Below are 91551 nucleotides of genomic sequence, written 5' to 3'. Positions count from 1 at the left end.
GCCTCGGTAGCTCAGTTGGTAGAGCAACGGACTGAAAATCCGTGTGTCGACAGTTCGATTCTGTCCTGAGGCACCATTTATATGCGGGAATAGCTCAGCGGTAGAGCACCGCCTTGCCAAGGCGGGGGTCGCGAGTTCGAATCTCGTTTCCCGCTCCAATTTTATATGGCGGCATAGCCAAGCGGTAAGGCAGAGGTCTGCAAAACCTTTATTCCCCAGTTCGATTCTGGGTGCCGCCTCCACAATCGTTACCCATGCCGGGGTGGCGGAACAGGCAGACGCAACGGACTTAAAATCCGTCGGTTGGAAACAACCGTACCGGTTCGATTCCGGTCCTCGGCACCAATTAAGACTAACTTTGCGTTAGTCTTTTTTCTTATATACAATTAAAACGATTTGTGAAAATTATTACTATAAGTTACGTATAAATATATAAGAGATAGATAAATCTATGAATAAGAAACCTAAGTTATTGATTAGTGAATGCCTATTTGGTGTACCCTGTCGATATGATGGCAAAGACAATTATATAGAAACGATAGAGGCTCTAAAGGAATATTATGAATTAGTACCAGTATGTCCGGAAGTGTTAGGGGGACTTAGTACGCCTCGTGATCCTGCGGAGCGTCAGGGTAAACGTATATGTACTGTTAATGGAGCTGATGTTACAGATGAGTTTGTAAGAGGTGCTCAATTAACAGTTGATATTGCACTAAAATATGGTTGCAAGCAAGCTTTGATGAAGGCGAAAAGTCCTAGCTGTGGATATAAGTGCATTTATGATGGAACTTTTACTAGAACATTGAAAAATGGTCATGGATGTACTGTAGAGGCTCTATTAGAAAAGAATATAAGAATTTATACGGAAAATGATATAGAGCTTTTGCTTGCAGAAAAAAAGAGATGAGTTAAACTCATCTCTTTTTGGTTATATTAAGTTGTTTTACTATTAAAATAACTTAATACAATAGAAAAATAATGGCTACAATATCAATTAAAGACTACTTGTTTGTATTAACAGGATCATTTGCTAATGGTTGTTCACCAAGTAATGTAGTTAAGTTATGTAGATTAAATCGATATTGAGCATTACTAAAATCTCGTGTTGCATCATATCGTTGACTTGGAGCATGCATGAGACCAACTAATGTATCGTATAGCAAATCATTAGTAAAGAATTGATGCTCGTGTTTTGCAAGTACCTCAGCAGTCTGTGGATAGGTTGAGCGATATTGTGGAGATAGGTATACCCAGAATGGAATATGTGTCATAACAAAATCAAATGTATCAGGGTTATGCGATTTGTCTAAACTTTCACCGTGATCGGAGAAATACACCATGGCTTGTAAGTTTAATTTGTCTTTGCCATAATTGTAAATTTGTTGTAATAACCAGTCTGTGTATAATTGGCTGTTAGCATATGCTTCTTGACCATCAGGATACGGACCTTGTTTCCACTTGCTAAATTCATGCGGGTAACGATCATTGTAATAAATATGACTACCCATAATATGTATAACGATAAAGTTGTTCTTGGTAGGATCTACAGTTTCTAATAATGGCAATAGAGCTTCATCATATCGATCTGAGAATGCATAAGATTCATGGGCCCATTTTGTTGTGTCTGCAGTCTTAGCCATTAATGAAATAGCTGTATCATATTCACCGAATACACCTTGATTGCTAAACCAAGAAGTCGTGTATCCCGCTTTTTTAGCAATATCTAAGATATTGGCTGAATCAAGAAATGGTTTATCATCATATTGATTTCGTTCAGATAGTGCACGCTCCAAGGTTGGTACTGTTTGTACGTACGATGAATAGGCATTATCAAAGAAAATAAAGTCTTTATTGTCCGAACGCATATTGCCTTGCCATGGAGTATCGTCATATGGGAAGTTTGGATTATATACTTTCATATAATCTCGAGAACTAGATTCGCCAATGACTAGAATAATAGTACCAGGTGTTTTGTTCACCGCTGTTTCCTTTGTGTCTAAATTAAAGGAATCAAATACTAAGTGGTGATTATCATTATATTGTTGCATTTGTTTTACATAATCGCCTGCAGCAATCCAGTTCGCCACAATACAGGTTTGTGGGAACAAGAAGAATGGTACATATACTAAAAAAGCTACAAGGGATGCGATAAGCATAGCTGACCGCATAGGACGTGTAGTATTTAAGTTTACTACTGCTTTCATACCTAAGTTAGACCAGTACAATAAATAAGTCCATAAGATAAGACCAATACTTATTGCTATAAGACCAGGTATTCCAGCTGCATTCTTTAAAAAACCAAATGCTTCTTCTGGATTGGTCATATATACGGCTAGCAGACTGGCTGGCGTTAAGCAATGCCAAGTAGTCATGTAATAGCCGATCTGTAAGAATGGTATTAAGCTCAGAATCATGGAAATGATAGCCATGATTAAGGATGTTGTTTTATGGAAGCGATTTGTTTGGTTCAGTAAAAACTGAATGCCTGATAATCCCATGAAAATTAATAAGCCAAATAAAAAATCATTAGCAAATTCATAGAAGTATAATGGCTTCACATAGGACCAATGGAATAAAAGAGGAAAGGTAAGTGCCCATAAGATTCCGACTAGGCCATACCCTAAAAAAGGCCTGTGGAAAACGGTACACCCCATAAAATATTGAAATAAAAAGGTACCTACAATTGTTGGTACAGCTAAAATCGTAATATCCTCTACATCAAGCCCTAAGGTTATGGGCTCATAAATTAAAAATAAAATGATATATAAAACAATACCTATAATACCAAAGCGAAAAATTGGATTTCGCCCAATTTGCCTCACACTCGATGACATAATAAATCCTCTCTAAAAGGAATACACAATAACGTATCTTTTTTTAATATAAAATAATTACAATAATAAAGATAGCAGATGAGTGTAAAAAAAACAATTATTTGAAAGTACTACTATAAATGCTTTATAATTATATAGTTAAAAACATTTTTTCTGAGGATTGGGTTTTATGGGAGATTATAACTACAAGTTGGACGTTTTTGAAGGTCCCCTTGATCTGCTCTTGCATCTCATTGAAAAACATAAAATAGAAATTACCGATATTCCTATCGTTGAAATAACGAGTCAATACTTGGCATATCTAGACAATTGGAACCATTTTGATATTCATTATAGTAGTGAATTTCTTGTTATGGCATCTACCTTATTACAGATTAAATCACGCATGTTATTACCTAAGGCTGAACCTGAGCCCGATGAAGCAGAGGATCCACGTGACGAGTTGGTAGCAAAATTAGTAGAATTTAAGAAAATTAAGGATATTACATCTCTATTAATGGAGCGTACCGCTGTATCTGCGAATATATTTAGTCGTCCTGAAGAAACGAGTGTGCTTGGATTAGATAGTGTATATAATTTGGAACTTTCACAGTTATATCAAATTTTTTATCAAACTATAAAACGAGCTAAAGAGTTACCAGAAGAAGAGACGATTCGTGAGGTAAAGGTTGAAAAGGATACGTATAGTTTAGAGGACATGATTATATCCTTGTCTAGTCGGATACATCGTGGCGAATGTCTATATTTTGGGGAGTTATTAGTAGCAATTGAAACGAAAAGTGGTATGGTAACCATCTTTATGGCTGTTTTAGAATTGTTAAAACAACAAGTTATGGAAATGCGTTATGAAGATGATGATATTATATTCACTGCTATCTTAGAGCGGGCCGTGTAGAAAGGGGGCTATATGAGCTTACCAACGATGCATTTAGAAGCCGTTTTGTTTTCATCGGCAAAGCCTATATCGATAGATATGTTAGCAGAAGTGTTTGGGCTTTCTACAGAGGAGACACAAAAATATATAGAAGAATTACAACGAGAACTAGAAGAACAGAATCGAGGTATTCGAATACGTATATCTGGAGCCGGTGTTGAATTAGTAAGCGCTGTTGAATGTGCTGATTATGTTGGGCATATTCGTAAAAGAGAAGATAAATTATCTAATGCGGCTATGGAAACATTAGCTGTTATCGCCTATAAGCAGCCTATTACAAAGGCTGAAATCGAAGAGGTGCGCGGTGTAAATAGCGATAAAATTATAAAACAATTATTGACTCGATCTCTTATAGCTGAATTAGGTCATAAGGATACTGTAGGTAGACCGATTCTATATGGCACGACTGATGAATTTTTGAGAAGTGCTGGTGTAGAATCGATAGAAGCCTTACATCAAGAAGTTTCGGAAACAGAAGGGTAGCATGGAACGATTACAAAAATATATTGCCAGTTGTGGTATTGCATCACGGCGTAAGGCAGAAGAACTAATTACAGAAGGTAAAGTACAGGTCAATGGTCGCAAGGTAACCGAATTAGGGGTCAAAATTAATCCACAAAAAGATAAGGTTAAGGTTAATGGGCAATTATTGGCTCAAGAGAAACCAGTATATTATTTGTTAAATAAGCCAAAGGGGGTCATTACATCTGTGTCTGACCCTCAAGGTCGAGAAACGGTTTTAGATTATATAAAAAATGAAACGAAACGAATTTACCCTATTGGTCGTCTCGATTTATATACAGAAGGTTTGTTACTGCTTACGAATGATGGAGAGTTGGCACAAAATCTAACGCATCCATCTAAAGGCGTGGAAAAGACTTATGAAGTTCGTATCAAAGGTCGTGTTCGCGATGATGATTTGCAAATTATTGCAAATGGTGTAGAGCTTGAAGATGGTATAACTGCACCTGCAACAATTGTAGATTTAGGTTTTGATGATCATAATGGTGTACATGAAGTAGAAATTACAATTCATGAAGGTCGCAATCGTCAAGTTCGTCGTATGTTTGAACACTTTGGCTATCGTATTCATAATTTAAAACGCATTGCGTATGCTGGTCTTACTTTAGGTGGTGTGAAACGAGGCGCTTCTCGTCAACTAACAATTCGTGAAGTAAAAGCGCTAAAAGCATTGGGGACAGATAAGGCATGAAGCAAATCATAGTCATTGGCGGTGGTGCGGCAGGTCTAATGGCAGCTGTTATAGCAGGCCGTGAAGGAGCACGCGTCATCTTATTGGAAAAAATGAATATGGTTGGCAAGAAAATGGGCATTACCGGTAAAGGTCGCTGTAATATTACGAATAGTGCAGATATGGCCGAATTTATAAAAAATACGCCTGGTAATGGTAAGTTCTTGTACGGTGCCTATGAACGCTTTAGTAATGAAGATCTTCTGGACCTATTGCATAGCTGGGGGTTAAAAACTAAAGTAGAACGTGGGGGACGAGTGTTTCCTGAATCCGATTCTGCATTAGAAGTACGCAATATCTTTATGAAAATCCTAAAAAAGTATAATGTTCAAGTTCATTTAAATGAACCTGTTACATCGATTACTGTACAGGAAAATCGTGTAGTTGGTGTTACAACGGATAAGGAACAATATGCTTGTGATGCTGCTATTATTTGTACTGGTGGTGCATCTTATCCATTGACAGGTTCTACTGGTGATGGTTACGTTTTAGCCGAAAAAGTGGGACATACTATTACTGATATTCGTCCATCCTTAGTCCCTATCGTTACAAACGAAACGTGGGTAAAGGAAATTATGGGGCTTAGTCTTCGTAATGTTGAGGTATCCGTAATTTCTAAAAGTAAGGTACAAGCTAAACAATTTGGGGAAATGATGTTTACTCATTTTGGTCTTACGGGGCCTACAATTTTATCATTAAGTCACATGGTAGGTAAGTTGCTTCGTAAGAAAAATCCTCAAATTACCATTGAAATTAATCTTAAGCCTGCTTTAACTGCAGAAGTATTGGATAAGCGCTTGCAAAAGGATTTTGACTTATATTCTAAAAAACAATTGGCTAATGGGATGAGGAATTTACTACCTGTAAATCTTATTCCCATTGTTATAAAGCTTGCTGAGTTAAATCCGGCTAAACCAATTAATCAAATTACAAAGGAAGAGCGTTTGCGCTTATGTCGTGTATTGCAACATATGACAGTAACTGTTAAGGAATTACGACCTGTAGCGGAAGCTATTGTTACAGCAGGTGGTATTTCATTAAAAGAATTTAATCCTAAAACTATGGAGTCTAAATTGATTGGTGGTTTATATGGTGCTGGTGAAGTACTAGACATAGATGCTTTTACAGGAGGCTATAATTTACAAGCTGCCTTTTCCACAGGCTATGTGGCGGCTATGCATGCCGTACACGGTGATGAAGAATAGAGGTTATTATGAACACTAAAAAAATTGCCATTGCTATTGATGGTCCTGCTGGGGCTGGTAAAAGTAGCATTTCTAAAGTAGTGGCCAATGAATTAGGGTATTTATATATCGATACAGGTTCCATGTATCGCGGTGTTACATGGGCAGTTCTTGATAGTCAAATCGATGTTAAGGATCAAGCTGCTGTAGAAGCTTTATTACCTTCTTTAAATTTGACTTTAGAGCCTACTGCAACAGCATGCAAGGTCTATATTAAAGGGAAAGATGTTACATCATTAATTCGCCAGCAGCAAATTAATGATAATGTATCGACTATAGCTTCTTATAAAGGGGTTCGAAAATATTTGGTAGAACGCCAACAAGAGATGGCCGCCGTTGGGGGAGTTATATTAGATGGACGTGATATCGGTTCTGTCGTATTACCTAATGCAGAGCTAAAAATTTATTTAACCGCTTCTGTAGATGCACGTGCAAAACGTAGATGGTTAGAAGTACAAGGTACATCAAACGAGCAAACACTAGACGAAATTAAAAAGAATGTTGTTAGTCGTGATGAAATGGATAAAAATCGTGAAGAGTCTCCACTTGTATGCGTTGAAGATGCAGTGGTTGTAGACTCTAGCGATATGAATTTCGATGAAACTGTGGCATATATATTGAATTTAGTGCAGGAGACAATCAATCATGAATAAATTTTCAACCTGGTTATGGCGTACCGCTTTTTGGCTTCGCTATAAGGTAGGGTATGGACTGAAAGTATATGGTCGTGATAATTTTCCAATGGAAGGACCCGTTATCGTGGTGCCTAATCATTTAAGTAATAATGATCCCCCTATCTGTGGCTATGCTTTGCCTAGACATGTACACTTTATGGCTAAACAAGAATTATTTGTGAATCCTATTTCGCGTTTTTTTTGTACATGGCTTGGTGCATTTCCGTTAAATCGCGGTGCTATTGATAAAGTTGCTATTCGTCATGCCATGGGACTACTTAAAGATAATAAGGTTTTAGGCATATTTGCAGAAGGTAACCGTCAAAAAAGTGGTAAGCTTGGTAAATTTCATGATGGTGCAGCATCAATTGCTCTTAGAACAGCGGTTAGCATAGTGCCTGTTGCTATCATTGGCTCTCACAATATGGAACGTAATAAAGTGGCTTGTATTATTGGTAAACCGATTCCAGTTGAAAAAGCTAAAGCGACTCCAGAAGCGATTCAAAAAGTAAATGATAGTGTTAAAAGTGAAATCCAACGAATGATAGATTCTTATCATAACAATTGTATAGAGGAGACTTTATGGAAATAATTTTGGCTAAAAACCATGGTTTTTGCTATGGTGTAAAACGGGCTGTTGAAATGGCAAATGAAGCTGCAAATAACGATGGTAAAAGCTATACATTAGGGCCTATTATTCACAATCCTCAAGTTGTAGGTCGTCTTGAAGATAAAGGGGTAAGCCCTGTTCAAGAAGTGTCTGATATCGCTGAAGGCACAATGATTATTCGCTCTCATGGTGTAGGACCTGCTATTTACGAAGAGGCAGAAGAAAAAGGATTACATGTTGTGGATGCCACATGTCCACATGTAAAAAAAGCACAGCAAGATGCAAAGTCTGTTATAGATGAAGGTATGACTTTGGTGATTTTGGGAGAAAAAAACCATCCTGAGGTCAAAAGCATTAATTTATGGGCAAATAACGAAGGAATAATCATCGAAGATGAAGAATCCGCCCAAAAACTACAAGTTGTGGAAAAAATGGGCGTTGTTGTACAAACAACCTTTTCACAATTCAAATTTAACAGTATAATAGACATATTAGAGAAAAAATCTAAGAATCTTAAGGTTTTCAAAACGATATGCAATGCAACGCAAGAACGACAGAATTCTGCCGTTGATTTAGCACGTAATGTAGATCTTATGATAGTGATAGGCGGTAAGAACAGCGGCAACACAAACCGATTGGCAGAGGTTTGTCGTGACGTTGGATGTACAACGTATCACATTGAAACTTCTACTGAATTACAACTGGAATGGTTTAACCGAGTACAGACGGTAGGAGTAACAGCAGGAGCATCGACTCCCGACTGGATTATTAAGGAGGTCATTGAGACAATGAAAGATTTTGCAGAATTATTAGCAGCCGAAGGTCAAGAAGAATTTAAGAAAGGGAACGTTGTAGAAGGTACAGTAGTTCAAGTCGAAGATGAACGAGCTTATGTATCTTTTGGCTACAAAACTGAAGCCATTTTGAACAGAACTGAAATTTCTTATCCAGCACCAGAATCTGCCAAAGATGTGTTAAAAAATGGTGATGAAATTAAAGCAGTTATCATGAATCACATCAAAGAAGATAATCCTATTTATCTTTCCATGACTCGCTTGGCTAAAGATGAAGATTGGCAATATGTTATCGAAGCACAAGAAAAAGATGAAGCTATCGTATGTAAAGGTATTGATGCTATCCCAGCAGGTTTAGTAGTAACAGTTAAATCCCTTCGTGGTTTCATTCCATTGTCCCAAGGTGATGTTCATTTTGTGAAATCCTTGGACAACTTGGTTGGTACAGAATTTGAAGCTAAAGTACTTGAAATCGATGAAAAGAAAAACCGTTTGGTTCTTTCTCGTCGTGCAGTATTGGAAGTGGAACGTCAAGCTAAATTAGCTGAAGCATTGAAAAATATCAACGTTGGCGAAAACTATAAAGGTATCGTTCGTAAAATTATGCCTTATGGTGCATTCGTAGATATCGGCGGTATTGAAGGTTTACTTCACATTTCCGATATTTCTTGGCAAAAAATCAAAAAAGTGGAAGATGTTCTTTCCGTTGGCCAAGAAATCGAAGTTAAATTACAATCTTTCGACGCTGAAAGCAATAAATTATCCTTGTCCTTAAAAGCTTTATCTAAGAGCCCATGGGACGTTGCTGAAGAAACATTGCATGTTGGCGATGTTATTAACGGCAAAGTTGTTCGTTTAGTAGCTTACGGTGCATTCGTAGCTGTTAATGACGACATCCAAGGTTTACTTCACATTTCTCAAATTACAAAACAACGTAATGCGAAAGTTGAAGATTACTTGAATCGTGGTCAAGAAGTTGAAGTTAAAATCATTTCTCTTAACAAAGATGAAAAGAAATTGGGTTTGGCTTTGACTGAATTGATGGAATCAAAAGAAACTGCAGAAGACGCTGAATAATTCATTGTCTAATATAAGGCTAGCCAAGGTTTCCTTGGTTAGCCTTTTTGCGTACTTTACTTAGTATATGATAAAATATAGTAATGTATTAGATTAGATAATGAGGTGAAACTATGGCAAAACCATTAGTGGCTGTTGTAGGCCGTCCAAACGTAGGTAAATCTACACTTTTTAATGCCATTGTTAATAAACGTATCTCTATCGTTGAAGATATTCCTGGTGTGACAAGGGACCGTATTTACTTCGATGCAGAGTGGTTAAATCGTGAGTTTACAATGATCGATACTGGTGGTATCGAGTTCATTACTGACAATAGTCATGTTATTCCTAAGATGATGCGACTACAAGCGGAATTAGCAATTGAAGAAGCAGATGTAATTCTATTTGTCGTTGATGGTAAACAAGGTATTGTACCTGCTGATGAAGAGGTCGCAAATATTCTTAGAGCTAGTGGAAAACCTGTTGTACTCGTAGTTAATAAGATTGATAGTGTAAATCAAGAACCGAATATTTATGAATTTTACAATCTTGGTTTGGGGGACCCCATTGGTATTTCCGCTAAAAATCTTATGAATTTAGGTGATCTATTGGATGATACTGTAAAACATTTTCCTCCAGTAGGTACTAATGTAGATGATGAAGATACTATTCATGTTGCTATTATAGGTCGTCCAAATGTGGGTAAATCTTCTTTGACTAACGCATTGTTAGGACAAGATCGTGTAATTGTATCTGATGTAGCAGGTACTACTCGAGACTCTATTGATACGTATTGGACTCATGAGAATCAAAAGTTTGTACTTATTGATACAGCAGGTATGCGTCGTAAGTCTAAAATCGAAGAAGCCGTTGAACGATATAGTATTGTTCGTTCTTTGCGATCAGTAGATCGTGCTGATATTGTAGTCCTTGTACTAGATGCTCAAGATGGTGTTACAGAACAAGATAAAAAAATTGCAGGTTACGCTTACGAAGCTGGCAAGGGTGTAGTGATTGTTGTAAATAAATGGGATCTTGTTGAAAAAGATGACAAAACAACATTGCGTTTTACTGAAGATATTTATGATGAATTAGGTTTCTTGCAGTTTGCACCTATCCTGTTTGCTTCTGCTTTAACTAAGCAACGTATTCATCGTTTAGCTGATATGTTGAAGTTCGTATCTGAACAACAATACCGTCGTGTATCTACAGGGACGTTAAATCAATTATTACAAGATGCACAAACCGTAAATCCTGTGCCGTCTCGCAATGGTAGAATTCCAAAAATCTATTATATGACGCAAGCTAGTGTTAAGCCGCCTACATTCATTTTATTTGTAAATGAACCAGAGCTAATTCACTTCTCTTATATGCGTTTCTTAGAGAATCGATTGCGTGAATCCTTTGGTTTTGAAGGAACACCGATTCGTTTAGTATTACGTGGCAAGAAACGGGATGATGAAGACTAATGGATATTATGATTATTGTATATGCTGTATTATCATATCTTATCGGTTCGATTCCTAGTGGATTAATTATAGGTAAGTTTTTCTTTAATACAGATGTACGGCAATATGGCTCTAAAAATATTGGCGCTACTAATACATATCGTGTTATAGGTCTTAAAGCAGCCTTACCTGTATTTCTATGTGATGCTTTAAAAGGGGCAGTAGGAGTAGTGCTACTCTCACCCTATGGGCCTATGTTTATGATCTTAGGTGGTATTCTTGGAATGATGGGGCATAACTGGTCTGTTTTTCTGGGCTTTAAAGGTGGTCGTGGCGTTGCTACGGGTTTAGGTGTACTTATTGCTCTTTCACCAATAGTAGCATTGATTTGCTTTTTGGTATGGGGTGTTATCGTATACTTCACTAAACTTGTATCTTTAGGCTCTATCATTGCCGCTGCATTAGTACCAGTACTGATGTATTTCACTGGAGAATCCTTCTGGTTTGTTGGCTTTGGCGGATTAGCAGCTTTGTTTGTCATTGTACGTCACTGGGATAATATTAAGCGTCTACTTGCTGGAAATGAGTTAAAAGTAGAGCGTATTAAAAAGGATTAAAGAATGAATGTTGTTGTTATCGGCTCTGGTAGTTGGGGGACGGCCCTTGCTATTAAATCCGTTTTAGCTAGAAATACTACAACTATATATTGTCGTCGTCCAGAATTTGCGGATAAACTTGCAAAAGACTTAGAGAATAAAGACTATTTACCAGGTGTAAAACTTCCAGAAGAATTACAATATAGTTCTGATTTAGAGGCTTGTATTAGTAATGCTGAAGTGGTATTAATGGTTACTCCTTCTGTACATGTACGTACCAGTTTAGAGGCTATTAAACCGTATGCTCATAAAAATCAAGCCTATATTCTATGTTCAAAAGGTGTAGAACGAACCAGTGGCAAACTTTTGACGATTGTGATGAAAGAGGTTCTTGCTACCATAGGGTGTAATTTAGCGGTTTTGTCTGGACCTAATCATGCAGAAGAGGTTGGTCGCAACTTACCTGCTGCATCTGTGCTGAGTACTGAAAGCCTAGAGGTAGCTACAACATTGCAAAAGGCATTATGTAGTCAAAATTTTAGAATTTATGCAAATACTGATATGATTGGTGTTGAACTAGCAGGAGCCACGAAAAACATCATTGCCCTTGCAGCTGGTATTGCAGATGGTTTAGCTTTAGGGGATAATTGTAAGGCTTTACTATTAACACGTGGTCTTCATGAGATGACTCGATTTGGGGTGGCCTTAGGGGCCAAAAAAGAAACCTATGCTGGTCTTGCTGGTATGGGGGATTTGATTGCTACTTGTATGAGCCCACATGGTCGTAACCGTGCGGCTGGTCAAAAACTAGCCGAGGGTAAGACTATGGATTTTATTGTTAATCATACTAATATGGTTGTAGAAGGATTTTTCGCAACAGAAATTATTTATACAATGGCTTGTAAACATCAAATTGAAATGCCTATAACGAAGGCTTTATATGAGGTTTTATACGAAAAAAAATCTCCATCCATAGCATTAGCTGAGTTGATGGGGCGTGATATTAAAATTGAAGTATCATAAATAAAAGATACTTTTAATTTGGTTATTTATATACTATAATTAATGAGTATAATCTTGTGAGGGTTGTATGCGAATTATTGGCGGAACTGCTAAGGGACATGCTATAAAAGCACCTAAAGGATTAGATACTAGGCCTACACTTGATCGTGTTCGTGAAAGTGTATTTAATGTATTAGCAAATAGAGGTATATTTGGTTCTGATGTACTAGATATATTTTCTGGCACTGGTGCAGTAGCAATTGAAGCCTTAAGTCGTGGTGCAGCACATGCAGTAGCAGTGGACTTTAAAACGGGAAAACTAATTTTAGAGAATGCTAAACATTGTCGTGTGGATGATCGGTTAGAAATTATTCCGAGGAAACTTTCACAATTAAAAAATTATATGGTAGGGCGACAGTTCGATTATATATTTTCTGACCCGCCATATGAAAATGGATTTATACAAGATACCATAGATTTGGTTGTAAACTATGATTTGTTAAAACCTGAAGGTGTTTTATTATTAGAACATCATAAGGATGAGGTTTTTACCTTACCAGAATTATGGGAATGTATAAAAGAACAGAAATTTGGTTATACGGTAGTTTCCTATTTTGTAAAGACAGCCGAAAGGAGCTAAACCTGTGCGTATAGGTGTATGTCCGGGTAGTTTTGACCCAGTTACTAATGGACATGTTGATATTTTTGAACGGGGCAGCCGATTGGTTGATAAATTAATCATTGCTGTCAGCTCAAATCCGAATAAAAATTCCTTATTTTCTATGGAAGAACGGGTTGAGATGATTCGAAATTCTGTCAAACATATTCCTAATGTTGAAATTGATTGTACAGGTGGCTTGCTCAATGAGTATGTTAAATCCAAGAATGCTACTATTATTATTCGAGGATTACGTGCATTGAGCGACTTTGAATATGAATTTCAGCGCGCATTATTTGCAAAATATTTGGATGATGACATTGAAACAGTATTTATTATGACAAATAACAAATACTCTTTTGTCAGCTCCACGGGTATTCGTGAACTAGCTAAATTTGGTGGTAAGCTAGATGGTCTTGTTCCGGATGATGTTAAGGAAAAACTTGAAGAACGCTTTAATACGGTCCATAATAAATAGGGGTGAATTGTATGAAAACAGAAAAATTATTAGAAGATTTAGAGGTTCTTATTGAATCTAGCAGCCGTATTCCTATGACTACAAAACGTATGGTTGAGGAAGACGAAATTATGCGTATTATTGATTCTATTCAGGAATCCTTACCTTTGGAACTTGAAGAATCTCGTCGTATTGTAGCAGATAAAGATAAAGTGTTAGCTGATGCTCAACGTCAGGCTGAAACTTTGATCGATCAAGCTAAAGACTACATTGCTAAATTGACAGCTGAAAGTGAACTTGTAAAACAAGCTCAAGAACAAGCTAATCAAATTATTAATGCAGCAAATCAATCCTCTGATGAGCTGAAAGCTAGCTCCATTCAATATGCTGGTGATGTTCTTAAATATGTTGAAAACAACTTGGAGAAAACATTGGAAAGCTTGCGTCAAAATCGTGAAAGTTTGAAACAAACCGAACAACGTACAGAAGAAAACCAATAGTTTAAACAAAGGCTAGATATCATATTATATCTAGCCTCTTTTTATATTTTAAAGTCCATAGAAAACTTAAGATAAGTAATATCAAATTTCAGATCAATATGTAAAAAAATGTGAGCAAAATAATGAGCCAAAAATAAAAGCGAAGGGATACCTTCGCTTTTATCATTCTCTATAGCTTTCTGGTTTTTTAGGTTCCACAATCATAGTTTGATGGGTATTAAAAATAACAAATCCCAAAGGAGATCCAGGTGGCTTTTTGATATTTTTTATGTATGTATAATCTACAGGAACCTTACTAGTATCACGAGCCTTACTAAAGTAGGCTGCATATTGTGCTACTTTAGATAGAATCATATCGTCTGGCTCAACATTGAGTCTCAAAATAAGGTGCGAACCTTGGATATCTTGTGTATGGAACCAAATGTCAGTTGGCTTTGCAAATCGGTGTGTTAAATATTCGTTTTGTTGATTGTTACGACCGATGAATATTTCACCTTCATCAATTGTTAAGTGAATGTAGTTAGATTTGCCAAGCTTGTAAGATAATGGTTTTTTTGATTTTTTTATGATACCTGCATCCATGCATTCTTTGCGTATTTCTTCTAAGCTTTCACGAGTAGTGGCTAAGGAGATACTGTACAGAATGGATTGTAAGTATGCTAGTTTTGTGGTACTAGCATTGAGTTGGTACTCGCCGCTAACCATACGATTTTTTAGTTTTGTATAAAGCTTATAATACCATTGTGCATTTTCCACAATCGTTAAGTTTGGCTTTAAAGGAATAGTTAAGATTTCGTTTTCTTCGGAAAGAAGATTTTGCAATTCAATAGAAGGCTCATATTGCACTTGAAGGTGTGCATTTATCATTAGAAGATCACCATATAATTTATAGGTTTCCATTTTCTTAGTATCTTCTAATTCATCTTTGATCTTTTGATGGCGACCTTCTTCCTTTTTGATGGCTGCTGTTAAGATTTTTTCTAACTCTTTATCAGCTGTATGAATTGCTTTTGTATTATGAATGGATTCCTCTAAGGCTTCAGAAATAGTGTTGTATTCTTTTAATACCTTATAGTTATGTAATAAAATACTTGCGTAAGCTTTTTTATTGTTATCGTTGACTAAAGTAAACAAACCTTTGCTATTTTCGAGTTTTACCTTGAGGTCGTACAAGGCTTTAGCAAGTGTATCTAGTTGAGAAGTATCTAAATCAGTTATGATTTCTTCACCACTTAATTTGGAAATATATAAAAGCTCATCCAATAAAGGTTTACCAAAACCGTTAAAGATAGCTCGAATAGATTGCTGCACAGAACCATTACCAAAGGAAGTAAGTAGATTTTTTATTTCATTATTATCAAAGTCCATTAAACTTACGCGATTAGCATTTGGTGGTAAATCATACTGTAGCTTTGGACTAATAGAACGTTCACGGTTCATGAGTGGAGAGACGTGAATTAAAGATTCTAAAATAATACCGTCTTGTACAAAAATACAATTGGAATATTTGCCCATTAATTCAACATAAATATATGTACTCGTAATGGAACCGTCCATTTCAAGTTTATCCGTTTGGATGCACATGATTCGGTCGCCATTGATTTGTTCCACCTTTACAATGCGGCTACCTTCAATATGCTTTCGTAAGAACATACAAAGTGAGCTTGGTTCTTTTGGTAAATCTTGCAGTGGTTGACTAAGATACATTGCTGGTGTAGCACCTACGGTAATGATCAAGTTTTGGTCTTCGTTGAGTGCTCGAATTTTAAATAATAATGTAGTTTTATCTATTTGATATAGCTTTTGTATTTGACCTGTTTGTAATCGCTCGTTTATTTCTTTAGCAAGTACAGACATGGTGAGTCCGTCTAAATTCATAGTACTCCTTTCAAATATATTTAGAAGTATAGTTTAGTATACCATAGTGTACATATAATTCTTAGTATTTAACACGGATTGTGTAATTCGTGGTACAATAATAAAAACTACTAAGGAGGATGACTTATGAAAAGTATGACCGGTTTTGGTTCTGGCACAGCAACCAAAGATGGTATTACCTGTACTGTAGAAATTAAGTCCGTAAATGCACGCTTCTTGGATCTATTTATTCGTAGTCCAAAACAAATGAATCCTTTTGAAAGTATTATTCGTGGAATGATACAAGATCGCATTACTCGTGGTAAGGTTGAGGTATCAGTTTCTATTTTAGATGCAGGAGAGCGACCTAAAACTTTCACTATTAATAGTGTATTGAGAAAGCAGATACAAGAGTTATTGGTACAAGAGGAGTTCTATGATAACCCCAAAAAGGTACCTTTACAAGCTGTAAATTCGATTTCTAACGAATGGATTCAACAACAAGATACACCAATTGCTGAAGAGGTACTTTCAGATATTGTAAAAGAAGCAACTACTCAAGCATTAGATGCTTTAATAGCAATGCGAACTGCGGAAGGTCAACATATCAATCAGGATTTATTAGAACGTATCGGAACACTTGAATATATAATTACTAAAATAGACACTAATAAAGCTGGTGCTGTAGAAGCATATCGGGAGCATATAAAAACTAAGATTCAGGAATATTTAATTTCTTTAGAAGCGAGTATTAGTGAAGATCGTTTTATACAAGAAATTGCTCTATTAGCTGATAAGACGGATATTACGGAAGAGATTGTCCGATTTACCTCTCATGTGGTACAATTAAAAAATACACTTGCAGATACAAATTCAATCGGTCGTAAGATTGATTTTATTTTGCAAGAAATGAATCGTGAGGTAAATACAATCGGCTCCAAAGCAATGGATTCGATTATTACTGAGTTTGTGGTTCAACTTAAATGTGAGTTAGAGAAAATTAGAGAACAAGTACAGAATGTAGAGTAATAGGAGGTCTATGAATGAGTATTCAATTACTGAATATAGGCTTTGGTAATATGGTATCTGCTAACCGTGTTATGGCTATTATTAGTCCTGAATCCGCCCCTATAAAGCGGATGGTTCAAGATGCTAGAGATAAGGGATTGCTCATTGATGCCACATATGGTCGTAAGACACGTGCTGTATTAGTTATGGATAGTGGTCAAATTGTATTATCTGCAATTCAACCTGAAACCGTAGCACATCGACTTGTGCAACATGATGTGGATGTAGATACAGTGGAATCATAGGAGTGCATATGTCAGACAGAGGATTATTAATCGTTATATCCGGGCCATCTGGCGCAGGTAAAGGTACGATTTGTGCGAATATTCGTAAAGAAATGCCTAATTTAGTTTATTCCGTTTCTATGACAACCCGTGCTCCACGTGTGGGTGAAAGGGAAGGAATTAACTATTTCTTCCGCTCTAAAGATGAATTTGAGTCTTTACTTAGTGAAGACGCATTCTTAGAATATGCTAAGGTATATGATAATTACTATGGTACTCCAAAACAGCATGTAATGGATTTATTAGATGATGGGAAAAGTGTACTATTAGAAATCGATATTCAAGGCGCTATGCAGGTTAAGGAACGTTTTAGCGATGCTGTATTTATTTACATTGTACCGCCGTCACTATCTGAGTTATCTGAACGTTTACATAATCGTGGCACAGATGCTAAAGAAGTCATTGATAAACGATTGTCATTGGCTTGTTCAGAATTGGCCTTAGCTCATCGCTATGACTATATCGTCGTAAATGATGATTTAGCAGAGGCTTCTGAAAAGGTTGCTTCTATCTTGCGAGCTGAATCTTGTAAGATTAGTCGTAATAAAGAGCAAATTCAATATATTTATAAACAATATCAAGAGTCTAAGGAGAAGTGATAGTATGATGGTAAAACCTCCATTAAAAAAATTGGAAAGCCAAGTAGATAGCAAATATACATTGGTGACTTTAGCGGCTAAACGCGCTCGCGAATTAACAGATGGCGAACCTTGCTTAGCAGAATCTACACATGCGACTGACAAGCCTGTATCTTTGGCATTTTATGAAATTGCTGAAGGTGAAGTGACATATAAACGCACTAAAGAAGGCATTAAATAAAAAATCAATTCCTTGTATCATTGATACAAGGAATTTTTAAAAGGAGAAGAACATGCGCGGAAAACATATCATTGTCGCAGTATCTGCAGGTATTGCAGCGTATAAGGCAATTGAAGTGGTAAGCAGACTTCGTAAAAAAGGGGCTGAAGTAAAGGTTGTAATGACACAAAATGCAACGCATATTGCGTCACCTTTAACATTTGGTGAAATTAGTGGACATCCTGTAGCTTTAGAAATGTTTGAACAAGTTCATCAGTGGGATGTAGAACATATTGCACTGGCCACTTGGGCAGATGCATATGTAGTTGTGCCTGCAACAGCAAATGTGATCGGAAAAATTTATGCAGGCATTGCTGATGATATGTTAACTACAACAATTATGGCCACCACAGCACCTAAGTACCTTTGTCCTGCTATGAATACAGAAATGTATAATAATCCTATTACTCAACGCAATTTAGAAGGATTACGTTCTTTGGGCTACCATATTATGGACCCTGCAGAAGGTTGGTTAGCTTGTGGCATCACTGGTGTAGGACGTTTACCGGAGCCCAAAGCAATTGTGGATTGGCTAGAAGCTAAAATGTGCAGTACCAATGAGTTTGAAGGTACTACTATACTTGTTACAGCTGGCGGAACACAGGAGAGTATTGATCCTGTTCGGTATATTGGAAATCGTTCTAGCGGTAAGATGGGGTATGCCATTGCAGAACAGGCTGCACGCATGGGGGCTAAAGTTATATTAGTAAGTGCTCCCACATCCTTGCCTATACCAAATGGCGTAGACTTTATTTCTGTAGATTCCGCGGTATCTATGCAGGAGGCTGTTGAAGCTCGTTTTAATGATGTTAATGTAGTTATTATGGCTGCCGCTGTTTCTGACTTTAGAGTCCTTCATAAAGCAGAGCAAAAAATAAAAAAAATGGAGTCTATGACCATAGAACTTGTAAAAAATCCAGATATTCTACAAGGGTTGGGCTCTAAAAAAAGTCATCAAATTCTTGTTGGTTTTGCGGCAGAAACAGAACATGTAATCAAGTATGGTCAGGATAAAGTGGCTAAAAAAAATCTAGATATGCTTGTAGCCAATGATGTAAGCAAATCGAATGCAGGTTTTAATGTAGATACGAATGAAGGCTATTTTTTATATCCTGATAAAGAGCCTAAAGAAATGCCTAATATGAAAAAATCTGACCTTGCTCGACATATCCTTAGAGAAGTTATTGATTTAGTAGCAAACAGAACTGACATAAATTAATTCTTGTGTGTGTTGTTTTAAAAAGGGTGTGTTTTTCTTACATGTTTGCTATACAAAAAGCATATTTAGACGGCTCATTAGGAAAAGGAAAATGGAGTAATAATATTATCGCCGGATTGGTCGTAGGGGTTGTGGCTCTGCCTTTAGCAATGGCCTTTGCTATTGCTAGTGGAGTTACACCGCAGGCGGGCATTTATACGGCAATCATTGCAGGTATATTTGTATCCTTGTTTGGTGGCTCCCCTGTTCAGATTGCGGGCCCTACAGGGGCATTTATCGTTCTATTGAGCAGTATCGTTGTCAATTATGGCTTTGAAGGCTTACAAATTGCGACCATGATGGCAGGGATTATTCTCGTTTTAATGAGCGTTGCAAAGTTAGGAACGGTTATACGGTTTATACCCACACCTGTTATTATGGGTTTTACAGCGGGTATTGGTGTTACAATTTGGGTGGGGCAATGGCCATATTTCTTTGGCTTTCCGCAGTTGCCGTATATGGCTCATTTCCATGAAAAATTATGGGCTATGATTCAGTCCTTACCATACTCTGACTTACCTACATTGGGTATTGCGCTCTTAAGCTTAAGTCTACTGTTAGTTTCACCTAAAATCCCATATATCAATAAAGTTCCAGCTCCTATTGTAGCTATGGTTGTTGCTACGGTTATTCAAGCCATCTACCAATTTCCTACGGTTTTAACCATTGGCAGTGCTTTTGGTGGTATACCTCAAGGTTTGTCAGAATTTTCTGTACCCAAATTGAGCTTTGATAAAATCTTATCCTTAATTGGTCCAGCTTTTACAATTGCTATGCTAGGCGCTATTGAATCCTTATTGTCTGCAGTTGTTGCTGATGGTATGAGTGGAACCAAGCATGAATCTAATACTGAACTATTTGGACAAGGATTAGCTAATATATTTGCGCCATTGTTTGGTGGAATTGCATCAACCGGTGCTATTGCGCGAACTGCTACAAATATTCGACAAGGCGGTAATTCTCCGGTGGCAGGGATTGTTCATGCCATTACATTAGGGGCTATCCTTTTATTTTTAGCTCCATATGCAATATATATTCCATTGACATCTATGGCAGCTATATTATTTGTAGTAGCCTATAATATGAGTGATGTACCACGTTTCATACAGATGCTTATTCTCGCACCTCGTCCAGATCAAGTAATATTATTGCTTACTTTTTTCCTGACGATTTTTACGGATTTAGTAGTAGCTGTAAATGTAGGTGTAGTTCTTGCAGTGTTGCAGTTCATGCGCAAAATGGTTAATACAATTGATGTGCATGAAGCAAGTAGTGCCGAATTATCAGCACAGATTAGGCATGAGATTACAATCCATCCAGAAATAATGGTATACACTGTAGAAGGCCCATTATTCTTTGGTGCTATAAGTGCATTTGATAGAGCGTTAAACTCTATACATAAAGATCCTAAATATTTAATCATTCGTTTTGTAAAAGTACCATTTGTAGATTTAACGGGTTTACGTATTTTACGAGGTATTATTGAAGAACTTCAAAAAAGAGGCATAGAAGTTTTGCTTAGTGATGTGAGTTACGATATACGTAGAGAGATGTATAAATCTGATTTCTTGGATATTCTGGGCCGTCATCATATGTATCGTCAGTTTGAAAGTGCCCTTCATAAGGCCGAACATGATTTAGCTTTAAAAGAGGCAAGAGAGGTATAATAATGACTTGCTTTCTCACTGTAAATACACTATAATATTTTTGTAACTCATCAAGAGTAGTGGAGGGATAGGCCCTGTGAAGCTACAGCAACCATTCCAAGCGGAAAAGGTGCTAATTCCTATGACAAATGTCGTTAGATGGGAGGGTCTCTCATGAGTGCATGAGAGACTTTTTTCGTATTAGGAGGATAAAATGGCTGAAAAACATATGTTTTTTACTTCTGAATCTGTTACTGAAGGCCATCCAGATAAAATAGCTGATCAAATTTCTGATGCTGTTTTGGATGCGATTATTGAAAAGGATCCAACTGCTCGTGTGGCTTGTGAAACTTTAGTTACTACTGGTTTAGTTCATGTAGTAGGTGAAATTTCTACTCACACATATGTTGATATTCCTCGCATCGTACGTGATACAATTCGTGAAATTGGTTATACTCGTGCAAAATTTGGTTTTGATTGTGATACTTGTGGTGTACTTGTATCCATCGATGAACAATCTGCGGATATCGCCATGGGCGTTGATGAAGCACTTGAATCAAAAGATGGCAATGGTGAAGTGCTTGATAAAATCGGTGCTGGTGACCAAGGTATGATGTTTGGCTATGCATCTAATGAAACACCTGAACTCATGCCTTTGCCAATTTCCTTGGCACATCGTTTATCTCGTCGACTTACAGAAGTTCGTAAGGATGGGACTTTAACTTACTTACGTCCAGACGGTAAAACTCAAGTTACTGTAGAATATGTTGATGGTAAACCTAAGCGCATTGATACAATTGTTATTTCTACGCAACATAGCCCTGAAGTGACCCAAGAACAAATTAAAGCCGATTTGAAGCGTTATGTAATTGACGCAGCGTTGCCTGCTGAATTCGTTGATGAAAATACTAAATACTTCATCAATCCAACTGGTCGTTTCGTAATTGGAGGCCCTCATGGTGATGCTGGTTTAACTGGCCGTAAAATTATTGTAGATACATACGGTGGTATGGCCCGTCATGGTGGCGGTGCATTTTCTGGTAAGGATCCATCTAAAGTGGACCGTTCTGCAGCATACGCAGCGCGTTATGTAGCTAAAAATGTTGTAGCAGCAGGTCTTGCTGATAAATGTGAAGTGCAAGTTGCTTATGCAATTGGGGTTGCTCATCCTGTATCTATTTTAGTTGATACTTTTGGTACAGGTCGCATAGAGGAAACAAAAATTCAAGAGCTTGTTAAAAAACATTTCGACCTTCGTCCAGCAGGAATCATTGAAATGCTTGATTTGTTAAAGCCTCATTATCGTAAAACTGCAGCGTATGGTCACTTTGGTAGAACTGATGTGGATTTACCTTGGGAACGTACAGATAAAGCACAAATTCTAAAAGAAGAAGCTGGCTTATAATACAAAAGGTCTTGGTAGAATTTCTACTGAGACCTTTTATAATAAACGAAAGGAAATAATGTATGCGCGTAGCACAAGTTATAATTAACAGACCAGCCAAACAACTTCATAAATCTTTGAGCTATTTAATGCCTGAAAAGTTTGGTAATGTTTTGCCTGGTACGCGCGTACTCATTCCTTTAGGACATAGTCGTGAAGAAGGCATTCTTATTGGTTACGACGAGTTAGTTGAGCCACCAGAGTTCACTTTACGAAATATTGTGCAAGTATTAGATAGTGAACCTTGGTTTACACCGGAAATGATGGATACGGCCCGTCGTCTAAATGAGTATTATTTATTCTCTTATGGCGATGCATTGCGATTGTTTACAGTGAATAAGACATTAAAATCTTACGAGGCACCAAAGGAAGAATGGTTAGTAGTTATGCCAGAATTTTCGGTGGCACAATTTAGTGAACGGAAAAAGAAACAACGAGAATTAGCAAAATACTTACTTGAAGTGGGCGGAGCATCTAAGGCATTACTGCTAGCTAAAGGTTATTCTCGTATGGTCATTAAACAAGTGAGTGAAGCTAAAGGTATTGTCGTTGAAGCTCGTTTTAAAGCCACAAAAACAACATTTGATGAGCTTTTAACAGAAGAAGTTAATATTCCTCTTACTGAAGCTCAACAAGCTGTATATGGACCAATACAAGCTGCAATGAATAGCCATGAACATAAAACCTTTTTACTTCATGGTGTCACTGGTAGTGGTAAGACTCAATTATATTTACGTGCTACAGCAAAATGTATTAGTCAGGATAAGACGGCTATTATTTTAGTACCTGAAATTATATTGACTGATCAAATTGTGAGACGATTTGTAGAAACTTTTGGTGACGAAGTCGTAGTATTTCATAGTAAATTGACGGTACAACAACGGAACAATAATTGGGAGCGTTTGCGCCGTAAGGATAGTCACATTATTATTGGCGCTCGTTCTGCCGTATTTGCGCCAGCTGAGGATATCGGGCTTATTGTGGTCGATGAAGAACATGATCCATCTTATAAACAAGAGGATATGGTTCGATATCATGCACGTAACGTGGCATTGTGGCGTGCTGAGGCACATGGTTGTCCCGTTATTTTAGGCTCTGCTACACCATCTGTTACTTCGTACTATAAAGCTAAGCAAGGGGAGTATCATTTACTAGAGTTGACAAATCGCATTTTTGAGCAACCTATGCCGAAGGTTACTATAGTAGATATGAAGGAAGAAATTCTTCATGGAAATTACTCCGTTTTTTCTGATGCCATGAGTCGCTTAATTCAACATACATTGGATGAGCATAATCAAATGATTATTCTGTTAAATAGACGCGGTTATAGTACTTTTGTTATGTGCCGGGATTGTGGGGAAACTATTATGTGTCCTCATTGTGATGTAGCTATGGTTTATCACCAAGCTGGTGAAGAATTGCGTTGTCATTATTGTGAACATCATGAACCAATTCCAACTGTTTGTCCCAAATGTAATAGTAAGAGGATTAAGTTTTTTGGTTCAGGCACACAAAAGGTAGAGGAAGAGTTACGTCGTCACTTTAAATCGGCCCGCATTGCTCGTCTTGATCAAGATGTGACAAAAAATAAGCAATTAGCAGAAGATATTTTACATGACTTTGGGGCTCATAAATATGATATTTTGTTGGGAACACAAATGGTATCTAAAGGTCATGACTTTAAAGATGTAACAGCTGTTGGTATTTTAACAGCCGATTCAGTTTTGAATATTCCTGTTTATACAGCTTCAGAACGAACTTTTGATTTACTTACTCAAACCTCTGGACGTGCCGGTAGGGGTGAAAAACCGGGTAGCGTTGTAATACAAACATATAATCCTTTAAATTATGCTATAATAAAGAGTAAGGCTCATGATTATATAGGCTTTTACAATGAAGAAATTAAAAATCGTAAAGCTTTAGGATATCCTCCATTTCGCGAAATGATTCATATGGTAGTGCGTCATCAAGATATGAAAACATTAGAGTCTATAGCAAATCGTATTGTCGATGACTTGGAGTCTTATAAAGGAGATCAGGATATTTTGATTAATGGTCCTTATGAAGCGCCTATAAAAAAAGTGCGCGATATGTATCGTTTAGCTATTATGATTCGCGGTACAGATTTAACAAATTTGAAAGAATATATATATAACTCATGGATTTTCATGCAAGAAGGACTGCTGATTGACGTGGATCCCGTGTAGTGTAGGAGTATCAATGGCTGTATTAGATGTTGTGAAAGCAGGTCATCCCGTTTTAAAACAAGTGGCGGAACCTGTAGAACATGTTAATAAAAAACTTAGAGTCCTTATCGATGATATGGCTGAAACTATGTATAAGACTGAAGGAGTTGGTCTTGCAGCACCTCAAGTGGCTGTAGCTAAACGTATTATCGTTGTAGATGACCAATCTGGTAGTGGTCTTATTGCGCTAATTAACCCTGAAATCACTCATGCTGAAGGTTCTCAAGTTGGACCTGAAGGATGCTTAAGTGTGCCAGGATATTTCGGAGATGTGGAACGATTTAATAAAGTCACCGTTAAAGGTATTGATCCACATAATAAGAAGGTAACTATAAAAGCTGAAGGTTTTTTGGCGCGTATTTTCCAACATGAAATTGATCACTTGGAAGGGCATTTGTTTATTGAAAAAGCAACTAACTTACGATTAATTACTGATCATCCAGAGGAGAAAGAAATTGTCTGATAATAAACAATTACGCATCGTTTTTATGGGGACACCAGACTTTTCTGTGCCTACCTTAGAGGCTTTGATTCAAGCTGGTCATTCTATTGTCGGTGTGTATTGCCAGCCTGATAAACAAAAAGGGCGTGGTAAACAAGTTCAAATGCCCCCTGTAAAAGTAGCTGCTTTAGAGCATGACTTGCCTGTATATCAACCAGTCACTTTGCGTGATGAACAAGTGAGAGCCGAATTAGAAGCATTACAACCAGATGTAGTGATTGTTATTGCGTATGGTAAAATTTTACCTCCTTGGCTTATTCGATTGCCGCAATATGGTTGTATTAATGTTCATGCCTCTATTTTACCTAGTTATAGAGGCGCTGCGCCAATTCACTATGCAATTCTTAATGGAGACTCTAAAACGGGTGTTACCATAATGCATATGGATGATGGACTTGATACAGGTGATATCATCGACATTGTGGAGACAGATATTTTACCCGGTGAAACGACAGGACAGTTATTTGAACGTATAGCTGTACTGGGGGGTGAAACTATAGTACCTGTATTAACTCGTTGGGTTAATGGAGAAATTGTGGCTACACCACAAGATGATACAATGGCTACACATACTACTAAGATTACAAAGGAAATGGGGCAGATCGACTGGTCTAAGCCGGCTAATGAAATTGCAAACCTTATTAGAGGACTTAATCCAGCACCTGGATGTTATACATATCTCGATGGAAAACGTTTAAAAGTATGGTCTGGAGAAGTGGTTCCCAGTGATACGACTCACTGTTTGATTGATGTTCATGGTAAACATGTACCAATTGCTATATCAGCCACAACTGTGCCTGGTACAATCGTATCTAAAATAGCCGGTTTAGGTGTATTTTGTGGTGATGGAAATATAATTCTATTAACAGAAGTCCAACCAGAAAATAAAAAACGCATTTCTGCAATTGATTTTATAAATGGTCATCAAATAAAGGAAGGTATCGTTTTTGGGGACTCAATATAAGCAGTACGAAACGTATCCGTTATACTTGATTTTATCAACTATTACATGTGCTTTGCTCACAGCAGTACTAGCCTTTCTAATGTATATATTAGAACCAGGACTTTTACAATTGCATCCATTTGCATCAATTATAAGTAGTGTAGTTATATCTATACTTATTGCTATTATATGGATTTTGTGCTTATCTTTAATTGTTGCTAGCACAGGTATTATACGGTTACATCCTATTGTTTTAAGACTAGCCAATCAGTTTATTTATGGATTATTTCCATTAACTTTGGCGATTGGTAAGGTGAGAGGGGTTACTAAGGATCAACTCCGCCAGTCTATGATTGATTTAATCAATCATTTAGTAATGTTAGATATGTATACGGTAGATCCAGAACGTATATTATTATTAACTCCTCACTGTTTACAAGAAAGTTCGTGTGTTCATAAGGTTACACATGATGTATATAATTGTAAGCAGTGTGGGCGATGCCAGGTTGGTAATTTGTTGCAAGTGGCTAAGGACTATGGTTGTCAATTTATAGTTGTCACTGGAGGCACCTTAGCACGGATGAAGGTAAAGGAAGCACGCCCAAAAGCTATTGTAGCAATAGCTTGCGAACGAGATTTAGCAAGTGGAATGGCTGATGTATTTCCCATCCCAGTTATTGGGGTATTAAATGAACGTCCTAATGGGCCATGTTGTAATACAACAGTCGATTCTGAACGTGTTCGAGCAGTAGTAGAACAATTGATTGGTAGGAATAGCGATGACAGAAGTAAAGACTAATCAACAACAGAATATTCGCTTGCTCGCTGTAAAAGCATTAAGTGATATTAATCGCAATGGCGCCTATGCAAATATTAAGTTGCAAGAGTATTTACAGAAATATCATCTATCCGATTTAGATCGAAGATTCTTTACTGAACTTGTGTATGGAGTCATTCGTAGAAAAAATTATTTGGATGCTATTATTGTTTTCTTTGCAAAGCGCCCCTTAAAGAAACTATCTTCTATGGTTGTGGAAATTCTTAGACTTGGTATTTATCAAATTATCTATATGGATAAGGTTCCTGAAAGTGCGGCTGTTAACGAATCTGTTAAACTCGCCAAAAAGCTAACTAGAGGTTTATCTGGTTTTGTAAATGCTGTTTTACGTTCGGTTTTACGTGAAAGTGATAGCATTTCTATAGGTGAACTAGCTAAGTCCGAAGCTGAAGAAATTTCCTTTATTTACAATCAACCATTATGGCTTGTCAACTTATGGATAAAAGAAATGGGAAAAGATAAGACCGTAGATCTTTGTGCTTGGTTTAATGAACAACCTCGTTTGACGGCTCGCATAAATACAGTGAAAGTATCTATTGAGGATTGTTTAAAAGAATTAGAAGATTTAGATTGGATTGTAGAACAGGATACATATATTCCTGAAGTAGTTTATATTGATGGACATCAAGGTCATTTAGAAAAAGCCAAACCTGTTTTAGATGGTCATATTACTTTTATGGATAAAGCATCTATGTTAGTAGCTCATGTGGTGGATCCTCAACCAGGAGAGCGTATCTTAGACTGTTGTGCTGCACCAGGTGGCAAGTCTATGCATATGGCAAGTCTTATGAACAATACAGGAGCTATTATGAGTTGTGATATTTACGACCATAAATTAGAACTGATTAATCAAAATGCTGAGCGATTAGGTGTATCTATTATTTCTACTAAGCTTCAAGATGGTCGTTATCTACCTGATAATTGGAAAGAACAATTTGATCGCGTCTTAGTTGATGCTCCTTGTTCTGGTCTAGGTATATTACAAAAGAAATTAGATATGCGTTGGCGTAAAACAGAGTCTTTACTTATTGAGTTGCCGCCGTTACAGCTTGAAATATTAGAAAAAACTTCTGAAATGGTTAAGGTTAATGGATATTTAGTATATTCCACATGTACTATGAATAGTGGTGAAAATGAAGCTGTTCTAAATAAATTCTTGGCAATTCATAAGAACTTTATCATAGATCCTGTATCATATAAAGGGGCACCACAAGCTATAGATGGTATGATTACAACCTATCCACCGCGAGATCATATGGATGGTTTCTTTATGGCTCGCATGAAACGCTTATCATAATATAAGAAATGGAGCACCATGATAGAATTATTGGGTAAGTCTTTAGAAGAATTACAATCTATCTTTAAGACCCATAATATACAAAAGTTTCGAGCGAAACAGTTATTTGACTATATCTATCATAGATATATTTTTGATTTTGAAGACATGACACAATTTCCGAAAGACTTGCGTCAATGGCTAAATGATAATTGTGTTATTTCTTTACCTACATTAATTACAGAGTCTATTGCCCCTGATGGAAAGACTCGCAAAATTCTTGTAGAGATGACAGATCAAAGTCGTGTGGAAGCAGTTTTGATGGAGCAACACTATGGGTATTCTGTATGTGTTTCCTCTCAAGTGGGGTGTGCTATGGGATGTGTATTCTGTGCTTCTACACAAGGTGGCTTATACAGAGATTTAACAGTCGCTGAGATTATTGGACAAGTTGTCATATTTGGGGCTCTTACTAAAGAGGAAATACATTCTGTTGTCGTTATGGGCGCAGGGGAGCCGTTACAAAATTATGATAATGTATTACAAGCATTACAACTACTACATGATCCTATGATTTGTAATATTAGTTATCGTAAGATGACTATTTCCACTTGTGGTTGGGTTCCTAATATTTATAAATTAGCTGATGAAGGTTTGCCAATAACCTTAGCACTTTCATTACATGCTACAAATAATGAAGTTCGTCGTAGTATTATGCCCGTTGGGGCACGTTATGAATTGACGGAAGTCTTAGATGCGGTAAAATACTATTATAATACGACACAGCGTCGTGTTACCTTTGAGTATATTCTTATAGATTCTGTAAATGCATCTATGGATGAGGCTCATGCTTTGGGGAAAATCTATAAAGTTTTCCCAAATTGTCATGTTAACTTGATCCCAGTTAATGGCAATGAACATATTGAATTATATAAACCATCTATTACGAATATGAATACATTTAAAGACATCGTCAGTTCCTATGGTGTATCAGTAACGGTACGAAAGGAAATGGGCGATGCAATCCAAGCCGCATGTGGGCAGTTAAAGGCTGCTCATGGTCGGAAAAAGGAGAATCATGAATAATTTTGTTGGTTTAAGTAAAATTGGGCTTGTGCGCCAGCGTAACGAGGACCGTTTCTTCATTGATGGCCATATTTGTGCTGTTACTGATGGCATGGGTGGTTATAGCGGTGGTGAAATTGCAAGTACCTATGCTGTAGATGAAATAAAAGAATATTTGTCCTCCCTTGAAACGATAGGTCAACAAGACTTATGTGATGCTATTATTCACGCTAATCAACGTATTGTAAATCGCGTTGCTTGTGAAGAACGTCTTGCTGGTATGGGTACTACCGCTGTAGTTACAGCTATAAATGGTAATCAACTTTACTGGGCAAGTGTTGGTGATAGTCGTTTGTATGTATATAGAGATGGTCATTTACGACAAATTACTACGGATCATTCTATGGTACAAGAATTATTAACAGCTGGAGAGATTACAAAGGATGAAATGCTAAATCACCCTCAACGGAATTTATTAACTCGCGCAGTTGGTGTTGATGAAATCTTAGAGGTTGATAGTGGCGTAGAATCTATTCTTCCCGGTGATCGTATTTTACTTTGCACTGATGGATTAAGTGGCTATGTATCCGATGATGTAATTGCCTCTGCATTACAATCAACGGATGATGATATGTTGGTTATTGAATCATTGATGGAAGCTGTATATGAAGTCGGAGCAGGAGATAATGTGACCATTGTGGTGGGAACAATCTAATCTAGAAATGGAGAAATAATGAGTACTATGAATATAAAAGGCATACTTCTAGATAACCGCTACCGAATTGTTGATAAAATTGGCGTTGGTGGAATGGCTGATGTATACCTTGGAGAAGATACCTTACTAGGTAGACAAGTAGCAATAAAAGTATTGCATGCTAATTTTGCAAATGATGATGAATTTGTGACTCGATTTAAACGAGAAGCACAAGCGGCAGGTAAATTAAATCATCCAAATATTGTAAATATGTATGATGTAGGTTTTGATCAAAATCTACATTACATTGTCATGGAATATGTAGATGGTGAAACCTTAAAAAAATATATAACTCGTCATGGAAGACTGTCCATAGATGAGGCTGTTAAATTTACTATCGCCATAGCTGAAGGCTTAGAACACGCGCATACAATGGGCATTGTTCATTGTGATATAAAGCCACATAATGTTATTATTACCAATACGGGGCGCGTTAAAGTAACTGATTTCGGTATTGCTCGTGCAATAAATGCAACTAACACAGTTATGTATACGAATTCGATTTTGGGTTCAGCACACTATTTATCACCAGAGCAAGCTAGTGGTAAACCGGTAGACGGCAATACAGATATCTATTCATTGGGTGTTGTATTGTATGAAATGCTTACAGGTCGTGTACCATTTGAAGGGGAAACACCAATTGCGGTAGCATTAAAACATGTTCGTGAGAAGGTAGAACCTCCAACACGATATAATCCATCAATTCCTCCGCTTTTAGAAGCTGTTGTTATGAAAGCATTATCTAAAAATCCTGCTGATCGATTTGATTCTATCTCTGATATGATCAATGATTTGCGATTATCTCAAGGTTTTACGATGGGCAAAACACAACGTCATGAACCATATGACTTTGCTACACAAATGATTCCTGCTGTTGATCCTGAAGCACTTGAAGATCTTAGTACGATTCAAGAAGAACGAAAAGAAGAGGGTAAAAAGAAGAGTATGTTAAGTAAAATTGCATCGATTCCACAAAAATACATCGTTCTAGGTGCTGCTGTCATTTTCTTAGTAGCATTTTTAGGTGCTTTCTTAAGCTACGGTAATTTCTGGAGTAATACAACAGTAGATGTACCTAATGTGGTAGGCAAACAAGTTTCTGTAGCAAAAAATATCTTAGAAGATAAACATTTGCGTGTGTCTACAAGTGAAGTCACAAATCCAGATGTGCCAGCTGGTCAAGTTATTTCTCAAACTCCTGGGGCTGGAGAGAAGGTTAAAGAGCAACGAACAATCCATCTTGTGGTTTCTAAAGGTGTAGGCGATATTACGGTGCCAGATTTAACTGATTTAACTGTGGATCAAGCCCGTCAACGACTTAAAGATTTAGGTTTAGTTGTGGGGAAAATAACACAGCAATCTGTAGATGGTAAAAAAGATGGTGTAATCATTGCTCAGAGTCCTTCCGGAGATTCTAAAGTGTCTAAAGGGACAACAATTGATCTCGTTGTAAATAAAGCGAAGGCTAAGAAAGTCAAAGTACCTAATCTTGTTGGTATGACATTAAAAGATGCTCGTGATACATTGAGTAATATTCAACTAGGTGTAAACCAAGTATCTGGATCTGTGGAAGAAAAATCTGTGGTTATAGAGCAAAGCATTAAAGCTGGCGATGAAATTGACGAAGGCTCCACATTAAATCTTACGACTGAGTTCAAAGATGATAAAAAGAAATCTGATAAAAAAGATGGAAACAGTGGTAATAAAACAACTGGTACTATAGATGTTACTGTACCAGCTGGTTCTAAAAATCAAGAACTTAAAATTGTCGTAAAAGATGATGAAGGTTCCGCAGTAATTTATGATGATACCAATAAACCTGGAGATCGTATTGTTCGAAAAGTGTCCGGTGTAGGTAATGTACGTATTGAGGTGTACCTCAATGGTGCATTAGTGCAAGAAACTGCATTATAAGAGGTACTATGATTACAGGCATTGTTGTCAAAAATATGAATGGGTACTTTTATGTACAAGATGATACGGGCACCATTCATGAATGTAAGGTTCGTGGTAGACTTAAGAAAGGTCGTTATAGTTTACTTGTGGGTGACCGCGTTACGATTTCGGAGGATGGGTTCGTTGAATCCATCCATGGACGTCATAATTCGATGGTACGTCCAGCAGTAGCGAATATTGACCAAGTTGTATTAGTTGTGGCTGCCCATGAACCAGATATTAATGAGCTATTACTTAATAAAATGCTCGTTATGATTGAACATGCGGATATACCTATCGTGCTATGTATCAATAAATGTGACCTGATGGATTCAGAGACGAAAACTATGGTTGATCTTTATAAATCAATTGGTTATAAGGTTTTGATGACATCCACATATAATATGACAGGCATCGATGATTTACGTCATGTGCTTCAACATAAGGTAACAGCTTTTGCAGGTCCATCTGGTGTTGGTAAGAGTAGCCTTTTAAACGCAGTAGACCCAAAATTCGCCTTCCAGACTGGGGAGGTAAGTGATAAGATTAAACGTGGCAAACATACTACTCGTCACGCTTCTTTATATAGTTTAGATGCAGATTCTTTTATCATGGATACACCTGGATTTAGTGCTATTGAATTTAATGATGTTTCCCTTGAAAGATTGCCTACATTATTCCCAGAATTTGGTGAATATGTTGATACTTGTAAATTTAGTCCTTGCTATCATGAACATGAACCCATTTGTGGGATTAAAGCTGCTCTAGAAGCTGGTCATATTCATCAAGGACGATATGATGCTTATATGTCTATACGTAATGATATAGAAAGTCAACGAAAGAGGTTTTAATATGATAAAAATTGCACCATCTATGCTTTCCGCAAATTTTGCGGTGTTAAGCGAGGAATTAAAATCTATTGAAGCAGCGGGGGCTGATTTATTACATATCGACATCATGGATGGACACTTTGTTCCTAATCTAACCTTTGGTGCTCCCATTGTGAAAGCCATTCGTCCATATACAAAATTACCATTTGATGTGCATTTGATGGTTACTAATCCTGGTGATTATGTAGAAGAATTTGCAAAAATTGGTGTAGAATATTTTACTTTTCATCAAGAAACTGTACCTCATATGCATCGTTTGATTCAACATATCAAGCAGTGTGGGATGAAGGCTGGTGTAGCATTGAATCCTAGTACACCTGTATCTCTACTAGAAGATGTAGCTGCAGATTTAGATATGATTTTAATTATGTCTGTGAATCCAGGATTTGGAGGACAATCTTTTATTAAGAATGCCATAAAAAAAGTTAAACAAGCTAAGATATTGTTAGAAGAAGTAGACAATTCAACGGCAGTCATTGAGGTGGACGGTGGTATTAACGATATTACTTGTGTACCGATTAAAAGAGCGGGGGCTACAGTTTTAGTTGCTGGTTCTGCAGTATTTGGTGCTGAAAATCGTGCAAGTATGATTGAATCCATTCGCAATAATTAAATAAATATTTTCATAATATTCTATAATTCAAATTTGAACATAAGATCGTACATCAATAAGAAAGAGAATGTATTTAAAATAAGGAGTGAGGAATACTTAAAGAATTCCTCACTCCTTGCTTGCTTTTGCCATGATTTTTTGTTAGAATTATTAGGTATAAAAAATATGCACGTCAGTGGACTTCGGTACTGTGCCTAATTTTGGGTGACCCGAAGGATGAAGCGGCGGAGGTTAATTAACAGGAGGTGCCACAATGGCAGTAGTATCAATGAAACAATTATTAGAGGCTGGTGTACACTTTGGTCATCAGACTAGAAGATGGAACCCTAAAATGGCTAAATTCATCTTCACTGAACGCAATGGTATTTATATCATTGATTTGTCTAAAACAGTTAAAAAAGTAGAAGAAGCTTACAATTTCTTGCGTGAAGTTGCTTCCCAAGGCGAAGTAATCTTGTTCGTAGGTACTAAAAAACAAGCTCAAGAAGCTATTAAAGAAGAAGCTATCCGTGCTAATATGTTCTTCGTTAACGAACGTTGGTTGGGCGGTATGTTGACTAATTTCAAAACAATTGAAACTCGTATTAAACGTTTAAAACAATTGGAAGCTATGGCAGAAGACGGTACTTTCGAAGTATTGCCTAAAAAAGAAGTTATCGGTCTTCGTCATGAAATGGATAAATTGGAAAAATACCTTGGCGGTATCAAAGATATGCCTAAAATGCCAGGTGCTCTTTTCGTAGTAGATCCTAAAAAAGAAAAAATCGCAATTGCAGAAGCTAAAAAATTGGGTATTCCTGTAGTTGCAACAGTTGACACTAACTCCGACCCAGACGAAGTTGATTTCCCAATCCCAGCAAATGATGACGCTATTCGCGCTGTTAAATTGTTGGCTGGTAAAATGGCTGACGCTGTTCTTGAAGGTCGTCAAGGCGAATCCTTCGAAGAAAATGTGGCCGTGAAAGCTGGTACAAATAAAGTTGTTGATGTTGCGTATGCAAAACGTGAAGCGGAAGAAGGCATGAGTGTTAAAGCGCAAAAAGCTGTAGATCATATGGTTGCAGATTCTGCTCAAATGGTTCAAGATGGTCGTGCTTAATTAATATATTTGATTAGCATTTGAAAGATAAATCTATAACATATATAATTGGGGTAAGGACTATATCCTTACCTTAATTAATACTAGGAGGAACAAAATAATGGCAATTACTGCTGCTTTGGTAAAAGAATTGCGCGACATGACTGGCGCAGGTATGATGGACGCTAAAAAAGCATTGGTTGAAACTGACGGTAATATCGATAAAGCGGTTGACCTTCTTCGTGAAAAAGGTTTGGCTGCGGCAGCTAAAAAAGCTGGTCGTATTGCAGCTGAAGGTGTAGTACAATCCTACATTCATGCTGGTGGTCGTATCGGTGTTTTAGTGGAAGTTAACTGTGAAACTGACTTTGTTGCAAAAACTGATGATTTCCAAAATTTAGCACGCGACATCGCAATGCAAATTGCAGCTGTAAATCCTACATACTTGAACCGTGAAGAAGTTCCTACTGAAGTAATTGAACACGAAAAACAAGTATTATTGGAACAAGCTAAAGTAGAAGCTGAAGAAGACGTTAAAGCTGGTCGTAAACCAAAACCTGAAGCTGTTTTAGAAAAAATGGTTGCTGGCCGTATCGAAAAATTCTATAAAGAAAATTGCCTATTAGAACAAGTATTCATTAAAGATGGTGATAAAACTGTTACAGACATCATTAATGAAAGTATTGCAAAAATCGGTGAAAACATCAACGTACGTCGTTTTGTTCGCTATGGTTTAGGTGAAGGCATTGAAAAACGCCAAGATGACTTCGTAGCAGAAGTAATGGCATCTGTTGGTAAATAATTAATAAACAATAAGAGAACACCGTACAGTGTTCTCTTATTTTGCAATAGAGGAGTAAAAATATGGCAAAAAGAAACTTTCGACGTATTGTTTTAAAGTTGAGTGGTGAAGCATTAGCAGGTGAACAAGGTTTTGGTATTAATCCTGATGTTGTCGAAGAATTTGCAAAAGAAATTGCTGCTTTAGCAAAATCCACTGATTTAGAAATCGCAATTGTTGTTGGTGGTGGTAACCTATGGAGAGGTTTAGCTGGTAGCAATCAAGGTATGGATCGTGCTACTGCTGACTATATGGGAATGCTTGCAACAGTGATGAACTCCTTAGCATTGCAAGATGCATTAGAACAAGCTGGTGTAGATACACGTGTACAAACGGCTATCGAAATGCAAGAAATTGCAGAACCTTATATTCGTCGTCGCGCTATTCGTCATTTAGAAAAAAAACGTATCGTTATCTTCGGTGCTGGCCTTGGTAAACCTTACTTCTCTACAGATACAACAGCTGCATTACGGGCCGCTGAAATTGAAGCCGATGCTATTTTAATGGCAAAGAAATTTGCAGATGGCGTATATGATTCTGACCCTAAGACAAATCCTAATGCTGTTAAATTTGATGAATTAACATATAACGAGATTATCACAAAAGAATTAAAAGTAATGGATGCTACATCTACAACTTTATGTAAAGATAACAATATTCCTATTATTGTATTTAGCATGGATATTCCTGGTAATATTACAAAAGCTGCTAAAGGTGAAGAAATAGGGACCATTGTTCGAGGAGAATAATTCATATGGAAATTAAAGAATTGTTACAACAAGCAGAAGACCGCATGAATAAGTCTATTGAGGCTTTAAAACATGAATTCGCATCTATTCGTACAGGCCGTGCTAGTGTAGCACTACTTGATAAAGTAATGGTTGATTACTATGGAAGTCCATCACCCATTAATCAAGTTGCGAATATCTCCGTGCCTGAACCTCGCATGATTGTGATTGCACCTTGGGATAAAACAATGATTGGTGCTATTGAAAAAGCAATTTTACAATCTGATTTAGGTTTGAACCCTGGTAATGATGGTGCACAAATTCGTTTAAGTATTCCTCAATTAACTGAGGAACGTCGTAAAGAAATCGTTAAAGTAGTTCATAAAAAGGCTGAAGATGCAAAAGTTGCAGTGCGCAACATTCGTCGCGATGTAAATGAAGCATTAAAAAAAGAAGAGAAAGCTAAAACGATTACTGAAGATGATGCTAAAGACGGTTTAGATCAAATCCAAAAGCTTACCGATGCTAAAGTTAAGCAAATCGATGAGTTAAAAGTAGTAAAAGAAAAGGACGTATTAGAAGTATAATGTTTGATTCTAATAGCCTTATTGGAATACCATGGCAGCTTGCAAAGTCTCGTTTGCAGGCTGCCCATATTCCTTTTAAGGTAATGATTGGTGGATCCTTTAATCGCTTCTTTGAAATTTCAGATAAAGGATTTTATGTGGCACGTATTACAAAGGTTGATGAGTGCTTACATATACTACTATATAGACCAATGATTGCCAGCGACTTCGGAAATTCTATCGAGGTAGACTATGCTAAAGAAATTATTTAACCGTAAACGTTCTGATACGCCTGTCATTGATCGTAATATAATTCCACAACATGTTGCTATTATTATGGATGGTAATGGACGATGGGCTAAACGCAGAGGCATGCCGCGCTCCATGGGGCATCGTGCTGGTGCAGATGTATTAAAAGAAATTGTTATGGCCGCAGATGAGATCGGAATTAGAGCTCTTACGGTATATGGTTTCTCCACGGAGAACTGGAAACGTCCTGAACAGGAAGTTTCTTTACTTATGTCTCTCATAAAAGAATACTTAAATAATAATGTTAAGTATATGCATGAACATAATGTACGCATTCGATTTATTGGTTTTATTGGAGGGCTTTCAGAAAACCTACAAAAAATCATTCAAGATGCAGAATTATTAACTCAGAATAATACAGGCCTCACATTACAGTTAGCGATTAACTATGGTGGGCGTGATGAAATAGTTAGAACTATCCGCGACATTGTAAAATCCGTTGCGGATGGCGTTATTACAATGGACAAAATTACTGAAGAATATGTAAGTTCTCAATTATTCACTAAAGAGTTTAGTGATGTAGATTTATTAATTCGTCCTAGTAGTGATTTTAGAATTAGTAATTTTTTGTTATGGCAACTAGCGTATGCTGAATTTTGGTTTACCGATTTGCATTGGCCAGATTTTACTAAGGAAACTTTACTTGAAGCTGTGGCGGCATATCAGAAACGAGAACGCCGATTTGGTGGCTTATGTGATGAGGAATAAAAAATGTTAAAAACACGTGTTATTACCGCTGTTATTGGTTTTATTATTGCCTTAGGGGCCATTACATTTGGTGGATTAGTATATGATGTGCTAATTACACTTTTAGCTTTATTAGGGTGGCGTGAGTTTGTATTACTTGGTAAAGCTAAACGTGTTCGGATATCCATTATATGGGGATATATTAGCATTTTATTGCTAATGATTGCTCTTGCATGTCATCAGTATATTATAGCTATAGCTATTTTAGTATTAAGTTTATTTGCCAATTATATGTTGTGTACATTTGGTGAAAGTAAGTACTCGATGTCTAGTGTATCCTTTAGTGTATTTGGTTTATTATATATTGGTATGGGTATGACTTCATTACTCTTGATTCGTCATGACTCAATTTACATGGATTTATCAATGCCTTTTGAACTATATAACTGGGGCACTATTACACTTTGGTTATTATTGTTTACTACTTGGGCTAGCGATACCTTTGCATACTTTTCAGGTCGAGCTTTTGGTAAACGTAAAATAGTACCATCCATTAGTCCTAATAAAACACTAGAAGGTTTTATTGGTGGATTTATCGGCTGTATCCTTACAGGTGCAGTATTTTCGTATATCGTTGGCATTCCTTGGTGGATGGGAATCCATGTAGGTATGATTAGCGGTATATTAGCACCATTAGGTGATTTGTTTGAATCAAAGATTAAACGACTATGTAATGTAAAAGATTCTGGTACATTATTACCAGGTCATGGCGGTGTATTGGATCGCTTTGATAGTTTATTATTTGCGGCTCCCATTACATTAGTATATATATTGCTATTTTCGTACTAATTTTATAGAGGTACACTTATGAAATACCTAAGTATTATCGGCAGTACTGGCTCAATCGGTACACAGACGCTTGATGTGGTGTCTCAACATCCAGATCAATTCAAGGTGGTTGCCTTAGTGGCACATCATAATATTGACCTCTTAGAACATCAGATTAAAGAATATAAACCTTTGGTGGCTGGTCTTGTAGATGAAGGTGCTTTTAAAGAATTACAAGCACGCTATACAGGTCCTACAAAATTGATAGGTGGTAAGGAAGCCCTCATTGCAGCAGCTACAATTCAAGAAGCAACAATGATTGTTACTGCTATTGTAGGTGCTGCGGGAATTGAGCCTACAGTGGAAGCTATAAAACAAGGGAAGACTATAGGTCTTGCTAATAAAGAAACTCTTGTTGCTGGAGGTCCATTAATTACGGCTTTAGCTAAAGAACATGGCGTGCAAATCCTACCTATCGATAGTGAACATAGTGCTATATTTCAGTGCTTAGAAGGACAGAAACGTGACAATGTTGATTCTTTAATTGTCACTGCTTCTGGTGGACCTTTACGCACATGGGATTCTAGTAAAATTCAAACTGCAACTGCTGCAGATTGTTTGCGACATCCTACCTGGAATATGGGTAATAAAATAACTATAGACTCTGCCTCTTTATTCAATAAAGGCTTAGAGGTAATAGAAGCTCATTGGTTATTTGGTTTTGATTTTGATCATATTGATGTAGTAGTACATCCTCAAAGTATTGTTCATTCTATGATACGTATGAAGGATGGTGCGATATTAGCGCAAATGGGTAATCCAGATATGCGCGAGCCCATTCAATATGCTTTGACGTATCCCAAACGTGAAGTTTTAAGTATGAATCATCTTGATTTTAGTCAAGCACTACAATTGGAGTTTTTACCTCCACGGTATGACGATTTTCCTGCACTTCGACTTGCGTATGAGGTGGGACGTGCTAGTGGATTTAAACCTGCTGTATTTAATGCAGCTAATGAAACGGCAGTATATGCCTTTTTAGAAGATAAAATCGCCTTTGGTGATATTTATAAAGTCGTTACTTCTGTTCTTGAATCTATGGGACCAGAAGATGATTTTACATTAGATAATTTATTATCCATCGATAGATGGGCCCGTGAAAAGGCAACATCGTTGATGTTATAGGAGAATATATGATTACGGCATTAGCCACAATATTTGTATTTGGTTTAATCGTGTTTATTCATGAATTAGGCCATTTTATTACAGCTAAGATGTCAGGTATGCAAGTTGATGAATTTGCTATAGGTTTTGGTCCAGCCATATTTAAAGTACAAAAAGGGGAAACTTTATATTCTATTCGTATAATTCCTCTTGGAGGATTTAATCGTATTGCTGGTATGACACCTGACGAGCCTCTTAATGAGCGCTCCTTTTATAATAAACCTGCGTGGAAAAAATTTATTGTTATTTCTGCAGGGGCTGTATTTAACTTTATATTAGCCATTGTACTTTTCTTTGGCCTAAATGTGACTGTAGGAAATCTTACATATACAAATGAACCTGTAATTGGTAACATTATTGCGGGTAGTTCTGCAGAACAGGCTCATTTAGAAGCTAACGATAGAATTATTACGATTGATGGTAAAAAAATTAGTACTTGGGATGATATTCGTCCTAGCTTACAAGGCACAGCAAACCATGGTGTAACTGTTGTTGTAGAGCGTGAAGGACAAACTATAGAGACTACGGTAATACCTAAAATGGAACAAGATAGTCCTAAGATTGGCATCTACCCTAGCTTTACTCGTGAAACTTATAGTATTGGTGAATCTTTGAGCCTTGCTGTTAGTCGGACGGGGCAAACTATTGTTGCTATGGTCAGTGGGATTTACGATATGATTCGTGGCACACAAGCAGCCGAATTATCTGGTCCAGTAGGAATTTCCCAAATGGCAGGTACTATTGCACAATCAGGATTTGCACCACTATTAAGTTTTGCTGCATTCCTTAGTATTAACTTAGGGGTTATTAATCTTTTACCATTACCTGTTTTAGATGGTGGTCACTTGATTATTATCTTGGCGGAAGCTATAACAGGCCGTAGATTACCTGCTAAAGCTCTTATGTATATACAAATGGTTGGGGTTGCCTTAATGGTAGCATTATTCTTATATGTAACAACGCAGGATATTTTCCGTTTACTATAAGACAGATGGGAGATTACAATGATTGTACGTAAACCAACAAATGGTATCTATGTAGGTACAGTTAAAATCGGCGATTATGCACCGGTAAGTATTCAATCTATGATTACTACGGATCCAGTACATACAGAGAAGGCAATTGCAGAAATTAATCATTTAGCAGAGGCTGGTTGTGAACTGGTTCGTGTTGCCGTTCCTACAATGGCATCTGCAAAGGCTTTAAAAGCTGTTAGAGCGGGCATTTCAATTCCTTTGATCGCCGATATTCACTTTGATTATAGATTAGCTTTAGAAGCTATTGAAAATAATGTTGATGGATTGCGTATTAATCCAGGAAATATTGGTGGTGAAGATAAGGTTTTAGCCGTTATTGAAAAGGCAAAACCTAAACAAATCCCAATTCGCATTGGTGTTAATGCAGGCTCTTTACCAAAGCATATTCTCGATGCTCATGGAGGACATCCTACAGCGGATGGTATGGTTGAAACAGCTTTAGAACACGTAAGAATTTTAGAAAAACTCGATTATCGTCAAATGAAATTATCTATTAAAGCAACAGAAGTACCTCTAATGGTGGAAGCATATCGTAAGTTATCTGATAAGATTCCTTATCCGTTACATTTAGGTGTAACAGAAGCTGGTACTATTAAACAAGGCACTATTAAATCTGCTATGGGGATTGGTGCATTATTGCTCGATGGCATTGGTGATACATTACGGGTATCCTTAACTGGAGATCCAATTCACGAAATTGAAGTAGGTAGAAGTATTTTAAGTAGTTTAGGATTAAGAAATTTTGGGGCCACTATGATATCTTGTCCTACATGTGGCCGTTGCCAAGTAAATTTATTTGATATGGCTGGTATTGTAGAAGAACGTCTAGCAGCCATAAAAGCGCCAATTAAGGTTGCCGTTATGGGGTGTGTTGTAAATGGTCCAGGGGAAGCGCGTGAGGCCGACTTTGGTATTGCTGGTGGTGATGGTCAAGGTATTATTTTCCGTAAAGGGAAAGTTATTAAGACTGTACCAGAAGCCGAATTAGTAGATACATTGTTTAGAGAAATTGACCAATATTTAGAAAATTTAGATGAGGAGTCTTTATGTTAGCCACTAAATTATATGCACCTACATTGCGTGAGGTTCCATCTGACGCTGATGTAGTAAGCCAACAGCTTATGCTTCGCGCTGGTTTTATGCGTAAAACTGCAAATGGTTTATATAGTTTTTTACCATTAGGTTGGAGAAGTATCAAAAAGATTGAAGCTATTGTACGTGAAGAAATGGATCGTGCTAGTGCTCAAGAAATTATGATGCCAATTTTACAGCCTGCAGAAATTTGGAAAGAGTCTGGCCGTTGGAACGCATATGGCGCAGAAATGATGCGTATCAATGATCGTCATGATAATGAATTCTGTCTAGGACCAACACATGAAGAGATGATTACAACCCTCGTTAAAAATGAGATTAACTCATATCGTCAATTACCAGTCAACTTATATCAAATTCAAAGTAAATTCCGTGATGAGCGTCGTCCACGTTATGGCTTGATGCGTAGCCGAGAATTCATTATGAAAGATGCTTATTCTTTTGATGTAGATGAAGCCGGTTTAGATGAATCCTATAAATCTATGTACGATGCATATACACGTATTTTTACACGTTGTGGTCTTACATTCCGCCCAGTAGAGGCTGATAGTGGTGCAATAGGTGGTAGTGGTACGCATGAGTTCATGGCCATTGCCGAAGCTGGTGAGGCTGATATCGTATATTGTACCAAGTGTGATTATGCAGCTAACATTGAAATCGGCAAGCCTGGTATCATGAAGCAAGACGAAGAAGTTCTTCAAGAGTTATCTGTTGTGGATACACCAAATGCAAGTTCTATTGAAGCTGTGGCAGACATGTTAAATTTACCATTACATAAAACTATTAAAGCGGTAGTATTTTCTATTGATGGTAAAGTGGTATTAGCCATTGTTCGTGGTGACCATGAAGTAAATGAAGTCGCTGTACAACATGCCGTTCTTGGCTCTGTAGAGCCTGAGATGGCTACCCCTGAAGAATTAGAAAAAGTAGGTTTAACAGCTGGTTTCATCAGTCCTATTGGTTTAAAACAAACAGAAGAATTTGCTATTGTTGTTGATGAATCTGTTATGGAAACTTACAATGTTTGTGGTGGCGCTAATAAAAAAGATGCTCACTACGTTAATATTAATCCAAAACGGGACTTTAATGTAGAAGACATTATTGTTGCTCCAATTCGTTTGATCACGAAGGACGATGTGTGTCCTAAATGTGGTGGTGCTTTAGAACATGCTAAAGGCATCGAAGTAGGTCAAGTATTTAAATTGGGTACAAAATATTCTGAAGCATTACAAGCTACATTCTTAGATCAAAATGGTCGTCCTAATCCAATGATTATGGGGTGCTATGGTATCGGTGTATCTCGTACACTAGCTGCTGCTATTGAGCAATATCACGATGAAAATGGTATTATTTGGCCACGTTCTATCGCTCCTTTTGAAGCAGTTATTGTTCCAATTAATGCAAAAGACGAAGCATTAATGTCTACTAGTCAAACTATTTATACTGCATTACAAAATGCTGGTGTAGATGTATTGTTAGATGATCGTAAAGATCGTGCAGGTGTTAAGTTCAAAGATGCTGATTTGATTGGTTATCCACTTCGCATTACAGTAAGTAAAAATACTCTTGAGAATAACGAAGTAGAGATTCAAATCCGCAAGTCTGGAGAAGCTCTTCCATGTGCTATTGATTCTGTAGCTGATAAAGTAACAGAATTGCTTCAAAACTTATAATAGAATTGCGATTCTAGTGAATGTTCATTAGGGTCGCAATTTTTCTTTCTAAACTTGAATTAATAGATTAAATAAGTCATAATTAAATGATAGAATATTTGGAATGGAGGTGCTATATGCTTGTAGATTTTCATATGCATTCCATCTTTTCAGATGGTGTTGAAACACCTAAAGATCTATTGCAACATGCCATAGACTGTAATGTATCTATGATGGCTTTAACCGATCATGATGAAATAGACGGTATTCAAGCATTGCGTGTTGCTCAAAAAGAGTTAGATCCTAATGATTCTATTAAAATCGTAAATGGCTGTGAATTTAGTGCTGATTATAAAGATAAGTCAATTCATATTTTAGGATATTGTTTTGATGAAAATAATAAAGATTTAATCGATTTTATTACGTTTTTTAAAGGAAAACGTGAAGAACGTATCGATGAAATTATCCGTCGTTGTAACAATGAAGGATATTATATTACAAAAGAAGAGCTCATTAAACAATTTCCTGATACTAAAGCTTATGGTCGCCCACATATTGGTAAACTTTTAATTGATGGTGGTTATGCCAAGGATATTAATGATGTATTTAAAGGTATTCTTCGAAAAGATAGTCCTTGCTATGTTCCTAAGGTAAAAGTAGAGGTTCCTTATATTATTGATATTATACATAAAGCTGGAGGACTTGCTGTTATGGCTCATCCTAAATTGGTTACCAGTGATGAATATGTGTTGGAAATGTTAAATTATGATTTTGATGGTATGGAGGTATATCACTCAAAGCATAATGATGATGATGTGGAGCGATATAAAGAATTCGCTAAAAAGCATAAGCTATTTATTACTGGTGGTTCTGATTACCATGGTATTGTAGGCAAGAAACCTGATAGATTTGGTGATTACTTAGTATCTGGTAAGGATGTATCAGAATTTATTAGTTTGTTATAAATGACGAGGTAGGCTATGGAAGTCGTTGCATTTGTAGGTAGTAGTGGCACAGGTAAAAGTCATCGTGCCCTCGTAGTTGCTCATGAAAATAAAATTGAATGTATCATCGATGATGGTATTTTGATTCATGATAATAAAATTGTAGCTGGCTTTTCTGCAAAAAAAGAGTCTAGTCGTTTAAAAGCTGTTCGTCGTGCTATTTTTCAAGACGAAGTACAAGTTAAATCCGTACGAGAACAATTAGATAAGATTAAACCTAATAAGCTTATGATTATCGGCACTTCTGATAATATGGTTAAGAAGATTACTAAAGCTTTAGGCTTACAAGAACCTGATCGATATATTCGTATAGAAGATGTTGCAACACCTAAGGAAATTGAAAAGGCACAACATGCACGTCTTAAAGAGGGTAAACATATAATTCCTGTGCCGACTATGGAATTAAAGCCACACTTTAGGGGGTATTTGATTGATCCAATCAAAACCATGTGGCGCCGCAGGACTTTGAAAAAACAAGATCAAGATACCTTAGGTCAAATTGGTTCTGAAGGATTTGAACGTTCTGTTGTACGGCCTGCTTTTAGCTATTATGGTCGACTCACTTTTGACGATGAAGTAATTATTAAATTGATTAGAAATGGGTTAAAAAAAGTAGCTGGTGTCGATGAGACCAGTATAATTTCTTTTAAAAAAAGCGACAAAGGTCAAAACGGTCTTGTTGTTGATATGGCTGTAGTTATTGAACATGGATATCCTGTTAAACCGTTGATGCAACAGGTACAAAAATCTGTTCGCAATGAAATTGAATATATTACCGGCATGTCTATTGAACGCATGTCCATTAAAGTTAAGAATATTATTGAAACAAAACGTAAGATTGTTAAAGTGTAGGAGTTAGAATGAAGTCTTATTATATTTACACCTATGGTTGTCAAATGAATACCGCCGACTCTGAGCGATTATCGCATCAGCTTGAATCTGTTGGGTATATACCAACAGAGAATGTTGAAACTGCAGATTTAATTCTGCTAAATACTTGTGCAGTGCGTGAAAATGCAGAAACTAAAGTTTATGGGCGTATAGGTGAGCTAAAAAGACTAAAACGTAATAATAAAAACTTGATTATCGCCGTCACAGGATGTATGGCTCAAAAAAATCAAGCAGAAATGTTTAAACGAGCTCCTCATATTGATATTGTATTAGGCACTCATAATATTCAACATATTAACGAGATGATTGAAGAAGTACAACATGGACATACGCATCAAATCAGCGTAGATATGGATAACACTGTATTACCTGAATTAGAGGCAAAACCAAATGGCTCTTTTTATGCATGGGTACCTATTATGAATGGCTGTAATAAATTTTGCACCTATTGTATTGTTCCCCATGTACGTGGTAGAGAGATTAGCCGACCTGTAGAGGCCATTGTTAAAGAGGTTACAGACCTAGGGGTTAAAGGATTTAAAGAGATCACTTTATTGGGGCAAAATGTAAACTCTTATGGCCTAGATTTTAAAGATGGTACAGATTTTGGTACATTAGTTGATGCTCTTGATGGTATTCCTGGTATAGAACGTATTCGCTATATGACAAGTCATCCTCAAGATATGAGTAAGTCTATGATTGATGCTCTTGGTAGGTCATCCAATATTGTGACGCATTTACATTTACCTATTCAATCTGGTTCCAATCGTATTTTAAAGAAAATGAATCGTCATTACACGGTAGAGCATTATAAAGAATTGCTTTCTTATTGCCGTGAAAAAATGAAAGATGTGGTGGTGACTACGGATATCATCGTAGGTTTCCCAGGAGAAACTGAGGAAGATTTTCAAGCTACATTACAATTATTAAAAGATGTGCGTTATGACATGGCGTATACGTTCATTTACTCTAAGCGATCTGGAACGCCAGCAGCAACTATGGATGATCAAATTCCAGAAGAGATTAAGCGCGTTCGCTTACAAACATTGATGGATGTACAAAATGAAATCTCTTATGAATTAAATAAACCTATGGAAGGACAAGTATTTGATATTATTGTAGAGGGACCAAGTCCTCGTGATGAAGATATGTGGTTCGGTCGTACATCTGGTAATAAAATGGTTTTATTCCCTAAGGATGACTCCCTATCAATTGGTCAAACTGTACCAGCTCATATCGATAAAGCTCAAACATGGGTTTGTTATGGTAGTATTTTAAAATAAACTATTAGAATCAAAAAAGAACTCGTCACTATTATGTTAACTCTAAGGTTAGATTTTTTATCTAAAATTAGTTTGCTAAACATGTGGTGGCGATGTTCTTTTTTACCATAGATGCTGATTAGAAATCATATGTGTTATAATAATAGAATAATATAAAAGTTGTATTTTGAAGACATTCATAGGTATGAACACCATTTACATTTTGTATTTTTACAAAGAAGGTGTAACTATGAAACTTGATTTAAACGCTGTAGGCGAAACGGCATTATTGACACTATATGCGAGAGCGAAAGATTACGAGTCTGAACAATCCGTTTTGAAGGATAAAAAATCCTTGGAGATTATAAATCAGATTGAGTATGATTTTGATCAATTTAAAGATGTTAAGATGTCCTATTATGGCATTTTAGGACGGGCTAAAGTTATCGATAATGAGATACGAAAGTTTATATCTCTTTATCCAGATTGTATCGTCGTATCATTAGGTGCCGGTTTAGATACTATGTTTTATCGAGTCGACAACGGTTATATTGATTGGTATAATATCGATTTTGCCGGAGTGATTGAGGCACGTTCACAATTTTTTGAGCCTCATGAACGAGTACATAACGTAGTGAGCTCTATAACTGATGAATTGTGGACTAAAAATATTGAGATAAATGGCCGAAAACTATTGCTTGTTAGTGAAGGGGTAGTTATGTATCTTACACTGGATGAAATGAAGCAATTCTTAGGCTTACTGACTGATTCTTTTGAAGAATTTACCTTATATCTTGATATGATTTCTCCTTACGTGGCAAAACGTAGTAAACAACATGATATGCTCAGTAAAATGGATGTTACTTTTCAATGGGGAACTAAGGATGGTCATGAAATTGTAATTATGAATCCTAAACTTAAACAAACTGGACTGATTAATTTTACAAGAAGTATGTTGTCCTTAGCGCCTATTGTTTATAAATTGTTGTATCCGTTCATATATTTGTTCAATAACCGCATGGGTATATACGAATATAAGCGGAATCTGTGATATGACTCATAATATATGAGGTGAATATGAGTAAAAAGCAAACACCTATGATGGAGCAGTATTTAGATATTAAATCTAGATACTCTGAAGAATTACTGTTCTTTCGCTTAGGTGATTTTTATGAATTATTTAATGATGATGCTTTAGTTGCATCTCGTGAACTTAATATTACCTTAACAGGTCGACCTACAGGAGATGAGGAACGCACACCGATGTGTGGCGTTCCTTTTCATGCTGCTGAAAGCTACATTGAAACGCTCGTTAAAAAGGGGTATAAGGTTGCTATTTGTGAGCAATTAGAGGATCCAAAAGCGGTAAAGGGCATCGTTAAGCGCGATGTTATAAAAGTCATTACACCGGGGACGGTGATGACGGAGAATGGCAACGATGCGCGGTCAAATAACTTTTTATCATTATTTTATATGGTAAAAGATGCGTGGATTCTTGTGTTTTCCGATGTATCTACAGGCGAAGTTATTTGGCATCGCATTACAAATTGTGAAAAACGCAGTGATATGTACGATGCACTTAGCATGTATCGACCAAGTGAAATCATATTGCCTGAAGGAACGATATTACCGCAAGATATTCGAGATTTTATTGAAAACCAATTTAGTAATGTCGTATTTTCTCCTTTTTCTACCTACTATACACAGCGTGAAGTATCTGAAAAAGCTGTCACTCATTTTGGTGATTTAGGCCTTATGGAAGAGGACGTATGGGAAGCTTTAGGTTATATGCTTTTATATTTAGAAGATATAATTAAGTCTGAAATTTCTCATATCAACTATGTACATCAATTAAGTGTAGGTAATCGCCTCATTCTTGATACATCTTCTTTGCGTCACCTTGAAATTACTCACAATTTACGTGATGGTGGTCAAAAAGGTACTTTACTTGATGTGCTAGATCGTACGTTGACACCAATGGGGGCACGCCTTTTAAAACAATGGCTTGAAAGCCCGTTAACTGATGTAAATCAAATTCAACGTCGCCAAGCGGCCGTGGCAGAACTCATTACACGCGGTGCTGAACGCTCTCATATTCAAAGCTTTTTAGATTGTATTTACGATTTTGAACGTATCGTTGGCCGTGTTGAAACTGGATCTGTATCTCCAAGAGATTTAACAGCTCTTCGTGAGTCATTAGCAGTTTTACCGGATATTAAGAATGTATTAAGTACATGTTCAAGTCTAGCTTTAACGTCGATTAATGAACGCATTCATGATCATAAAGATATTTATGACTTATTATGTCGTGCTATTGCAGAGCAACCAGCGTTGACATTAAAAGATGGTCGAGTTATTAAAGATGGCTTTAATGCTGATTTAGATGAGCTACGTTCTTTAGCGACTAATAGCGAGCAATGGCTCGCCAAGATGGAAGCGGATATTAAAGAAGCTACAGGGCTTTCAAAAATTAAGACTGGTTATAATAAAGTGTTTGGTTACTATTTTGAAGTATCACATAGTAAATCAGAACAAGTGCCAGATTATTTTATTCGAAAACAAACCTTGGCCAATGCTGAACGTTATATTACACCTGAGTTGAAAGAGTTTGAAATTAAAATTCTCAGTGCAAAAGATAAAATCATTGCGTTGGAGCACGAACTATATCAACAATTGCGTAATGATATTAAGCTCGTTATCAAAGCGGTACAAGAAACGGCTCGAGCTCTTGCAGACCTTGATGTATTATGCTCATTAGCATTAGTTGGATACGAAGAAAACTATATTTGTCCAACTATTGTAATGAATGGTCAAATCAATATTCGCGATGGTCGTCATCCTGTTATTGAAAAGTTCTTAAAACGTGAGGTATTCGTACCAAATGATATCGTTTTAAATCATGATGAAGAAGAATTTTTACTCATTACAGGCCCTAATATGGCAGGCAAGTCTACTTATATGCGTCAAGCGGCTATTTTAATGATTATGGCACAGATTGGTTCCTTTATTCCCGCTCGTGAGGCATCTATCTCACCTGTGGATCGTATTTTTACACGTGTCGGTGCTAGCGACGATATTTCTACTGGCCAAAGTACATTCATGGTGGAAATGAAAGAGGTAGCTTATATCTTAGAGAATGCTACTCACAATAGCTTGATTATTCTTGATGAAATTGGTCGGGGTACGAGTACCTTTGATGGTTTGAGTATCGCGCAAGCCGTAGTGGAACATATTTGTAAGCATATTCATAGCAAGACTTTATTTGCAACGCACTACCATGAATTAATTTGCTTAGAAGAAAGCTATAGTAAATTAAAAAATTATACCGTTGCAGTTAAAGAAAAAGGGAAGGATGTTGCTTTCTTGCGCCGCATCATTAAAGGTGGTGCAGATCGCAGTTATGGTATCCATGTTGCTAGACTTGCGGGCCTACCTAACTCTGTATTAAAACGAGCTGAAGTGATTTTGGAATCGTTGGAAGATCAAAGTCACGATGTAAGTGATTTAAATAATCGAGTTATGGGGGCTCAACTTACTAATGTAGCAAAAACAGCTGTTAAGCAAGTTAGTGATTCCCCACTAGGCAATTTATTTACACATTCCGTAGTAGATAGCTTATTGGAAGTCGATGTAATGAGTATGACTCCAATTGAAGCATTAAATAAATTATATGAACTACAAGAGGAGGCTCGTAAAGGAGGTGGGAAATAATGGCAACCATTCACGTATTGGATGAAACTACAATCAATAAGATAGCTGCCGGTGAAGTCGTTGAACGTCCCGCATCAGTTATTAAAGAGCTCATAGAAAACTCTATTGATGCGTCTGCCACTAATATTGAGGTTGAAATTGGTGAAGGCGGTGTGGCCTATATGCGGATTACTGATAATGGTATCGGTATGACGGAGGAAGATGCTCGCTTGGCGATTCTACGTCATGCAACCTCTAAAATTCAACAAGTAGAGGACCTCTTTGATATTGCGTCCCTAGGCTTCCGTGGGGAGGCCTTGGCTAGTATTGCCTCTGTATCTCATTTCTCTTTGATTACTCGTAAAGCAGACTCTGATTTGGGGACTCGTATTACTGTTGATGGCGGCATTTTTACCGATTGCATTCCTTATGGTGCGGCACCTGGTACAACTATCGAAATTAAAGATTTATTTTATAATACGCCGGCTCGTCGTAAATTTTTAAAGACGGAGCGTACAGAAGCCTCTAAAATTCAAGATATTGTAGGGAAATTAGCTCTAAGTAATCCACATATTTCTTTTAAGCTTATCATCGATGATCGGGTAGCTATTATTACACCAGGAAATGGCGATATTAGTGATACTGTAGCTGCACTATATGGATATAAAACTAAAGATGATATTTTTACTGTTGCCTATGAAAGTGATTCTATCTATATCGATGGCGTAGTGAGTAAGCCTACACTTCTTAAAAGTACAAGGATATGGCAGACCATTATCGTCAATAATCGAGTGATTTCTGATAAAACCATAATGAAGGCTATCGATAATGCATACCATGCACTATTACCGAAAAATGGTCATCCTTTGGTGGTACTAAATATTACTGTGCCTGCGAGAATGGTTGATATAAACGTACACCCTCGCAAGAGTGAAGTTAAATTCTCAGATGATAAGATTATATTTAAAGCCGTATATCACGGTATCTTAAATGCTTTAAATAATCCACTCCATGAGAGATACGAACGAGAGTCATCATCTTATATGACTGGTACAGTTGATAATATATCCGATAAATATGGTAATGATATTGCTAGTAATAGTGATAGTAATATTAAGAATTTTAGTTCTAATAGTACATCCTTAGCCGGTAATACTACTTATGATTCTTATCAAACACCTACTGTTGTACACGATTCGATGCAGTCTGCTGAACATATAGCAACAGCTATAGATTATGATAAGGTTTTTGGTGGACGCCGTACAAAAGGCTATGAAGTCATGCGCGGTGAAACTTCGCAGTTTGTGGAAAACCTTAAAACTAAGGGGTATACACCACCTGCACCTAAGGCTACTTATGAACAATCCTCTTTTGTAGATGAAAGTTTTGAAGCTGTTCCTACTGCATACACTAGTTATACTACGGAAGATGTAGAGAAGTTTAAATCCTTGTCTCATGATATTCGTAACGAAGAGGTAGAAGAGCGTACAATTCATAACTCGGGCTTTTTACCAATGGGGCAAGTTGCATCTTGTTATATATTAGCAAAAAAAGGTGATGATCTATATATCATAGACCAACATGCGGCGCATGAGCGTGTGCGTTATGATAAGTTGTGTAAGTCTTCTGAATCGATTCCTATGCAATCTATTTTGGTTCCTCAATATAATGAGGCCACAGATGATGAAATGAATTTAGTAGAGGAAGAACGAGAAATATTACTTGATCTTGGTTTCGATGTAGAGCTGGGTGGTCCTACTAAGATAAAATTAGTAGGAGCTCCTGTAGATTTGGTAGAGTCAAAAGCTTTTGAAATTCTCCAATATGTATTCTCTTACTTACATGATCATCAACAGCCTACTAAGGCTCAATTACGACATGAAATGTTAGCCTATGCGTCTTGCAGAGGGGCAATCAAGGCAGGTCATAATTTAAATATGTATCAAATGACTACTTTAATTGAGGACTTATTTAGTACCGAAAAACCATATGTATGTCCTCATGGTCGTCCTACGATAATCAAATTTACACCTGATGAATTAGGTAAATTATTCTTACGGTCTTAACATGAATATATTAACTACAGCCCAAAAATCTAATGAGGCCATTCAAGAGGAAGCCAAAGTGTTGGCTTCCTCTATGCATATGACTTATATAAAAAGAGGAAAATTATCTATACCAGCATTATTTGACGCACATCTATGTGATTACATTGCGGTTCTTTCTGGTAATGGCCTAACCATTCATTTTCCCAATAATCAACAGCATAGTTTTCATTTATCCATGGCTCAATTACGTATACTACGTTTGCAACGTGGAGAAGGAGATTATTTAATTAATGCTGTTCAGACAATACTAAGTACTAATGAAATAACTGATAAAAAAGAATTTTCGTTTCTTGATTGTACAATTGGTCTTGGCAGTGACAGTATCGTGGTGAGCTATGCTTTTCCTCAGGCTAAAATAAAAGGCCTAGAAGGTTCTTTACCTATATGGCTTGCCACATCTTATGGTTTAGCTCATTATTCGCATAATGTGAAAAGCGTGACGGACGCATTACGTCGTATTGAGGTAAGTTATGATACCTTTGAAAATTATGTACCTAATCTACCAGATGAAAGTGTAGATATTATTTATTTTGACCCTATGTTTGAGGTCCCTGTAGAGGATAGTCCTCAATTTAAACCACTCCGTGGACATACTGTGGAAAGTCATATTGATGATAAAATTATGGAGGAAGCTATGCGTGTTGCCTCTTATGGTGTTATCATTAAAGAACGACCATTTAGTTCTGTCTTTCAGAAATATCCACCTCATAAATGGGTAGGAGGAAAATATAGCCGCATAGGCTATGGTGTATATATGAAGGAGTTATTGTGAATCCTTTAATTACCATCGTTGGACCTACTGCGGTAGGCAAAACAGATCTTACCTTGGACCTAGCAGAACAGCTGCATGCTGAGGTTATTTCTGGTGATGCTTATCAGGTTTATAAACAACTTAATATTGGTACCGCTAAACCATCGGTGGATGAACTTAATCGGGTGAAACATCATCTCATCGATATACTGGAACCAAATGATTCATATTCGGTATCTATTTTTCAAGATCAAGCTAAAGAAATAATTGCAAGATTAAAAGATAGAAATATTCTTCCTATTCTGTCTGGTGGTACAGGCCTGTATGTCCAATCATTATTGGAGAACTACAACTTTAATGATGTTAAACCTGACGAATATTTGCGAGCAGAACTCGATGAGCTCTATAGTACAAAAGGTATTGAAGGCTTACGAAACTATGCTTTCACATTAGGTAAAGAGCATAATATAGAGATACAATATAGCGATAAACATCGTTTGTATCGAGCTATTGAGATATTGCATCATGGTGATGTAGATTCGTTGCGAAATCAGACAAAAAATGGTGTATCCTATAAAGGACCTGTTATCGGTCTCATAAGAGATCGTGATAAATTATATGAACGTATTAATTTACGCGTTGATATGATGTTTGATGCAGGTTTGATTGAAGAGGTGGAACAACTCATAAAATCTGGAGTGAATCCAGATTGCCAAGCTTTTAAAGGTATTGGCTATAAAGAGGTTGTAGACTATATAAATGGCAATATAACATTAGATGAGTGTCGTGACTTAATTAAGAAGAATACACGTCATTTTGCTAAGCGCCAAATTACATGGTATAAACGTATGCCATATATAGAATGGATACATATTGATAGCAATACATCTAAAGATTTTATATTTAATAAAGCTATGGATTTAATCCGTAGAGAAGGAATAGCATGACATTAGAAGAAATACGCAGTAAAGCCCTTGAAATGGCTGAACCTGAATTCAAAAAGTTTGAACCTATTGCATTGGAAAATACAAAAAAGGTATTAGAAGCATTTAAAGAGTGCCAAGTATCTGATTATCATTTTACGGGCACAACTGGTTATGGTTATAACGATGTAGGCCGTGAGAAATTAGATGAAGTATTTGCCTATGTATTTAAAGGTGAAAAGGCTATTGTACGGCCGCACTTTGTTTCTGGTACACATGCATTAGCAACGACGTTAATTTCTTTGATGGGCAATGGTTCTAAAGGTACTGAATTTATTTATGCTGTTGGGGCTCCTTACGATACGATGCAATCTGTTATCGGTTCATCTCGTGAAGTGCGTGGTTCTTTAGTAAAAAAAGGCTTTACCTATACTGAGGTACCATTGAAAGATAATACTTATGATGTTGAGGCTATTGCTAACGCTGTTAACGATAATACGCGGGTAGTAGTCATTCAACGGTCTCGAGGCTATAGCACACGTGAACCTTTATCTATTGCAGATATTAAGGTTATTGTAGATGCTGTAAAAGCTAAAAATTCTAAAACGATTTGTTTCGTAGATAATTGTTACGGTGAATTTACAGAGCTGCAAGAACCATTAGAAGCTGGTGCTGACATTATGGCTGGCTCTCTCATTAAAAATGCAGGTGGCGGTTTAGCACCAACTGGTGGTTATATTGTTGGTAGAGAAAACCTTGTAGAGGATGCAGCATATCAATTGACAGCTCCTGGACTTGGCGATCATATGGGTTCATATGCTCCTGGTTATCGCTTGTTCTTCCAAGGTTTATTTATGGCACCTCACGTAGTATTACAAGCTCTTAAAGGTGCTGTATATACGGCTGCTGTAGGTGAGTTACTAGGCTATGATGTATTCCCTAAGGTAAATGCTGATCGCTATGATTTGATTCAAGCCATTAATCTGAAAAATGGGGAAGAAATGGAGCATTTCTGTGTAGGTATGCAAGCCTATTCTCCTGTAGATGCTCATGTACATCCTATTCCTGGGGATATGCCTGGGTACGAAGATAAAATCATCATGGCTGGTGGTACCTTTGTACAAGGTTCCTCTATTGAACTCAGTGCCGATGGTCCTGTACGTCCACCGTATACAATTTTCATGCAGGGTGGCCTAGTGTTTGAACATTCCATGCTTGGTATTTTAGGAGCTGCTGAAGAACTATTAAAACATAGATAATATTTAGAATCTCTTTCTTTTGTGAAAGGGATTCTTTTTATTTCAAATCTTTTCAATATACCTATTTCTAGGCTATAATATAAGTTGCTATAATTTTATAGCAATACTACTCGGACTTTTACACCGAACTAGTGTTTTACACGTCAGGCTTTCACCCTGATTAGTTTTATGATCAAGAGATCATTAAAAGGAGAAAGTATGGAAAAAGTTATCGCTGTAGCTATGAGTGGCGGCGTAGACAGTTCTTTAACTGCTGCAATGCTATTAAAACAAGGCTATAAAGTATTTGGTATTACCCTATGGTTATGGGTGAGTGGTACGCCCTATGATGAGGTGCCTCTTGCCGTAACTGATGCTAAGAAGATGTGTGATTTTCTTGGTATCGAGCATCATGTTATCGATGCTCGTGATGTATTCTACGAAAACGTAGTAGATTACTTTGTAAAAGAATATGCCTATGGTCGTACGCCAAATCCTTGTGTATTTTGTAACAAGAACATCAAGTTTGACTTGATGCTCAATCGTGCTCTTGAATTAGGTGCCACACATATGGTAACTGGTCATTATGCACAAGTAAATTACAATGAAGAAACAGGTCTATATGAGTTACATAAAGGTGTTGATCCTACAAAAGACCAAAGTTATGTTATGTACAATATGAACCAACGTATTTTGAGTCATCTTATGTTCCCATTAGGTGGTCAATGTAAGACTGAAACACGTAAATTAGCTGCTGAATATGATTTGCCAGTCGCTAAAAAACCAGATAGCGTAGATATTTGTTTCTTGCCTCATGGGAACTATCAAAAGCTTGTGGTAGAAGAAATGAAGGGTAAGCCAGAGTCTGGTAATATCGTTACCGAAGATGGTGAGGTATTAGGTAAGCACAACGGCTTATTTAATTATACGATTGGTCAACGTAAAGGCCTTGGTATTGCTTATAAACACCCTTTATATGTTATTGGATTTAATGGGGATCGTAATGAGGTCATCGTGGGTCCTAACGAACGTCTCTTTACAAATCGTATGATTTGTAAGTTCTATAACTTCTTAGATGATACAATTCATAAGGAATTGAAGGCAGAAGGCAAAATTCGCTATGCAGCTAACCCTTCTCCTTGCACAGCACGTATTTTAGATGACGATACAATGGAGGTTATTTTTGAAGAACCACAACGGGCTATTACCCCAGGTCAATCTGTAGCCTTTTATAATGGCACTCAATTATTGGGAGGTGCTGTTATCGATCGCGTATGTTAGAAAGGAGAATGCAAGTTCTTTGAACTTGTTCACATAGTATGTCAACGAAAAAGATTCGAAACTTCTGTATTATAGCCCATATTGACCATGGTAAATCAACCATTGCCGATAGATTAATTGAATATACTGGCACATTACAAAAACGTGAAATGGAGGCTCAAGTTTTGGACTCCATGGACCTTGAACGTGAACGAGGCATTACTATTAAAGCACAATCTGTTCGCATTTTGTACAAAGCTCAAGACGGTGAAGAATACACTTTGAATCTCATCGATACTCCGGGCCATGTCGATTTCAGCTATGAAGTATCTCGTTCTCTTGCAGCCTGTGAAGGGGCATTACTTGTTGTTGATGCTGCTCAAGGTGTGGAAGCACAAACGTTGGCAAATGTATATCTCGCTTTAGAACATGATCTTGAAATCATTCCTGTTATTAACAAGATTGATTTGCCGTCAGCAGATCCTGATCGTGTTAAACAAGAAATTGAAGATATTATTGGTTTAGACGCATCTGATTCTATATTATGCTCTGCCAAATCAGGTATCGGTATTCCTGATATTTTAGAAGCTATTGTAAATAAAGTTCCTGCACCACCAGATAAATCTGATGAGCCAACAAGAGCCTTGATTTTTGATAGCCGTTTTGATGCGTACAAAGGTGCTATTGCCTATGTCCGTGTAAAAGAAGGGTCCATAAAAGCAAAAGATACAATTCGCATGATGCATGATAAAAAGGACTTTGATGTTACAGAACTCGGTATTTTTACTCCAAATCTTGTACCTGTGCAAGAATTACCATGTGGCTCAGTAGGTTGTATTGCAGCTAGCATCAAAAATGTAAAAGATTGCCATGTAGGCGATACTGTAACATTAGCTAATAATCCTGCATCAGAACCATTGCCTGGTTATCGTAAGGCTGTATCTATGGTGTACTGTGGCCTTTACCCAACAGAGTCTAAAGATTATGAAAACCTTCGGGATGCATTAGAAAAGTTACAGCTTAATGATGCTGCCTTAGAATATGAAGCAGAAACATCATTGGCATTGGGCTTTGGTTTCCGTTGTGGGTTTCTCGGTCTTTTGCATATGGACGTAATTCAAGAACGTTTAGAACGTGAATATAACTTGACGCTTATTACGACGGCTCCATCGGTAAATTACAAAGTGTACAAAACAAATGGGGAAATGCTCGAAGTCGATAATCCAGCTAAATTACCACCTCCAACAGAAATTGATTACATTGAAGAGCCTTATGTAAAGGCGACTACAATTGTACCTAAAGATTTTGTTGGTACTATCATGGAATTATCTCAAGATAAACGCGGTGAATATCAATCTATGGAATATTTGGATGAAACACGCGTATCTGTCGTTTATCACTTGCCATTGAGTGAAATCATTTATGATTACTTTGATAAATTAAAATCTGCTACAAAGGGGTATGCATCTCTTGACTACGAATTGATTGGATATAAACAATCTCCAATGGTTAAGATGGATATTCTCTTAAATGGTGATCCTGTAGATGCATTGTCCATTATTGTACACAAGGACCGTGCAGCTACACGTGGACGTGCATTAGCTGAGAAATTGAAAGAATTGATTCCTCGTCAAATGTTTGAAATTCCAATTCAAGCGGCGGTAGGTACAAAAATTGTGGCTCGTGAAACTGTAAAAGCTTGGCGTAAGGACGTTTTGGCAAAATGTTACGGTGGTGATATTTCTCGTAAGCGTAAATTACTTGAAAAACAAAAAGCCGGTAAGAAACGCATGAAGTCCGTCGGTTCCGTAGAGATCCCGCAAGAAGCATTCATGGCGATTCTCAAGGTTGAGGACTAATAAAATGAAAACAGATTCTGATATTCTGAATCTGTCTACACTGAGGGATATGGGGTTGTATGTCCATATCCCTTTTTGTAAACAGAAATGTATGTATTGTGATTTTCCTGCTTATCAAAATTTACAAGATTATTACGAAACCTATGTATATGCTTTAGTTCAAGAAATTGATTTATGGGTCTCTGAACATCCAGAGTCTACATCTAAAGCTATTGATACAATTTATTTTGGTGGAGGTACGCCTACAGAATTATCGATTCAACAACTACAGATGATTCTTGATAAAATTAAAAATACTTTTACAATTACTGACGATTGTCATATGACTATTGAATCGAATCCTGGGGAAGTAAATTTACATTATTTAACGAAATTAGTTAAACTTGGTTTTAATCGTATTAGCTTTGGTGTTCAAACATTTGACGATAAGTTGCTTACCATGCTTCATCGTAGTCACAACGGAGAACAGGCAAAACAAGCCGTTTATGATGCTAAAGAGGCGGGCTTTACTGATATCAATATTGATTTGATTTATGGTTTGCCACGACAAACATTAGAGGATATTCAATATAATTTAGATATTGTAAAAGACTTACCGATTAATCATATTTCAACGTATGGACTTCAAGTTGAGGTAGGAACGTATCTATATCATTTAGTACAAAAGAACCTTATTTCTATTCCTAGTGAAACCATTGATGAATCCATGTATGACATGATGATGGACGGATTAAAAGCTTTAGGCTTTGAACGATATGAGATTTCAAATTTCGCCAAGACTAATTCCTATAGCCGTCATAATTTAAAATATTGGCACTATGTAGATTATTTAGGCTTTGGTGCTGGTGCTCATTCCTTCTATGACGGAGTACGCCGTAGTAATAATCGTAATGTAATGCCCTATATACAATCCGTTGACAGATATATTATGCCTACTATTGATACGGAGACGATTACTTTAGAGCGAGCTCAAGAGGATTTTTGCTTTTTAGCTCTTCGCACTAAATGGGGCCTTGATGAGCGAAAATTTGAAGATAAATTTGGCGTATCTGTCCATAATTTATTTGGTACTACTTTAGAGGATTTAGTTAGTAAGGATCTATTAGAATATCAAAGTGGAAGTTATCATTTAACCGCTGAAGGTGCCAAGCATGGAAACTATGTATTTAGTCAATTTATTCGTGAGTAATTTCTCACAGTTTCTCAAAATCTAATATGTTAGTATAAATAGGATGATGATGAATAAGCATGCTAGATTTGAGGAGGAACGATGAAGACATCTGTAATATTACACGGTTTACATAATGAATTTACTTTAGATCAAATGAAAGCATGCATAGAACTTGCTGAAAAATATGGCGGATCCTTTCGTCATGTTGTAACAGGTATACAAATTACAGGTATTGAAAAAGATGATAAGGAACAGCTAATTTCTGAATTGCCTGATGGCGTGACAACTGTTATTCATAGAGGTGTTAATTCCTTAATTGCCTGTGTAGGTAAAGGCCATTGTAAAAATGGACAAATGGAAACTAAAGAATTGGCTGATTATGTAGAGAGAAAACACTACGGCCGAAAAACATCTCATAAGTGCAAGATTGGCATCAGTGGATGTGGACGTAACTGCCCTGATGCGATGGTGAAAGATATTGCTTTTATTGGTACATCGCAAGGTTTTATGTTGGCTGTTGGCGGTAATACAGGCATGAGACCAGAAGCAGGAAAAATTTTAGCAAGAAAACTAACTATTGAGCAATCTAAAAAAGCTGTAGACATTTTGATTGATTGGTATGCGGAACATGGGGAACCTCGTGAACGTATGGGACAATTGTTAGAACGACTTGGTAATCCATTAGAAGGTGTAGAACTATAAATTATTATATTTCTAGTACTTATTGATTTATGATTTTAGTCTGTAAATAGTTAGGGCCCAAAAAGTATTCTAACTAAGAGTCCATTAACAATAGAATTACAATAAAATTATTACAAATATAAACACTTATACTATTTCAGGTTTTAATAATAGAAATTTTATTAGACCAACATATTCTAATCTTTAAATTTTGGGATATGTCATAAATGTAGATAGTATAAGTGTTTTTTTATTTTTGTACTTTGATTTTTTGACCAATTAATTAAAAATATTGAATTGTCTTTTTGACTAAATAGATATTATTTGACTTTTTAAGGATTTTTCTGCTTGACATTTTTTTTGAATATGATAATATTATACATGCGATTAGCACTCAAAGTTTATGAGTGCTAACAAGAGGTGTCATTATGGATGAAAGAAAACAGCGCATCTTGCGAGCCATAATTGAAGACTATGTTAAGTCCGCAGAACCTGTAGGATCTCGAACGATTGCTAAAAATTATGATCTTGGCATTAGTCCTGCTACGGTGCGGAACGAAATGTCCGATTTAGAGGAATTAGGCTATTTAGAGCAACCTCATACATCGGCTGGACGTATTCCTTCAGCTAAGGGCTATCGCTTATATGTTGATTCTATGCTGAGTCGACAACCTGTTCCATTACAGGATGCTGAAAAAATTGAAATGTTATGGAAACGTTCCAATGGATCAACGAGTGAACTCTTTCTCAATATGGCTAAACTACTTTCAGAGGTAAGTCATAGCATGAGTTTATTCTTAGCACCAGCCCATGATAGAGCATTAATCAAATACATTCATGTATTACCGCTAGATAGTCATCAAGCCATTATGGTAGTTATTACTGAAACAGGAGCACTCGATAATGAATTGATGTACTTTGGTGAAAGCGTTTCACCAGAGCTTTTACAGAGTCTAGCCATACAATTTAGCAATGCACTACAGAATGTAAGTATTGGTCATGTAACGGCTGAGGCTTTAGGATCTATATTGGTCCATATGGAAGGACCACAGGGAATTTTATTAATCCTTTCGGAGACATTATTACGAGCTATTAATAAACGTAAGTTGTTCTATTCGGTAGGTACCACAGAGTTGTTAAATCAACCAGAGTTTAAGTCTGTTGAGAAGGTACAACCCTTGCTTTCCTTAGTGGAAGAACAAAATCAATTAGGACAGCTATTAAAAGATGATTCTCCAACACCTGTTAAGGTCAAGATTGGTATTGAGAATGAAACTGAAGCGCTACATTCAGTGAGTGTGGTACAAGCTGATTTTACGAATCAAGATCAGCCTATTGGAACTCTTGCTATTCTTGGTCCAACGCGGATGGAATACGGACGTATCATCGGCATGTTGTCCCATATGAAACATATAATGGAAACTATGGTAAAAGAACAAAACAGAAAGGGCATATAATGGCTGAAGAACAAGACATTAAACAAGAAACAGTGGAGGAAACAGAGGATACTACGAATGTAGAGGAACCAACTGTTGAAAAAACTGAAGAAGCTGTGGCTGATGCTGCTCAAGTATTAGAAGAACTTAAAGCCGACTTTGATAATCGCTATAAACGGTTACAAGCGGACTTTGAAAACTTCAAACGACGTACTAATCAGGAAAAAGAGCAACTTGCAGGATATGTAAAAGGGGATGTATTAACAGACCTTCTTCCTGTCTTGGATAACTTTGAACGGGCTGTTCAAAGTCCTGCAGAGGGGGAAGCAAAAGTATTCCTCGATGGATTCATTATGATTCATCAAAATTTGATGGCTATGTTATCTAAACATGGTTTAGCGGTTATTGAGGCTGTGGGGCAACCATTTGATCCAAATTTCCATCAAGCGATTATGCGTGTACCGTCAGATGAATATGAATCCGATACGGTGTGTGAAGTATTGCAAACTGGCTATACTGTTGATGGTCGTTGTATACGTCCAGCAATGGTAAAAGTTGTTGAATAGATTATAAAGTTTTAGGAGGTATATATTATGGCAAAGGTAATTGGTATTGATTTAGGGACAACAAACTCTTGTGTTGCTGTTATGGAAGGCGGCGAACCTACGGTTATTACAAATCAAGAAGGTGCACGTACAACTCCTTCCGTTGTTGGGTTCGCAAAAAATGGAGAACGTTTAGTTGGTCAATTGGCTAAACGTCAAGCTGTATCCAACCCAGAAAATACAATCATTTCTATTAAACGTCACATGGGTACAGACTACAAAGTAACTGTAGAAGGTAAATCTTATACTCCTCAAGAAATTTCTGCAATGATTCTTCAAAAAATCAAAGCTGACGCAGAAGCTTACTTGGGCGAACCTGTAAAACAAGCTGTTATTACAGTTCCTGCATACTTTACAGATGCTCAACGTCAAGCTACAAAAGACGCTGGCGCTATTGCAGGTCTTGAAGTACTTCGTATCATCAACGAACCTACAGCAGCTGCTCTTGCATATGGTGTAGATAAAGATGAAGACGGTAAAGTTCTTGTATTTGACCTTGGTGGTGGTACATTCGACGTATCTATCCTTGAACTTGGTGATGGTGTATTTGAAGTATTAGCAACATCTGGTAATAACCACCTTGGTGGGGATGACTTCGACCAACGCATTATGAATTACCTTATTGAAGAGTTCAAAAAAGAAACTGGTATTGATTTATCCAATGATAAATTAGCTGATCAACGTTTAAAAGAAGCTGCTGAAAAAGCAAAAATTGAATTATCTGGCGTAGCTAGCACAAATATCAACTTACCATTTATTACAGCTGATGCTACAGGCCCTAAACACTTGGATGTAACATTAACTCGTGCTAAATTTGAAGAATTAACTGCTGACTTAGTACAAGCGACTATTGAACCTACTCGTAAAGCTATGAGCGATGCTGGTTTATCTGCATCCGATATCGATAAAGTATTGTTAGTTGGTGGTTCTAGCCGTATTCCAGCTGTACAAGAAGCAATTAAAAAAGTATTGGGTAAAGAACCAACTAAAAATGTTAACCCTGATGAATGTGTAGCTATTGGTGCTGCTATTCAAGGTGGCGTATTAGTAGGTGAAGTTAAAGACGTATTGTTACTTGACGTAACGCCATTGTCCCTTGGTATCGAAACAATGGGTGGCGTATTCACACGTATTATCGATCGTAACACTACAATCCCTACATCTAAATCTCAAGTATTCTCTACTGCAGCAGATAACCAACCATCTGTAGATATCCATGTATTACAAGGTGAACGTGAATTCGCAGCAGATAATAAAACATTGGGTCGTTTCAACTTGGATGGTATCCCTGCTGCTCCTCGTGGGGTTCCTCAAATCGAAGTAACATTCGACATCGATGCTAATGGTATCGTACATGTAAAAGCTAAAGATTTGGGGACTCAAAAAGAACAAAAAATTACCATTACTTCTTCTAGCGGCTTGAAAGAAGAAGAAATTGACCGCATGGTTAAAGAAGCTGAAGCTCATGCAGCAGAAGATAAAGCTAGAAAAGAAGAATTAGACATTAAAAATAATGCGGACTCCTTAGTATATCAAGCTGAGAAAGCATTGAAAGACCTTGAAGGTAAAGGCGATGCTGCTTTGATGAAAGAAGTAGAAGAAGCGAAAGATAAATTGAAAAAATCTATCGAAGCTGGCAATATCGAAGACATCAAAAAAGATAGTGAAGCTTTGGAACAACCATTACATAAATTAGCAGAACAAATGTATGCAGCAGCTCAACAAGCTCAACAAGCAGCTGGTGCTACAGATCAAGGTCAACAACAAACAAAATCTGATGACAATGTAGTTGATGCTGATTACACAGTAGTGGATGACGACAAGAAATAAGAAGGGTTGGTAACGAATGGCACGTGATTATTATGACATCCTAGGGGTTAGTAAAAATGTCTCTCAAGATGAAATCAAAAAAGCCTTCCGTAAAAAGGCACGCCAATACCACCCAGATGTAAATAAAGACAATCCAAAGGAAGCTGAAGCAAAGTTTAAAGAAGCTAACGAAGCTTACGAAGTCTTGTCTGATGAAACTAAAAAAGCTCAATATGACCAATTCGGCCACGACGCCTTCAAACAAGGAGGCGGCGCTGGTGCCGGTGGTTTCCAAGGTGGCTTCGGCGGTTTCGGTGGTCAAGCTGGAGGCTTTGGTGATATCTTTGGCGACATTTTTGGTGGCATGTTTGGTGGTGGACGCCAACAAGGCCCTCAAAAAGGTAATGACTTGCGTGAAGATATCGATATTTCCTTTGAAGATGCAGCCTTTGGTAAATCTATGGAAATTGAAGTGCATCGTCATGAAGAATGTGATCACTGTCATGGTACTGGTGGTGAACCAGGCTCTCGTGTCGATACTTGTCCAAACTGTCATGGTTCTGGTCAAGAAGCGGTTATTCAAAATACTCCATTTGGACGTATGCAGTCCGTTCGCACTTGTTCTCGCTGTCATGGTACGGGTAAAAGCATTGAAAAACCTTGCTCAAAGTGTCGTGGTACTGGCGAAATGTTGGCAAAACGGAAGATTTCCATTAAGATTCCAGCTGGTGTAGATAGCGGATCTCGCTTACGTGTAGCTAATGAAGGGGAACCTGGTATTTTAGGCGGTCCTAAAGGGGACCTTTATGTATATATCTTTGTTCGTCCGCATAAGGAATTTGAACGAAATGGTAATGACGTTATTAGCCGTGTAAATATTAGCTTTGCTCAAGCTGCTCTTGGTGCGACTATACAAGTTAACACCTTAGATGGTAAAGTAGAGTTAAAGATTCCGGAAGGTACTCAAACGGGAACGGCATTCCGCGTAAAGGGCAAAGGTATTCCATATTTGCGTAACCCTAACCAAAGGGGTGACCAACATATTGTGGTAACTGTCCAAACGCCTAAGAAGTTGACAGATACTCAACGTGAGCTATTGCTACGCTTTGCAAATGAAAGTAATGAAGACGTTAATAACTTACAAGTGAGTAAAAGTCTCTTTGAAAAAATCAAGGACTGTTTAACAAAATGAACAGCTCATGTGAAGGAATGGTTTGTTCCATCACATTCCCTATAAAGGAGCATATATGCAATGGATAGAAATTTCCGTTGTCTGTGAAAGAGTAGCCACCGATGAGGTGACTACTCTTTTTGACGATTATACAGACAATGGGATTATAGAAGAAGATGTTGAAAATCAGCCTAATTTAATAAAATTAACTATGTACGCTGATTCATCATTCGATATGGATATGATTAAGGCGGATTTAGAAAAACGCCTTACAGAGGATAATATTAAGATTATATCAATAGATACAGATATTCTTGATGGGTCAACTTGGTTAAACTCTTGGCAACAGTATATTGAACCTACAGAAATTTTACCTAACTTAGTCATTAAACCAGCATGGCAGGAATACAATAATGTAGATAATAAAACTATTATTGAAATCGATTCAGATATTTCCTTTGGTACCGGGTCTCATGAGACAACACGGACTTGTGCAGAGTTATTAAAATCCTATAGTAAATCTATGGATCTTGATACAGTTACTTGTTTGGATATTGGTACTGGCACAGGTATTCTTTTATTAGTAGCAGCCCATTTAGGTATTAAAAATTTAGTTGGTATAGATATAGAAGAGTATGCTGCAAATCAAGCTAGAATTAACTGTGATAATAATCATGTATCTGCTGAAATCATTTGTGGTAATTTGGATAGTGATTTCAATGGTACTGCCCAATTAATTTTAGCTAATCTAACAGTAGATCCGCTTAAAATACTATTACCTCAAATTGGTAAGAAACTGGATGATAAGGGCATTTTGATTATTAGTGGCATTATTGATGATCGTTATGATGAAATCATGCCATATATTGAGGCTCATTGGCATATTATTGAGGAGCGCGTCGCAGGGCCTTGGCATACGTTTGCGCTAGAAAAACGATGAAAAAGATTTTTATTCCTACACCATTAGATGAAATAATAGAATTACCAAAAGATGTGACCCATCATGTACTACATGTATTTCGCCATAATATGGAGAAGCCCATAACTGTAACCGGAACCGGCAGCGATAACCGTTGTGGTATATATCAAATTACAGCAGAAGTAGATGGTAAAGCGCAAGCAAAACTGATTGAATATGTAGAAGAAAATGTAGCATCTTATCGTACTATCCTGGTTCAATCCTTATTAAAAGGTGAAAAACTAGAGTGGGTTCTACAAAAGGCGACGGAGTTAAATGTGGATACAATTTATCTTGTGCCCACAGTTAACTGCGTAGCTAAATATGATGAAAAAAAGCTTCAATCAAAAGTAAATCGTTGGGAAAAAATAATGCTAGAAGCAGCTCAACAATGTGGACGAAAACACTTGCCTACACTCGTAGTAGGAGAGACGCTTTTACAAGCATTAGACATTGAATCTGAGGCGTTGAAGTTGGTAGCCTATGAAAATGAAGCAGGGCAGACTATCAAAGATGTACTTAAAACTTTGCATTCCGATAAGTCTGTAACTGATGTTTTAATTTGTATAGGTCCTGAAGGGGGCTATCAAGAGAAGGAAATCAATGCTATTATAAAATATGGTGGAAAATCAGTATCGCTAGGAAATACAATTTTGCGGGCTGAAACTGCTGCTATTGGATCGTTAGCGATGATTCAATATGAATTAGAATTATAAATTAAATAAGAATAGAGAGGTGCAATGAAAACCGTTGCTTTTACAACCTTAGGGTGTCGCGTAAACCAATATGATACAGATGCCATGAAAGGTTTATTTTTACAAAATAATTACGAAGCGGTAGACTTCGATGAAAAAGCTGATATATATGTAATTAATACGTGTTCTGTAACGAATATGGGGGAAAAGAAATCCCGTCAATTAATCCGCAAGGCGAAACGTCAAAATGAAGATGCCTATGTTATTGTAACTGGTTGTTATGCTCAGCTTGATCCAGATGCGATTGCTGCTATAGATGGTGTTAATCTCGTTATTGGTACCAATAATCGCTCTAAAATTGTTGAATTAGTAGAGCAATTAGAATCTACAGAACGACAAATTAATGCTGTTCGGGATATCATGAAGGAATCTAACTTCGAGGAAATGCCGTTATTTGGTAATGAATCTGACAAAGCTCGTGCTTTCATGAAAATTCAAGAAGGTTGTAATAACTATTGTGCCTTTTGTATCATTCCTTATACTCGAGGAAAATTAAAATCTCGTAAAGTTGATGATATTGTACAGGAGGCAAAACGTTTAGTAGATCATGGATTCCATGAAATCGTATTAACTGGCATACATTTGGGTAATTACGGTGTCGAATTACCAGGTCGTCCAACATTAGCTGATGTGGTAAAAGCTTTATTAGAGATTCCTAATTTATACCGCATTCGTTTTGGCTCCATTGAATCCGTAGAGGTTTCTGATGAGTTAGTAGAATTAATGGCTACGAATAAACGTGTTTGTCCACACTTACATTTACCTCTACAAGCTGGTTCTGACCACGTATTAAAGTTAATGAAACGCCATTATACATTACAAGAATATAAAGATTTAATTACAAGTTTACGTTCTCGTATTAAAGATTTATCAATTACAACTGATATTATTGCTGGTTTCCCTCAAGAAACTGATGAAGACTTCGAAGAAACATTGAATACAGTACGTGAAATTGGATTTACGCACATTCATGCCTTCCCATACTCTATTCGTGAGGGTACACCTGCAGCCACTATGGCGGATCAAGTACCAGAAGCTGTTAAGAAGACTCGTGTAGCACTTTTAAATGGTCTTAGCCAATCTGGTTATGAAAGATACGCAAAATCTCGCATTGGTAAGCCTGGTGAGATTCTCATCGAAAAGGAAGAGAATGGATACTACATGGGCTTAACAAATGAATATATAAATGGTAAAGTTAAGTCTGATGGGACACGTAAAATTGGTGATCTCGTTGGTGGAACTGTTGTAGGTTTAGAAGATAATTATTTAATTATTGAGTAAGGAGTTAGATTATGAGTGACTGCATTTTTTGCAAAATTATCAATGGTGAAATTCCGTCTAAAAAAGTGTTAGAAAATGATAAATTCTATGCTTTTCATGATATTCAACCTGTAAAAAAAGTTCATGTATTAATCGTACCTAAAAATCACGTGTCTAATATTGCACATCTTAATGAAAAGAATGCAGATTATGTTGAAGGGTTATTGCCATTTGTTCGTGATGTAGCAAAAGAGCTTGGTATTTCTAAAGATGGTTATCGCTTGATCTTTAATACTGGCGGAAAAGCCGGTCAAACTGTATTCCATATGCATGCACACCTTTTAGGTGGAGAAGAAATGGGCTGGCCAGAAGCCTAATTTTGAGTATTATGTATTCTTTTTATAATACTCATTAAAAAACCTATAAAATATACTTGAAAATATTGACAACATCTATACCTATACATATAATATTATATGTGCGTATGTAAATTATCAGCACTTCCCGAGATTATTTTTGGAGGGAGGGATATAGATGTCTGAAATCAAAGTCGGTAAAAACGAAACGCTTGAAAGTGCTCTTCGTCGATTCAAACGCTCCTGCCAAAAAGCGGGTGTTTTGTCTGAAGTAAGAAAACGCGAACACTATGAAAAACCAAGCGTAAAAAGAAAGAAAAAATCTGAAGCAGCAAGAAAACGCAAATTCAGAGCATAAGATGATTACCCTAATTCTGCCTTTTCATGGCTTTATGAAATCCAGAATTAGGGTTTCTTTATTATATACATAAGGAGGAAATATGAGTTTAAAAGATCAATTAAAGGAAGATATGAAAGCAGCTATGAAAGCTCGTGAAGAAGGTAAAACAGCGTTATCTGTAATTCGTATGGTCAATAGTGCCATAAAAAATACAGAAATCAATGACAAAATTGAGCTAGATGATGCTGGCATTTTTGGCATTTTAGCTAAGGAAATGAAAACTCGTCAAGATTCCTTAACAGAATTTGAAAAAGCAGGCCGTGAGGACTTAATTAGTCATGTAAAAGAAGAAATGGCTGTATTGCAAAAATACTTACCAGAGCAATTGAAAGATGATGAAATTCGTATAATTGTACAAGAAGCCATTGCTGCATGTGGTGATAACGTAAATATGGGTAATGTTATGAAACATGTAATGCCAAAAACAAAAGGGCGTGCAGATGGTAAGATTGTTAATAACATTGTTAAAGAATTACTTGGATAATATAAATAGATATCAACGACTATTTTATATATACTAATTGATTTATAGTTTATAGTAATAGGTGTGTTAGATGTAACTTTAAGAGCATAATGAAATTCTATAGAAAGTTATTGACATATATTTTCAACATATGATAATATGAACTCAATAAAATAATTGGTCAACGAAGACTCCACTTTAGATATATAGATTTATATATTTATTTGTTGGAGTCTTTTTCTTTTAGGAGGAACAAATATGTCGACAACTAACGAATTATTATATTACATTCCAGCAGGTCAATATGGGAAAGAAGGGGTTCTTGCATTATTAGAACAACATCCTGAAATCAAGTTCGTATCTCTTGTAGGTATTGACTTAGCAGGTAATGATACTGATGAAAAGATTCCTATGTCAGCATTCTTCGATGACTACGAATCTTTCTTTGAAGGTCGTGCTGTTCAAACAGATGGTTCCTCTGTAGTACTTACAAATATTGCTACATTAAATAATGCTCGTGTAGATATGTGGGGCGATCCAAGTGTAAACTGGTTTGTTGATTACAACTACGAAAATATTGATCCTGTTACAGGCTTACCAACTGGTACACTTCGTATTCCTGCATTCTTGATGCATAACTATCGCTATGTAGATTCTCGTTCTATTTTAAAACGCAGCTGCGACTATGTTCGTGCTGAATTATTGGCTTTGATTAAAGAACATGGCTTACCTGGTATGCCGCATGTGAAAGCTGATGAAGTTGTAGATATCATTTTCACATCTGCAACAGAACTAGAATTCTGGGTAAAAACTCCATCTAGAACAGTTACAAAAAAAGAATTATCCGTATCCCAAAAATTACAAGAACAATACTGGCAACGTACTCATGGTACAGTTCGCACTGCTTTAGAACAAGCTGTTGAACGTCTTGATAGATATGGTATGGTTGCTGAAATGGGTCATAAAGAAGTAGGTGGCGTTAAAGCTAAACTTGATGAAGATGGTCATGAAGCAGTTGTATTAGAACAATTAGAAATCGACTGGAAATTCTCAAATAATCCATTACAAACAGCAGATAATGAATTACAAGCTCGTATCATTGTTCGTGAAGTATTCCGTGAAAATGGTCTTGATGTAACATTTAATGCAAAACCAATAATTGGTGTAGCTGGTTCTGGTGAACATACTCATTTTGGTGTTATGGCTAAATTAAAATCTGGTAAAGTTGTTAACTTATTTAGCCCAGAAGATATGCGAAAAGAATCTGCTAGCTCTTTAGGCATTGGTGCAATTATGGGACTTTTAAAACACTATGAAGCTATTAATCCATTCATCAGCTCTACAACAGATTCTTTAAATCGTTTAAAACCTGGGTTTGAAGCGCCAGTATGTATTGTTACATCTTTAGGTACTGATCCATCTGAACCTAGCCGTAACCGTACAATCCTTTGCGGTTTAATTCGAGATATCGATAATCCTATGGCGACACGTTATGAATTGCGTTCTCCAAATCCTTACACCAATACATATACTGCTTTAGCATTGATCTTTATTTCTGCATTTGATGGTATGAAATATGCCATTACATCTGGTAAAACACAAGCTCAACTGGAAGCAGAGCTTTCCAAAGAAGTAGGTGAAACATCTGATTATCTTGCTACAAATCGTGCATACCGTACTGAAAAAGATGTGTTTGATGATTTCACACAAGAAGAACGTAATCAAATGTTTGGTGTTGCTCCAGCTACTGTATGGGAAAACATAAAGGGTTACCAAAATAATCCTGAATTAGTAGAAACATTGGCTCAAGGCAATGCATTTGCTAAAGATTTAATGGACTCCTTTATTGCCTCCATTCTTAAACGTTGGAAACTAGTATTGGCTAATCGCTTAATTCCAAATAATTTGGATACAGTTCGTAGCATGGTTGCAATTCATACTGATAGCCGAAATAGTGTAGATGATAAACGCTTTGCAGAAGTTAATGACTTACGTTTCTATCTTGCTAAAGATAGTGACGATCGTAAATCCTTATTCACTCGTTTAATCGATGCACTTAATGATGGTGAATATGATTTAGCATCCCAATTACAAATCGAAATGAATGATAAAATGGAAGAATTAGAAACTAAGTACGCTAATTACGCTAAAAATATTTTCTAAGATGCTAGTTGATAGTGTTAAAATAAAAGAGACTCTACTGATGTGTAGAGTCTCTTTTATGCTATTACGATTTGTTATTAAGAAATTTTTCTACCAGTACTAGGCAACAAACTAGAACTAAAATAGAAATAGACCATAATAACATGTCCAAAGCTGATTCATGATCGATAATTAGTAAACGAACAATGGCGGTAATGCCAATATATAAGAAGAAATCGAGAGGAAAATGGAAGTTATTCTTAAAGTACTTAATTATGAGTGCAATAAATTCAAAGTAGAGAAAGAAGGTAATTATCTCTTCAATCAATAATGAATAAGTACTATAGCCTTGAATATTGGCCCATGCAATAAAACCAAAGTTTACTAAACTATTGATTAAAGCAATGCATAAACCAATGCCAACACCAATAAGTGCAATATTTTTAATGGTTAAAATAAGCTGAGAAATACGAATCCACATACATACTCCAAATAAAATAATAATTTACAATAGGACATATAAAAAGACCGTACACCGTACGGTCTTTTTATCTCTATATTAAGCTATTAGCAAAATCTTAAGATTAGATATCAGCCTTAATAGCTTCTAATGCAGCATCAAAGTTAACTGCTTGAGTTACTTCTGGTACATATTCAACATAAGTTACTTTGTTATCTTTGTTGATTACTACAACGCCACGAGTTAAAAGACGAAGCTCTTCAATCAAGAAACCGTAGTTTTCACCGAAGGAAGCATCTTTGTGGTCAGACAAAGTAATAACTTTATCTACGCCCGCAGCACCACACCAACGTTTTTGAGCAAATGGTAAGTCCATAGAAATTGTCAATACGACTACATCTTCGGAAAGAGCTGTTGCATCTTGGTTGAACCAACGAGTTTGAGCATCACAAACACCTGTATCAAGGGAAGGAACAACGGAGATAACTTTTACTTTACCTTCGAAGTCTTTTAAAGTTTTAGCTTGCAAGTCATTACTCAATACAGTGAAGTCTGGAGCTTGTTGACCTACTTTAATTTCTGGGCCAACTAATGTGATAGGGCCACCTGCAAATGTTACTACGCCAGTACGTTTTTCCATGTTTTATTCCTCCTAAGAGTTTTAATTCTAATTATGTAAGATAAAATTTCTTTATATGCATAGTATAACATTTACATTACTATAAGTAAACTAAAAAATTCGATATAGTATTAATTTAGAAAAAACTTTAAGATTGATTACCATTAAAATTTAAAGAGGTCATTTAACTTATATTGTTTAAATACAACTGCTGCTGTGATAAAAATATTTAATCTAACTGTTATACTTATAGGTGTATTATTGTATTATAAAAAATGTGTATACTATAAAGAGTAAAGTTAACGTAATAAAATTTGTTGATTTAGCTTTTAAAGTTTTGATTTAAATTCAATTACAATATAATGATACTAATGATTATATAGGCAATGATTTTGATTAGACTTAATAGGATATGTTAGAGAGGACCTATGAAACCAATAGATTTATTTATGCAGTTTTTCCGGCGTGAAGGCTGGATTTATGCCATTGGCTTAACTATGTTGATGGCAATTGATGTGGCTTTTTTATTTGTTCCTCAATTTATTGGTAATGCTATAGATACATTGAGCAATAATAAGGAAGGTTTAGTCACTTATATTTTTTATTTCATTTTATTATTTATTATTATCACTATTTTAAAAGTTATCTCACGCAGAACCCTATTAGGCTCTATTCGTCGCATGGAGTATCTTTTTCGTGAGATTTTGTGCAGAAAAGCATTACAAGTAAAAACAACGTACTATGAGGCTAATGGACCTGGTAAGGTTATGGCGCTCATGACTAACGATGTAACATCGCTACGTGTTGCCCTTGGTCTAGGTGTAATGATTATAGTGGATATTATTTTCTATTCCATTGTGGGCTCCATAATTTTAATTCAAAAGATTAATACTGTATTAGCTTTTAAAATTATGACACCTGTATTTTTAATTATTGTGGCTATATTTGTACTAGGCAGAAAGCTACGCATTAAACAACGTAGTGCACAAGCTACTTATAGCGATTTAACAGAGTTTGGACAAGAGTTATTTCAAGGAATGGATGTTATTCGAGCATTTAATCGTGAAAGCATAATATCTAATTCTTTTGAAAAGATAAATAAACTTAATTATAAGAAGAATATGGATGTTGCACTACTAGATGCAATATTAACACCGTTAACAAGAATTGCACCCTTTATCTGTATCAGCATTAGTATTTTTATTTGTGGACATTTAGCTGTAGAAGGTAAAATGACTATAGGCGAATTTGTTACAATCAACTCTTTTATAATGTTAATTGTAGGGCCTTTAATAGGCTTGGGGGGCCTTATTTCTATTGTACAAAAAGGTCTTGCTTCTTTAGATCGTATCATGGATTTCTTGCGTTTGCCTACTGAAACAATAGATGATACCGATGAGGTATTGCCACTTGAAGATATTCACATCCGATACTTAGATTTTAATTATGAAAACTCTAAAGGCCATGCATTATCTCAAGTGACAACGACAATACCGAAAGGTTCTTTTATTGGTTTAGTTGGCAAACCTGGTTCTGGTAAAAGTACATTGTTTAAATTGCTTATTGGATTACAAGAATGTCCGGAACAGTCCATTTATTTTGGTAATCAAGATTTAGCTGCTGTTTCTTTATCAAAACTTAGAAACTCAATTGCTTATGTGCCAACACAATCTTACCTTTTAAGTACGACCATTGCAGATAATATTAAATTTGGTAAAAATTTATCTATGCATGAAACTGTAGAGGTTGCGGCACAAAAGGCAGACTTATATAGAGATTTAGGCGATTTGTTAAATGATGATTTACATGAGCTTGCTGAAGAAGGTCATGATTTATCAGGTGGACAAAAGCAGCGAATCAATATGGCTCGCGGCTTTTATAAAAATGCACCATATTTATTGCTAGATGATTGTTTTTCTGCTTTAGATGCAGTAACAGTTACAACTATTTTAAATACATTACATAATGTAAAAGAACAAACAATTTTATGTATTTCACAGCGATTAGAGGTTGTAGAGAAAGCCGATAAAATTCTAGTATTCGATGAGGGGCGTATCGTAGAAGAAGGTACTCATAAAGAATTATTAGCTAACAATGGTTTATACCACACCTTATATAAAGCGCAGAAAGGAGAGGCCCATCATGAAGAAGCGTAATCTAAGAAATGACTGGGCTCTATTTTCCTATATAACTGCCTACATCAAGCCTTATTTAGGTATTCTATTATTAGCAACGGTTGCGCTAACAGGAAATTTAGTACTATTACTTTTACGACCGTATATAACAAAGCAAGTCATCGATCTTGGCTTTGCCACTAATGATATCGCTGTTATTGAATACTATGCTCTAATGTATGGACTTACTATAATTGGTAGTGTTTTATTTATTTTTGTAGAGAATTACTTTTTAAAAAGTTTTGGTCAAAAAATAATTTATAATATTCGTAGTATTGTCTTTAAAAAGATTCTTAATAAACCACATGATGAATTCTATAAGTTGCCAATCGGTAATTGGGTAACTCGCATCACTAATGATGTAGAGTCATTACGTACATTATATACAGATGTAATTTTGAATTTAGCTAGTAGCGGTTTGATGATTATTGGTATATTAGGATTTATGTATGCTATTAATGTACCCCTAGCTATTATCATGACAATTTTATTACCTATAATGGGTGGAATTATTTGGGTGTTTCAAAAGTTTTCCCGTAAGGCATTTCGTCAGGTAAGACGCTCTGTAGCTGCATCTAATGCGAGTATCAAGGAACTGTTAAATTATATTGTAATCGTAAAATCCTATGGTGGCGAAAAAGCAATTGAGGAACGTTATAATACTGTTAATAAAGGTTTCTTAGAAGCAGGTCTTTTTGAAGTTACTACATTTTCAATTTTTAGACCACTCGTAGATGGTCTATTCTTTGTTGCGTTAATTGTTATTTTTACAACTACGAATTTAATAGACTCTGTAGCTAACGCTGGTACAGTATTTGCCTTTATCCAATATATGGACCGATTCTTCCAACCATTAAAGGAAATTGCAGATAAATATAACTCACTGCAAAGTGCATTAGCTGGTGCTGAAAGATTAGTTCCCTTATTAGAGGAAGAAGATCGTCACATGGCTGATGAAATTCCTGATGAATTTAAACATATAGAGTCCATTAGATTTGATCATGTGTGGTTTTCCTATGAAAATAACGACATTTATGCGCTAGAAGACTTTACATTAAATATTAAAGCTGGAGAATTCATAGGTATTGTAGGTCCTTCTGGTAGTGGTAAATCTACACTTTTAGCATTGTTGATGGGGGTCTACAAACCAACAAAAGGGACTATCTATATTAATGGTATAAATATTGCTAACTATGACAGTTCTGTACTTCGTCATTTAATGGGATATGTTTTTCAGCAAGCTTATCTATTTAAGGGTTCCATTAGAGATAACTTAACACTTTTTGATACATCAATTTCTAATGAGGATATGGTCAATGCAGCAAAACAAGTTAACTTGGATGCTATGATTGAACAACTTCCGGAAGGGTATGAGACACCGGTTGGTTATTTAGGCTCCTTATTATCTGATGGGCAAAAACAATTATTGGCTTTTGGCCGTACCTTGATTAAAAAAACACCAATACTATTGCTAGATGAAGCAACGGCTAATATCGATAGTCATACGGAGAAGCAAATTCAAGCAAGTATTGAAAATATTCGAGGTAGTAAAACAATCGTAAGTATTGCTCATCGTCTTTCAACAGTAGAAGATGCCAATAAAATAGTGTATATGGAATATGGTAAAATAATAGAAAAAGGATCTTTTAATGAGCTTATCAACTTAAAAGGGGCCTTTTATAATCTATGGAATAATCAACACAGTGGGAGTTAGTATGGAATTTATCCAATCTAAAGATAATAAAATGATTAAGCGAATTATCTCATTAAGGCAACGTAAAAATCGCCAAAAAAATGGAGAGTACATCGTTGAAGGCATTCGCTCTATTCGAGATATTGCAGCTATGGGTGCAGTAAAAACAATCGTTATACGTGAATCTAAAGCGCAAGATAAAAATATATTAGATTTATTAGACTTAGATACTGTTCAATCTGTACCTAAATATATCGCACAAGATCCAGTGTTTGATAAAGTAGATAATACCGTAAATGGACAAGGTGTAGTTGCTATTGTATCAAAGCCTACATATGATATTGAATCAATTTCTATTGTGGATGGTTTATATATTACATTAGATGGTGTTCAAGATCCCGGCAATCTAGGTACCATTATTCGTACTGCTGTTGCAGCAGGTGTTAAAGGGATATTTTTGATGAAAGGAACTGTGGACCCTTTTAATGACAAGACAGTGCGCAGTACTATGAGCGCCTTACATAAAATACCTTTATATGAAGACATTACCTTATCTCTGTTACATGATATGGTAACCGAGTCTAATATGACTAGCTATGTAACAGCTTTAGAACATTCCAATCCTTATCATACTGTAAGTTATGCTAAGCGAACTATGCTAGTATTAGGAAACGAAGGAAATGGTGTAACACCAGGGGTTATGAATCTATGTACAAATCGTATTATGATTCCTATGTATGGTGATATGGAATCCTTAAATGTAAGCGTAGCTGCTGCATTATGTATGTATAAAGTACAAGAACAATTGATGCCTTAGTATATATATGATAAAATTTTATGACCTTATAAAAAGTCCTCTACTAGTAAACAAGTAGAGGGCTTTTGTATTGATTTTTTAGTTGTGTATTTGGTAAAATAACATATATCCTTTGTGGGAGAACAAAGTTCTCCCTTTTTTTCATGAAAAGGAAGATAACTATGTCCAAATTAATTGTAAATGCAGACGATTTTGGCCTTCATAGTGCAGTTAATGCTGGTATTATTGATGGTCACCGTAGAGGTATTATTACCAGTACCTCTTTAATGGCAGGAGGAGAAGCTTTTACAGAAGCCGTAAGTATGGCAAAACAAAACCCTAAGTTGGGCATTGGTATTCATATTACCTTGGTGGGTGGGGTCAAACCAGTATGTGATCCATCAGAAGTTTCATCACTTCTCACACCAGAAGGTGTATTTCCAGAGAACTATGTAGAATTTATTAAACGTATTTACTCTGGCAAAATCAATTATAGTGAATTACGTAAAGAGATTCATGCACAAATAGCTCAAATAATGGATACCGGCTTAAGGGTAACTCATATTGATGGACATCAACATTTGCATGTGTTACCAACGGTATTGCCAATTGTGATTGAACAGGCAAAATCCTTTGGTATACATGCTATACGTATACCCGATGAGTCTACTGGTTTTATGAATTATATGTATTCCCCAATTCGATTTCTTGGTAAAGTTGGTTTATCAACGGTTGCGGCTAATGCGCGACCAATCATACGAAATAATTGTATGACTACAACCCAATATTTTTGGGGCATGGTAAATGGAGGTCATATAAATCAGAAATCTCTAATGGGTATCCTAAAAGCGGTAAATAAACATTCTGGTACACATGAATTGATGGTTCACCCAGGTAGTAATAGTAGTATTCTTAGTAAGCTTTATAATTGGAGTTATCATTGGGAAGATGAGTTGCATGCACTCTGTTCCAGTCATACGCGATTATATATAAGTCAACATGATATAGAGCTCATTAATTATGGAGACTTGGTATGAGTAAAATGATGAAGAGAGGCATCTTTATGTTTCTCTTGTTATTGGCTGTATCAATTGGTATTATTTACTATACTATTGATTTAGATGCATTGAAAGCCATATCATCTTTTAATAGTATTTCCTTATTATTAGCTTTAGTTGCTTTAGTAGCAGGTATGTATTTTGATGGATTACGACTTCAAAGGCTCGTAAAAATTGGTGGTTACAAGTTATCGATACGAGCAGTGCTACGAGTTATTTTTAGTAATTATTTTATGGCTATGTTGACACCTGGAGCTAGCGGTGGTGCTGTCGCGCAAGTACTGGTGTTGAGAAGTTATGGCGTACCTATATCTAAAGGTACACCGATTGTATTAATACGTACCGTATTTTCCATTATGTTTTTGGTCATTATGCTGCCATTAGTATTCTTACGTGATGCTATTGAAATTCCATATATCTCTCGTGATATGCTTTTGATTTTTGCCGTGCTTGCTGTTATAGCGACCTTAGTGGGAACTTATATATTACAGACTAAGTATATGCGTCAATTTGTCTATAATCTAGCACAACGATTTAAAGCACATAACACTAAAGATTGGCTTTCTAAATTAGAAACACTAAATCAAGGTCTTGGTTTACTTTATAAACAACCTGTCCAATCTTTAATAGTTTTTATTGAATCTGGTTTGAGTTTATTATGCTTATATTGTATTGCACCCGCCTTAATGTATGCTTTCACACCAGATATTCCTATTATCGATATTTTAGATCGCATGATTTTATTAAATCTTATTTTGTATTTTGCACCAACCCCAGGGGGAACAGGCATTGCAGAAGGTCTATTTGTAGTATTATTTAGTGCCTTTGTACCTAATGGAACAGTGGGAATCATCGCTGTAGGATGGCGTGTTGTGGCTGAGTATATGCCATTCTTCATCGGTATGTATGCAGTATTAACATTATATGGACGACAATTCGTTGCCCAAGAAACTTCAAGAAAACAATAAGGGAGTGTGCTCTATGTCTAAACCAAAAAAAGATAAATTTTATCTGGTTCAAGAAGATATTTTACCAGAGGCTATAAAAAAGACGATAAAAGTAAAAGAAATTCTAAAACTAGGTGAGGTTAAAACAATTAACGAAGCAGTTGAAAAAATGGATTTAAGTCGATCTGCGTATTATAAATACAAGGATTATGTTTTTCCATTTTTTGAAATTGCTCAAGGAAAAATTGTTAGTATTTATGTTTCTATGTCAAATGAATCTGGTATGTTATCAAGCGTTTTGAAAGCCATTGCTGAACGTAACGGTAGTATTTTAACGATTAATCAAGATATTCCATTACAAGGCATTGCGAATAGTAGCATTTCTTTTGAAACCAAGGATTTACAAGGTTCATTAGAAGATTTATTGCTAGATATTCGCTCTATGAAGGGTATTATCAAGGTAGAAATTTTAGGCCAAGCATAGGCTAATTAAGAGAGTAGGACGATTATGACCACTATAAAAATTGCTTTATTAGGTTTTGGTACTGTTGCACAAGGTACTTTTAACTTATTGCAAGACAATGCTGAATTAATTAAAAATCGTACAGGTGTCAATGTTGAAATTTCAAAAATTTACGTACGAAATCCAGAAAAATATAGTCATATTACATTACCAGAAACAGCTAAATATGTAACTGATATTGATGAAGTGTTAAAAGACGATTCCATCCAAATGGTAGTGGAATTGATGGGTGGTACAAACTTTGCTAAGGATTGCGTAGAAGGTGCTTTAAAAGCTAAGAAGAATGTGGTAACTGCAAATAAAGATTTATTAGCAGAAGCTGGTCCATACTTATTAGACTTAGCGAGTAAAAATGGGGTAGACTTACGTTTTGAAGCATCTGTTTTAGGTGGTATTCCTATAATCCGCACATTATATGAATCGTTAGCCGGTAATCGTATTACTGAAATCATTGGCATTATGAACGGTACTACAAACTTTATTTTGACTAAAATGTCTGAAGAAGGTTTAAGCTATCAAGATGTATTGAAAGAAGCACAAGAGTTAGGATATGCAGAGGCGGATCCTACAGCTGATGTTGAAGGCCTTGATGCAGCTCGTAAATTGGCAATACTTGCATCCATTAGTTTTAACCGTCGTATTTTCTTTGAAGATGTAACTGTAGAAGGTATTACTTGTATTGATACTGAAGATATAAAATTTGGAAAAGAGTTTGGTTACAATATTAAATTATTAGGTATTGCTAAAGAAACTGCTCAAGGATTATCTCTAAATGTATATCCTGCATTTATTCCTACGACACACCCATTAGCATCTGTTCGAGGATCCTACAATGCAATTTATGTTAAGGGCAATGGTATCGACGATGTCATGTTATATGGTCGTGGTGCAGGTAGCTTACCGACAGGTAGTTCTGTAGTATCTGACATTATGGAAGTGGCAAAGAATGTCTCTTATAATGAAACAGGACGTTTGAAACCGTTCTATTACGATCAAAAAGATATTTATTCTCCAGGTAAAATTCAATCTAGTTACTACTTGCGTTTAGCAGTGGATAATAAAACAGGTGTACTAGCAAAAATCTCTGCAAAATTAGCAGAACAAAAGATTTCTGTTTTATCCATCGTTCAACGAAATATGGATCCAGAAACTGCAGTTCTTGCCATTGTTACATCTAAATGCCCAAGATCTTATATTTTAAATCTTATAGACTCCTTTAACAGCTTGCGTTCCGTTAAGGCTGTTAATAGTGTTATTCGTATTATGGAAGCTTAATTATGAATACTGTTCGTGTACAAGTACCTGCTACTAGTGCAAACTGTGGCCCAGGTTTTGATTGCTTAGGATTAGCACTTAATCTTTATAATATATTCAGCTTTACACCAGATGAAAATGCTACAGAATATACATATACTTTTGAAGGCTTTGGCGCAGATATTTTACGCGCTGAAGATCCTAAAAAGAATCTAATTGGCTTCGCTATGGATCAAGTTTTTGCTACTGCGCAAGAACCAATTCGATATGGTCATATAACATCTGAAACTTTAATTCCTCCATCTCGTGGACTAGGTAGTAGTAGTACGGCTATCGTAGGGGGGCTTTTACTGGCGAATGCATTGGTAAAGCATCCACTTTCAAAAGAAGAGTTACTTGTTATAGCAAATCGTATGGAAGGTCATCCAGATAATGTAGCGCCAGCTATTTACGGAAATTTATGTTGTGCTACAGGTTTAAAAAATAAGGTACTAAACACGGTTATTTCTATTCCTCCGGAGCTATATTTTGCTGTTGTAGTACCAGAAGTCATGGTATCTACTGAATATGCTCGTTCTGTGCTACCAAATCATATTCCATTTAAAGAAGCTGTACAAAATGTAAGTCATGCTTCATTATTTGTAACAAGCTTAATTACGCATCAATTAAGTAATTTATCTGTTGCCTTAGATGACAACTTGCATGTACCTTATCGTAAGACATTGATTCCTCATTGTGATGAAGTTTTTGAAGCCGCAAAAGTTGCTGGAGCTTACGGTGCTACTATCAGTGGATCGGGTTCTACTCTGATTGCCTATGTTGATAAAACTCATGTACAAGAGGTAGCAAAGGCTATGGGGGCCGTATTCACAGCAAATGAGATTGAAAATAAAATATATTGCTTAGAAGCTGATACAACTGGAGCGTTAATTATATAGTTTATGGTATAATTATAGTGTTAGGCATAGTCCATAACAATAATTGGAGGAAACTATGAACAATATAAAAACAACACTTTTATTAGCGACGCTAACAGCCATTTTAGTGGTTATTGGTGATATGATTGGCGGCAGAAGCGGTATGATTATGATGTTTGTCATATCCATGGGTATGAATTTTATGTCCTATTGGTACAGCGATAAAATCGTTTTAGCCCAATACAATGCTCAACCTGTTACTGCACAGTCTAATCCAAAACTATATGCAATGGTAGAGCAATTGGCTAAAAATGGTAATTTACCAATGCCAAAGGTTTATATCATTCCTAGTGAAGTACCGAATGCATTTGCAACAGGTAGAAATCCTAGTCATGCAGCAGTTGCTGTTACAGAAGGTATCCAACGTCTATTAACTGATGAAGAATTAGAAGGTGTGCTTGCACACGAATTAACACATGTTAAGAATCGAGATACATTGATTAGTACAATTGCAGCTATGATGGCTGGTGCTATTTCTATGATAGCCAATATACTTCAATTTACTGCCATATTTGGGCGTTCCGATGATCGAGAAGGTACTAACCCTTTGGCGCTTCTTGGTACAATCATTATTGCACCTATCGCAGCTGGTCTTATTCAGATGAGTATTTCCCGTACTCGTGAGTTTTTAGCTGATGAGGGGGGTGGAGATATGTGTCGCAATCCATTAGCACTGGCTTCTGCACTTGCAAAAATTGACTACTACTCTAAACATGGTGCATTGCCTAATGCAAGTAATGCTACAGCCCATATGTTTATTATTAACCCTATGATGGGAATTGGTGAAAGCTTGAGCAATCTTTTTAGTACACATCCTCGCACGGAAGAACGTATTCAAAAGTTAAAGAAACAAGCTATGAATCCAAAGTATAAAGAAAAGGCAATATTATAATTAGTATCTACTGGAGGGTATCATGCAAGAAACATTAGTTTTAATTAAACCAGATGCAGTTAAACGTCAATTAAGTGGTGAAATCCTTAGCCGTTATGAACGTAAAGGCCTTGTTGTTAAAGCATTAAAACTCTTACAAGTACCTCGTGAATTAGCGAAAGAACACTATGCAGAACATAAGGAAAAGCTATTCTTTGGTGAATTAGTTGATTTTATTACATCAGGCCCAGTTCTTGCTTTTGTGTTAGCTGGTGAGAACGCAATTGTATCCGTACGTGCTTTAAACGGAGCAACAAATCCTGTAGATGCTGCCCCTGGTAGTATTCGTGGTGACTATGCCCTAACAATGGATGCTAACGTAGTACATGCTTCTGATTCTCCAGAAGCCGCTGCTCGTGAAATTCATCTTTGGTTCCCTGAATACAAATAATCTCAAGGTTGGGATTCTTTAGCTTTTATTTCTACATCCATGTTATCTATAGGAGGTAATCATATGGCAAGTAGCGTTTATACAAAAACAGGTGATGCTGGTACAACTGGTTTATACACGGGCGAACGTGTACAGAAATCATCTTTACGCGTAGAAGCTTATGGTACAATCGATGAATTACAAGCTTTTTTAGGATTGGCTCGCGCTTATGCTGAAAATCCACGTGTTTCTGCTGAATTATACGATATTGAGCGCAACTTATGGACATTAATGGCTGATATTGCAAGTTTAAATGCCGCTCCGGTAATTACTGAGCAATATGTAAAGCATTTAGAAAAAGTTATAGATCGCTTTGATGCAAAATTAGAACCTTTATCTAGTTTTGTTATTCCCGGTGAAAAACAATCTTCTGCTTACTTACATGTAGCTAGAACGATTACTCGACGTGCGGAACGCGCTTTATGGCGGGTATTAGACGCTGGTGAAAGTGTTCACGAATCTAATTTAAAATACTTAAATCGTCTATCCGACCTTTGCTTTATCTTGTGTCGTGTAGAGGAAGAACTTGGAGCAGAATAAACAAAAAAAGCTATGTATTTTACATAGCTTTTTGCTCGTTATAGACCTTATTGTGAAATTGTTTGGTTTAAAACATCTTGAGGACTAGGATAGTAGAAAAAGATATGAGGAATTTCATAACGGAATTTTTCTCTTAATAGATTGGCTAATGTTGTTTCAAAGTTTATAATTTTATCAGCGCCGAAATCAAAGTCTTCAACTAATACTAAGAGTTGTGCTTCAACTTGAGGTGCATTTTCTGGTAAGGCTTCTGGTGGTAGCGGAACATTTACTACTACTCGTGCAGTACCAATATATTTACCTTGCCCGTCATCGATGGCAACACGATATGTGTTATCCCATAAAGTAGCCATCATTTTTAGTTTCATATTCATAATTTCCATAGTATCGCTCCTTTGTTATACTTATAATGATACTGAAATTATAAATTCTTGTATAGGTGCATTATGAAATCACAAATTATATTGTGTTCCGGTGGGGCACGCAGTGGAAAAAGTGAATTTGCTGAACGTTTAGCATTGGCTACAAAGGGGCCAAAAGCTTATGTAGCTACGGGCCAAGCTTTTGATGAAGAAATGGTGGATCGCATCAAAAAACATCAAGAGCGACGAGGAAAAATATGGAATAATTTTGAAGTGCCTTTACATTTAGCTGATGAATGGGAAAATATCAGTCAATCAGCAGATGTAATTCTTATAGATTGTTTAACCATGTTCACTACCAATCACATGATGGCTCATGGCTCCATTCGTGGTCAAGAAGATGCTAATAGGTTAGAACAGACAATACTTTCAGAATTAGACACTTTATTAGACTCGATACAATCATGTGAAGGTAAAACAGTTATATTTGTGACCAATGAAATTGGGTTAGGTATTGTGCCGGATAATAAATTGGCTAGATATTTTAGAGATATTGCTGGTCGTGTGAATCGAGCAGTAGCTTCTGTTGCAGATAAACTCTATTTAACAATTAGTGGTGTTACCATTGAATTGAAATCACAGGAGGTTCATATAAATGGCTAAGAAAATAATGTTTCAAGGAACGAGTTCTAATGTAGGTAAAAGTATTCTTTGTACTGCATTATGCCGTATTTTTTATAGAAAAGGTTTTAAGACCGTTCCTTTTAAAGCACAAAATATGGCTCTCAATTCTTATGTGACAAAATGGGGCGATGAAATTGGTCGTGCTCAAGTCGCTCAAGCCGAAGCCGCTGGTATTGATCCAATAGTTCAAATGAATCCTGTTTTATTAAAACCTACAGGTAATCAATCGTCTCAAGTTGTCTTGATGGGAAAGCCTGTTGGTGTATATAGTGCTAAGGAATATCATACTAAATATTCACTAACAGCTCTCGATAAGGTTAAAGAGTCTATCGATTTCTTAGACTCAAATTTTGATATGATGGTTATCGAAGGTGCAGGTAGTCCTGCAGAAGTTAACTTAAAAGCAAATGATATTGTAAACATGCGTATTGCCAAGATGACTCAAGCTCCAGTATTTCTCATTGCAGATATTGACCGAGGTGGTGCTATTGCGTCCATTGTTGGTACCTTAGAACTATTAGAACCAGAAGAACGCGATCTTATCAAAGGTATCGTTATCAATAAATTCCGTGGTGATATCAAACTATTAGAACCAGCTCTTACATTTATTGAAGAAAAAACAGGTAAAAAAGTGGTAGGAGTTATTCCTGCCATTGAAAACCTCGATATTGATGAAGAAGATTCTGTTGCATTAGAGAACAAACGCAATAGTGGGACTAAAGATATTCAGGTCGTAGTTATGCAAACACCTAAAATCTCTAATTTTACAGACTTTGATGCACTTAATTATGAGCCAGATGTATCTGTCCGTTTTGTAGGCCCTGGAGATGTTATCGGTACACCAGATTTAATTATATTACCGGGTTCTAAAAATACATTGGCTGACTTAACATATTTACGCGATACAGGCTTTGCTGATGAAATCAAAAAATTGGCTGCTCAAGGTACACCTGTTATCGGTATTTGTGGCGGTAACCAAATGTTAGGTAAAACTATTTATGATCCGCATCATATGGAAGGTGATATCGAGGAAATTGAAGGACTTGGCCTTGTTGAATCCTCCACGACTATGAAGGCTCAAAAAACTACCCATCAAGTACAATTCAATGTATCTAATTTACAGTTCTTAAATGGTACTTTCAGGGGTGAAAAATTAGTAGGCTATGAAATTCATATGGGGGATACTACACCACTAGCAGATACAGTGTCTCGTTGCTTTACAATTACAAGTCGCAGTGAAGAGGCTGTCAATGTTATTGATGGTTTTATTGATGGCAATCATCAGGTAATGGGTACATATATTCACGGTATATTTGATAATGACGAGTTTAGACGATTTATTATCAATCAATTACGTGAACGTAAGGGATTACAACCATTAGATGTAGTATTCCATTATTTTGACCATAAAAATACGGCATATAATCGCTTAGCTGATATTGTGGAGGAACATTTAGATATGGACTATATTATGTCTACTTTGGGATAGTAGAGGAGATATATGGAACATTTAACATTTTTTCACTGGTTTTCGAAGTATAACTTTGTGTGTATACCAGTTTTAGCATTTTTATTGGATTTAATTATTGGAGATCCTAATAGTAAATATCATCCAGTGGCCATTATTGGACGTATAATATCTTTTTTTGAAGCCGTTCTTTATAAGGACACTGATAATGATACGAAGAAATTGTGGTACGGTGGTATTGCAGTAGGTTTAATTCTTATATCGGTATATATCATAGTATCTTTATTGTTATGGCTAGGTGGAGTAGTAGACGAATGGGTATACTATGCTTTCGAAGTAGTGATCCTCTACATCGCCATTTCTCCACGTTCATTGGCTGGCGCAGGTTTTACGATTAGTCAGTTAATAAAACAAGGTAATATCGTAGAAGCTCGTAAACGTTTATCCTGGATTGTGGGACGTGATACTGAAGACCTAGATGAAAGTGAAATCACTCGTGCTACAGTAGAAACGATTGCGGAAAATACGGTAGATGGTATCATTGCACCTTTTTTCTTTTTTATTATCGGTGGCCCTATGGGGGCTATTCTTTATAGAACTGCTAATACTATGGATTCTATGTTAGGCTATAAGAATCAAAAGTACTTGTACTTTGGTCGCGTAGCTGCACGCTTTGATGACATATTAAATTGGATTCCTGCCCGAATTACCTTTGTATTAATTGTAATTTCTGCATTCTTTTTACGCTTTGATGCAAAAAAGGCGATCCAAATTGGTTTGCGCGATGCTAAGAAACATCCAAGCCCTAATGGTGGTTACGCAGAAGCACCAGTTGCAGGAGCTTTACATATTCGCTTAGGTGGTTACAATCAATATTTCAAAAAAATGACTTTTCGCGAATATATGGGTGACCCTATTGAAAAGTTGAATCGCAACCATATTACACGAACTATTTATATGATGTATGTTACGACTATACTAATGGTCATCATTAGTACAGTCATTACCTATGGGATGAATGTATAATGACACCTTTTTTTATAGCACTACAATTTTTAACGCGTTTAAAACTTGTAAATCAAACTGAATGGTCTGTAGAGGACTTTGGTAAATCGGTAGTAGCCTTTCCTTATGTGGGCCTTATTATTGGTCTCATATTAGCTATATTATATGGCGTATTGTCGCCATTTATTCCGATTATGCCATTGATGTTAATTATCGTTGTGGCTGAGTTTTTAATAACTGGTGGCCTTCATGCTGATGGTTTGATGGATACAAGCGATGGTTTGTTTTCCGGCCGTGAAAGAGAACGTAAACTAGAAATCATGAAAGATAGTCGTATAGGCTCCTTTGGAGTTGTTGCTTTTGTATTTGTTACACTTTTGAAATGGCAATTATTAGCTTCGATTCCATCGGCTGAATTTATTCCTATGGCACTCATTATGATGCCTTTAATGAGCCGCTGGTCTATGGTTTTTAGTATTCGATCCTATCCATATGCTAGAGAACAGGGGATGGGGGCAGCATTTGCTAATTTAGCACCTAAATATGTTATTACTTATAACACCATATCTACGTTCTTTATGCCTATTCTATTACTATTAATCGGTTTAGTATTATATACACTTTTATATGGTGCTTATGCAATTTTTTCAGCACCTGATGTAGGGTATTTGGTAGGACTAGGTGTGTTAGTATATGCTACTATAGGTATTTTCCAAATCAATATTGTTAGCATGATTATTACGTATATTATTAACCGATTATTAAACCGCTATATTGTAAAAGCGTTAGGTGGCACTACTGGTGATACATATGGATTTGTTGTGGAAGTAACTGAAGTATTATTGATATTGGTATATAGCATAATTTTATCTATACTATCAGCTACGGTAGTTAATAATCCAACTATGTTCTAACTCTAAATTTTTGATTTTCAAAGTTTTAATATTTTTAGAACGTATACTTTATTTGATGTGAAAGGAGTTTAATGTGACCTATTATGTAAGAGCCCCAGGTACATGTGGGGAATTTCTACAAGGTTCTATTGATGGTCAGTCATTTTTAGTGACATGTCCAATTAATCGATACTCCTACGCATTGAGTAATGTAATACAACCTTTTTCTAAAGAATTTTGTGCACTTCAACCAAAATCTGCACAAGCTCGTAAATTAGTACAAGAATTGGTCCAACAAAAAAATAAAAATCAAATTTGCCCGCCTGTGTATGTAAGATCCGATATTCTACAAGGAAAAGGCATGGCTTCAAGTTCGGCAGATATTTCTGTAACAGCTATGGCTACAGCTTTGGCCATGGACTATGATTTATCATTAAAAGAACTTGAGCAAATTTGTCTATCTGTAGAGCCTACAGATGCCTCTTTTTATCAAGGTGTAACTCAGTTTGATTATATTAAAGGGACTATCTCTAAGCCATTAGGTATGTGCCCACCTTTAAAAATCCTCGTTTTTGACGAAGGCGGTAGCATTGATACAGTTAGCTTTAATAAACAAGCAGATTTACAAAATAAAATTTTAGAAAAAGAATCTATTATACAAGAATCCTTTGATTTGTTTAAACAGGGTCTTATAACGCATGATATAAAGCTCATTGGTCAAGCTGCTACATTAAGTGCTTTTGGCAATCAGCGTATTTTATATAAACCTAATTTATATGACTTTCACGATGTAGGTAATTCTTATAATAGTGTGGGAACAATCATCGCTCATAGCGGAACCATTATGGGACTATTATTCCCCGTTGATTATGGTCGTATTGATGATTGTAAGAATGAGATTTTGCGTAAGTTGCCACAATTAACCTATGTAGATACGGTTGAAACTACGAATGAAGGATTAACTTATATCAAACGATAAAGTATTTCATAGAAAGAGAATAGTATGTCTAAAATACATGGGGGCAATATCTTTCAGTTTGCCCATGAACAACGAATTGAACCATACGATGTTATTGACTTTAGTGCTAATATTAATCCACTAGGCCCTAGCCAACATGGCTTATCTGCATTAGAATCTCAATTGCGATATATATCACATTATCCGGATGCTACAAATGATGATATATTAAATGCCATTGCTGATATCTATGGTATGAATAAAAATCAAATTGTAGTTGGCAATGGAGCAGCAGAGCTATTATATGCAATTTGTCGGTTACCTGGCTATACGGGCGCTTTTGTTCCCGCACCAGGTTTTTCTGAATATAAAGCAGCTTTAGAAGCAAGTAGAATTCCAGTACGCGATATTTATTATCGACCACGGGAAGATGAACATGGAAAACCTTATTTTGAGGTTCCTTATTTAGCATTAGAAACTTTTGCAGCTGAGTTAAAGGGGCAAGATGGTCGTATTATTGTATTTCTAGGTAATCCCAATAATCCAGATGGTACGTTACTTGATAAAAACCATATTCGTACTATTGCAAGCATGCTGAAAGATGCTAATAGTTTACTTGTTATAGATGAGTCCTTTATCGATTTTGTTGGTAACGACACTTTACAAGATAATGAATACTCCATGCGCTCCCTAGTTAACGAGTTTGATAATATTATCGTGGTTCATTCTTTTACAAAATTCTATGCCGTGCCAGGGCTACGAATTGGTGCTGCTTTCAGCAATCCACTTATCATTGAGCAACTAAATAGTTTTATTCCAACTTGGTCTGTTAACACATTAGCTCAATCCTATACAGAGGCGGCTTTGAATGATGTAGAGTATGTGAAACGAACAAAACAAGTATTACATGAAGAGCAACTTTTTATGTATAACTCATTAGATACTATAGATAATATTACTGTATATCCGCCTTCAGCTAATTTTATGTTGTTCCACATTGAACAAGAAGGAATAACAGCAGAGTCGATTAATGAAGTGCTTAAAAAATATAATATGATTGTTCGCAACTGTGATTCTTATATGGGATTAAATAATCAATGGATTCGCGTTGCAATAAAAGATCATGATACTAATGTTAAGTTAGTAGAAAAATTAACAGATATTTTGAAAGTATAGGAAGACTATGAAGACATTGTATATTGTACGCCATGGTGAAACTGATTGGAACAAAATGGGAAAATACCAAGGCATCACAGATGTTCCACTTAATGAAAATGGTTTAAATCAAGCAAAGGCATGTGGTCAGGCTCTTAAAGATGTTAAATTTGATCGCATATTATCTAGTGATTTGAGTCGTGCTTTAGTTACAGCTAAAGTCATTCGCGGGGAACGTACTACTCCTATAACAGTAGATAAACGCTTACGAGAACTTAATTTTGGCGATTGGGAAGCTATGTTGTTTTCAGATATCGAAGATCGTTGGCCTGGTTTGATTGATGAAATGTATTTGCGACCACATCTAGTTAAGGTTCCTAATGGTGAAAGCTTTAAGAATTTACAAGACCGTGCATGGGCAGGTCTAGAGGAATTCATCAATGTTAATAATGAGGAGGAAACACTTCTCATTACTTGTCATGGTGGAACTATACGAACATTATTGTGTAAATTATTAGATATTTCCATTAGTCATTGTTGGAATTTTAGTCAAGGTAATACAGCAATTAATCGTATATTCTATAATGGCATGGGAGAATTTGATCATAATATTTTAAACTTGCTCAATGATACAGCACACGTAGATATATTACAAGGTCATGCATAATGCGACTAGATAAATTATTAGCCAATAAAGCTTATGGTAGTCGAAAAGAAGTCCATCAAATCATAAAGGATAGAAGGGTTACCATCAATGGTAGTATAACAACGAAAAAAGATACTCACATTGATATTGATGTTGATATAGTTGCTGTTGATGGTAAGGTTGTTAGTACTACTCAACTTTATTATG

At 36.4% G+C, this 91551-nt stretch carries 90 protein-coding genes, 4 tRNA genes and 1 riboswitch (1 of these 95 only partly in view); of the genes, 89 read left to right on the top strand and 5 right to left on the bottom strand.

Annotation, left to right across the window (positions count from 1 at the left end; translation table 11 throughout):
- The 5 genes from E7L28_RS02850 to E7L28_RS02830 all read left to right on the top strand — a co-directional run bounded on the left by E7L28_RS02850 (position 1) and on the right by E7L28_RS02830 (position 907).
- Positions 1-76: transfer RNA gene (locus tag E7L28_RS02850), tRNA-Phe, on the top strand.
- A 7-nt stretch (positions 77-83) separates the two neighbouring features.
- Positions 84-158: transfer RNA gene (locus tag E7L28_RS02845), tRNA-Gly, on the top strand.
- A gap of 9 nt (positions 159-167) precedes the next feature.
- Positions 168-242: transfer RNA gene (locus E7L28_RS02840), tRNA-Cys, on the top strand.
- 14 nt (positions 243-256) lie between these two features.
- Positions 257-345, top strand: a tRNA-Leu gene (locus tag E7L28_RS02835).
- Positions 346-451: 106 nt separating this feature from the next.
- Positions 452-907, top strand: a complete 456-nt coding sequence (locus E7L28_RS02830) for a 2-thiouracil desulfurase family protein (RefSeq protein WP_004697220.1) — start codon at positions 452-454, stop codon at positions 905-907.
- A gap of 94 nt (positions 908-1001) precedes the next feature.
- Here the strand turns inward: E7L28_RS02830 and E7L28_RS02825 are convergent, their stop codons facing one another.
- On the bottom strand, positions 1002-2834 hold the full coding sequence (locus E7L28_RS02825; RefSeq protein ID WP_278604416.1) for a phosphoethanolamine transferase: 1833 nt from the start codon (positions 2832-2834) through the stop codon (positions 1002-1004).
- Positions 2835-3003: 169 nt separating this feature from the next.
- On the opposite strand from E7L28_RS02825, the gene E7L28_RS02820 reads away from it, so the two are divergent.
- The 13 genes from E7L28_RS02820 to E7L28_RS02760 all read left to right on the top strand — a co-directional run bounded on the left by E7L28_RS02820 (position 3004) and on the right by E7L28_RS02760 (position 14059).
- Positions 3004-3729: a segregation and condensation protein A gene (locus E7L28_RS02820; RefSeq protein ID WP_316691692.1), complete on the top strand. Its 726-nt coding sequence runs from the start codon at positions 3004-3006 to the stop codon at positions 3727-3729.
- 12 nt (positions 3730-3741) lie between these two features.
- Positions 3742-4251, top strand: a complete 510-nt coding sequence (gene scpB / locus E7L28_RS02815) for an SMC-Scp complex subunit ScpB (protein ID WP_119562923.1) — start codon at positions 3742-3744, stop codon at positions 4249-4251.
- Between the two features lies 1 nt (position 4252).
- On the top strand, positions 4253-4981 hold the full coding sequence (locus tag E7L28_RS02810) for a pseudouridine synthase (protein ID WP_004697430.1): 729 nt from the start codon (positions 4253-4255) through the stop codon (positions 4979-4981).
- Positions 4978-6225, top strand: a complete 1248-nt coding sequence (locus tag E7L28_RS02805) for a BaiN/RdsA family NAD(P)/FAD-dependent oxidoreductase (protein WP_316059861.1) — start codon at positions 4978-4980, stop codon at positions 6223-6225. Before E7L28_RS02810 ends, E7L28_RS02805 begins: the two co-directional genes overlap by 4 nt.
- A gap of 8 nt (positions 6226-6233) precedes the next feature.
- Positions 6234-6917, top strand: coding sequence for a (d)CMP kinase (gene cmk, locus E7L28_RS02800; protein WP_105086519.1), 684 nt, complete (start codon positions 6234-6236; stop codon positions 6915-6917).
- Entirely contained in the window at positions 6910-7530 is a 621-nt protein-coding gene (locus E7L28_RS02795; protein WP_004697382.1) for a lysophospholipid acyltransferase family protein, read from the top strand. The genes cmk and E7L28_RS02795 overlap by 8 nt, the downstream gene beginning before the upstream one ends.
- Complete coding sequence (locus E7L28_RS02790) at positions 7521-9419, top strand: bifunctional 4-hydroxy-3-methylbut-2-enyl diphosphate reductase/30S ribosomal protein S1 (protein WP_004697305.1); 1899 nt, start codon at positions 7521-7523, stop codon at positions 9417-9419. The genes E7L28_RS02795 and E7L28_RS02790 overlap by 10 nt, the downstream gene beginning before the upstream one ends.
- Positions 9420-9532: 113 nt before the next feature.
- Complete coding sequence (gene der / locus E7L28_RS02785; RefSeq protein WP_008600817.1) at positions 9533-10867, top strand: ribosome biogenesis GTPase Der; 1335 nt, start codon at positions 9533-9535, stop codon at positions 10865-10867.
- Complete coding sequence (plsY, locus tag E7L28_RS02780; protein WP_008713826.1) at positions 10867-11463, top strand: glycerol-3-phosphate 1-O-acyltransferase PlsY; 597 nt, start codon at positions 10867-10869, stop codon at positions 11461-11463. Before der ends, plsY begins: the two co-directional genes overlap by 1 nt.
- Before the next feature lie 3 nt (positions 11464-11466).
- Positions 11467-12465, top strand: a complete 999-nt coding sequence (locus E7L28_RS02775; protein ID WP_316059864.1) for an NAD(P)H-dependent glycerol-3-phosphate dehydrogenase — start codon at positions 11467-11469, stop codon at positions 12463-12465.
- Positions 12466-12532: 67 nt separating this feature from the next.
- A complete protein-coding gene (gene rsmD, locus E7L28_RS02770) occupies positions 12533-13084 on the top strand; it encodes a 16S rRNA (guanine(966)-N(2))-methyltransferase RsmD (protein WP_316604007.1) in 552 nt (183 codons plus the stop codon).
- A 4-nt stretch (positions 13085-13088) separates the two neighbouring features.
- Complete coding sequence (gene coaD, locus E7L28_RS02765; RefSeq protein ID WP_004693226.1) at positions 13089-13580, top strand: pantetheine-phosphate adenylyltransferase; 492 nt, start codon at positions 13089-13091, stop codon at positions 13578-13580.
- 11 nt (positions 13581-13591) lie between these two features.
- Positions 13592-14059: a hypothetical protein gene (locus E7L28_RS02760; protein ID WP_004693228.1), complete on the top strand. Its 468-nt coding sequence runs from the start codon at positions 13592-13594 to the stop codon at positions 14057-14059.
- Between the two features lie 162 nt (positions 14060-14221).
- Here E7L28_RS02760 and E7L28_RS02755 read toward each other — a convergent pair whose 3' ends face one another.
- A complete protein-coding gene (locus E7L28_RS02755; RefSeq protein WP_316059867.1) occupies positions 14222-15937 on the bottom strand; it encodes an Rqc2 family fibronectin-binding protein in 1716 nt (571 codons plus the stop codon).
- A gap of 126 nt (positions 15938-16063) precedes the next feature.
- On the opposite strand from E7L28_RS02755, the gene E7L28_RS02750 reads away from it, so the two are divergent.
- The 52 genes from E7L28_RS02750 (at position 16064) to E7L28_RS02495 (ending at position 71792) form a co-directional block, all read left to right on the top strand.
- Positions 16064-16945, top strand: a complete 882-nt coding sequence (locus tag E7L28_RS02750) for a YicC/YloC family endoribonuclease (protein WP_012864304.1) — start codon at positions 16064-16066, stop codon at positions 16943-16945.
- Between the two features lie 14 nt (positions 16946-16959).
- Complete coding sequence (gene remA, locus E7L28_RS02745) at positions 16960-17229, top strand: extracellular matrix/biofilm regulator RemA (RefSeq protein ID WP_004695657.1); 270 nt, start codon at positions 16960-16962, stop codon at positions 17227-17229.
- Positions 17230-17237: 8 nt separating this feature from the next.
- On the top strand, positions 17238-17867 hold the full coding sequence (gene gmk, locus E7L28_RS02740) for a guanylate kinase (protein ID WP_004697194.1): 630 nt from the start codon (positions 17238-17240) through the stop codon (positions 17865-17867).
- Between the two features lie 4 nt (positions 17868-17871).
- A complete protein-coding gene (rpoZ, locus tag E7L28_RS02735; RefSeq protein ID WP_004695660.1) occupies positions 17872-18087 on the top strand; it encodes a DNA-directed RNA polymerase subunit omega in 216 nt (71 codons plus the stop codon).
- A gap of 52 nt (positions 18088-18139) precedes the next feature.
- The gene (coaBC, locus tag E7L28_RS02730; RefSeq protein WP_278457546.1) at positions 18140-19345 is read left to right on the top strand and encodes a bifunctional phosphopantothenoylcysteine decarboxylase/phosphopantothenate--cysteine ligase CoaBC; all 1206 of its coding nucleotides are present in this window, start codon (positions 18140-18142) and stop codon (positions 19343-19345) included.
- Between the two features lie 41 nt (positions 19346-19386).
- A complete protein-coding gene (locus tag E7L28_RS02725; RefSeq protein ID WP_316604006.1) occupies positions 19387-21051 on the top strand; it encodes a SulP family inorganic anion transporter in 1665 nt (554 codons plus the stop codon).
- Positions 21052-21095: 44 nt separating this feature from the next.
- A riboswitch (SAM riboswitch) is annotated at positions 21096-21196 on the top strand.
- Positions 21197-21244: 48 nt separating this feature from the next.
- The gene (gene metK / locus E7L28_RS02720; protein WP_004695665.1) at positions 21245-22435 is read left to right on the top strand and encodes a methionine adenosyltransferase; all 1191 of its coding nucleotides are present in this window, start codon (positions 21245-21247) and stop codon (positions 22433-22435) included.
- Positions 22436-22497: 62 nt separating this feature from the next.
- A complete protein-coding gene (gene priA, locus E7L28_RS02715; protein WP_316604005.1) occupies positions 22498-24681 on the top strand; it encodes a replication restart helicase PriA in 2184 nt (727 codons plus the stop codon).
- A 13-nt stretch (positions 24682-24694) separates the two neighbouring features.
- Entirely contained in the window at positions 24695-25183 is a 489-nt protein-coding gene (def, locus tag E7L28_RS02710) for a peptide deformylase (protein WP_012864309.1), read from the top strand.
- A complete protein-coding gene (gene fmt, locus E7L28_RS02705) occupies positions 25176-26186 on the top strand; it encodes a methionyl-tRNA formyltransferase (RefSeq protein ID WP_012864310.1) in 1011 nt (336 codons plus the stop codon). Before def ends, fmt begins: the two co-directional genes overlap by 8 nt.
- Positions 26170-26964 carry a DUF116 domain-containing protein gene (locus tag E7L28_RS02700; RefSeq protein WP_316604004.1) on the top strand — a complete coding sequence of 265 codons (795 nt, stop codon included), beginning with the start codon at positions 26170-26172 and terminating at the stop codon, positions 26962-26964. Before fmt ends, E7L28_RS02700 begins: the two co-directional genes overlap by 17 nt.
- Complete coding sequence (gene rsmB, locus E7L28_RS02695; protein ID WP_316604003.1) at positions 26945-28300, top strand: 16S rRNA (cytosine(967)-C(5))-methyltransferase RsmB; 1356 nt, start codon at positions 26945-26947, stop codon at positions 28298-28300. The genes E7L28_RS02700 and rsmB overlap by 20 nt, the downstream gene beginning before the upstream one ends.
- An 18-nt stretch (positions 28301-28318) precedes the next feature.
- Complete coding sequence (gene rlmN, locus E7L28_RS02690; protein ID WP_316691837.1) at positions 28319-29365, top strand: dual-specificity RNA methyltransferase RlmN; 1047 nt, start codon at positions 28319-28321, stop codon at positions 29363-29365.
- Positions 29358-30059, top strand: coding sequence for a Stp1/IreP family PP2C-type Ser/Thr phosphatase (locus E7L28_RS02685; protein WP_004697417.1), 702 nt, complete (start codon positions 29358-29360; stop codon positions 30057-30059). Before rlmN ends, E7L28_RS02685 begins: the two co-directional genes overlap by 8 nt.
- Before the next feature lie 27 nt (positions 30060-30086).
- Positions 30087-32012 (top strand): Stk1 family PASTA domain-containing Ser/Thr kinase, encoded by a 1926-nt coding sequence (gene pknB, locus E7L28_RS02680; RefSeq protein WP_316691841.1) that lies wholly within the window; start codon positions 30087-30089, stop codon positions 32010-32012.
- Between the two features lie 8 nt (positions 32013-32020).
- Positions 32021-32884, top strand: coding sequence for a ribosome small subunit-dependent GTPase A (gene rsgA, locus E7L28_RS02675; RefSeq protein ID WP_278471524.1), 864 nt, complete (start codon positions 32021-32023; stop codon positions 32882-32884).
- A 1-nt stretch (position 32885) separates the two neighbouring features.
- A complete protein-coding gene (rpe, locus tag E7L28_RS02670) occupies positions 32886-33536 on the top strand; it encodes a ribulose-phosphate 3-epimerase (protein ID WP_316101665.1) in 651 nt (216 codons plus the stop codon).
- Positions 33537-33789: 253 nt separating this feature from the next.
- Positions 33790-34635, top strand: coding sequence for a 30S ribosomal protein S2 (rpsB, locus tag E7L28_RS02665; protein WP_316603741.1), 846 nt, complete (start codon positions 33790-33792; stop codon positions 34633-34635).
- A 100-nt stretch (positions 34636-34735) separates the two neighbouring features.
- A complete protein-coding gene (gene tsf / locus E7L28_RS02660) occupies positions 34736-35416 on the top strand; it encodes a translation elongation factor Ts (protein WP_004695689.1) in 681 nt (226 codons plus the stop codon).
- Positions 35417-35478: 62 nt separating this feature from the next.
- Positions 35479-36204 (top strand): UMP kinase, encoded by a 726-nt coding sequence (gene pyrH, locus E7L28_RS02655; protein ID WP_004697414.1) that lies wholly within the window; start codon positions 35479-35481, stop codon positions 36202-36204.
- A gap of 5 nt (positions 36205-36209) precedes the next feature.
- Complete coding sequence (frr, locus tag E7L28_RS02650) at positions 36210-36770, top strand: ribosome recycling factor (protein ID WP_008713847.1); 561 nt, start codon at positions 36210-36212, stop codon at positions 36768-36770.
- Positions 36770-37021 (top strand): hypothetical protein, encoded by a 252-nt coding sequence (locus E7L28_RS02645; RefSeq protein ID WP_004697100.1) that lies wholly within the window; start codon positions 36770-36772, stop codon positions 37019-37021. Before frr ends, E7L28_RS02645 begins: the two co-directional genes overlap by 1 nt.
- The gene (locus E7L28_RS02640; RefSeq protein ID WP_008713849.1) at positions 37002-37766 is read left to right on the top strand and encodes an isoprenyl transferase; all 765 of its coding nucleotides are present in this window, start codon (positions 37002-37004) and stop codon (positions 37764-37766) included. Before E7L28_RS02645 ends, E7L28_RS02640 begins: the two co-directional genes overlap by 20 nt.
- Before the next feature lie 3 nt (positions 37767-37769).
- The gene (locus E7L28_RS02635) at positions 37770-38594 is read left to right on the top strand and encodes a phosphatidate cytidylyltransferase (protein ID WP_012864317.1); all 825 of its coding nucleotides are present in this window, start codon (positions 37770-37772) and stop codon (positions 38592-38594) included.
- Positions 38595-38612: 18 nt separating this feature from the next.
- Positions 38613-39758, top strand: coding sequence for a 1-deoxy-D-xylulose-5-phosphate reductoisomerase (locus tag E7L28_RS02630; protein ID WP_008713852.1), 1146 nt, complete (start codon positions 38613-38615; stop codon positions 39756-39758).
- 8 nt (positions 39759-39766) lie between these two features.
- The gene (gene rseP, locus E7L28_RS02625; RefSeq protein ID WP_008600853.1) at positions 39767-40783 is read left to right on the top strand and encodes an RIP metalloprotease RseP; all 1017 of its coding nucleotides are present in this window, start codon (positions 39767-39769) and stop codon (positions 40781-40783) included.
- A gap of 18 nt (positions 40784-40801) precedes the next feature.
- Positions 40802-41887: a flavodoxin-dependent (E)-4-hydroxy-3-methylbut-2-enyl-diphosphate synthase gene (ispG, locus tag E7L28_RS02620; RefSeq protein ID WP_278621941.1), complete on the top strand. Its 1086-nt coding sequence runs from the start codon at positions 40802-40804 to the stop codon at positions 41885-41887.
- On the top strand, positions 41881-43599 hold the full coding sequence (locus E7L28_RS02615) for a proline--tRNA ligase (RefSeq protein ID WP_278451620.1): 1719 nt from the start codon (positions 41881-41883) through the stop codon (positions 43597-43599). Before ispG ends, E7L28_RS02615 begins: the two co-directional genes overlap by 7 nt.
- Positions 43600-43715: 116 nt before the next feature.
- The gene (locus E7L28_RS02610) at positions 43716-44543 is read left to right on the top strand and encodes a PHP domain-containing protein (RefSeq protein WP_316603740.1); all 828 of its coding nucleotides are present in this window, start codon (positions 43716-43718) and stop codon (positions 44541-44543) included.
- Positions 44544-44558: 15 nt separating this feature from the next.
- A complete protein-coding gene (locus tag E7L28_RS02605) occupies positions 44559-45434 on the top strand; it encodes an Asp23/Gls24 family envelope stress response protein (RefSeq protein ID WP_004695710.1) in 876 nt (291 codons plus the stop codon).
- Between the two features lie 8 nt (positions 45435-45442).
- The gene (gene miaB / locus E7L28_RS02600; protein ID WP_316603739.1) at positions 45443-46756 is read left to right on the top strand and encodes a tRNA (N6-isopentenyl adenosine(37)-C2)-methylthiotransferase MiaB; all 1314 of its coding nucleotides are present in this window, start codon (positions 45443-45445) and stop codon (positions 46754-46756) included.
- Positions 46757-46985: 229 nt separating this feature from the next.
- Positions 46986-47786: a class I SAM-dependent methyltransferase gene (locus E7L28_RS02595; protein ID WP_012864322.1), complete on the top strand. Its 801-nt coding sequence runs from the start codon at positions 46986-46988 to the stop codon at positions 47784-47786.
- A 26-nt stretch (positions 47787-47812) separates the two neighbouring features.
- A complete protein-coding gene (mutS, locus tag E7L28_RS02590) occupies positions 47813-50446 on the top strand; it encodes a DNA mismatch repair protein MutS (RefSeq protein WP_316692374.1) in 2634 nt (877 codons plus the stop codon).
- On the top strand, positions 50446-52491 hold the full coding sequence (mutL, locus tag E7L28_RS02585) for a DNA mismatch repair endonuclease MutL (RefSeq protein ID WP_012864324.1): 2046 nt from the start codon (positions 50446-50448) through the stop codon (positions 52489-52491). The genes mutS and mutL overlap by 1 nt, the downstream gene beginning before the upstream one ends.
- 1 nt (position 52492) lies before the next feature.
- Positions 52493-53305, top strand: coding sequence for a class I SAM-dependent methyltransferase (locus tag E7L28_RS02580; RefSeq protein ID WP_316692319.1), 813 nt, complete (start codon positions 52493-52495; stop codon positions 53303-53305).
- Positions 53302-54231 (top strand): tRNA (adenosine(37)-N6)-dimethylallyltransferase MiaA, encoded by a 930-nt coding sequence (gene miaA / locus E7L28_RS02575; protein WP_012864326.1) that lies wholly within the window; start codon positions 53302-53304, stop codon positions 54229-54231. The genes E7L28_RS02580 and miaA overlap by 4 nt, the downstream gene beginning before the upstream one ends.
- A complete protein-coding gene (locus E7L28_RS02570; RefSeq protein ID WP_316711421.1) occupies positions 54228-55466 on the top strand; it encodes a methionine gamma-lyase family protein in 1239 nt (412 codons plus the stop codon). Before miaA ends, E7L28_RS02570 begins: the two co-directional genes overlap by 4 nt.
- A 198-nt stretch (positions 55467-55664) precedes the next feature.
- Positions 55665-56726 carry a tRNA 2-thiouridine(34) synthase MnmA gene (mnmA, locus tag E7L28_RS02565; RefSeq protein ID WP_004695727.1) on the top strand — a complete coding sequence of 354 codons (1062 nt, stop codon included), beginning with the start codon at positions 55665-55667 and terminating at the stop codon, positions 56724-56726.
- Positions 56727-56764: 38 nt separating this feature from the next.
- Complete coding sequence (gene lepA / locus E7L28_RS02560; RefSeq protein ID WP_227036947.1) at positions 56765-58564, top strand: translation elongation factor 4; 1800 nt, start codon at positions 56765-56767, stop codon at positions 58562-58564.
- Between the two features lie 4 nt (positions 58565-58568).
- Positions 58569-59753, top strand: a complete 1185-nt coding sequence (gene hemW, locus E7L28_RS02555; RefSeq protein WP_008600870.1) for a radical SAM family heme chaperone HemW — start codon at positions 58569-58571, stop codon at positions 59751-59753.
- 81 nt (positions 59754-59834) lie between these two features.
- Positions 59835-60437 (top strand): nitrite/sulfite reductase domain-containing protein, encoded by a 603-nt coding sequence (locus E7L28_RS02550; protein ID WP_004697060.1) that lies wholly within the window; start codon positions 59835-59837, stop codon positions 60435-60437.
- 407 nt (positions 60438-60844) lie between these two features.
- A complete protein-coding gene (hrcA, locus tag E7L28_RS02545; protein ID WP_316603734.1) occupies positions 60845-61873 on the top strand; it encodes a heat-inducible transcriptional repressor HrcA in 1029 nt (342 codons plus the stop codon).
- Positions 61873-62418: a nucleotide exchange factor GrpE gene (grpE, locus tag E7L28_RS02540; RefSeq protein WP_004696996.1), complete on the top strand. Its 546-nt coding sequence runs from the start codon at positions 61873-61875 to the stop codon at positions 62416-62418. Before hrcA ends, grpE begins: the two co-directional genes overlap by 1 nt.
- A 27-nt stretch (positions 62419-62445) precedes the next feature.
- Positions 62446-64287, top strand: a complete 1842-nt coding sequence (gene dnaK / locus E7L28_RS02535) for a molecular chaperone DnaK (protein ID WP_316603733.1) — start codon at positions 62446-62448, stop codon at positions 64285-64287.
- A gap of 16 nt (positions 64288-64303) precedes the next feature.
- The gene (dnaJ, locus tag E7L28_RS02530; RefSeq protein WP_316691804.1) at positions 64304-65458 is read left to right on the top strand and encodes a molecular chaperone DnaJ; all 1155 of its coding nucleotides are present in this window, start codon (positions 64304-64306) and stop codon (positions 65456-65458) included.
- Between the two features lie 55 nt (positions 65459-65513).
- On the top strand, positions 65514-66377 hold the full coding sequence (locus E7L28_RS02525) for a 50S ribosomal protein L11 methyltransferase (RefSeq protein WP_012864331.1): 864 nt from the start codon (positions 65514-65516) through the stop codon (positions 66375-66377).
- Entirely contained in the window at positions 66374-67111 is a 738-nt protein-coding gene (locus E7L28_RS02520; RefSeq protein ID WP_316603742.1) for an RsmE family RNA methyltransferase, read from the top strand. Before E7L28_RS02525 ends, E7L28_RS02520 begins: the two co-directional genes overlap by 4 nt.
- 24 nt (positions 67112-67135) lie before the next feature.
- Entirely contained in the window at positions 67136-68431 is a 1296-nt protein-coding gene (gene mtaB / locus E7L28_RS02515; RefSeq protein ID WP_215675675.1) for a tRNA (N(6)-L-threonylcarbamoyladenosine(37)-C(2))-methylthiotransferase MtaB, read from the top strand.
- An 11-nt stretch (positions 68432-68442) separates the two neighbouring features.
- Positions 68443-68787 (top strand): histidine triad nucleotide-binding protein, encoded by a 345-nt coding sequence (locus E7L28_RS02510; RefSeq protein WP_012864334.1) that lies wholly within the window; start codon positions 68443-68445, stop codon positions 68785-68787.
- A 157-nt stretch (positions 68788-68944) separates the two neighbouring features.
- The gene (gene rpsU / locus E7L28_RS02505; protein WP_004695751.1) at positions 68945-69124 is read left to right on the top strand and encodes a 30S ribosomal protein S21; all 180 of its coding nucleotides are present in this window, start codon (positions 68945-68947) and stop codon (positions 69122-69124) included.
- Positions 69125-69206: 82 nt separating this feature from the next.
- A complete protein-coding gene (locus E7L28_RS02500; RefSeq protein WP_215675673.1) occupies positions 69207-69650 on the top strand; it encodes a GatB/YqeY domain-containing protein in 444 nt (147 codons plus the stop codon).
- A gap of 237 nt (positions 69651-69887) precedes the next feature.
- Positions 69888-71792, top strand: a complete 1905-nt coding sequence (locus tag E7L28_RS02495) for a type I glutamate--ammonia ligase (RefSeq protein ID WP_012864336.1) — start codon at positions 69888-69890, stop codon at positions 71790-71792.
- A 64-nt stretch (positions 71793-71856) separates the two neighbouring features.
- Here the strand turns inward: E7L28_RS02495 and E7L28_RS02490 are convergent, their stop codons facing one another.
- Positions 71857-72252, bottom strand: a complete 396-nt coding sequence (locus tag E7L28_RS02490) for a phosphate-starvation-inducible protein PsiE (RefSeq protein WP_008600892.1) — start codon at positions 72250-72252, stop codon at positions 71857-71859.
- A gap of 103 nt (positions 72253-72355) precedes the next feature.
- Positions 72356-72871 (bottom strand): thiol peroxidase, encoded by a 516-nt coding sequence (gene tpx, locus E7L28_RS02485; RefSeq protein ID WP_008600893.1) that lies wholly within the window; start codon positions 72869-72871, stop codon positions 72356-72358.
- 407 nt (positions 72872-73278) lie between these two features.
- Between tpx and E7L28_RS02480 the strand changes: the two genes are divergently transcribed.
- The 11 genes from E7L28_RS02480 (at position 73279) to E7L28_RS02430 (ending at position 84173) form a co-directional block, all read left to right on the top strand.
- Complete coding sequence (locus tag E7L28_RS02480; protein WP_316603732.1) at positions 73279-75006, top strand: ABC transporter ATP-binding protein; 1728 nt, start codon at positions 73279-73281, stop codon at positions 75004-75006.
- Positions 74993-76738: an ABC transporter ATP-binding protein gene (locus E7L28_RS02475; protein WP_316603731.1), complete on the top strand. Its 1746-nt coding sequence runs from the start codon at positions 74993-74995 to the stop codon at positions 76736-76738. Before E7L28_RS02480 ends, E7L28_RS02475 begins: the two co-directional genes overlap by 14 nt.
- Position 76739: 1 nt before the next feature.
- Positions 76740-77534 (top strand): TrmH family RNA methyltransferase, encoded by a 795-nt coding sequence (locus tag E7L28_RS02470; protein WP_316603730.1) that lies wholly within the window; start codon positions 76740-76742, stop codon positions 77532-77534.
- Between the two features lie 161 nt (positions 77535-77695).
- Positions 77696-78550 (top strand): ChbG/HpnK family deacetylase, encoded by an 855-nt coding sequence (locus tag E7L28_RS02465; protein WP_316603729.1) that lies wholly within the window; start codon positions 77696-77698, stop codon positions 78548-78550.
- Positions 78547-79539 carry a lysylphosphatidylglycerol synthase transmembrane domain-containing protein gene (locus E7L28_RS02460; RefSeq protein WP_012864341.1) on the top strand — a complete coding sequence of 331 codons (993 nt, stop codon included), beginning with the start codon at positions 78547-78549 and terminating at the stop codon, positions 79537-79539. Before E7L28_RS02465 ends, E7L28_RS02460 begins: the two co-directional genes overlap by 4 nt.
- Before the next feature lie 13 nt (positions 79540-79552).
- Positions 79553-80002, top strand: a complete 450-nt coding sequence (locus tag E7L28_RS02455; RefSeq protein WP_004695770.1) for an ACT domain-containing protein — start codon at positions 79553-79555, stop codon at positions 80000-80002.
- 24 nt (positions 80003-80026) lie between these two features.
- Entirely contained in the window at positions 80027-81316 is a 1290-nt protein-coding gene (locus E7L28_RS02450) for a homoserine dehydrogenase (RefSeq protein WP_287507395.1), read from the top strand.
- Between the two features lie 2 nt (positions 81317-81318).
- Positions 81319-82233 carry a homoserine kinase gene (gene thrB, locus E7L28_RS02445; protein ID WP_287501924.1) on the top strand — a complete coding sequence of 305 codons (915 nt, stop codon included), beginning with the start codon at positions 81319-81321 and terminating at the stop codon, positions 82231-82233.
- Between the two features lie 55 nt (positions 82234-82288).
- The gene (gene htpX, locus E7L28_RS02440) at positions 82289-83164 is read left to right on the top strand and encodes a zinc metalloprotease HtpX (RefSeq protein ID WP_012864344.1); all 876 of its coding nucleotides are present in this window, start codon (positions 82289-82291) and stop codon (positions 83162-83164) included.
- A gap of 22 nt (positions 83165-83186) precedes the next feature.
- Complete coding sequence (gene ndk / locus E7L28_RS02435) at positions 83187-83594, top strand: nucleoside-diphosphate kinase (RefSeq protein ID WP_316603728.1); 408 nt, start codon at positions 83187-83189, stop codon at positions 83592-83594.
- A gap of 63 nt (positions 83595-83657) precedes the next feature.
- Positions 83658-84173 (top strand): cob(I)yrinic acid a,c-diamide adenosyltransferase, encoded by a 516-nt coding sequence (locus E7L28_RS02430; RefSeq protein WP_012864346.1) that lies wholly within the window; start codon positions 83658-83660, stop codon positions 84171-84173.
- 47 nt (positions 84174-84220) lie between these two features.
- Here the strand turns inward: E7L28_RS02430 and E7L28_RS02425 are convergent, their stop codons facing one another.
- Positions 84221-84556 carry a hypothetical protein gene (locus E7L28_RS02425; protein WP_004695781.1) on the bottom strand — a complete coding sequence of 112 codons (336 nt, stop codon included), beginning with the start codon at positions 84554-84556 and terminating at the stop codon, positions 84221-84223.
- Positions 84557-84619: 63 nt separating this feature from the next.
- Here E7L28_RS02425 and cobU point away from each other — a divergent pair, with 63 nt between their 5' ends.
- From cobU to E7L28_RS02385, 8 genes are all read left to right on the top strand, one after another.
- Positions 84620-85198: a bifunctional adenosylcobinamide kinase/adenosylcobinamide-phosphate guanylyltransferase gene (gene cobU, locus E7L28_RS02420; RefSeq protein ID WP_012864347.1), complete on the top strand. Its 579-nt coding sequence runs from the start codon at positions 84620-84622 to the stop codon at positions 85196-85198.
- Entirely contained in the window at positions 85191-86708 is a 1518-nt protein-coding gene (locus E7L28_RS02415; protein ID WP_316691808.1) for a cobyric acid synthase, read from the top strand. Before cobU ends, E7L28_RS02415 begins: the two co-directional genes overlap by 8 nt.
- A 12-nt stretch (positions 86709-86720) precedes the next feature.
- Entirely contained in the window at positions 86721-87713 is a 993-nt protein-coding gene (gene cbiB / locus E7L28_RS02410) for an adenosylcobinamide-phosphate synthase CbiB (RefSeq protein ID WP_012864349.1), read from the top strand.
- Positions 87713-88606, top strand: a complete 894-nt coding sequence (gene cobS, locus E7L28_RS02405; RefSeq protein ID WP_077708403.1) for an adenosylcobinamide-GDP ribazoletransferase — start codon at positions 87713-87715, stop codon at positions 88604-88606. Before cbiB ends, cobS begins: the two co-directional genes overlap by 1 nt.
- A 73-nt stretch (positions 88607-88679) precedes the next feature.
- A complete protein-coding gene (locus E7L28_RS02400) occupies positions 88680-89564 on the top strand; it encodes a GHMP family kinase ATP-binding protein (RefSeq protein ID WP_012864351.1) in 885 nt (294 codons plus the stop codon).
- Between the two features lie 24 nt (positions 89565-89588).
- On the top strand, positions 89589-90719 hold the full coding sequence (locus tag E7L28_RS02395) for a pyridoxal phosphate-dependent aminotransferase (protein ID WP_316691786.1): 1131 nt from the start codon (positions 89589-89591) through the stop codon (positions 90717-90719).
- Between the two features lie 7 nt (positions 90720-90726).
- Entirely contained in the window at positions 90727-91365 is a 639-nt protein-coding gene (gene cobC / locus E7L28_RS02390) for an alpha-ribazole phosphatase (RefSeq protein WP_316691785.1), read from the top strand.
- Positions 91365-91551, top strand: partial view of a pseudouridine synthase gene (locus E7L28_RS02385; protein ID WP_287508893.1) — the start only. The gene runs 512 nt beyond the window's last position; only the first 187 of its 699 coding nucleotides appear in the window; its start codon is at positions 91365-91367; the stop codon falls past the right edge of the window. Before cobC ends, E7L28_RS02385 begins: the two co-directional genes overlap by 1 nt.

Origin of the sequence: Veillonella parvula (genome assembly GCF_032575955.1) — a bacterium.
In the GTDB taxonomy this organism is placed as follows: domain Bacteria; phylum Bacillota; class Negativicutes; order Veillonellales; family Veillonellaceae; genus Veillonella; species Veillonella parvula_J.
The sequence above is the reverse complement of the archived record's forward strand: the minus strand, read 5'-3'. Positions and strand labels throughout refer to the sequence as shown.

Bases quoted from the DNA above. Each gene is read 5' to 3' on its own strand.
- E7L28_RS02415 (WP_316691808.1), top strand. From the start codon at position 85,191: ATGGCTAAGAAAATAATGTTTCAAGGAACGAGTTCTAATGTAGGTAAA.
- pyrH (WP_004697414.1), top strand. From the start codon at position 35,479: ATGGCAAAAAGAAACTTTCGACGTATTGTTTTAAAGTTGAGTGGTGAA.
- thrB (WP_287501924.1), top strand. From the start codon at position 81,319: ATGAATACTGTTCGTGTACAAGTACCTGCTACTAGTGCAAACTGTGGC.
- E7L28_RS02550 (WP_004697060.1), top strand. From the start codon at position 59,835: ATGAAGACATCTGTAATATTACACGGTTTACATAATGAATTTACTTTA.
- E7L28_RS02685 (WP_004697417.1), top strand. From the start codon at position 29,358: ATGAATAATTTTGTTGGTTTAAGTAAAATTGGGCTTGTGCGCCAGCGT.
- scpB (WP_119562923.1), top strand. From the start codon at position 3,742: ATGAGCTTACCAACGATGCATTTAGAAGCCGTTTTGTTTTCATCGGCA.
- E7L28_RS02810 (WP_004697430.1), top strand. From the start codon at position 4,253: ATGGAACGATTACAAAAATATATTGCCAGTTGTGGTATTGCATCACGG.
- tsf (WP_004695689.1), top strand. From the start codon at position 34,736: ATGGCAATTACTGCTGCTTTGGTAAAAGAATTGCGCGACATGACTGGC.
- rlmN (WP_316691837.1), top strand. From the start codon at position 28,319: ATGATAGAATTATTGGGTAAGTCTTTAGAAGAATTACAATCTATCTTT.
- E7L28_RS02430 (WP_012864346.1), top strand. From the start codon at position 83,658: ATGGCAAGTAGCGTTTATACAAAAACAGGTGATGCTGGTACAACTGGT.
- hrcA (WP_316603734.1), top strand. From the start codon at position 60,845: ATGGATGAAAGAAAACAGCGCATCTTGCGAGCCATAATTGAAGACTAT.
- E7L28_RS02610 (WP_316603740.1), top strand. From the start codon at position 43,716: ATGCTTGTAGATTTTCATATGCATTCCATCTTTTCAGATGGTGTTGAA.
- htpX (WP_012864344.1), top strand. From the start codon at position 82,289: ATGAACAATATAAAAACAACACTTTTATTAGCGACGCTAACAGCCATT.
- E7L28_RS02580 (WP_316692319.1), top strand. From the start codon at position 52,493: ATGAATATATTAACTACAGCCCAAAAATCTAATGAGGCCATTCAAGAG.
- def (WP_012864309.1), top strand. From the start codon at position 24,695: ATGGCTGTATTAGATGTTGTGAAAGCAGGTCATCCCGTTTTAAAACAA.
- E7L28_RS02495 (WP_012864336.1), top strand. From the start codon at position 69,888: ATGTCGACAACTAACGAATTATTATATTACATTCCAGCAGGTCAATAT.
- E7L28_RS02755 (WP_316059867.1), bottom strand. From the start codon at position 15,937: ATGAATTTAGACGGACTCACCATGTCTGTACTTGCTAAAGAAATAAAC.
- E7L28_RS02830 (WP_004697220.1), top strand. From the start codon at position 452: ATGAATAAGAAACCTAAGTTATTGATTAGTGAATGCCTATTTGGTGTA.
- dnaJ (WP_316691804.1), top strand. From the start codon at position 64,304: ATGGCACGTGATTATTATGACATCCTAGGGGTTAGTAAAAATGTCTCT.
- E7L28_RS02805 (WP_316059861.1), top strand. From the start codon at position 4,978: ATGAAGCAAATCATAGTCATTGGCGGTGGTGCGGCAGGTCTAATGGCA.
- rsmD (WP_316604007.1), top strand. From the start codon at position 12,533: ATGCGAATTATTGGCGGAACTGCTAAGGGACATGCTATAAAAGCACCT.
- cbiB (WP_012864349.1), top strand. From the start codon at position 86,721: ATGGAACATTTAACATTTTTTCACTGGTTTTCGAAGTATAACTTTGTG.
- mtaB (WP_215675675.1), top strand. From the start codon at position 67,136: ATGAAAACCGTTGCTTTTACAACCTTAGGGTGTCGCGTAAACCAATAT.
- E7L28_RS02645 (WP_004697100.1), top strand. From the start codon at position 36,770: ATGTTTGATTCTAATAGCCTTATTGGAATACCATGGCAGCTTGCAAAG.
- der (WP_008600817.1), top strand. From the start codon at position 9,533: ATGGCAAAACCATTAGTGGCTGTTGTAGGCCGTCCAAACGTAGGTAAA.
- remA (WP_004695657.1), top strand. From the start codon at position 16,960: ATGAGTATTCAATTACTGAATATAGGCTTTGGTAATATGGTATCTGCT.
- E7L28_RS02510 (WP_012864334.1), top strand. From the start codon at position 68,443: ATGAGTGACTGCATTTTTTGCAAAATTATCAATGGTGAAATTCCGTCT.
- E7L28_RS02605 (WP_004695710.1), top strand. From the start codon at position 44,559: ATGGAAGTCGTTGCATTTGTAGGTAGTAGTGGCACAGGTAAAAGTCAT.
- rseP (WP_008600853.1), top strand. From the start codon at position 39,767: ATGATTACGGCATTAGCCACAATATTTGTATTTGGTTTAATCGTGTTT.
- cobC (WP_316691785.1), top strand. From the start codon at position 90,727: ATGAAGACATTGTATATTGTACGCCATGGTGAAACTGATTGGAACAAA.
- gmk (WP_004697194.1), top strand. From the start codon at position 17,238: ATGTCAGACAGAGGATTATTAATCGTTATATCCGGGCCATCTGGCGCA.
- tpx (WP_008600893.1), bottom strand. From the start codon at position 72,871: ATGGAAAAACGTACTGGCGTAGTAACATTTGCAGGTGGCCCTATCACA.
- E7L28_RS02525 (WP_012864331.1), top strand. From the start codon at position 65,514: ATGCAATGGATAGAAATTTCCGTTGTCTGTGAAAGAGTAGCCACCGAT.
- E7L28_RS02425 (WP_004695781.1), bottom strand. From the start codon at position 84,556: ATGGAAATTATGAATATGAAACTAAAAATGATGGCTACTTTATGGGAT.
- E7L28_RS02455 (WP_004695770.1), top strand. From the start codon at position 79,553: ATGTCTAAACCAAAAAAAGATAAATTTTATCTGGTTCAAGAAGATATT.
- E7L28_RS02460 (WP_012864341.1), top strand. From the start codon at position 78,547: ATGAGTAAAATGATGAAGAGAGGCATCTTTATGTTTCTCTTGTTATTG.
- mutS (WP_316692374.1), top strand. From the start codon at position 47,813: ATGAGTAAAAAGCAAACACCTATGATGGAGCAGTATTTAGATATTAAA.
- dnaK (WP_316603733.1), top strand. From the start codon at position 62,446: ATGGCAAAGGTAATTGGTATTGATTTAGGGACAACAAACTCTTGTGTT.
- E7L28_RS02595 (WP_012864322.1), top strand. From the start codon at position 46,986: ATGAAACTTGATTTAAACGCTGTAGGCGAAACGGCATTATTGACACTA.
- pknB (WP_316691841.1), top strand. From the start codon at position 30,087: ATGAATATAAAAGGCATACTTCTAGATAACCGCTACCGAATTGTTGAT.
- ispG (WP_278621941.1), top strand. From the start codon at position 40,802: ATGATTGTACGTAAACCAACAAATGGTATCTATGTAGGTACAGTTAAA.
- E7L28_RS02635 (WP_012864317.1), top strand. From the start codon at position 37,770: ATGTTAAAAACACGTGTTATTACCGCTGTTATTGGTTTTATTATTGCC.
- E7L28_RS02500 (WP_215675673.1), top strand. From the start codon at position 69,207: ATGAGTTTAAAAGATCAATTAAAGGAAGATATGAAAGCAGCTATGAAA.
- cobU (WP_012864347.1), top strand. From the start codon at position 84,620: ATGAAATCACAAATTATATTGTGTTCCGGTGGGGCACGCAGTGGAAAA.
- E7L28_RS02520 (WP_316603742.1), top strand. From the start codon at position 66,374: ATGAAAAAGATTTTTATTCCTACACCATTAGATGAAATAATAGAATTA.
- E7L28_RS02570 (WP_316711421.1), top strand. From the start codon at position 54,228: ATGACATTAGAAGAAATACGCAGTAAAGCCCTTGAAATGGCTGAACCT.
- metK (WP_004695665.1), top strand. From the start codon at position 21,245: ATGGCTGAAAAACATATGTTTTTTACTTCTGAATCTGTTACTGAAGGC.
- miaB (WP_316603739.1), top strand. From the start codon at position 45,443: ATGAAGTCTTATTATATTTACACCTATGGTTGTCAAATGAATACCGCC.
- hemW (WP_008600870.1), top strand. From the start codon at position 58,569: ATGAAAACAGATTCTGATATTCTGAATCTGTCTACACTGAGGGATATG.
- E7L28_RS02825 (WP_278604416.1), bottom strand. From the start codon at position 2,834: ATGTCATCGAGTGTGAGGCAAATTGGGCGAAATCCAATTTTTCGCTTT.
- ndk (WP_316603728.1), top strand. From the start codon at position 83,187: ATGCAAGAAACATTAGTTTTAATTAAACCAGATGCAGTTAAACGTCAA.
- E7L28_RS02465 (WP_316603729.1), top strand. From the start codon at position 77,696: ATGTCCAAATTAATTGTAAATGCAGACGATTTTGGCCTTCATAGTGCA.
- rpoZ (WP_004695660.1), top strand. From the start codon at position 17,872: ATGATGGTAAAACCTCCATTAAAAAAATTGGAAAGCCAAGTAGATAGC.
- rpsB (WP_316603741.1), top strand. From the start codon at position 33,790: ATGGCAGTAGTATCAATGAAACAATTATTAGAGGCTGGTGTACACTTT.
- frr (WP_008713847.1), top strand. From the start codon at position 36,210: ATGGAAATTAAAGAATTGTTACAACAAGCAGAAGACCGCATGAATAAG.
- rsgA (WP_278471524.1), top strand. From the start codon at position 32,021: ATGATTACAGGCATTGTTGTCAAAAATATGAATGGGTACTTTTATGTA.
- E7L28_RS02480 (WP_316603732.1), top strand. From the start codon at position 73,279: ATGAAACCAATAGATTTATTTATGCAGTTTTTCCGGCGTGAAGGCTGG.
- grpE (WP_004696996.1), top strand. From the start codon at position 61,873: ATGGCTGAAGAACAAGACATTAAACAAGAAACAGTGGAGGAAACAGAG.
- E7L28_RS02760 (WP_004693228.1), top strand. From the start codon at position 13,592: ATGAAAACAGAAAAATTATTAGAAGATTTAGAGGTTCTTATTGAATCT.
- cobS (WP_077708403.1), top strand. From the start codon at position 87,713: ATGACACCTTTTTTTATAGCACTACAATTTTTAACGCGTTTAAAACTT.
- E7L28_RS02615 (WP_278451620.1), top strand. From the start codon at position 41,881: ATGTTAGCCACTAAATTATATGCACCTACATTGCGTGAGGTTCCATCT.
- E7L28_RS02725 (WP_316604006.1), top strand. From the start codon at position 19,387: ATGTTTGCTATACAAAAAGCATATTTAGACGGCTCATTAGGAAAAGGA.
- E7L28_RS02795 (WP_004697382.1), top strand. From the start codon at position 6,910: ATGAATAAATTTTCAACCTGGTTATGGCGTACCGCTTTTTGGCTTCGC.
- E7L28_RS02395 (WP_316691786.1), top strand. From the start codon at position 89,589: ATGTCTAAAATACATGGGGGCAATATCTTTCAGTTTGCCCATGAACAA.
- rpsU (WP_004695751.1), top strand. From the start codon at position 68,945: ATGTCTGAAATCAAAGTCGGTAAAAACGAAACGCTTGAAAGTGCTCTT.
- E7L28_RS02790 (WP_004697305.1), top strand. From the start codon at position 7,521: ATGGAAATAATTTTGGCTAAAAACCATGGTTTTTGCTATGGTGTAAAA.
- E7L28_RS02470 (WP_316603730.1), top strand. From the start codon at position 76,740: ATGGAATTTATCCAATCTAAAGATAATAAAATGATTAAGCGAATTATC.
- rsmB (WP_316604003.1), top strand. From the start codon at position 26,945: ATGACAGAAGTAAAGACTAATCAACAACAGAATATTCGCTTGCTCGCT.
- priA (WP_316604005.1), top strand. From the start codon at position 22,498: ATGCGCGTAGCACAAGTTATAATTAACAGACCAGCCAAACAACTTCAT.
- cmk (WP_105086519.1), top strand. From the start codon at position 6,234: ATGAACACTAAAAAAATTGCCATTGCTATTGATGGTCCTGCTGGGGCT.
- coaBC (WP_278457546.1), top strand. From the start codon at position 18,140: ATGCGCGGAAAACATATCATTGTCGCAGTATCTGCAGGTATTGCAGCG.
- mnmA (WP_004695727.1), top strand. From the start codon at position 55,665: ATGGAAAAAGTTATCGCTGTAGCTATGAGTGGCGGCGTAGACAGTTCT.
- E7L28_RS02630 (WP_008713852.1), top strand. From the start codon at position 38,613: ATGAAATACCTAAGTATTATCGGCAGTACTGGCTCAATCGGTACACAG.
- E7L28_RS02750 (WP_012864304.1), top strand. From the start codon at position 16,064: ATGAAAAGTATGACCGGTTTTGGTTCTGGCACAGCAACCAAAGATGGT.
- E7L28_RS02450 (WP_287507395.1), top strand. From the start codon at position 80,027: ATGACCACTATAAAAATTGCTTTATTAGGTTTTGGTACTGTTGCACAA.
- E7L28_RS02775 (WP_316059864.1), top strand. From the start codon at position 11,467: ATGAATGTTGTTGTTATCGGCTCTGGTAGTTGGGGGACGGCCCTTGCT.
- E7L28_RS02820 (WP_316691692.1), top strand. From the start codon at position 3,004: ATGGGAGATTATAACTACAAGTTGGACGTTTTTGAAGGTCCCCTTGAT.
- lepA (WP_227036947.1), top strand. From the start codon at position 56,765: ATGTCAACGAAAAAGATTCGAAACTTCTGTATTATAGCCCATATTGAC.
- E7L28_RS02640 (WP_008713849.1), top strand. From the start codon at position 37,002: ATGCTAAAGAAATTATTTAACCGTAAACGTTCTGATACGCCTGTCATT.
- E7L28_RS02475 (WP_316603731.1), top strand. From the start codon at position 74,993: ATGAAGAAGCGTAATCTAAGAAATGACTGGGCTCTATTTTCCTATATA.
- mutL (WP_012864324.1), top strand. From the start codon at position 50,446: ATGGCAACCATTCACGTATTGGATGAAACTACAATCAATAAGATAGCT.
- E7L28_RS02490 (WP_008600892.1), bottom strand. From the start codon at position 72,252: ATGTGGATTCGTATTTCTCAGCTTATTTTAACCATTAAAAATATTGCA.
- rpe (WP_316101665.1), top strand. From the start codon at position 32,886: ATGATAAAAATTGCACCATCTATGCTTTCCGCAAATTTTGCGGTGTTA.
- plsY (WP_008713826.1), top strand. From the start codon at position 10,867: ATGGATATTATGATTATTGTATATGCTGTATTATCATATCTTATCGGT.